We start from the raw sequence: 90902 nt of genomic DNA, 5'->3' as shown, positions 1-90902 counted from the left end.
AGGACACAGATGACAGAGAAGACAACCGACGCGGACGTGGCATTCATCAAGGCGCTGGCCGAGTTGCTGCGCGAGAACGACCTGACCGAGTTGGAGGTCAAACGCGAATTCGGTGAAGACGACAGCCTGAATGTCCGGGTCAGCCGCGCGGCGCCCGCCGCCGTGGCCGCGCCGGCCCCCGCGCCGGTGGCCCATGCCGCAGCCCCCGCTGCCGTCGCTGCCGCCCCCTCCGCCGCCCCGGCAGAGGCCGCCGCCGCGTCCGAGGATCCGGCCAGCCACCCCGGCGCCGTCACCTCTCCCATGGTGGGCACGGTCTATCTCCAGCCCGAACCGGGCGCGCCCGCCTTCATCAAGGTCGGCGGCACCGTGGCGGAGGGCGACACGCTGCTGATCGTCGAGGCGATGAAGACGATGAACCATATCCACGCGCCCGCGGCAGGCACGGTCAAGCGCATCCTGGTCGATGACGGCGCGGCGGTGGAATTCGGCTCGCCTCTGGTCATCCTCGAGTAAGGGACGCTTATGTTCGACAAGATCCTGATTGCCAACCGCGGCGAGATCGCCCTGCGCGTGGTGCGCGCCGCGCGCGAGATGGGCATCGCCACCGTCGCGGTGCATTCCACCGCCGACAGCGACGCGATGCATGTGCGCATGGCCGACGAATCGATCTGCATCGGCCCGCCACCCAGCACCGAGAGCTATCTCAAGATCCCCGCCATCATCTCGGCCTGCGAGATCACCGGCGCGCAGGCGATCCATCCCGGTTACGGCTTTCTGTCCGAGAACGCGAATTTCGTTCAGATCGTCGAGGACCACGGCCTCACCTTCATCGGGCCGACCGCCGAGCATATCCGCCTGATGGGCGACAAGATCACCGCCAAGGAGACGATGAAGGCGCTGGGGGTTCCCTGTGTGCCCGGCTCCGACGGCGGCGTGCCCGACGTCGAGACCGCCAGGCGGCTGGGCGGCGAGATCGGCTATCCCGTCATCATCAAGGCCACCGCCGGCGGCGGCGGGCGCGGCATGAAGGTGGCCCAGACCGAGGCCGATATCGAACGCGCATTTCAGACCGCCCGGGCCGAGGCCAAGGCGGCCTTTGGCAACGACGAGGTCTACATCGAGAAATACCTGACCACGCCGCGCCATATCGAGGTCCAGGTCTTCGGCGACGGCAAGGGACAGGCGGTGCATCTGGCCGAGCGAGACTGTTCGCTGCAACGGCGTCACCAGAAGGTGCTGGAAGAGGCGCCGGGTCCGGTCATCACGCCGGAGGAACGCGCCCGGATCGGCAAGGTCTGTGCCGATGCCGTGGCGCGGATCAACTACATCGGCGCCGGCACCATCGAGTTTCTCTACGAGAACGGCGAGTTCTTTTTCATCGAGATGAACACCCGGCTGCAGGTGGAACACCCGGTGACCGAGGCGATTTTCGGCGTCGATCTGGTGCGCGAGCAGATCCGCGTCGCGGCGGGCGAGCCGCTGTCCTTCGGACAGGACGACCTGGTGTTGAACGGCCATGCCATCGAGGTGCGGATCAATGCCGAGAAGCTGCCGAACTTCTCCCCCTGCCCCGGCGATATCAGCCATTTCCACGCGCCGGGCGGCCTTGGCGTGCGGATGGACAGCGCGCTTTACGACGGCTACCGGATCCCGCCCTATTACGACAGCCTGATCGGCAAGCTGATCGTGCATGGCCGCGACCGGCCCGAGGCGCTGGCTCGGCTGAACCGGGCGCTGGGCGAGCTGATCGTGGACGGGGTCGACACCACGGTTCCGCTGTTCCACGCCCTGCTGCAGGAACCCGATGTGCTGAACGGCACCTACAACATCCACTGGCTGGAAAAGTGGCTTGAGGACAATCTGGGCGCCTGAGCGGATCCGCGGCACGGGGCGCCGATGACGGTAATCAGCCCCGAACTGCTGCTGCATGGCTATGCCATCGGGGTGTTCCCGATGGCCGAGCACCGGGACGACCCGGAGATCTTCTGGGTCGATCCCAAGCGGCGCGGGGTGGTGCCGCTGGACGGGTTCCACATCTCGCGCTCGCTGGCGCGGCGGATGCGCCGGGGCGGGTTCACCGTCACCATCGACACCGATTTCACCGGCGTTCTCGACGGCTGCGCTGACCGGGCCGAGACCTGGATCAACGACGAGATCCGCGCGCTCTACCTCGATCTGCATGCGCGGGGACATGCCCATTCGCTTGAGGTTTGGGAGGGCGAGGCGCTGATCGGCGGGGTCTACGGGGTGGTACTGGGCGCGGCGTTTTTCGGCGAAAGCATGTTCTCGCGCCGCACCGACGCGTCAAAGATCGCGCTGGCCTATCTGGTCGACCGGCTGCGGCAGGGCGGATTCCGGCTGTTCGACACGCAGTTTCTGACCGATCACCTGGCCAGCCTTGGCGCGGTGGAGATCAGCCGCGCGGAATACCACAGGCAGTTGAGCGAGGCGATCGAGAGCGAGGCCGATTTTACCGCCCCGCCGACCCCCAGCGCTCAGGGGGTGATACAGCGCAGCACCCAGATGTCATAGCGGGCATGATCGAGCGCGTTGAGCGCGGGCGACGATGCGATCATCCAGCCCTCGAACGCGGCCCGCTGGGCGCCCTGTTCCCAGATCGTCAGATAGGCAAAGGCATCCCCGGTCGGGTTCTCGGCCGGGTAGCGGCAATCGGTCAGCGCGATGTCGATACCAAAAACAGTATTGGTTTCACCGCGCGCAATCTCGATATCGCGGGTCTCGCCGTTGACCTTGTCCAGCCCGCGCAACACCGCGCCGGTGCCGGAGGTCGCCGCGTTCTCCTGCGCGGCGAGGGGGGCCGCCAGGACGATGGCAAGGGCCAGGCTGAATAGCCGGCGGATCAATTGCCCGCCCCGCTGTCAGCCTCGCTGCCCGAACTGCTGCCGCCGGAGACGAATTTCAGCAAGAGCGAGACCAGGCTGACCGACCCTTGCGTATCGAGGATCTCGTCGCCCGGCACGTAGTAACCCAGCGACCCGCCCGGCATGATCTCGACGAAATTACCGCCAAGAAGCCCCTCGGAGGAGACCACGGCGGCGCTGTCATCGGGAATCTGGACCCCCTCCAGCACCGAAAACCTGGTGTCGGCGCGAAAGGTCTCGGGGTTCAGCGCGACGCCCGTGACGGTGCCGATCTTGACCCCGGCGAGGCGTACGTCGGTCCCGACAGTCACCCCTTCGAGCGACCGGAAGGAGGCCTCAAGCTCATAGCCGCGGCTGCCGGATGTGAACCCGGTGGTCTGTCCGGCATAGACGGCAAAGGCGATGGCGGCGGCCAGAACTGCGCCCCCGACAAGAACCTCGGTGGTGTTGTGCGACATCGCGCGCGCTCCGTTCAATCGGGGCCGGTTATTCCGGGCTCCAGGCCTCGTAATCGCTGCGCTGGACCGGGTGCGGCTTGCGGATCGACCCGGCCGGCGCATAGGCCAGCACAGTGCCGGTCAGGTTTTCCTGGTGCGGTTTTTCCCAGGGCTTATGCGCCATCGGCTTGTCGGTCGGCGGCTCGTTCCAGGTGCGGTGCAGCCAGCCGTGCCAGTCGGGGTCGATGCGGCTGGCCTCGACCTCGCCGTTGAAGATGACCCAGCGGCGGCTGTCGTCGGCATTGCGATAGAACACGTTGCCCTGATTGTCCTCGCCGACCCGGATCCCCTTGCGCCAGGTATGGATCTGGGTGTTGATCGTCTGCCCGTACCACCAGGTCACGGCGCGCAGAAGAGTGTTCAGGATTCCCATGGGTGCCTCCGGCCATTCGCTGCTGGCAGGTATGGACCAAGCGCGCGGCAAGGTCCAGTACCCAAGCGGCGGATCGGCCCGGTCGCGCCGCCTAGGCGGGCAACAGAGCGGTGACCTCGATCTCGATACGGAATTTCGGGTCGATCAGCCCGCATTCGATCATCGTGGCCGCCGGCGGGTTGTCGCCGAAGGTCTCCGACAGGATTGGCCAGCAGGGTTCGAACTCGGCCCGGTCGGGCAGGTAGTAGGTGACCCGCACCACGTCGGAAAACCCCGCCCCGGCCTCGGAGAGCGCCCCGCCGATGATCTCCAGCGCCGAGCGGCATTGCGCAACCACGTCGTTGCCCTGCCCGACGGTGCCGGCCACATGCACGAAGCCGCCGGCGACCACCGCGCGGCAATAGCCGACCCTGGCCTCGAATTCCCCGCCGGACGGGATGCGTTTGATGGTCATGGTTTCCCCCTGCACAAAAGGAAACGGCGCGGGAGAGCCCCGCGCCGCGATATCGTCTGCGCCGTCACGCGCTCAGCCCGCCGAGGCGGATTCCTTGTCGGCATCGGCGTAGATCTTGAGCGGTTGCGCGTCCGAGGTCACCGCCTCTTCGTTCACCACCACCTTGGTCACGTTCTCCATGCTGGGCAGGTCGAACATGGTGTCGAGCAGAATATCCTCGAGGATCGAGCGCAGCCCCCGCGCGCCGGTCTTGCGGGCGATGGCCCGCTTGGCGATCGCCTTGAGCGCGTCGTCGGTGAACTGAAGCTCGGTATCCTCCAGCTCGAACAGGCGCTGGTACTGCTTGACCAGCGCGTTCTTGGGCTGGGTCAGGATGGTCACCAGCGCGTCCTCGTCCAGATCCTCGAGCGTTGCCAGAACCGGCAGACGGCCGACAAATTCGGGGATCAGGCCGAATTTCAGCAGATCCTCGGGCTCCAGGTCCTGGAAGATCTCACCGACGCCACGCTCGTCATTGCCGCGCACATCGGCGCCGAAGCCCATGGCGCTGCCCTTGCCGCGCTGGGCGATGATCTTGTCGAGCCCGGCGAATGCGCCGCCGCAGATGAACAGGATGTTGGTGGTGTCCACCTGCAGGAATTCCTGCTGCGGATGCTTGCGCCCGCCCTGCGGCGGCACCGAGGCGACGGTGCCCTCCATCAGCTTGAGCAGCGCCTGTTGCACCCCCTCGCCCGAGACATCGCGGGTGATCGAGGGGTTTTCCGACTTGCGCGTAATCTTGTCGACCTCGTCGATATAGACGATGCCGCGCTGCGCGCGTTCCACGTTGTATTCGCTGGACTGCAGCAGCTTGAGAATGATGTTCTCCACGTCCTCGCCCACGTACCCGGCCTCGGTCAGGGTGGTGGCGTCGGCCATGGTGAAGGGCACGTCGAGGATTCGCGCCAGCGTCTGCGCCAGCAGCGTCTTGCCGCAGCCGGTGGGGCCGATCAGCAGGATGTTCGACTTCGACAACTCGATATCGCCGCCGGCCTTCTGGGCGTGGTTCAGACGCTTGTAGTGGTTGTGCACGGCGACCGAGAGCACGCGCTTGGCCATCGCCTGTCCGATCACGTAGTCGTCCAGAACCTCGCAGATGTCCTTGGGTGTCGGCACGCCATCGGTGGATTTCAGCCCGCTGGCCTTGGTCTCCTCGCGGATGATGTCCATGCACAGTTCAACGCATTCGTCACAGATGAACACGGTCGGGCCCGCGATGAGCTTGCGCACCTCGTGCTGGCTCTTGCCGCAGAAGCTGCAGTAAAGCGTATTCTTGCTGTCGCCGCTTGAGTTCGTTGCCATGATTTACCTTTCGGCTTCGAGTTCCGCGTTGCCCTGCTGCCGGGCGTATTCCCGGCGTTTCCGGCCAGCTTAGGACAGCGATCCGGGCTCCACAATGTCAAATCGGCGGCGTTATCCGCCGCGACCCGCCCGCAACGGGCGAGGGCCTGATTAGTCGTCGTCGCCGGGTTTCGTGCGGCTTTCGACGATCTCGTCGATGTGGCCCCACTCCTTGGCTTCTTCCGGCGACATGAAGTTGTCGCGGTCAAGCGCCTTCTCGACCGACTTCTTGGACTGGCCGGTGTGCTTGACGTAGATGTCGTACAGCCGGTCCTTCAGTTTCTGGGTTTCGGCGGCGTGAATCATGATGTCGCTGGCCTGGCCCTGATAGCCGCCGGAGGGCTGATGCACCATGATCCGCGCGTTGGGCAGGGAGAATCGCATACCGGCCGCGCCGCCGACCAGCAGCAGCGAGCCCATCGAGGCGGCCTGACCGATCACCAGCGTCGAGCACTTCGGCTTGATGTACTGCATGGTGTCGTAGATCGACAGCCCCGAGGTCACAACGCCGCCGGGCGAGTTGATGTAGATGCTGATTTCCTTGTTCGGGTTCTCGGCCTCGAGATGCAGCAGCTGGGCCACCACCAGATGGCTCATCCCGTCATGGATCGGCCCGTTGATGAAGATGATCCGCTCCTTCAGCAGGCGCGAGAAAATGTCATAGGCCCGTTCACCGCGGCTGGTCTGTTCGACCACCATCGGGACCAGTGTGTTCATGTAGGTTTCTTTCGGATCGAACATGTAAACGGCCTGCCTTCTGAGGGATCGGGACCATACCCGAAGCTGCGTCTACAGAGTCTTAGTGTTGCCGCCGGGGGGCTGCAAGGGGGGCTGGCCGGATCAGTTCGCCGAAGGCGCCCTGCCCCGCCGCAACGGGACAGGGATGTCTTTTTCCTGATAAGCGCCCGGATCAGCCGAACATGTCCTGGGTGATCCCGGCGTACCAGCCGATGCTTTCCTCGTAGGTGGCCGCGCGCAGATCGGCGTCTTCGCCGGTTTGGCTGATGAAGCCGTCGACCTTGGCGATCTTTTCATCGGTCGCCTCGTAGGTGGCGCCAACCTTGACCCCGTCATCGGTGTCGATCAGTGACCAGCAGGTGTTGGAGAACTTGGCCGGGAACACCTTGGACCCGGTCAGCGCGCCGCGCACCGCCATCGCGGCGACCTTGGCCTGGCTGTTGGCGGAAAAGCCCGATTTCGGCATGTCGCCCTGGGCCGCCGCGTCGCCAAGGACATGGATGTTCGGGTCCACGCGGCTTTGCATGGTGTGGCCGTCCACCGGCGCCCAGTTGCCCTCGGTGATGCCGGCCAGGTCGCAGATGCGCCCGGCCTTCATCGCCGGGATCACGTTGCAGACATCGACCTTGATCTCTTCGCCATCGACATTGAGGGTCATGGCATCGGGATCGACCGCGACATCGTCGCCGCCGAAATCCGGGCCGAGCCGATCGATCATGCCGCCGTAGTGCTTTTGCCAGCCTTCCTCGAACAGCGCCTGTTTCGAGAATTTCGGCTTGGGGTCGGCGATCAGGATCTTGGCGCTCGGGTTGGTGTCGCGCAGCACGTGGGCGACCATGCTGATCCGCTCGTAGGGTCCCGGCGGGCAGCGATAGGGATTGGGCGGCGCGACCATGGCAAAGACCCCGCCCTGGGGCATCGCCGCGATCTGCGCCCGGAGCAGCTCCGATTGCGATCCTGCCTTATAGGCGTGCGGCATCCTGTTCTGGGCGGTCACATCCCAGCCGGGCACCGCGCCGTCGACGAAGTCGATGCCGGGGCTGAGGATCAGCCGGTCATAGGGCAACATTGCGCCCCCGGCGAGGCTGACGGTGCGGGCGTCCCGGTCGATCCCCACCGCCCAGTCATGCACCACGTTGACGCCGAACTGCGCCGCCAGCGTGCCGTAGGTATGACCGATGCTGTCCAGCGTGCGGAACCCGCCGAGGTAGAGGTTGGAGAAAAAGCAGGTGAAATAGGTGCGGGTGGGTTCGACCAGGGTCACGTCGATGGCGCCCTTGGAATCCTTGGCAAGGTAGCGTGCCGCCGTCGCCCCGCCGGCGCCGCCGCCGATCACCACCACGCGCGGCCTGCCCGCGCCCAGCACCGCCGGTGCGCTCAGGGCCGCCGCCATCCCGGCGCTGGTGCCCAGGAACTTGCGTCTGTTCAGTGTCATTGTCTTTCCTCCTCCCAAAGAAAAACGCGCCGGAGGGGTTACTCCAGCGCGCCGAAATAGGCAGCCAATGCGGCGATTTCCTCGTCCGAGAGCCGCCCGGCCATCATCTGCATCACCGGATGTGGCCTGATCTTGCGTCTGTAGGCATGCATGGCGAGTACGAAATCCTCCTCTGGCCAGCCGATGATCGCCGGAATTCCCTCCGCGTCCCCGTCGATCTGGTGGCAGGTCGTGCATTCGCTTGACAGGTATTCACCATAGTCCGGATCGCCCATGATCGCCAAGACCTCTGGCGGCAGCTCCACCTCGACCTTGCGGGCGGTGGGCGCGGCCTCGGGGATGTCGCTTGGATTGTCCGAGAACTGGCGCAGATAGGCCAGCACGTCGTCGCGGTCGCGGCGGTCCTTCAGCCCGCGAAAGTTCATCCGCGTGCCCGAAACCAGGGTCTTGGGATTGGTGAGATAGGCGTCGAGATGCTCAAGATCCCAGGTCAGACCGTCGCGCCCGGCGCGGCGGATGCCATCGGAATAACGGAAATCGTCGAACCGGGCGGCCTTGCGCCCGAAAATGCCGTTCAGATGCGGGCCGACCCGGTGGCGCGCACCGGGTCCGACCTCATGGCAGGCGGCGCATTGGCCGAACACCTCGGCGCCGCGGACCGGATCGCCGATCCGCCGGCCCTCTTCCTCGGCCGGGGCGGCGCCGGTGAGCGCGCCCCAGATCACGATCGCTGCGAGGCCCCCGCGCAAGATTGCCTTATTCGAAGGACTTCAGATACGCGATCACCGCCGCGATATCGTCGTCCTTCTTCAGACCGGCGAAAGACATCTTGGTCTTTTTCATGTAGGCCTTGGGCTTGGCGAGAAAGGCGTGCAGCTCATCCTCGGACCAGATCAGCCCCTCCTCACCCGCCTTTTCCATCGGCTTGGAATAGCGGAAATCCTCGGCCGCGCCGGCGGCGTGGCCGACGATTCCGGTCAGGACCGGGCCGGTGCGGTTCTTGGCGCCCTCGCCGACCTGATGGCAGGCCTTGCACTTCTTGAAGACCTTTTCGCCCGCCTTGACCAGTTCCGGGTCGAGAGCGGCGGCCTCCTCGGCTGCCGGCGCCGTTGCCGCGGGTTCTTCGGCGGCAGGTTCTGCCGCGACCGCTGCCTCTTCGACCTTGGCCTCGGCCGGCTTGTTGGCCGGGTTGGTGGCGTCGATCATCTCCTGCACCTTGCGGGCCTTGGTCTCTTCCGGGGTCACGTCCAGAACCGCCGCCTCCATGGTGATCTCGACAGTCTCCTTGCAGTTCTCCATGCAGGGCTCGTCCTGCCAGAAATGCGCCTCGGCGGTTTCGCGATCATCCACGATGAACCCGTCCGCATTGGGCATTTCCACGTCGAGGAAGTTCTCCTTGGACAGGACGAAATCATCTTCGACGATGTAGTTGGAATAAAGGATATAGGCGACGACGGCATAGACCTCGTCCGGCGTCAGGGTCTGGGCATTGCCGAACGGCATCGAGCGGTGGACGTAATCCCAGGTGGTGCTGAGGTACGGCCAGTAGGAGCCGACGGTCTTGAGGGGATCCTTGTCGGCCAGCGTACCCTCGCCCCCGGCCAGCTTGGGCCAGTTGCCCACACCTTCGGCGAAATCGCCGTGGCAGACCGCGCAGTAATCGACAAACAGCGCCTCGCCGTCCTCGACCGAGCCGGAGCCTTCGGGCAGGCCGGTGCCATCGGGGCTGACATCGAGATTCCAGGCGGCAATCTCCTCGGGCAGGGCCGGACGACCGAGGCCCAGCTTTTCGGCCAGCGCGGGTCCGGCGGTGAGCGTTGCCGCCAGCGCGGTGGTGGCGATCAGCTTACGATACTTCGACATTCTCGGCCTCTCCGTTCGGTTGGACCCACCAGGTCTGAATGCAGTTGTTGTGATAGATCGAGTTCTCGCCGCGCACCTCGCGCAGCTGGGTCTTGGTGGGCTGGACATAGCCGGTTTCGTCCATGGCACGCGATTGCAGCAGCATCTCCTCGCCGTTCCACTCGGTGTCGAGGTAGAAGCGGGTCAGCGCCATCTTTTCGCCCGGCGCGGCCAGCCGCGCGGTTTCCCAGGTCTTGCCGCCATCCCTGGAGACGTCGACGCGTTTGATCGCGCCACGCCCCGACCAGGCCAGGCCGGTGATGACCAGCGGCCCGTGGCCGTGCTTGATCGGCGATTGCGGGCTGGGGCTGGTGACGATCGACTTGGCGTCCATCGCCCAAGTCCACTTGCGGCTGGTGCCGTCGGCCAGGGTGTCGGTGTACTTGGAGGTTTCCTCGCGGCTCTGCACCGCCTGGTCGGTCACCTCGATCCGGCGCAGCCACTTGACCCACATGTTGCCTTCCCAGCCCGGCACGCAGAGACGGACCGGATAGCCATGCTCCTTGCGCAGCGCCTCGCCATTGGCCTTGAAGGCGACAAGGCAATCGTCCAGCGCCTTTTCCATCGGGATCGAGCGACCGTTGGACGAGGCATCGGCGCCCTCGACGTAGACCCACTTGTCCTTGAGATCGCCCGCCGCGTCCAGCCCGGCCTCTTCCAGCAGGGTGCGCAGGGTCACGCCGGAATATTCCATGTTGTGGATCATGCCATGGGTGAACTGAGCACCGTTGAGCTGCGCACCGGCCCATTCCATGCCGGTATTGGCGGCGCATTCGCAGAAATAGACGTGGTTTTCGCGCGGGAACCGCTCCAGATCCTCATAGGTGAAGACCAGCGGGGTATCGACCAGCCCGTTGATCATCAGGCGATAGTCGCGCTTGCGCATCTCGATGGCGCCCGAGTGATGCCGTTCAAAGGCGCAACCCTGCGGGGTGATGGTGCCGTCAAGCGCGTGGATCGGGGTAAAGTTGATCGAGCTGATCGGATCGGCCGTGAGCCAGGGCACGTTGCGGCGAACAACATCAGCCTCGTACTTGATCGGCAGGCCATAGGGGGTGGCGTCCACCCCCTCGCCGGTGATCGAGGCCCAGTCCTGCACCTCGGTGATCAGCGGATCGGGGCCGGCCGCCCGGGCCGCGCCCGCGGCCACCGCCCCGGCACCCACCGCCGCAGCCCCGGACAGGAACTGGCGGCGTGAGGGCTTCTTGTCTTTGAAACCAAACGTCATGCGTTTTGCCTCCTTCGAAATCAAATGGCGTGATCGGACCGGACGGAGGGGATCAGGCCCCCACCACCTTGACCGAGGTGTTCGGGGTGACGCTCACGGTGCCCTGCTTGCGGATGTGGCTTTCCACCACGTCCCAGATCTGCGGCCCCTCGGTACCCTCGTTGACCGAGGCCCAGCCGGCGACGACATAGCTCTTGGCCGGGTCGATCGCCTCGCCGGTCTTGAGCAGGGTCATTTCGGAGAATCGCTCGCCCTGCGGCTTGGAGATGTCGATCCTGAAGCCGAGGCCGCCGACGCGCACCATGTCGCCGCCCTGCTGGTAATAGGGATCGGGGTTGAACAGGTTGTCGCCCACGTCCTCCAGCACGACCTTGATGAATTCGCCCGTCATCTCGGTGCGATAGGCCTGGCCGTAGGTCATCGAGGTGACGTTGAAGATATCCTCGCGGGTGATGTCCTGCCCGGGCAGGATCGACGGCCCCCAGCGCACGCCGGGCGACATGGCGATGTCGGCCTCGCGCTCGGAGATCAGCGCATCGCAGATCAGGTCATCCCAGGTGCCGTTGAAGTTGCCGCGGCGATAGAGCAGGCTGTCGGTCTGGCCGATCACCTCTTCCAGCTCGGATTTGAACGGCGCGCGCTGGTCGTCGATCAGCCTGGTCACCGCCGGGTCCGGCGCGATCACGTCCGAGAAGACCGGGATCAGCTTGTGACGCAGCCCCATCATCTGGCCGTCGCGCACGTCGAGATCGACGCGGCTGACGAACTTGCCGTTGGAGCCGGACGCGATGATGAAGGTGCTGCCCACCTGCACCGGCTCGGGCAGCGCGTCATGGGTGTGGCCCGACAGGATCACGTCAATGCCCTTGACCACGCCGGCCATCTTCTTGTCGACGTCAAAACCGTTGTGCGACAAGCAGACCACAAGGTCCGCGCCCATGCCGCGCACCTCGTCGACCATCTCCTGCATGTGCTCGTCACGGATGCCAAAGGAGTATTCGGGGAACATCCAGCCCGGGTTGGCGATCGGCATGTAGGGAAAGGCCTGGCCGATCACGGCGACCTTGGCGCCGCCGCGTTCGAAGAACTTGTAGGGTTTGAACAGTTCGGCTGGCTCGTCCCACTCGGCGTCAAAGATGTTCTGGCCCAGCGCGGCGAAGGGCAGCCCCTCGACGATCTCGTTCACCCGCTCGCTGCCAAGCGTGAATTCCCAGTGAAAGGTCATCGCATCGGGCTTGAGCGCGTTCATCACGTTGACCATGTCCTGGCCCGCGGTCTTGTAGCAGGTCATCGAGCCGTGCCAGGTGTCGCCGCCATCCAGCAGCAGCGCGTCGGGGCGGTCGGCGCGGATCGCGTTGATCACGGTGGACATGCGGTCCAGACCGCCGACGCGGCCATAGCCCCTGGCCAGCGCGGCGAAATCGTCATGCGTCAGCGCGTAGGCCGAGGGCGACCCGTCGGCGATGCCGTAAAGCTTGCGGAAATCGGCGCCGGTGACATGCGGCACCTGCCCCTTGTTGGTGCCGACGCCCAGGTTGATCTCGGGCTCACGGAAATAGATCGGCTTCAGCTGCGCGTGAATATCGGTGATGTGGATCAGGCTGATATTGCCATACGTATCGAATTGCAGCAGCTGGTCCTGGGTCAGTGCCTGCTGCGCGGCGAGCCGCGCCCAGTTGCCGAACCCCGACGCCCCGACCAGTGCCGAGGCCGCCATCGAAACCTGAAGGAAATCACGACGTGAGATCATCGAAAACAGCTTTCCGTGTCTTGCGGTACACACATTCGCATATGTGAATACCTATTGCGAAAACGACCCCGCGCGGCGAAATTTCGCTGCGCGGGGTCGGGTTGATTCAGTTGCGGACCGAGGGTCCTTCGACCGAGAGGCCGTTGCCGCGGCTGGCGACATAGAGCTCAAGCGCCACGAACTCGGCCGAGCCCGGGCTGTAGGTCTCGGCGCGGGTATCACGAATACAGCCCTTGAAGCGCGCGTGCACGGTGTTCAGCTTGGCGTTCTTCAGGCGGTACGTCGGAAACCCGTTGATCTGGCCCTGGCTGAGGTGGTCGGCGCGGATCATGTTGCCGTAGTTCTGCTCATGGCAGGACGCGCAGGAAAGGTCGAGCTGGCCGGTGCGGGTGTAGTAGAGCTCCTTGCCCTGCTCCCAAACCGCCTTGACCGGACCGTCGGTCGCCACGTTCACCGGCATGCCGCGCGACTGGACGCTGATCAGCGCCTCCATCGATGCCATGTCGCCGCCGGCGTACTTCCACTTGTCTGCGCCCATCTTGTTCACGCGACAGTCATTGACCTGCATCGCGAGCGTGCGCACTTCGCCAGCGGCCTCGTTCCACTTGGGATAAACCGCGCGAACGCCCGCCATGCTGGACGGATCGTCATGGCAGCTTGCGCAAGATTTACCTTCGCTGCCCTCGGCCATGTTCCAGGCGTCGATCGCCTGATCGACGAAGATCATTCCCGGGTTGTCGAAATCGTCCATTTCCAGCGCCTGGGTCTCGTCGGCGCGGAAATGCCAGCCCGACATCACCGTGTCGATGCCGGTTTCCTCCATATGCGCCGGGGCCGCCGCCTTGGTGACGATCTCGATCTCGCCATTGATCACAAGCTTGTCGTCGTCCGGACCGGCCAGCGCCATCACGGGCATTGCAACCGTCAGGGCCGCAACTGTCAGTGCCTTGAATTTCATGAAACATCCTCCCTATGGATCACCCCGCCCCCGGCATCAGCGGGGACAGGGGGCGGTTCTTGTTATAGTTAGCCGACCGCGACCGTTTTGGTCTCTTCGTAGACCGATCCGTCGTCGTCGTACCAGGTGAACTTCATGTCACCGGCTTCGGGGATGGTGGCCTCGAATTCGAAATACGGGTTGGTCGAGATCGCGGGAAACAGTTCAACGTCGATCACGTTCTGCCCGTTGAAGTCACAGGTGAAGCGGTTGATGATCGACCGCGGAATGACGTTGCCGTCGCTGTCCTTGCGCTGACCGCTTTCCATCTTGTGGCTGATCAGGGTCTTGATCGTGACCACTTCGCCGGCGTCGGCGCTTTTCGGGGCTTTGACGCGGGGCTTAACACCAGATGCCATATTCAGGTTCTCCTTGTCTCGGGATGGATGACTGCGCGGCGATCAGCCGCCGCAGCCCCCGATGGTGACTTTGACGGTCGAGGACGCGCGGGCAAAGCTGCCGTCGGCCATCTTGGCGATGGCGACCACGTCCTGCGTTCCGGCCAGGCGGATGCGGGTCGAGGCGCTCTGGCTGCCGGCCAGCGGACCGAAGTTGAAGGTGGCCACACCCGGGGTCGGGTTGCCGGCCGCCAGGACCATGATCGCGGTGGCACCCGGCGCGCTGACCTCGATCGGAACCGTGTTGCCGTTCTCGGCAATCTCCGGCGCGGTCAGGTCGATTCCGGTATCGGCCATCGCCGCACCGCCGGTGAAGGCTTCGACCGCGGCATCCACAGCGGCAGATGCGCGGAACGGAACCATGCTCAGAACCGCAGCGCCCAGGCCCATGGCCAGGGTATCGCGACGTGTGAACTCCATTTGCTCTCTCCTTTACGTTTCGCAGCGCCCGGGGCGGCCCGGGCGGTGTGTCATTCGTCTTTCAGCGTTGCCAGAAACGCGACAACGTCTTCGATTTCCTGTGCCGACAACAGCGGGGCCAGCGGCTCTTGTCCGGCCTTGCCGGTATAGGCGTTGCCCGGACGGGTGAAGCCATCGACCTGATAGAAGGACGGCATCACGGAGCCCTCGAACATCATCTTGGCATTCACCACCAGACCGCGCAGCTCTCCCACGCTCCAGCGATCCCCGGCACCGTCGAGCATCGGCCCGACATTCCCCTGGAAGGCCGCGCTCAGCGCGGAGATCTCATGGCAGGCGACGCAGTTGCCCTTCGACTTGGTGGCCATGATCACGGCACCCTTTTCCGGGTCGCCAGCCACGCCGGTCAGGGACATCTCGATCGCGGTGTCGTCGTTATACTTGACCTCTTTCGGGCCGACCTCGGCCGCGAAGGCCGAGCCGGCAACCAAGGTCGCGGCCACTGTCAGATAAGTAAGTTTCATGGTTCCTCCCGTCGCTGCCGCGCAGACAGGCGCGGTCATCTGTCGTTTTTCTGTCTGCATACCGTAGGCTACCGGAGGCGGGGTCGCAACAACAAATTCACGATTATGAATTATTTGAAAATATCCCCGCCACCCCCGGAAACCTTACAAAATTTCGCCCCGTGCACCACCGGCGCACCGGATCATTCCGTATTCCCGTCCGCGCGTTCCCGAATCATGCGCGCGTGGTAGCGCTGGAAATCCTCCTCCGACTGGTCAAGGTAGCGCTCCTCGGCGACCCAGGTCAGCATGTCGAAGGTCGTCCCCGGCCCGAAGGCACCCGGCATGATCGAAACCGCCTGCGCCGTCGCCGGCTTGCTCTTGTCCAGTTCCGGGGGAAAGAAGATCATCGTCGGGGTGAACAGCACGTTCCATTTCCGCGCCGCGGCCTTTTCCGACAATACCTCGCCGTCGGTGTCGACGATCTCGGTGTCGCCATGCAGGTTCAGCTGAACCGGGAAATAGGTCTCGCGCAGCAGTTTCTGGATACGCGGATCGGGAAAGGTGTTCTCGTGCATGTCGCGGCAATAGATGCAGCCGCGTTGCTCGACGATCACCAGCAGGCGCTTGCCCTCGGCTTCGGCCTCGGCGAAATCCTCGCGCAGGTCCTTGAAGGTGTCGCGCAACCAGTCCGCCTTGTGCAGGCCATCGTCGCCCAGTTCGGCCGCCGCGACGGGAAGCGCCAGCAGAACCGCGGCCAGCGCCGCAAGAAAGTGTCTCATTCTCAGTCCTCCTCCACTCGTTGAGATCAGTACCCGGGGCATCAGCCGACGCTGGCAAAGCCAGGGAACCATCGAATCATCGCGTCAGCGATCAGATTCACACCCCCCGTGGCGATCAGGATAGCAAAGACGATCAGCATTGCCCCCATGCCTTTTTCGACCCAGCCAAAGGCGGCGCGGTGCCGCTGAACCCAGGCCAGGAAGGGCCGCGCAAAAAACGCCGCCACGATGAAGGGGGCTGTCATCCCCGCCCCGTAGACGAACAGCAAAAGTGCGCCGCGCCAGATGTCGCCCATGCCGCTGGCGATCATCAGGATCGAGGCCAGCGCCGGGCCGACGCAGGGGGTCCAGCCGAATCCGAAGGCCAGCCCCATCAGGTAGGCGCCAAGAATCGTGCTGGCCTCGGCGCTGCTTTCCATCCGCGCCTCGCGATAGAGCAGCGGCACCCGGACCACGCCAAGGAAATGCAGCCCGAACACCAGAAGGATCGCCGCCGCGACATAGGCCAGCGTATCGAGGTATTGCCCGAACATGGAGCCCAGCGCGGTGGCCCCCATGCCCAGCAGCATGAAGATCGTGGTCACCCCCAGGGCAAAGAACACCGCCGAGGCGATCAGCCGCTTTTGCGCCCCCGGCGCGATCTGGCCATCGCCGCGCAACTCGGCCATGCTGAGCCCCCCCATGTAGGACAGGTAAAAGGGGACCATCGGCAGGATGCAGGGCGTGAAAAAGCTCAGCAATCCGGCCGCCAGCGCGCCGAACAGGGAAATTTCCAGCATTATGCCCCCTCCCAGGGCCGCGCCCGATGCGTGCCGGGCTTCGGCTTGTAAAATTCACATATTCAAATTATCTTGTTCAACGATGCGGGGTCAATGGGGGCGCTATGTTTCGTGCGAAGGTTTTTGGCGGAGTTCTCGCGGCCTTGTTGATGGCCGGGCCCGCGCTCGCGGTCGAACTGGTCATGGTCGAACAGGTCGGCTGCGCCTGGTGCGCCCGCTGGAACGAGGAAATCGCCCCGGCCTATCCCAAGACAGACGAGGGCCGATTCGCGCCGCTGCGCCGGGTGGACCTGCGCAAGATGCCCGAAGATCTCGAGGTTTCGCGCCGCGTCACCTTTACGCCGACCTTCCTTCTGGTCGAAGCGGGCCGGGAGATTACCCGCATGGAGGGCTACCCCGGCGAAGATTTCTTCTGGCCGATCCTGAATCAGATGCTGACCGATCATACCGATTTCGCCCCGGCGGGGACGGAGGGCAACGGATAACGAAAAAATGATCCGTGCCCCGGCGGCACGGCTGACAACACGGCGAACAGGCTGTAAAGGCCTTGACCGCGACAGACACGAGGACAGAAACCATGGCGCTTCCGCAATTCTCCACCGACATGTCGGAAGAAGAGCTGGACAAGATCGTCGAGAACGCCACCGACGCATCCAACTTCCTCAAGGCGATAAGCCACGAGGGGCGGATGATGATCCTGTGCCACCTGGTCACCGGCGAGAAATCGGTGACCGAGCTGGAAGAGCTTTTGTCGGCACGCCAGGCGGCGGTTTCGCAACAGCTGTCGCGGCTGCGCCTTGAAGGGCTGGTTGTCCCCCGGCGCGAGGGCAAGGCGATCTTTTACCGGCTGGCCGACGACAAGCCGCGCCGCCTCCTGGAAGTGGTCTACGACCTGTTCTGCGACGCCGGCTGATCCTGCCCCCCTTGCGGGAGGCGCCGTTTTCCAACAAGCTGCACCCGGCGCTGACAGCGCCATGGGGAGGAACCACATGCCGGAATGGCTGACCGAAAGCCAGGCGGTTGCCCTGGTCGGGGTCTTCGGGGGTATCCTGATGGGCCTGGCCGCACGGCTGGGCCGGTTTTGTACGCTGGGCGCGATCGAAGACGCGCTATACGGCGGCAGCGACACCCGGCTGCGGATGTGGGCGCTGGCGGTCGGCGTCGCGGTCACCGGCAGCTTTGCGCTGATCGGCGCCGGGCTTCTGGACGAAAGCCGCAGCTTCTATCTCTCGATCCGCTGGATGCCGATGGCCTCGATCGTCGGCGGGCTGATGTTCGGCTATGGCATGGCCCTGGCCGGCAACTGCGGCTATGGCGCCATCGCCCGGCTGGGCGGCGGTGATCTGCGCTCCTTCGTGATCGTGCTGGTGATGGGGGTCTCCACCTATGTGGTGCTGGCCGGCCCGCTGGCGCCGCTGCGCAACTTCTTTTTCCGGCAGGTCGATGTCACCACCGAAACGCCGCCCGGGCTGGCCCACCACGCCGCCGCGCTGACCGGGCTGCCGCTGCATGTCATCGGCATCGTCGTGGGGCTCGCGATCGTCATCGCCGCGCTCTGGGCCCCGGCGCTGCGCCGCGACACCCGGGCGCTGTTCTGGTCGGCCATGGTGGGGGTGGCCATCGTCTCGGGCTGGGGTGGCACGCAATATGTGGCCACTCACGGCTTCGGCGCGCTACCGGTGGTCTCGCACAGTTTTTCCGCCCCCGTGGGCGAATCCATTCTTTGGGCCATGAGCGGCAGCCTGCGCCCGGTCTCCTTCGCGGTGGGCTCGGTCGGCGGCATCTGGCTGGGCGCCTTCATCGGCTCGCTGATCAAGGGGCATTTCCGTTGGGAGGCTTGTGAGGATCCGCGTGAGTTGCGGCGTCAGATCATCGGTGCGGGGGTGATGGGCGCGGGCGCGGTGATCGCGATGGGCTGCACGGTGGGCCAGGGCATGTCGGCGTTTTCGCTGCTGGCGATCAGCGCTCCGGTCACCTCGCTGGCGATCTTCGCCGGTGCCGCCTTTGGGCTACGCCAGTTGATCGAGGGCTTCAACCCGGCTGAGTAGACCTGCGCCTCCGGGTCTGTTTTACTTATTATATCAAGAACTTATTCACACCCCATTGCCCGAGCCACGGCGCGGGCGACGGGGAAGGCCAGCACGAAACCGGCCACCACCGAAGCGGTCAGCGCCCCTGCCCCGCCCCAGCCGGAAACCAGCACAACGACGATGCCGACCCCGGCGAGGGTGGCGCCGATGAAGAGATGCAGGATCAGGACAAGGGGACTCATGCCCGCCGGATTAGGCCGCGCGGGCGTGCGCTGCCTTGATCCAGGTCAGCCCGGATCGGGGAGTCCGGCGGGCGTTTTGTACGTTTTGCCCCGCCCCCGCCTTCCCCCGAAGGGCCGGATTGGGGAGTTTTCGGCCCGTTTCGTACAGTAAGGGAAAACGGGCCGGTAAGCCGGGTTACAGATTGGTTAACCAGGCTCCCGCCCTCACCCGGCGCGCTTCATCCGGGACATGATGTCGGTCTTGAGCACGAATTGCTGATAGAGCGCGCCGGCGATGTGCAACGCCACCAGCGCCAGCAGCAGGATCCGCATCACCCCGTGCGCCCCGGCCGCCGGGCCGATGCCGCCGAACCACGCCAAAGCGCCGGAGACCGGCATCAGTACCATCAGCGCGTAAAGGCCGATATGGGTGGCGGCAGCAGCGCGTTTCAGCGGCGCGGGTTCCTCCTCGGGCAGCGGCGGCGCGCCCCGGGTCAGCCGCAGCACGATGCGCCAGACCACCAGCGCCAGGATCAGCAGACCGCCGAACACATGGCCCGCGATCAGCGGCGAAAAAGAGAAATCGCCGGTCTCGCGCAGGCTGTCCCAGGCCTCGGTGATCCATTCGTGGAACAGGTATTGCAGGGCGATCAGCAGGAAGATGCCCCAGTGCAGGGCGATCTGGGCGCGGGAATAATGGCTGGGCATGGAAACCTCTGGCAGTTTGGGATTTACAACGCCAGGTTACACGCCCCCGCGCGCGGGGTCCGTCGAAAATCGCGCGAGAATCGGGGCGCGCGCGCAGATGTCGCGCCCCGGGTCATGCGGGACGGCTCAGGGCCGGACGTAGGCGTAGCCCTGCTGCTGCAACTCGACGATGCGGACCACGCCGGAGGGCACGATCCCGGCCTCGTCAAGCAGGGCGACATCATGGCCGGCCTTCTCGCTCATCTTGCGGTGGGTGTTGCCACAGGCGGCGAAGGTGAGCCCCTCCATCTCCAGGCTCATCGCCGAGATGCGGTCGGCGACCGGGCTTTTGCCGACGACGAACATGTTGAGCCCGGGGCCATAGGCGACCACCTCGGCCACGACCGTATCGCCCTGTGCCGCGTAGTAGCTGGTGACGTTGGCAACGTTGTTGAGCGTCATGTTCATCACATGCGGGTCGTTCTCGTCGACGTGAAAGACGATATGGTGGGTTTGCCCCTCGGCCCAGGCGGCGCCGGCGGCGAACGTCATGCCGGTCGCGAATGCGGCGGCGGCGATCAGGTTTTTCATTTGTTTCCTCCCTAGTCGGTGACAGGGAGGATAGGACAAAATGACGCGCACGGATAGTCTATTATGAATATGTGAATGCGGGCGGTGCGGCGGGGTGATCCACGCGCTGTCATCCCCCTGCTGTCATCCCCACACAGGCGGGGATTTCCCCTGCGTTCCCTCCGTCTCGGGAGGCCCCCGCTTTCGCCGGGGGTGACAGGGGCGCGGGGTGACAGGGCACGCGACGGGCGGCGGGCCGCGCATGGGCCTTGCCGCCGGGCGCGGGGCGGGCCTATATCGCGTATCGAGCGAGCAGATGGAGAAATGCGATGACGCGAGTGTTTGTGTTCGGCCTTGCCCTGCTGGCACTGGCCGCCTGCGAGACCACCAAGGGCGCCGGGCGCGACCTGAAAAAGGCGGGTGACGCCATCGAGGAGGTCGCCGAGGACGTTCAGAAGAAACTCTGACCCTCCCGGTCCGGGGGCCGTTCTGCGGCCCTCGCCCTGCCCTGTGGGTTCAGCGTTTCTTGACGAACTCGGTCAGGATGACGATGCGCTGGCCCTCGACGCGGCCCTCGATATGGGCCGGGTTGTCCTGCACCAGCGAGATGCCGCGCACCGCCGTGCCGCGCTTGGCGGTGAAGCCGCCGCCCTTGACCGGCAGATCCTTGATCAGCACCACGGTATCGCCCTGCGCCAGCGGGACGCCGTTGCTGTCCTTGTGCCCGGTTTCCTGCGGCACGTTCTCGGCCCAGGCGCGGGCGTCGTCATCGAGCCAGAGCTGATCGGAGAGATCGCGCGCCCAGTCGTGATCCGACAGGCGCTTGAGCATTCGCGCGGCCAGCACCTGGGTCGCGGTATCCTCGGACCACATCGACGACGAGAGACAGCGCCAGTGGTTCGGCTCCGGCTCGCCCTCGATCTGGGAAATGCAGGTCTCGCAGAGATCGGCCGTGGCATCCGCCGGGCCGCCGGTGACGGCATAGGCGGTGAGGGGCGCGTCGGCGGAACAGAGGGCGCAGGGCATGGCGGGGGCTCCGGATAGGTTGTGTCTGGAGCGCTATAGGGGGTGAGAGCGGGGATGGGAAGGGGGTGGGGTGGGGTTGGGTGGCAATCTTGCCCACCGTTGGACCCGGCCCGACGGGGGTGGTGGGCAAAATGCCCACCCTACGGGAGATTTCTGCGCATAGGGTCGCGCGCCTCCCTGGGGAAACTGTCATCCCCGCGCAGGCGGGGATCTCATGTGGGGGGGCGCGCGTCGGGAGGCCCCCGCTATCGCGGGGGTGACAAGGGGGGGCGTCGCGTGGCGGGCTGAAGCCCGCCCTACGAGGGCTTTGGGGAGCGTTTGGCTTGGCTGGCGACGGTGTGGGTCCGCTCGTTGGCTTTGCCAACCGCTGTCGCCCACTGGCCCGGAAAATGGCCAGCCTTCAGCTGTCCATTTTCAGGGCCGAAATGAACGCCTCTTGCGGGATGTCGACCTTGCCGAACTGGCGCATCTTCTTTTTCCCCGCCTTCTGCTTGTCCAGCAACTTGCGCTTGCGGGTGGCGTCGCCGCCGTAGCATTTGGCGGTCACGTCCTTGCGCATCGCGCTCAGCGTCTCGCGCGCGATTACCTTGCCGCCGATGGCGGCCTGGATCGGGATCTTGAACATGTGGCGCGGGATCAGGTCCTTGAGCTTTTCCACCATCGCCCGGCCGCGGGTTTCGGCGCGGTCGCGGTGCACCATCATCGACAGCGCGTCCACCGGCTCGTCATTGACCAGGATCGACATCTTGACCAGGTTGTCCTGCCGGTAGCCGGTCAGGTGGTAGTCAAAGGACGCATAGCCCTTGGTCACCGATTTCAGCCGGTCGTAGAAGTCGAACACAACCTCGTTCAGCGGCAGATCATAGACCACCATGGCGCGGGTGCCGGCATAGGTCAGCTCCTCCTGGATGCCGCGGCGGTCCTGGCAGAGTTTCAGCACGTCGCCGAGAAACTCGTCGGGCACCAGGATGGTGGCCTTGATCCGCGGCTCCTCGATATGCTCCACATGGGTCAGGTCGGGCATGTCGGCGGGGTTGTGCAGCTCGCGCATCGTCCCGTCGCGCATGTAGACGTGATAGACCACCGAGGGGGCGGTGGTGATCAGGTCGATATCGTATTCGCGTTCGATCCGGTCGCGGATCACCTCGAGGTGCAGCAGCCCGAGGAAGCCGCAGCGAAAGCCGAAGCCGAGCGCGGCGGAGGTTTCCATTTCATAGGAGAAGGAGGCGTCGTTCAGCGCCAGTTTCTCGATCGCGTCGCGCAGGTCCTCGAACTCGGCCGAATCCACCGGGAAGAGGCCGCAGAACACCACCGGGACCGAGGGTTTGAAGCCCGGCAGCGGTTTGTCGCAGCCGCGTTTCTCATGGGTGATGGTGTCGCCGACGCGGGTGTCGCGAACCTGCTTGATCGAGGCGGTGAGAAAGCCGATTTCGCCCGGGCCCAGCTCATCGACCGCCTGCATCTGCGGACAGAACACGCCGATGCGGTCGACATGGTGGATCGAGCCGTTCTGCATCATCTTGATGCGTTCGCCCTTTTTCAGCACCCCGTCCATGATCCGCACCAGCACGATCACGCCGAGATAGGCGTCGTACCAGGAATCCACCAGCATCGCCTTCAGGGGCGCGTCGCGGCTGCCCTTGGGCGCCGGCAGGTGGTGGACGATGGATTCCAGCACCTCGTGGATGCCCTGGCCGGTCTTGGCCGAAACCGCGATGGCGCCCGAGGCGTCGATGCCGATGACGTCCTCGACCTGTTCGGCGACGCGGCTGACGTCGGAGGCCGGCAGGTCGATCTTGTTGAACACCGGCACGATCTCGTGGTCCGCGTCGATCGCCTGGTAGACATTGGCGAGCGTCTGCGCCTCGACCCCCTGGGTGGAGTCGACCACCAGCAGCGAGCCCTCGACCGCGCGCATGGAGCGGGAGACCTCATAGGCGAAGTCGACGTGACCGGGGGTGTCGATCAGGTTGAGCACATAGGTCTCGCCGTCGTCGGCGGTGTATTCAAGGCGCACGGTATTGGCCTTGATGGTGATGCCGCGTTCGCGCTCGATATCCATGGCGTCGAGCAACTGCTCTTTCATGTCGCGGTCCTGCACCGTTCCGGTCTCCTGGATCAGGCGGTCGGCGAGCGTGGATTTCCCGTGGTCGATATGGGCGACGATGGAGAAATTGCGGATATGGGCGAGATCGGTCATGCAGAGCGATATGTATGGGAAAACCAACCCCGTCAAGCGGCCACGCGCGGGGGTGGGGAGGGCGGTGCGCCTTCCTCATTTTTGCCACAATCAATGGGTAGTGTTTCCATTATCGAAACAACCGCGCAACAGACGCGGGACGAGGCAAGAGCAGTGACTGACCCGGTGTTCCGGTGCAGCGACATACCTCCCGAGATGGGGCAGGGTCTTGGCCCTGCCCCTTTTCGGCGAGGGTGCGCGCCGGTGGCGGGCCTTCGGCGCGGAAGATTGCCCCCCGGCAGAGAGTGAGACATAGTAGGGCGCAACCCGGGCCGGGTGGCGCCCGGGTTTGTTTTGAATCGGGGACGGCAATGAAACATCTGCTCACCATCACGGCCACAGCCGCAACGCTGACATGGGCCGTACCGGCGCCGGGCGCTGCGGGCGTGATCGAACGCGCCTGCATGCAATCGAACCGAAAGGCCGCGCCGTCGCTGTGCCGTTGCATCCAGAAGGTGGCCGACCGCAGCCTGAACGCGATGGAGCGGCGCAAGGTGGCGCGCTGGTTCGGCGACCCGCACCAGGCGCAGGAAGTGCGCCAATCGGACAGCCGCAGCGACGCGGAGCTCTGGAAACGCTACAAGGCCTTTGGCGAGCGCGCCGCGAAGGTGTGCCGGTAAAGGCGCCTTGAGTCCCCCGCCTGCGCGGGGGAGACCAGGAAAGCACGCGGTGCGGCGGAGCGCCCCCTACCCCGCCCGGGCCACCCGCACCACTTCGTTCACCAGGCAATCCAGGCTGTCGGTCCAAGGCAGGCCATCGGGAAGGCCAGGGGTGAGCAACGACAACTCGGTGCAGGCGATCAGTGCCCGGTCGCAGCCCGCGTCCAGCAGCGCGCGGGCGGCCTCGGTCAGGGCCGGGGCGCCTGTCGTGTCGCCGGATTTCACCGCGCGGATCAGCGTGAGGATCGGCGCGTCGTCCGCCGGGTAGTGGGCGGTGAGGCCACGGGCGGCGAAGGCAGCATCGAACACGCCGGTGAGACGCACCGCCGGCGAGGCCAGCAGGCCGACGCGCTGCGCACCCTCATCGGCGAGACGGGCGGCGGTCAGCTCCACCATGTCGAGAAAGGGCAGCCCGCAGGCGGCGCGGATCGCGGGGGCGTAGTGATGCGCGGTGTTGCAGGGCATCGCCAGCGCGCGGGCGCCGGCGGCCTGCAGATCGCGCGCCATGCGTTGCAGAACCGGGGCCGGATCGGCCCCCTGCCCCTCGATCAGCGCCTTGATCCGGCTGGGCACCTGCGGGTTCTGATGTACGATCAGCGGCACATGATCGGCATCATCGCGGGCCGGGACCGCGGCGAGGACCTTTTGCATCAGGAGGATCGTGGCCTCCGGCCCCATGCCGCCGAGGATGCCGATGGGGATCATCGGCGCGACTGCCTCACGCCCGCCCGGCCACGTCGAAGACGTGGGTGTAGCCGGTCAGCCCGATGGCGCCGCCGGTGTGCAGGAAGACCACCTTTTCGCCCTTCTTGAAATGCCCCTTGCGGATCAGGTCGATCAGCCCGGCGGCACCCTTGGCGGAGTAGACCGGGTCGAGCAGGATCGCCTCGGTCCGGGCAAAGAGGTCGATCGCCTCCAGCGTGCTTTCGGCGGGCAGGCCATAGCCCTCGCCCACATAATCGCAATTGGCGACCACGTCGGCGCGGGCGACCACACCGGGGCAGCCGAGTTTCTCGGCGGTGCGGACGGCGAGGTTATAGACATTTTCCTCCTGCTTGTCCTTCGGCGCGCGCACGCCGATGCCGAGCAGCGGGATGTTGGCGTTCATCGCGCTGAGGCCTGCGATCAGCCCGGCCTGGGTGCCGGCGCTGCCGGTGGCATGGACGATGTGGTCCACATTCAGGCCCAGATCGACGAACTGGCCCAGCATTTCCAGCGCGCAGTTGACATAGCCCAGCGCGCCGGTGGGGTTGGAGCCGCCACCGGGGATGGTATAGGCATTGCGCCCCTCGGCGCGGAAGGTGTCCGCCACCGCCTCCATCTCGGCGTTCATGTCGAGGCCGGGGCCGCGATGCTCGATGGAGGCGCCGTGCAGCACGTCGAGCAGAACGTTGCCGTTGTACTTGTAGTTCTCGTGGTTATAACCGGTGCGGTCCTCCAGCAGGATATGGCAATCGAGGCCCAGTTTCGCCGCCGCCGCCGCCGTCTGGCGGGCGTGGTTGGACTGGGTCGCGCCCTGCGTCAGCACGATGTCGGCGCCCTGCGCCTGTGCCTCGGCCATCAGGAATTCCAGCTTGCGGGTCTTGTTGCCGCCGGTGGACAGGCCGGTGCAATCGTCGCGCTTGATCCAGATTTCCGGCCCGCCGAGCGCCGCGCTCAGGCGCGGCAGCGGTTCCAGCGGGGTCGGCAGATGGGCAAGCCGGGTGCGGGGAAACTTGGCAAGGTTCATGTCTTATCCTTCGTGGTTTGCGGCAAGTTTGACCGGCGGGCGGGAATTGGCAAGCCGGATGTCGGCGCTGCGGGCGTGGCCCTCCATCCCCTCGGCGCGGCTGATGGTGGCGGTGGCGCGGGCCAGTTCCGGCAGCGCCGGATCGCCGACCCGCTGCCAGGTGACGGTTTTCAGGAACTTGTGCACGCTGAGGCCGCCGGTATAGCGGGCGGCGCGGCCGGTGGGCAGCACGTGGTTGGGTCCGGCGGCCTTGTCACCGAAGGCCACGGTCGTTTCGACCCCGAGGAACCGCGAGCCAAAGGCGGTGAGGCGCGCGCGCCACCAGTCGGGGTCGCGGGCCTGCACGTGCAGGTGTTCGGGCGCATAGGTATCGGCCAGCGCCGCCATCTCCTCGCGGCTGTCGCAGAGCTTCACCTCGCCCAGCTCGTCCCAGGCGGTGCGCCCGGCGCTGGCGTTGGGCTCGGGCAATTCGGCCAGGCAGTGCGGCACCAGGCGCAGCACCGCCTCGGCCAGGGGGCGATGATCGGTGGCGAACCAGACCGGAGAGGTCGCCCCGTGCTCGGCCTGCGCGGCGAGATCCCAGGCGACCGTCAGCGGGTCGGCGGAGGCGTCGGCCAGCAGCATGAGATCGGTGGGACCGGCGACCATGTCGATGCCGACCGGACCGAACAGCTGGCGCTTGGCCTCGGCGACAAAGGCGTTGCCGGGGCCGACGAGAATGTCGGCCGGCGGCGTGCCGAACAGGCCCTGCGCCATCGCCGCGACACCCTGCACCCCGCCCAGAACAAGGATGCGGTCGGCCCCGGCCAGCGCCATGACATAGAGCAGCGCGGGCGGGATCCCGGCGCCCCCGCGCGGCGGCGAGCAGGCGGTGATATGGGGCACGCCGGCGGCGCGGGCGGTGGCGATCGACATCAGGGCCGAGGCGATATGGGCATAGCGCCCGCCGGGCACGTAACAGCCGGCGGCGTTGACCGGGATCTGGCGCTGGCCGACTGTGAGGCCGGGGCGCAGTTCCATCTGGAAATCCAGCGCCGAGGCGCGCTGCGCCTCGGCAAAGCGGCGGATGTTCTCATGCGCGTAGCCGATCGCCTGTTTCAGATCGGCGGGCACCTGGGCGGCGGCGGTGCGGATGGTGGCGGGCGGCACCGCAACCGGCCCGTCCCAGCCATCGAGCCGGCGGGCATAGTCGCGCGCGGCCTCTTCGCCGCCGGTCGCCAGCCGGGCCAGCATGATGCGCACGGTATCGGACAGATCGCCGCCCTGCTGGGCGGGGATGGGGCGGGCGGATTTCAGAACCTCAACGGTCATTTCGGGCACCTCGCGGATTGTAGGGCTTGACCCAGGGGAAGGGTATATTCACAAAAGGCAAAACTGACGGGGAGCGTTCCATGCTCATGAAAGGTCTGACCCTGCGCGGGCTGGAGGTGTTCGAGGCGCTGGCGACCACCGGGTCGGTGGCGCAGGCCGCCGAGATCACCGGGCTGAGCCTGCCGGCAGTCAGCCAGCAGCTGCGCAACCTGGAAAAATCGCTGGGAACAGAGCTGGTCGATCACGGGCGGCGGCCGATGGTGTTGACGCCTGCGGGCCGCAGTTTCCTGACCCGGACCGAGGCGGTGCTGTCGGAACTGCGGCTGGCGCAGAGCGAACTGACGGTGATGGACCTGAGCGAGCTGACGACGCTGTCGTTCGGGCTGATCGACGATTTCGACAACGACCTGACGCCGCGGCTGGTGACCATCCTGGCCGAAAGCCTGACCCGCTGCCGGTTCAAGATGATCACCGCGCCCAGCCTTGAGATCACCGAGGCGATGGAGGCGCGGCGGCTGCATATCGCGGTGGCGGCCAGCACCGGGGAACTGCGCGAGGGGATCGTGGAATACCCGCTGGTGCGCGATCCCTTCATTCTTGTCGCCCCGCGCGGAATGGTGGCGAACCGGCAGGAAATCCTGACCGATCTGAGTGGCCTTCCGCTGTTGCGCTATGCCCGCGAGCAGCTGATCAGCCGCCAGATCGAGGCCCAGCTTGCGCGCCACAAGCTGCATTTCGAGGAGCGGTTCGAAATCGGCAGCCACCTGGCCCTGATGGCGATGGTGGCCCGGCGCATCGGCTGGACGGTGACGACGCCGCTGGGCTACATCCGGGCGGGCCGGTTCCACGACGACCTCGACGCCTTTCCGCTGCCCTTCGCGGCGTTCTCGCGCACCATATCGCTGTTCGCCGCCGCCGATTGGGCCGACCGGGTGCCGCGCGACGTCGCCCAGACCATCCGGCGGCTGGTGGACAGCCAGATCATCGGCCCGGCCACCGCGCGGCTGCCCTGGCTGGCGGGGCAGTTGCGGGTGCTCGACGGCTGAGGGCCTGCGCGAATGCTGGGGGACGGGGCGGATGTGCGGCATGGCAAACTTGCGGTGAAAGGGATCTGACCCCATCCATCGGCACCGCGCCCGCAGGGTGCAAGAGCGGGCCGGCGAGATTTCGCATCTCGACCTGACAGTTTCGATTCCGCTTAAATTCGGCGCCTAGGTGCCGGGCAAGACCGACCGTTTCAGCCCTGCCGCCGCCGCCTCGATCAGGTCGAGCGCCGCGTCGAAATCGCGGGTGTAATAGGGGTCGGGCACATGATCGGCCCCGGTTTCAGGGGCATAATCGGTAAAGAGCCGCGCCGGGGTTTCGCTGCCCGCCGGGCGCAGTGCCTCGATCTTGCTCAGATGGTCGGAATCCATCGCCACTATCAGATCGAATCGGCGAAAATCGCCGGGCTGGACCTGCCGCGCGCGCAAGCTGCCCAGGTCGATGCCGCGGGACCGGGCGGCGGCCTGCATGGCGCCGTAGGGCGGTTCCCCCACATGCCAGTCCGAGGTGCCGGCGCTGTCGATCTCCAGCCCCGGCATCAGGGCGCGGGCAATGCCCTCGGCGGCGGGGGAGCGGCAGATGTTGCCAAGGCAGACGAACAGGATTCGGGTGGTCATACGGGCCTCCTTTGGCCAAGGTGTAGGGGATCAGGGCAACAGGGGAAACCCGGGACGCAGAGCATGGAAAAGATCGTCATTCTGACCGGAGCCGGGATTTCGGCGGAAAGCGGGCTGGGCACCTTTCGCGATGCCGGCGGGCTCTGGGCGCAACACCGGATCGAGGACGTGGCGACGCCCGAGGGGTTCGCGCGCGATCCCGCACTGGTGCAGGCGTTCTACAACGCGCGCCGCGCCAAGGCGGCGACGGCCCGGCCCAACGCGGCGCATGTGGCGCTGGCGCGGTTGCAGGCGGACTGGCCGGGCGCGGTGGTGATCGTGACGCAGAACGTGGACGATCTGCACGAGAAGGGCGGCGCGCAGGAGGTGCTGCACATGCACGGGCGGCTCGACCAGGCGCTTTGCGCCGCCTGCGGTCATCGCTGGCCCGCGCCCGAGGAGATGGAGGTGGGAGAGCCCTGCCCGGCCTGCCGCGCCCCAAGTGCCCGGCCCGATATCGTCTGGTTCGGCGAGATGCCCTATGACATGGACGAGGTTTTCGCGCATCTTTCCGGCGCCGACCTCTTTGCCGCGATCGGCACCTCGGGGCAGGTCTATCCGGCGGCGGGGTTCGTGCAGGAGGCGGCGGCGGCCGGGGCGCGCACGGTGGAGCTGAATCTGGAGCCCTCTGCTACGGTATCGCAATTCGACGAGACCCGGTTCGGCCCGGCGACGCGGACGGTTCCGGAATGGGTGGCGGAGCTGCTGGCGGATTGAGCGCGTTGCCATCGCGGACCTGCTCCGGGACCGTTCCGACACCGCCGGAGGCCCCGGGTCGGGGGCCGGGGTGACAGGGGGCGTGGGGCATGAGAAAGGCCGCGCCGGGGGGCGCGGCCTTGAAGCCGATGCGTTGTGCGAAAGGCTCAGTTCTTTTTCATCTGCCCGTGCTGCATCTGCATGCCGCCCATCGGCTTGCGCTCCAGATCGACGGGGATCTCGACGGTCATGGCGCCGGCCTTTTCGAAGGTCAGGGTGACGGTGACGATATCGCCCTGCGCCAGCGAGCGGTTCAGGCCCATGAACATGACGTGATCGCCGCCACGGGCCAGCGCGTGCATGCCGCCGGCGGGCACGGGAAAGCCCTCTTCGACCTCGAGCATCTGCATGACGCCGTTGGCGTCCTCTTTGTGGGTGTGCAGCTCGACCCGCTTGGCGACGTCGGAACTGGCCGAGACGAGGCGGTCGTCCTCGGTGCCTTGGTTCACCAGCATCATGAAGGCGGCGCCGGATTTGGACATGGCGGTCGAGGTGCGCGCGTAGGCGTCCTTGACCATGATGTCGCCGGCAAAGGCGGGCATGGCGAGGCTCAGGGCGGCGGCGGCGGCGAACAGGGTGGTTTTGAAGGACATGGCGTCTCTCCTCTTGCGTTAACTATCTGAAATCTGGGGAAGTCCGGGGATCAGACGGCGGCAGGAGGATCGCGCGCCGAGGCGACGCGGCTGCGGCTTTCGGCGGGCGGGGTGGCGGCGCTGATCTGCGTCCGGCGCAGGGTGACCGCCAGCGGCACGGGCGCGACGTCGGGCGCGGATAAGGCATCGAGCAGATGCAGCGCACAATCGGGGCAGATATGCGGCGGGCCGGTGGGCTGGCCGTCCTCGTCGACATGGACGGCGATCGGGCCGGTGCCGGTGCACAGCACGATCTGGCCGGCCGGGCCGGTGGCGCCACGGGCGACGGCCATGCTCTGACTGGTGAGCACCATGACGGCGACCAGCAAGAGGGCCAGGTATCTGCGCGGGTTTTGCATCATCTTCAGGCGATATAGGCGCGGCGGTGGCCGATGCGCAAGCAAAACGCAAAACCCCGCGTCCGATGGACGCGGGGTTGCGGAAATCCGTGCGGATCGCCGGGATCAGGAGGCGGCAGCCGCCTTGGCGATCTCTTTCTTGACCTTCAGCGCGGCGGCCGAAAGCTCCTCGTCCTTGGCCTTGGCGAGGAAGGCGTCCAGCCCGCCACGGTGATCGACACTGCGCAGCGCCGAGGCCGAGATCCGCAGCTTGACGCCACGGCCCAGGGTTTCGGACTGAAGCGTGACATCGTTCAGGTTCGGCAGGAACCGGCGGCGGGTCCTGTTCTTGGCGTGGCTGACATTGTTGCCAGTCATCGGGCCTTTTCCGGTCAGTTCGCAACGGCGCGACATGGGTACATCCTCGTCTTTTCTCGGGCGCAGCAGCCGGAAGCGGAATACCCCGCCTGGCCCTGCAAATAACAGGGGCGCCGCTTTGGCAGCGCCCGGAATCTCGTTCGGTGGCTATTACGCGGGGCGGGGAGAGTCGTCAAGCCCCGGCTCAGGGGTTTCGGCCCGCTTTCGTGCCCCCGCCCCATTCAGCCGCCCAGGTGCTTTTCCAGCATCTCCGTCGCGGCGCCGGCGGGTGAGAGCGCACCGCTGGCCACCCGGTCCGACAGCGCCGCCATCGCGGCGCGCGCCTGCGGCGTGTCCAGCCGGGCCAGCAGCGCCTGGCGCACCTCCTGCCGGAACCAGTAGAGCGCCTGTTCGGCGCGGCGGCGGTCCCAGTGGCCGGTCTCGCGCCGCCAGTCCACCAGCGCCTGCATTTCCGCCCAGGCCTCGTCCAGCCCGTCGCCGGTATAGGCCGAGACCATCAGGGCCTTGGGGAACCCCTTGGGATCCTGCGGGCGCTTGCGCAACAGCCGCAGCGCGCCGGAATAGTCCGAACAGGTGCGCATCGCCGTCGGCTTCAGGTCGCCGTCGGCCTTGTTGACCAGAATCAGGTCGGCGATCTCCATGATGCCGCGCTTGACCCCCTGCAACTCGTCGCCGCCGGCCGGGGCCAGCAGCAGCACGAAGAGGTCCGACATCTCGGCCACCACGGTTTCCGACTGGCCGACGCCGACGGTCTCGATCAGCACCACGTCGAAGCCGGCCGCCTCGCACAGCGCCACCGCCTCGCGCGAGCGGCGCGCGACACCGCCCAGGTGGGTCTGGCTGGGCGAGGGGCGGATAAAGGCGGATTTTTCGCGGCTCAGCCGCTCCATCCGGGTCTTGTCGCCCAGGATCGAGCCGCCCGAGCGGGTCGAGGAGGGATCGACCGCCAGCACCGCCACCCGCAGCCCCTGTTCGATCAGCATCATGCCGAAGGCCTCGATGAAGGTGGATTTGCCCACCCCCGGCGTTCCCGACAGGCCGATGCGCACCGCCTGCCGCCCGGCCCCGCGCAGATGGTCGAGCAATTGCGCCGCCTGTGCCCGGTGATCGGCGCGCGCGCTTTCGACCAGCGTGATCGCGCGGGCCAGCGTCCGGCGGTCGCCGTTCAGTATCTTGTCGCCCAGGCTTTTCATGTCCATCGCCTCATCCTGCTGCCCGGCGCCCTTTCTGCCTTGGCCGGGCGCGGAATGTCCAGTGCCGAGCCGGGTCGGGCGCGGGACAGCCACGGTGGACAGCGACGCTAGACAGGGCGCGCCGATTGGCGGAAAAGGCGGGCCATGTGTGCCGCCCCTGCCCCGCCCCCCGCCTTGCCGATCGAGGCCGCCCTGCCCGAGCTGCTGACCGCGTTGCGCGATCATGGGCGGGCAGTGCTGCAGGCACCGCCGGGCGCGGGCAAGACCACGCGGGTGCCGCTGGCGATGCTGGAGGCCGGGCTGGGCACCGGCGGGGATTCGACGGGGCGCATCGTGATGCTGGAACCGCGCCGCCTGGCCGCGCGCGCCGCCGCCGAGCGCATGGCCGAGACCCTGGGCGAGGCGGCCGGGCAGACCGTGGGCTATCGCATCCGGGGCGAGGCCAGGGTATCGAAGGCGACCCGGATCGAGGTGGTGACCGAGGGCATCCTGACCCGCATGTTGCAGCGGGAACCGGACCTGCCCGGCGTCGGCGCGGTGATCTTCGACGAGTTCCACGAACGCTCGCTCAATGCCGACCTGGGGCTGGCGCTGTGCCTCGAGGTGGCCGGTGCCCTGCGCGACGACCTGCTACTGCTGGCGATGTCGGCGACGCTGGACGCCGAGCCGGTGGGCGCGCTGATGGAGGCGCCGGTGGTGACCTCGCAGGGGCGAGGTTTCCCGGTGGAGACCCGTTGGCTGGACCGGCCCCTTGGCCCGAAAGCGCGGCGCACCGATGCGCTGGTCGATCTGGTGGTGCAGGCGGAGCAGGAAACGCGGGGGACCGGCGGCGGGCTGCTGGTGTTCCTGCCGGGCGAGCGGGAGATAAGGCAGGCCGAGGCGGCGCTGACCAAGCAGCTGCCGGGGGGATGTCACGTCAGGCCGCTTTATGGCGCCCTGCCCTTTGCCGCCCAGCGCGCCGCAATCCAGCCGGCGACCGAGGGGCGCAAGGTTGTTCTGGCCACCTCGATCGCGGAAACCTCGCTCACCATCCAGGATGTGCGGGTGGTGGTCGACATGGGACAGGCGCGCCGGGCGCGGTTCGATCCCGGTTCGGCCATGTCGCGGCTGGTGACGGAAAAGGTCACCCGCGCCGAAGCCACCCAGCGGGCGGGACGCGCGGGCCGGGTGGCCGAGGGGGTCTGCTATCGCCTCTGGACCAAGGGCGAGGAAGGCGCGTTGGCGGCGTTTCCCCCGGCCGAGATCGCGGCGGCGGACCTGACCGGGCTGGCGCTGGAACTGGCGCTCTGGGGCGCGTCCGAGGCGGATCTGGCCTTTCTCACCCCGCCGCCCGCGGGGGCGCTGGGCGAGGCGCGGGCGCTGTTGCGGATGCTGGGGGCGCTCGACGACAAGGGGTTGATCACCGGGCATGGCCGGGCGCTCTCGGCGCTGCCGTTGCATCCAAGGGTGGCGCATATGCTGGTGCGGGCCGGGCCGGAGGCGGCACCGCTGGCGGCGCTGATCGAGGCGCGCGATCCGCTGCGTGGCGCGCCCTGCGACCTCACCCTGCGGCTGGAGGCGCTGCGCGACCTGAAACGCTTTACCCGCGAGCGGCCCTACGAGGTGCTGCGCCCGGCACTGGAACAGGTCAGGTCGGAAGCGCGACGGCTGCGCGCGCAGGTCAAGCGGGCCGAGATCGAGGGGATGAGCCCGGCGGCGATGGCGGCGCTGGCCTATCCCGACCGGATCGGGCAGCGGCGCAAGGGCGATGCGCCGCGCTACGTGCTCTCGGGTGGCAAGGGGGCGGTGATGGGCCCGGGCGACGGGCTGGCCGGGGCGCCCTTTGTGGTGGCGACGGATCTGGATGGCGATCCGCGCGAGGCGCGTATCCGCATGGCGGCGCAGATCTCGGAGCGCGAGATCCGCGAATTGTTCGCCGACCAGATCGGCTGGGTCGAGATTTGCGACTGGTCGAAGCGGGAGCGGCGGGTGCTGGCGCGCAGGCAGGAGCGGCTGGGCGCGATCACCCTCGACGACCGGGTCTGGACCGATGCGCCGCAGCAGGACGTGGCGCGCGCCATGCTGGACGGGGTGCGCGAGCTGGGCCTGCGGCTGGAGGGGGCGGCGGCGCGGCTGGCGGCGCGGGTGGAACTGGTGCGCGCGGAGGGGGTCGATCTGCCCGATTTCTCCGAATCCGGGCTGATGGCGCGGCTGGAGGATTGGCTCTTGCCGATGCTGGGGACGGTGCGCAGCGGCGAGGCGTGGAAGCGGTTCGATCCGCTGCCCGCGCTCAAGGCCGCGCTGAGCTGGGACCAGCAGAAGGAGCTGGACCGCCGCGCGCCGCCGGCCTTTGTCACCCCGCTGGAGCGCAAGGTGCCGATCGACTATGGCCCCGAGGGGCCGGAGATTTCGGTCCGGTTGCAGGAGCTGTTCGGGGTCACGCGGCATCCGATGAGCGGCGGCGTGCCTCTGAAGATCACCCTGCTCTCGCCGGCGCAACGGCCGGTGCAGGTCACCCGCGACCTGCCGGGGTTCTGGGCCGGATCCTATGCCGACGTGCGCAAGGACATGCGCGCGCAATACCCCAGGCACCCCTGGCCCGAGGACCCGACGCAGGCCGACCCGACCCTGCGCGCGAAACAGCGAGGGTGACGCGGTAGGCGGGCGCCTCGGGCGTAGGGCGGGCTTCAGCCCGCCACCCGTGACGCGCTTCGCTGGCGGCAGGGGCGGGCTGAAGCCCGCCCTACGGCTTTACGGACCGTTCCCTGTCACGGGCGCAGCGCGTCCGGGGTGAGTTGCGGATCGGTGGCACCGGTCTCGGTGACCTTGCGCACCAGCCCGGCGACCTTCGTGCAGATCGGGGCGGGAATTCCCCGTTTCGCGGCCAGGTCCACCACCAGCCCCTGCAACTGGTCGATCTCGGTCGCCCGCCCGGTCCTCACGTCATAGGCCATCGAGGTGCGGGCCTGCGGATCGATGGTGAGCATCTGCGCCGCGATCCGCAAGAACAGCGGTGTCGGCAGCCGCAGGATGTGCGGCCCCATCCAGGCCGGCAGCGGGGTGGTGGATCTCACCGCGATGCCGCAGGCCCCGAGCACGCCCAGCGCCTCGGCCATCTGGTCGGCCATCAGCCGCCGCCAGTCGCGCGACAGGAGCTGATCGCGCAGCGTCAGGCCCGACAACGCATTGAGCGCGTTGGTGAGGTTCAACAGCAGCTTGCCCCATTGCAGCGCGGTGATCTGCGCCGCCTCGGTCACGGTGAGGCCGGGCACCGTGAGCCGGGCCGCAAGATCGCCCGGCCCCGCCCCGATGGCGATGTCGCCGCTGGTGGCGCGGTGCCAGTGGCCCGGCCCGGCGGGCACCACGTTGAAGGGCACCATGCCGGCACGCGCGTCGCGGCCGGGCAAGGCGGCGCGCAAGGTATCGGCATGTCCGATGCCGTTCTGCAAGCTGATCACCGGGGCGTCGGCGGGGGCATGGGCGGCGATTTCAGCCGCCATGTCCGCCGTCGCGCCGCCCTTGACCGTGACCAGGACAAGCGCGGCATCGGCCATGCAGCCGGGCGTTTCGCTCAAGCGCACCCCCTCGGGGTCAACGCGCAGATCCAGCCCCGAAAAATCGGTGAGGTGCACCCCATGCTGCCGGATCGGGTCCAGCACCCGGGCGCGGCCCAGCAGGGTGACGGGGCGACCCCCGGCGGCGAGCAGCCCGCCGACGAAACAACCGATGGCGCCGGCCCCGGCGATCACGATGCGTCCCTGATCCATATTATCAGAACGGTAGCATGGAATTTTTGCTAGTTGTAAGAAAAATGATTGAACGCATTGGTAGAATATGCTTACTTAAAATATTGTAGTAGATCAATATTTTCATTTTTAAAAGGACGGAAAAATGGCAGAAAACACTGTTTTCAAAGTGGCGCAAAGCGATGCTTTTAAGGAAAACATATTCAGCCTTACAAACGGTCGCTTCGTTGTCTCTTCCGACAATCAGCTAAGCCAGACGATAACGCGTGTCCTGGGCAGCAACGGCAACCCAACCTCCGACGTGTCGCCGCCACTAAATCCTTCTTACACGGAAGATTTCACCGTATCTGAACTGGGGAAAAACAAGTTTGTTGTAACATGGATTGAACTTTACGCAGATGTTCTCACTGGGCAGGTTTTCAATAAGAAAGGAAACCCCATTGGAAGCGAGTTCAAGCATGACCTTGGCGGTGGAACAACTCAGCAGTTCCTTCAATCCGTCACTTTGGACGACGGACGGGTTGTTGTGGCATGGAAAGATCACGATACGATCCGTGGTGTGCTCGTCAAAAAGAATGGCAGCTTCCTCAAGAAATCCGTAGCTCTGGTAGATGGCATCTCGAACGACCATGCATATCCAGAAGCGGGTGATAGCTTCTCCATTGATAGCTCGGAAGGAAGTGGATTTCTGATCTCTTACGTGGATGATAACGAATTTGGGGACGAAAGGCTGGAGGCGCGGCTCTTTGATAATAATCTTGCTCCAAAGGAGCCTTCCATTGTTCTTTCGAACACCGAGGCGGATGATGTGCTCGACTTTGAGGCTGTCTCGGTGGGGGATGGAAAAATAGCTGTAGTTGAGAGCAAAACCCCTGATGACGGGACTTTCCTCAGTGTTCACAATGGCCTTGGGGCACATGATTTTGCCGCAGTTGAAATCATCGACACCGAAGACGGTAAAGGGATGACTTCCAATAACTCATACAGCGACATTGACCTAGAGTTTGTCGATGCCAAGGGCCAAGGCGCATTGCTTGTAGGCTTTACCGGCAAAGACGCCGAGAAGGCGTCGTACAATATTTACGATATGGACGGTTATCAGATCGGAGAAACGCTGAGTGTGGAGACCGATGTGGAGCCTGCCTTCGGGTTTGGATCGGTGCTTGTGCGGTTTCGGGATATTGCGATCAGCGATAAAGGCAAAGCCGTTATTTATTACGAAACTTTGGATAGCACCGACGCCGCCACCCATGTCCAGTCTATTTGGATTCCGGAATTCGTGCGCGTTGGAAACAAGTCTTCGAATACAATTACTGGCGAGAACGATGATGATGCCATTGGCGGCCGCGCCGGAAATGACATTTTGTCCGGTGGAAGAGGTAATGACCTGCTTAGTGGCGACGCGGGCAAAGACAGCCTTTTCGGCGATGCTGGACGCGACATTCTTTTTGGTGGGGAAGGGAACGACACCCTGCGCGGCGGCAGTGGAAACGACATGCTTAAAGGTGGCGCAGGTAATGACACTTTGCGCGGCGACCTCGGAAATGACGTGATTGATGGCGGCACCGGAACAGACGTTCTTGTTGGAAATGGTGGTGCGGATACGTTCAAATTTACTGGTGAATTGTTTGGCATCGACACCATCAAGAATTTTAAGATCGGGAAGGACAAAATTGACCTTTCAGAGGTCACGGTAATTTCTTCCGCAATCTCGCCATTCGATGACTTTATCGATCTCGTTCAGAATGGTCGCAACACACATGTAGAGATTTTTGATAGCATTTTTGCGGTGGACCCAAGCGAAACGATAAATCTCAAGGGAATTGATGCAACCGAACTATCAGAAAGCGACTTTCTTTTTTAGGTAGCGCGGGTTGCAAAAGCACGAAAGTCAGCAGGGCGCGGTTTCGCCCTGCTGAGTGTTTATCGCCCGGCCTGATGGCCCGGGCGTTTTATCTGCCTTGTACATGCCCTTGGCCTGACTGGTTCAGGCGGTCACACCCCGAGGCACCAGCGCATCACCGCCTTTTGCGCGTGCAGCCGGTTCTCGGCCTCGTCCCAGATCACCGAATGCGGGCCGTCCATCACCTCGGAGGTGACCTCCTCCTCGCGGTGCGCGGGCAGGCAGTGCATGAACAGCGCGTCGGGCCTGGCTTTGGCCATCAGCTCGGCGTTGACCTGGTAGGGGCGCAGCATGTTGTGGCGGCGTTCCTTCGAACTCTGGCTGTCGTGCATCGAGACCCAGGTATCGGCGACCACCAGGTCGGCGCCCTCGACCGCCCTGGCCGCGTCGCGCTCGATCACCACGGTGCTGCCGGCCTTGCGCGCCAGACCGACGAATTCCTCCTCCGGGTCCAGCTGGGCCGGACCGGTGAAAGTCAGATCGAAGCCGAACTGCCCGGCCGCATGCAGGAACGAGGCGCAGACATTGTTGCCGTCGCCGGCCCAGACCACCTTCTTACCCTTGATCGGGCCGCGATGCTCCTCGTAGGTGAGCACGTCGGCCATGATCTGGCAGGGGTGGGTGCGGTCGGTGAGCCCGTTGATCACCGGCACATCGGCGTATTCGGCCATCTCGTGCAGCACGCTTTCGTCGAAAGTACGGATCATGATCAGGTCGACATAGCGCGACAGCACGCGGGCGGTGTCGGCGATGGTCTCGCCGTGACCCAGCTGCATGTCGCTGCCCGAGAGCACCATGCTCTGCCCGCCCATCTGGCGCACGCCGACGTCGAAGGAGACGCGGGTCCGGGTCGAGGGCTTCTCGAAGATCAGCGCGACCATCCGGCCCGCAAGCGGCTGATCGTCGTCCGGGGCGCCCTTTGGGCGGTCGGCGCGGGCGCGCTTGATCTGGCCCGCGGTTTCGATCATGGCCCGCAGCGCGGCGGGATCAGTCTTGTGGATATCTAGGAAGTGATTCATGGGGTTTTCTTTTTTCGGGCCGGCCACCGGGGATAACTCCAGGGGCCGGCGCAGGATTTGTAAAGGGCGGGTCAGGCGGTTTCGACCTGCGTCTCGACCTGGGTTGCGGCGGCGTCGAGGCGGGTCAGCGCCTCGGCGATCTCCTCCTCGCTGAGGGTCAGTGGCGGCAGCAGGCGGATCACGTTGTCGCCCGCCGGAACCGTGATGACGAGGTTCTCATACCCGGCGGCGACCACATCGGTGTTCGGCGCCTTGCATTTCAGCCCCAGCATCAGGCCCGAGCCGCGCAGCTCTTCGAAGACCTCCGGGTGGGCGGCAATGAGCCCCTCCAGCTTCTGGCGCAGCATCCCGGCCTTGCGGTTCACCGAGTCGAGAAACTCCGGCGTGTCGATCTGGTCCATCACCGCGCAGCCCACCGCGCAGCCCAGCGGGTTGCCGCCGTAGGTGGAACCGTGGGTGCCCGCGGTCATGCCCGAGGCGGCCTCTTCGGTGGCCAGCACCGCGCCGAGGGGGAAGCCGCCGCCGATGCCCTTGGCCACCATCATGATGTCGGGGGTGATGCCGGCCCATTCATGGGCGAAAAGGCGGCCGGTGCGGCCCATGCCGCATTGCACCTCGTCGAGGATCAACAGGCAGCCGGCCTCGTCACAGAGCGCGCGGATCGCCTTCAATTCGTCGTCAGGCAGCGGGCGGATGCCGCCTTCGCCCTGAACCGGCTCCAGTAGCACAGCGGCGGTGTTGTCGTCGATCGCCTCTTTCAACCCGTCGAAATCGCGCCATTCCAGATGTTTGAAGCCCGGCAGCAGCGGGCCGAAGCCCTTGGTCATCTTCTCCGCCCCGGCGGCGGCGATACCGGCCGAGGACCGGCCATGGAACGAGCCGGTGAAGGCGATGATATCGGTCTTCTCGGGCGCGCCCTTGTCGTACCAGTACTTGCGCGCCATCTTGACCGCCAGTTCGCAGCTTTCGGTGCCCGAATTGGTGAAAAAGACGGTATCGGCAAAGGTGGCCTCGACCAGCTTGTCGGCCAGCGCCTGCTGCTGCGGGATCTGGTAAAGGTTGGAGACATGCCAGAGGGTTTGCGCCTGATCGGTCAGCGCCTTGACCAGTGCCGGGTGCGCATGGCCCAGCGCGTTGACCGCGATGCCCGCCCCGAGGTCGAGAAAGCGTCGGCCATCCGCCTCGATCAGCCAGGAGCCTTCGCCCTTCACGAAGCTCAGCGGCGCGCGGTTGTAGGTCGGCAGAATGGACGGGATCATCGGATCCTCCTTTCAGGGTAGGACAGGCCCAAGGGAGTGCCCCAGCTTGGGCGGTTTCGTCAACGATGTGAGAGAGAGAGGCGCCGGATGTGTGGCGCAAAGATCGAACGGGGCCGTTACGCGGGGATGCGTCGGCGTCGCGATGCGGCGATATGGCGGCATTTGATCATGCCGATCGCATAGCCCGGCGCGCGGCAAAAGGGAAGGGAAAAACACCACGCGGCACCCGATCCCCCGCATCCGCCCCCGCACCGGCGCCCCCGCACCGGCGCATGAGGTTCGGCCGGGACGGCGCGCCGTGGCGGATCCGATTCGCGAATCACCTTCGGCTTGTATATCGAACGCCAGTGACTAGTATATCCATCGGTACGGAATTCCAAAGGCGGCCGCGTCAGCGCGGGCCGCTTTTCAGCTTTGAAAGGCAGACCATGTCCTGGACAGACGAGCGCGTTGAACTGCTCAAGAAAATGTGGGGCGAGGGCCAGTCGGCCAGCCAGATCGCCAAGGAACTGGGTGGGGTGACGCGCAACGCGGTGATCGGCAAGGTGCATCGTCTGGGCCTGTCCAACCGCAGCACCGGCGCGGCGCCGACCAAGGCCGAGGCCAAGGCAAAGCCGACCGAGGCGGCCAAGCCGCAACCCGCCGCCAAGCCCAAGACCGAGCCCAAGGCAGACCCTGCGCCCGAGGCGAAACCCGCCGCCGAGACTCGCCCGGCCGTGCCCGCGCGCAAGCAGATCATTCCCGCCGGCCAGCCGCTACCGCCGCAACCCTCGGCCAATGAGATCAGCCCCGAGGCGCTGGCCAAGGTCAGCGAGATCGAGAAGAAGGCCAAGAGACTGACGCTGATGGAACTGACCGAGCGCACCTGCAAATGGCCGGTGGGCGATCCCGCGACCGAGGATTTCTGGTTCTGCGGGTTGCCGGTGCAGCCAGGCAAACCCTATTGCGAGGCGCATGTGGGCGTGGCGTACCAGCCGATGAGCGCCCGGCGCGACCGCCGCCGCTGAGACGCAACACCTGTGCGGGCGGGCCGATGCCCCTGTGCGCCTGCGCAGCGCCCGCGCGCTTGGCAAGGCGCGGCCCGCCGCTTACCTCTAATTTCGACGAGCCGATCAACAGAAAAGCGAGCGCGAACAGATGACCACCCCCACCCCCAATACCCCCCCCGAGGGCTGGACCTGGGACAGCGAAAGCGGCGGTCGCTTTGCGTCCATCAACCGCCCCGTCGCCGGTGCCACCCATGACAAGGAGCTGCCGGTCGGCCAGCACCCCTTCCAGCTCTACTCGCTGGCCACGCCGAACGGGGTCAAGGTGACGGTGATGTTCGAGGAATTGCTGGCGGCAGGCCACGCGGCGGCGGACTACGACGCCTGGCTGATCAACATCGGCGACGGCGACCAGTTCGGCTCGGGCTTTGTCGGGGTCAACCCCAACTCCAAGATCCCGGCACTGGTGGACCGCAGCGGCGAGGCACCCGTGCGGGTGTTCGAATCCGGCGCCATCCTGCTGCACCTGGCGGAGAAGTTCGGCGATTTCCTCGGTGCGCCGGAGGACCGGCCCGAGATGCTGTCCTGGCTGTTCTGGCAGATGGGCAGCGCGCCCTACCTGGGCGGCGGCTTCGGCCATTTCTACGCCTATGCGCCGGAAAAATGGCAATACCCGATCGACCGTTTCGCGATGGAGACCAAGCGCCAGCTCGACGTGCTGGATCGAAACCTGGCCGAGCGGCGCTTCATGACCGGCGAGGATTACACCATCGCCGACATGGCGATCTGGGCCTGGTACGGGCAGTTGGCGCTGGGGCGGCTCTACGAGGCGGGCACCTTCCTCGACGTGGAGTCCTACGACCACGTGCAGCGTTGGGCGAAAGAGATCGACGCCCGCCCGGCGGTGCAGCGCGGCCGCATGGTCAACCGCACCTTCGGCGCGCCGGAGACCCAGTTGCGCGAACGTCACGACGCCGGCGATTTCGACACCAGGACGCAGGACAAGCTGGAGCCGGAGGCGGACTGAGCGCCCCTGACCCGCTCGGATCTGTTCCGCTCTTTTTCTGGCGCGGAAATACTCCGGGGGGGCGCCGCAGGCGACGGGGGCAGCGCCCCCTGCCCGGTCAGCGCAGGATCGGCGGCTTGTCGGGATCGCGGCCCGGCGCGGCGGGCGCCAGGCGTTCGGGCATCTGTGGCTGCGGCAGGTCGAACCGCAGCCCGACAGCGGCAAGCTTGGCGGTGATTGCCGCGTCGCCGTCGAAGAAGCCCACGTCCATCGCACCCGCCTCGATGCCGGAAAAGGTCAGCGCCTCGCCTGCCGCCTTGGCGAGCGCCCCCTGCGCCGCCTCCGGCGCGCCGACGAATCCCAACAGGTGGCCGCGTCGGCCGCTGTCATCGACGGTGCCGACGAGATAGGCGGCCTGGGCCAGCCCGGCGGCGCTGGCCAGCTTGGCATCGAGCGCCCGCACCAGATCCTCGGGCAGGCCCTTGGGCGCGGTGAATTCCGACAGCCGCGCCTCGGTTTCCTGCGGGGCATTGCCCAGCGTGGCGTGCAGCCAGTCCACCGCCTCCGCGGGCACCAGGATCGCCGAGGGCGCGACGTCGAGATTGAGACCCAGCCCGATGCCCTGGCCGGCCAGCATCTGCGCCAGCACCCGGCCCGACAGCGCGACATAGGGCGCGGGACGGCCGGCGAATTGCGCCAGCCGGTCCTCGCGGTCGAAGGCGAGGACGAAGCGGCCGACGTCGATCTCGAACAGCTCGGGCGAGATGTTGTCGCCCTGCGCCTCTTCGGTCAGCAGCAGGTACAGCTCGCAATCGGCCACCCGTTCGTAGAACCGCAGGCGCGCCGGGGCGTGGTCCGGGGCGGCCTCCATCGCCGCATGGGCTGTGTCGATCGGGGTTTCAGCGGCCATCCTTCAGCACCTCCTGCACCCGGGCGCGCAGCACCGGCAGCAGCTCGGTCGCGAACCAGGGGTTCTTGTTCAGCCATGCGGTATTGCGCCAGGACGGGTGAGGCAAGGGAAAGACGCGCGGCGCATGGGCGCGCCAGCCCCTGACGGTTTCGGTGACCGGGGTCTTGACGCCCAGGTGCCAGCGCTGGGCGTGGCCGCCGACAAGGATGGTCAGCTCGACCCTGTCGAGCGCCGCCATGACACGCGCGTGCCAGGTGCGGGCGCAGAGCGGCGGCGGCGGCAGATCGGCCTTGCGATCGTTGTAGCCCGGGAAACAAAAGGCCATCGGCACCACCGCAACGCGGGACAGGTCATAAAAGGTGGCCTCGTCCACCCCCAGCCAGTCGCGCAGCCGGTCGCCGGAAGGATCGGTGAAGGGCCGCCCCGAGGCATGCACCCGCGCACCCGGCGCCTGGCCGGCGATCAGGATGCGCGCGCCGGGCCGGAACCAGACCACCGGGCGGGGGTCATGCGCGGTATGGGTGGCTGCGAAACGGTCGGCACAGAGCCGGCAGGCGGCGATCTGTTGCGCCAGTTGCGCGGCCCCGCTCATCGGCCCGGCCGCCGCGAACCGGGATAAACACCGCCGAAGCAGTGTTTCCAGGATAGAAACAAAGCCGCGGCGCTGGGCCCAGACCCGCGCGCCGCGGGACCAGCCCCCCGGAGCAACCCCGACTGGAGGCCCCGCCTTGTTTCGGCCCTAATCATGTTGGCTTTTTGTTTCACATTTCGACATAATGTGGCCCAAATCCACAAGTAAGCCATTCATACTCCTCTGATAAGGAGTGTAGGCCAGAGCAAAACCAAGAACGACAAGAAATACAGGGATCCCCGCGCCGCGACCGGCGGCACCGGATAGAAAAATGCTTGAATTCGTCAATGTGAGCAAATCCTACTGGACCGGCACCCGCCGCAAGGTGATCCTCGACCGGGTCTCCTTCCGGGTGGAGCTGGGCCGCAGCATGGGCATTCTGGCGCCCAACGGCACCGGCAAGACGACGCTGATCAACATGATGGCCGGGCTGGAAAAGCCCGACGAGGGCGAGATCCGCCGCGGCTGCAAGATTTCCTTTCCGCTGGGGTTCATGGGCGGGGTGGTCAGCCGGGTCTCGGCGATGGAGAACAGCCGCTACATCGCCAAGCTCTACGGCATGGATCCCGACTACATCGAGGCCTATTGCCGCTGGCTGTGCGGCCTGGGCGAATATTTCGACCAGCCGATCGGCACCTATTCCTCGGGGATGCGGGCGCGGTTTTCCTTTGCGCTTATGCTCGCCCTGGATTTCGACATATACTTGATCGACGAGGGCATGCCGAGCACCACCGACGTGGAATTCAACCGCAAGGCCGGCGCCATCCTGCGCGAACGGCTGCGCACGACTACCATCGTGATCGTGTCGCACCAGGCCGCAACGCTGGAGAAATTCGCGCACTCGGCTGCGGTTCTGATGAACGGCAAACTTCACATGTTCGACACCTTGGAAGAGGCAAAGCAGCTTTATGACTACGAAACCCAAGGCTAGAAAGTTCCGCATCCGCCGCAGCGCCGCCCCCGGGGGTGCCACCGAACGCCCGGCGCGCGAGGATACCGCCGCCGCCGAGACGCCGGCGACCGAACGGCTGCGCCCGCGCGTTGTCGCCTCCGGCGGCGAGACACAGCCCCCGGCGGAACCGCCGCGCCGCGCGCCCGCCGCCGATCCCGCGCCCGCGCCGGAACAGGCCGCGCGCAGCGGCGAGGTTTCCTCGGCCCGCGAAACCAGTGCCGAGGCCGAGATCGACGCGATCCGGCGCGAGGCGCTGACCGGGCGCCAGTTGCGCATGGCGCGCCGGGTGGCGCAGAAACACAACCTGCCGGCCACCTCGGATTTCGACGCGGTGCGGCTGCTGCGCCAGCACGGGATCGACCCGTTCCAGCGCGCCAACATGCTGGAACTGGTGGTGCCCAACGTGGCCTCGGAGAAAGCCACCGGCACCGCCCCGAAGGACCGCGTGCAACTGCCGCAGACGGTGCCGAGCGAAAAACAGACGCTCCCCTCCACCGAGATCAGCCCGGCGCAGGAACGCGAACAGGAGATCATGGAGATCCAGCGCGACATCGCGCGCCGCCGGCGCAAGAAGCTGGCGCTGCTGCTGACGCGGCTGATGTTCTTCGTGCTGCTGCCGACGGCGATGGTGGGCTACTATTTCTACGCGGTGGCGACGCCAATGTATGCCACCAAGTCGGAGTTCCTGATCCTCAAGGCCGACAACGCCGGCGGCGGCACGGGGCTGGGCAGCCTGCTGAGCGGCACGCAGTTCGCCACCAGCCAGGACTCGATCGCGGTCCAGTCCTATCTGCAATCCAAGGACGCGATGCTGCGGCTCGACCGGGACGAGGGCTTCAAGACGCATTTCGCGCAGCCCTGGATCGATCCGATCCAGCGACTGGACCCGACCCCCTCGAACGAGCAGGCCTACAAGCTCTATTCCAAGTTCGTGCAGATCGGCTTCGACCCGACCGAAGGGGTGATTCGGATGGACGTGATCGCCGCCGACCCGGAGGTGAGCGCCAATTTCGCGCGCAGTCTGATTTCCTACGCCGAGGACCGGGTGAACCGGTTGAGCGAACAGAAGCGGACAGACCAGATGCGCGATGCGCTGGTCGGGTTCGAGAATGCCCAGGTGGAGCGGCGCAAGGCGCAGGAGGCGCTGGTGTCGCTGCAACAGAAGGGCGCGATCCTCGACCCTGAGGGGGTGATCGCGGCGCTGCGCAGTCAGATCAACAATATCGAAGTGCAGCTTCAGGAAAAGCAGCTGACGCTCGCCGCGCTGCTGGACAACCCGCGCCCCAACGCGGCCAAGGTAGATGGCGCGCGCGGCGACGTGCGCCGGCTCGAGGCGCTGCTGGCGCGGCTGAACGAGCGGATGGTCGATGCCTCCAAGGGCGAAAACTCGCTGGCGCAGCTTTCGGTGCGGATCCAGATGGCCCAGGCCGATCTCGCCACCCGCGACATGATGTTGCAATCGGCGCTGCAACAAGTCGAGCAGACGAGGATGGAGGCGAACCGGCAGGTGCGCTATCTGACCACCTCGGTGCAGCCGGTGGCCAGCGAAGAGGCCAGCTACCCGCGCAAATTCGAGAATACGATTTTGGCATTCCTGATCTTTTCCGGTATCTACCTGATGATCTCGCTCACCGCGTCGATTCTCCGGGAACAGGTAACCTCTTAATCGCATGACACATGTAGACGTCGCCGGTCTGACGATCGGCAATGACCGGCCCTTGACCGTAATTGCGGGCCCCTGCCAGCTTGAAACCGCCGGCCACGCCCGGATGATCGCCGGCCGGATGCAGGAGATTTGCGAAGCCGCCGGTGCGCAATACGTCTTCAAGGCCTCCTACGACAAGGCCAACCGCACCTCGCTTTCCGGCGAGCGCGGGCTTGGCATCGACGAAGGTCTCAAGGTGCTCGACGGCATCCGCGCCGAATTCGGCGTGCCGGTGCTGACCGATGTGCACAGCGAGGCGCAATGCGCCCTCGCGGCCGAGGCGGTCGACATCCTTCAAATTCCCGCCTTTCTGTGCCGACAGACCGACATGCTGCTGGCCGCAGGCCGCACCGGCGCCGCAATCAACGTCAAGAAGGGCCAGTTCCTGGCGCCCTGGGAAATGGGCAATATCGTTGCCAAGATCGAAAGCACCGGCAACCGTCGCATCCTGCTGACCGAACGCGGCGTCTCCTTCGGCTACAACACGCTGGTGGCCGACATGCGGTCGCTGCCGATCATGGCGCAGACCGGCTATCCGGTGGTGATGGATGCCACCCATTCGGTGCAGCAGCCCGGCGGGCGCGGCGGATCGTCCGGCGGGCAGCGCGAGTTTGCCCCGGTGATGGCCCGCGCCGCGGTTGCCGTGGGCGTGGCTGCGGTCTTCATGGAGACCCACCAGGACCCCGACAACGCGCCCTGCGACGGTCCGAACATGATCTTTCTGGACCAGATGCCCGCGCTGATCGACACGCTGATGCGCTTCGATGCGCTGGCCAAGGCCAACCCGATTGAAATCTGACATTTGTAACTGAGGACAAGTTTGCATGACGCGCCCACTGTACGAGGTGACGCCCAATACCTGGGATTTCCTGAAGCTGCCGATGATCACCCCGACGGGGTTCCGTGAATATGACGCGCGATGGAAATACCCCGACGAGATCAACCTGCCCGGCGTGACCGCGCTGGGCCTCGGCCTCGGCACCCAGATGCGCCGGCGCGGCATCAAGCCCGAAATCGCGGTCGGCAACGATTACCGCGACTATTCGCTGGCGATCAAGAACGCGCTGATGCTGGGGCTGATGCAGGCGGGCATTCACGTCAAGGACATCGGGCCGGCGCTGTCGCCGATGGCCTATTTCGCCCAGTTCCACCTGGACGTGCCCGCCGTGGCCATGGTGACCGCCAGCCACAATCCGAACGGCTGGACCGGGGTCAAGATGGGCTTTGACCGGCCGCTGACCCACGGGCCGGACGAGATGGGTGAACTGAAGGAGATCGTGCTCTCGGGGCACGGCGTGCAATCCGCCGGCGGCGGCTACGAGTTCGTCGAAGGGGTGAAAGAGGCCTATCTCGACGACCTCGTCGGCGATTTCAAAATGACCCGCAAGCTCAAGGTCGTCTGCGCCACCGGCAACGGCACCGCCAGCGAGATCGCGCCCGAACTGTTCGAGCGGATCGGCGTCGAGGTGGTGCCGAGCCACAATGACCTCGACTATACCTTCCCGAACTACAACCCGAACCCCGAAGACATGCACATGCTGCACGACATGGCCGAATCCGTGCTGGCCAGCGGCGCCGACCTGGCGCTCGGCTTCGACGGCGATGGCGACCGCTGCGGCGTGGTCGATGACGAGGGCGAGGAGATCTTTGCCGACAAGGTGGGCGTGATCATGGCCCGCGACCTGGCCAAGCTCTATCCCAATTCCACCTTTGTCGCGGATGTGAAATCCACCGGGCTGTTCGCCTCGGACCCCGAGTTGCTCAAGCACGGCGTCAAGGCCGATTACTGGAAGACCGGGCATTCCCACATGAAGCGCCGCGTCAAGGAGATCGGCGCGCTGGCGGGCTTCGAGAAATCCGGCCACTACTTCCTCGCCGAGCCGATCGGGCGCGGCTATGACTGCGGCATGCGGGTAGCGGTCGAGATCTGCAAGCTGATGGAGCGCAACCCCGAGATGTCGATGTCGGACCTGCGCAAGGCGTTGCCGAAAACCTGGTCGACCCCGACCATGTCGCCCTATTGCGCCGACACCGAGAAATACGAGGTGCTGGAGCGGCTGGTGCAGAAGCTGGTCGCGAAACACGAGGCGGGCGAGACCGTCGCCGGCCGCCCCATCAAGGAGGTGGTGACGGTGAACGGCGCGCGGGTGATCCTCGACAACGGGTCCTGGGGGCTGGTGCGGGCCAGTTCCAACACCCCGAACCTCGTCGTGGTCTGCGAAAGTGCCCAGAGCGAGGAAGAGATGCGCGCCATCTTCACCGATATCGACACGGTGATCCGCTCCGAACCCTCGGTCGGCGATTACGACCAGCGGATCTGAACGCCAAGGGCGGGCCGCCCGGCGGCCTGCCCCCCCTCAGTTGTTGCCGAAGAGCTTTTTCAACTGCTTGGCGGCCTCGTCCTCGAGCCGGTCCTTGATCGCCTCTTCGGTGCTCTGACCCTCCTCGATCGTCAGGTTCAGTTTGTCCTGCAGCGCCTTCTTGGCCTTCTCTTCCAGCTTGTCCTTCTCCTCCTCCAGTCGCGCCTTGCTGGCGGCGTCCAGATCGGGGCGGATGCGCGGGCTGTTCCACGGGCCGGTGAAACGCACTGGCACCTGCAGCCCGGCGCTGTCCTCGCTTTCGAAGGCCAGCGGGGTGACGAGATAGTCCAGATCTTGCGCCCCAAGACCGATGCGCCCGGCACCGTTCACGCGAAAGCTGGAAAGCAACAGCGCAAGGTCATCGTTTTGCAGATTGCCGCCGGTGATGGTGAAACTGCCCTTGAGGCTGTCAAACACGGTGGTTCCGCCGGTGACGGCGCCAGAGCGAAACAGCTTGTCGAGGTCGATCCCCGAGATCACCCCGCGCCCCACGTCGAGCCGACCGGTCCCGCTCAGCGAGCGCATGATCGCATCCACCGAGGCGCCGGATCCAAGAAACGCAAGCTCCGCTTCGGCGGCGCCGGAGAACCGGTCGATCCCGACCAGATCGGTGAGCAGCGCGGTCATGTCGATGCCCTCGGCCTTGAGGTCGCCGCGCACCGAAAACCCCTTGCGCCCGTTGGCGACAAACTCGCCGCGCAGGCTGCCGCCAAAGGCGGTGGCCGGGGACAGCGTGACAACCGCGCGCGACCGCTCCAGCGCAAGCTTGGCCCGGGTCGCCCCCAGTTGCGTGATCCCGGTGTCGATACTGTCGGCCTTCAGCGTGACCGAGGCGTCGGCAAGGCCCAGCGCGCTGACGTCGATCGGGGTTTTCGACCAGCCCGAGTCGCTACTGCCAGCGCCGGAACCGCCGCCATCCGCCCCGCCCAGCGCCGAGAGATCCAGCGCCCCGGCGGAAAGCTCGGCCACCACCCGCGGCTTGCCCGAAAGGTCGATATCCGCCGCCCCGGTAAAGCTGTTTTGATCCAGCACCGCCGCAATCTCGCGCAGGGACAGCCGACCGTCAGTGGTATAGGTCGCCTGCGCCGAAACCTTTGCGGCCCGGCCCAGCCCCCGGGGCAGATCCGCCGCCGCCAGCCCCAGCGCCGCCATCAGCGCGCCCGTGTCGGGGCTGTCGGCCTGAACCCGCCCGGCGACCTCGCCCGCGATGCTGGCGCGGCCGTCAAAGGTTAGCGCCGCCGCGCCCAGCCTGGCCGAGGCGGTCAGTGGCACCACCTTGCCGGCGAGCATCTCCTCCATCGCGGTGATGCGCGCGGTCAGGTCGATGGCGCCCCCCCCATGGGCGAGCCGCACCGAGAGATCGGCGGCCGTCTGGCCCTGCGGCCAGTCCAGCACCAGGTCGAGCGGCCCCAGCGCCACGGGCGCCGCTCCGGCGGCAGAGTAGCGCAGGCGCGCGCCGGACAGCTCCAGCCGCTCCAGCGTGGCCGGTGGGGCGGTGCCCCCGGCGGTTTCGCCCGAGGCTGCGGGGGCTGCCTCGCCAAAGACCCAGTTTCCCTGCCCGTCGGCGCGGGTTTCCAGCATCAGCTCGGGCGATTTCGCCACGATCCGGGTGACCCGGACGGTTCCCGACAGCAGCGCGCGGGTGTCGATGCCGATCGACAGGCTCTCGGCCCGCAGCATCGGGTCCTTTCCGGCCCAATCGGCATTGGCGAGCGTGACCGGCCCGGTCTCGGCCCCCAGCACCGGCCAGACCGAAACGCTGACGCCGCCCTCGAAGCTGACGGCGCGACCGGTGCGCGCCTCGATCTGGTCCGCGGCGATGCGCGCGATCTGCTGCGACGGCAGGAACAGCACGCCCGCCACCGCCACTGCTGCCGCGATGAACACCACCCCGATGATGCGAAAGATCCATCTCATCGACTGCCCCCTTGCCCGTTTGCCCGACCGGTCCGGCCCCAGCTTAGCCCCTGTGCCTCGGGGCGCAATCGCATGTCCACACATCTTTGCCCCCTTTGCACCGGACGCCGGCACCTTTATATGCGCGCAATGAGTTCCAATCCGCCCGATCTTCGCCCCGACCTCGCCCCGCGCCCCCGCATGGCCGACCGCCCCCGCGCGGGACAGCCCAGTATCGGCATGGTGTCACTGGGATGCCCCAAGGCGCTGGTGGACAGCGAACGCATCCTGACCCGGCTGCGCGCCGAGGGCTATGGCGTCTCGCCCGATTACGCGGGCGCCGATGCGGTGATCGTGAACACCTGCGGTTTTCTCGACAGTGCCAAGGCGGAATCGCTGGAGGCGATCGGCGAGGCGCTGCGCGAGAACGGCAAGGTGATCGTGACCGGCTGTCTCGGCGCCGAGCCGGACTATATCCGCGAACACCACCCGCGCATCCTCGCGGTGACCGGCCCGCACCAGTACGAGCAGGTGCTCGACGCTGTGCACGGCGCGGTGCCGCCCGATCCCGATCCTTTTGTCGATCTGCTGCCGGCGGCGGGGGTGAAACTGACGCCGCGCCATTTCAGCTATCTGAAGATCTCCGAGGGCTGCAATCACAGGTGCAAGTTCTGCATCATCCCCGACATGCGCGGGCGGCTGGCCTCGCGCCCGGGCCATGCGGTGCTGCGCGAGGCCGAGAAACTGGTCGAGGCAGGGGTGAAGGAACTGCTGGTTATATCCCAGGACACAAGCGCTTACGGCTTGGATCGCAAGTATGATTCGAACCTGTGGAAAAACCGCGAGCTGCGCAGCCATATCACCGATCTTTCGCGCGAACTGGGCCAGCTGGGCGCCTGGGTGCGGCTGCATTACGTCTATCCCTATCCGCATGTGCGCGAATTGATCCCGCTGATGGCGGACCCGCAAAGCGGCGTGCTGCCCTATCTCGACATCCCGTTCCAGCACGCCCATCCCGATACGCTGAAGCGCATGGCGCGGCCTGCGGCGGCGGCAAAGACGCTCGACGAGATCGCCGCCTGGCGCGCGATCTGTCCCGAGATCACCCTGCGCTCGACCTTCATCGTCGGCTATCCGGGCGAGACCGAGGCAGAGTTCCAGACCCTGCTGGACTGGATGGACGAGGCGCAGCTTGATCGAGTGGGTTGTTTTCAATACGAAAACGTCGCGGGTGCGCGGTCGAACGACCTGCCAGACCATGTCCCCGACGAGATCAAGCAGGAGCGTTGGGAACGGTTCATGCAAAAGGCGCAGGAGATTTCCGCGGCGAAACTCGCGGCAATGGTCGGCACCACCTGCGAGGTGATCGTCGATGCGGTCGATGGCGAGGCCGCCACCTGCCGCACCAAATCGGACGCGCCGGAGATCGACGGCAACCTGTTCATCGACGAGGATTTCGAGGCGCTCAAACCCGGGGATCTGGTCACTGTCGAGATCGAGGAGGCCAGTGACTATGACCTTTGGGGACGGATTTTTCGAAAGTGAACCGTTGATTTACCCACAGGTTCAGGGGTAGCGGTTTACAATTCCCGATATTCTCCGTGCCTATCCACAAAACAATCCGAAAGATATCCACACGCCGGCACGAAAACCGGGCTGTGCGGACGGGCGGATTGACCTAGGTTGCCGGAGGCGGCAGCGTTGCCGCAGCCACCGAAGCAGGAGCCATCCATGCCCGATACGCCGATCATCGCCCAGAAATCCCCCTTCCCCGTCGAGGTCGAGGCCGGAAAAACCTATTTCTGGTGCGCCTGCGGGCGCAGCGCGAAACAGCCGTTCTGCGACGGCAGCCACAAGGGCACCGCGATCACGCCAGTGAAATACACCGCCGAGGCTGATGGAAAGGTGTTCTTTTGCGGCTGCAAGGCCTCGTCAAAGGCGCCGCTCTGCGACGGGACGCACGCCAAGCTTTAGCAGCGCCAAGGCCTGTTTCCGCGCCGCCACGCGGCGGATCAATGCGGCGTCTGAAGCCGGCGCAAATCCTCCAGAATCCGAACATGGGCGCAATACGGCGGCGGCGGCGCGGGCCAGACCGCCTGTCTGGCCAGCCAGTTTTCGCACATGGCGCGGCAGGGACAGGTGCGGCAGCGTTCGACCATGTCGACATAGTCGTCGAGGTCGAGCGCCCCCTCGACCATTGCGCTGGACAGGTTGACGCCCGACACCCGCGCCACCGAGCGGGTCAGCCAGAAGTGCTGGTCGACCGTGTCGATCTCTTCGGTTCTCACCCCGTCGTGCATCCTACCCTCCCGTATCCTCATGCGCTTCGGCGCGCTGCCGCAGGGCGGCAAACCTGGCCCGGTTCGGGCAGGTCTCAGGCGCGCAGGGCGCCGCTTCATGCGCCTCCAGCCAGGCGTCGCAGTCATCGGCCCAGGCACAGTGTCGACAACTCTGGACCATCTCGGCCCACTCCTCCTGGCTCAGGTCTCCGGTCTCATAGGCGCCGACCAGATCCGCGTCGGTGGTCTTGGCCATCCGCGAGATCAGCCGCACGTGCCTCATGATCCGTCCCAGAACCGCGGTCATGACAACTCCCCTTCTCTCCTCGGGGTCCGTGCCGCCACCAGCCGCGAAAACATCCTGCGGTTCGCGCAATACACCGGTGCCGCAACGCCCGAGGCAGGCGTGCCCGAAATCTCGGCACACCGCACGGCGCCGACACACCCGGCACAGCGCAGAACGGCATCGGCGATCTCGTCGAAGGCCAACCGCCCGGCGAGCGCCGCCTCCTCCAGATCGATACCCAGAGCGGAGGCCATCCGGTCCACCAGCGCGGCGTGACGTTTGAGCGTGTGGCGGTCGTGCATCTCGGCCCCCTGCGGCGGTGAATGACCCAAGAGTAACAAAGCCGGCGCTGCGCCCCTTTGATGCAGGTCAACCGTCGGACAACCCGGTCTGTTCCAGATAGGCGCGCACCGCATCCTGCACCCGGCGGAACCGGTCGCCACCCAACTTCTTGCCGCCATACCAGCGGGTGACGATCACCAGGTGATCCTCCAGCCCTGCGCGTTCCAGCATGCGCAGAATCACCATGCCGGCCCCGGATTCGCCGTCATCGGCCTTCAGCGCGCCGGTGGCCGAGAGCCTCACCGCCCAGGTGTTATGGGTGGCCCTGCCATAGCTGCGGTCGGCCTTCAGCGCCGCGAGAACCGCATCGACCTCGGCCCGGCTGCGCACCGGCGCGCCGCTGACCGCGTAGCGCGACCCACGATCGCTGAGCACCACGCCCAGGCGCGTCAGCTCCGGCCCGCTCACCCGGCCACGCCCGTGGTCTGCAAGAGTTTCACGGTTTCGCGCACCACCCAGATCCGCGCCGCGTTGGGCGGATGGGTGCCGAGGAACCGGTCGCCGGGATCGGGCAGCCGGGTGAAATACCCGGCCCCGCGCAGCGGGTCGAACCCGGCACGATAGGCGATCACGGTGCCAAGCTGATCGGCCTCGAGTTCGAAATCCTTGGAGTAACTGCGCGCGCCCACCTCCGCGCCAATCTCGCGCGCCCGCACCACCGCCGCGGGACTGGCGCCGTCCAGCGTGGCGAGATCGCCGAAGATCTCGGCCCCGACCGCGGCATGGCGCGCCTGCCGGTCGAGATGACCGAGGATGTGATGCGAGGTCTCGTGGCTGAGCACGAAGGCCAGTTCATCGGCGCTGCGCGTGCTGTCGATCAGCGCCACGGAGAACAGGATCACCGGCCGGCCGCGCCGGTCGACCGACTGATAGGCATTCGGCTCGGCGCGCGGATCGGGATCGACCAGAATCAGGAAATCGCAGTTCACCCCGCCGGCCTGGCTGCGGCAGACCGCCTCGGCCACCGGTTCGACGGCCGCGACAACGGTCCGGAAGTCGTGCCTTGCCTGCAGCACCGCTTGCGTCGGCGCCGGGGCAAGATCGCAGCCCGCGGCGGCAAGCAGGGCCATCAGCATGAGAAATCGGCGCATCGCGCGGGCCTTTTTCCGGGTTTGTCGCGGTAAAGGTTAGCACAGTGCGCCGGACCCGCCAGCCCCGCCCCGGTCGGGTTCGATCCGGCTTGCAATGGGGGGCGCGCGGCGGCACAGTTCGCCCATGTTTACCATCGAGCATGAATTCGACGCCACCGTCATCACCCTGGTCGACGAAGGCGAACTGCCGCTGCAGGAGGACGTGACGATCAATGCCTTCGCGGAATGCGTGACGCTGGAGCAGATCGACCCGCGCACCGACCGGCTGCAGACGATCACCCTGTCGCCGGAGCAGCTGCGCGACCTGGCTGCGGCGCTGGATCTGCCCGAGGGGGTGTACCAGTTGCGGCAGGTCGACGGGGAGGACGCGGACGGCCCGGACGGCGACGCCTAGCTAGCCCGCACCCTCCTAGCCCAGAAAGATAAAGACCTTGTCGCGCGCGGTCTGGCCGCGTCGCAACTCCAGGCGCGAGGGCGCGACCTTCATCGCCGCCGCCAGCAGCGCCTGCACCGCCGCGTTTGCCTTGCCGTTCTCCGGCGCCACGGTGACGGTGGCGCGCAGGGCGTCGCCGTCGCGCGTCAGGCTGGTGCGCGCAGCCTTGGGGGTGACGCGCAGGGCGATCTCGGTGCCCGGATGGGCCAGGTCCGAGAGATCGGGCAGGTCGCGGAGCTTGGGTTTCGCCATGCCTTTCTATAGCGCCGCCGCCGGGACGAACGCCAGAGGCCGCGTGACGCGCCTAGAACTCGTGGCCGCGCGGGCCGCGGTAATAGGCGCGCCGGGCCGCGCGGTCGGGCGAGATCACGCCGCCGTGCGCGGGTGGCGCCCCGGCGTAATCGCCCTGGCCGAGCGCGGGATCGGCGGCAGGGTCGCGCGACATGCCGGGCCAGGATGCGCCGACGGGCGTACAGGCCGACAACAAACTGGCCAGCAATATGCAGGCAAGGCAGGCGAAGGCGAAGCGCATGGTCTCTCCTGTTTCAGGCGCGGCCGGTTTCCTGCCGCGCCCGGCGCAGTATAGCACCCCCGAACTGCCCTGGCCCGCACGTTCGCGTGAGCATGGCCCCGGCTTTGCTCGGATTCTCCCTTGAAACTTGCAGCCCCCGCCCTGAGATTGGGAGGGACAGATGTAAACAGGTTTCACATATGCCCGATCCCAACCCTTCCGCGCTCGACTTTCTGCTCGGCCGCCGCTCGCGCCCGGCCAAGACCCTGCGCGCCCCGGCGCCCACGCGCGCGGCACTGGCGCCGCTGCTGCGGGCCGCCGCGCGCAGCCCCGATCACGGCAAGTTGGAGCCCTGGCGCTTTGTCGTGATCGAGGCCGGCGCAATGCCGCGCCTGGCCGATCTGGCCGAGGCCCGGGCGCGCGCGCTGGAGCTAGACGCCGGCGACATCGCCAAGGCCCGGCAACAGTTCGACCAGGGGGTGCTGGCGGTGGCGGTGATCGAGGTGCAGAAACCCTCGGACAAGATCCCGGCGATCGAACAGAGCTATTCCGCCGGCGCGGTTTGTCTGGCGCTGCTCAACGCCGCTCTGGCCTCGGGCTGGGGCGCCAACTGGCTGACCGGCCGGGTCTCGCACGACCGGGTGTTCTGCGAGACCGGCCTGGGGCTCGCGCCGCATGAGAGCATCGCGGGCCTTATCCATATAGGCACCGAAACCAGCGCGCCCCCCGAACGACCCCGCCCCGACCTCGACGCCATCACCGAATGGGTGAGCCGGTGATTCTGAAATCCTTTCTGCTCGCCCTCTCCCAGATCGGCGACCGCCGGTTTCGTCGCGTGCTGTTTCTCGGCATCGGGCTGACCTTCGCGCTGCTGGTCGCGGCCTATGCCGGGTTTCTGGTGGTGATCGAGGTCTTCGTCGGAGCGGAAGCCACCCTGCCGGTGCTGGGCGAGGTGCGCTGGCTGAACGACCTGCTCAGCCTGTCGTCCTTCATCTTCATGATGGTTCTGTCGTTCTTCCTGATGATCCCGGTCGCCTCGGCGATCACCTCGATGTTCCTCGACGAGGTGGCCAAGGCGGTGGAGGATCGCCACTACCCGCAGCTTCCGCCGGTGCCCCCGGTGCCGTTCTGGGACGCGCTGCGCGACACGGTGAACTTCCTCGGCGTGTTGATCGGGGCCAACCTGCTGGCCTTTATCCTCTACGCGCTGTTGCCGGTGGGGTCGGTGTTCATCTTCTGGGGGCTGAACGGGTTCCTGCTGGGGCGGGAATACTTCACCCTCGCGGCGATGCGGCGGCTGGGGCGCAAGGGCGCCAAGGAACTGCGGGCGAAGCATATGGGAACGATCTGGCTGGCCGGCACGCTGATGGCGATCCCGCTCTCGGTGCCGCTGCTGAACCTGGTGATCCCGATCCTCGGCGCGGCCACCTTCACCCATATCTACCACCGGCTGGAGTCGCGGCGGTAAGGCGTGGCTCGGTTCACCGCCTCAATTCACCGGCGGCAGGCTCTTGGTCCAGTCGAAATCATCGACCGAGATCCAGCCGGACAGGATGATCCCGGCAATCGCCGCCCAGAGCACAGCGGCGACAGCGGTGGTGATCCAGGCCTTTTTCTTCAGGTTGTGATGCGCCGGCGCACCTGCATGGGTGCCCTCGACCACCTCGCCCATGTCGCCCTGCGTCTTCAGCCGGATCGGGATGGCGATGAAAAAGGTCATGAACCAGATCACCGCGTAGAGCACCAGGGCGGATACGATCGACATGGGAAACCTCCGGGCGTTGGGCGGGCAAGGGGCGGCCCCGGCGTGGGGGCCCTGGCGGGCGATCTAGCTCAGACCTGTTCCAGCTCCACCAGGCAGCCGTTGAAATCCTTCGGATGCAGGAACAGCACTGGCTTGCCGTGGGCGCCGATCTTGGGCTCGCCATTGCCCAGCACGCGGGCGCCGGTTGCCTTGAGATGGTCGCGCGCGGCGAGGATATCCTCGACCTCGTAGCAGACATGGTGGATGCCGCCCGAGGGGTTCTTGTCCAGGAACCCCTGGATCGGGCTACCCTCGCCCAGCGGGTAGAGCAGCTCGATCTTGGTGTTGGGCAGCTCGATGAATACCACGGTGACGCCGTGGTCGGGCTCGTCCTGCGGCGCGCCGACCTTGGCGCCCAGCGCGCTGCGGTACTGTTCCGAGGCCGCCTCGAGATCGGGAACGGCGATGGCAACATGGTTCAGGCGTCCGATCATGGCGGTCTCCTCGCGGCTGGAATGGCGTTGCCGGGGTTATGGGGGTTTGCTCGCGCGAGGGCAAGTGGGCGCGGCACTTGCCGGCGTTAACCGCCCGTTAGGCCGATCGCGCCTAGCCTGCCGTCGTCGCCGAAGGGAGAAACCAGTCATGCCGGCCATGGAAGACCGCGAGCCGTTTGCCCTGTCGCACCCGCCTGCCAGCCCCGGCCGCCCGCTTCTGGGTCTCACCGTCCTGGTGGTCGAGGACAGCGCCTATGCAGCCGAGGCGCTGCGGCTGCTGAGCCTGCGCAGCGGCGCGCGCATCCGCCGGGCCGATTGCCTGAAATCGGCCCGCCACCATCTGCAGGTCTACCGCCCGTCGGTTCTGATCGCCGATCTGGGCCTGCCCGATGGCAACGGCCTCGACCTGATCGAGGAGGCCGCCGGCCGGTTCCCGCGGATCGGCGTGATCCTGGGGCTGTCCGGCGACAGCTTCGGCGAGGAGACCGCGATCGCCGCCGGGGCCGACGGGTTCCTGGCCAAACCGATCGCCTCGCTGGCGCGATTCCAGTCGGAAATCCTCACCCATCTGCCGGCCGATCTGTCACCTGGGGGGGCGCCAGATCGCGCCGAGCAGGACATCATCCACCCCGATCCGCTGGCCTACCGCGACGACATGGCCCATGTCGCCGACATGCTGAACGACGGCCACGAGGAAAAGGTGCTGGATTATGTCGCGCAGTTTCTGCGCGGGGTGGCCCGCAGCGCCGAGGACGGCGCCCTGGCCGAGGCCGCCAGCGGTCTGGCGCGGGCGCGGGCGCAGGGGGCGCCGCTGGCCTCGCCCACGGCGCGGCTGGCCGGGCTGGTCCAGCAGCGGCTGCGCGGGGCGCGGCCGATCTGAGCCTGCGCTCAGAGCGTCGGGTCGGAGCCGACCCGCACCAGCCGGGTCAGATCGCCCAGCCGCTCCCGCTGGCGGCCTGCGGAATCGAAATTCGCCGGCGCCAGCCAGGCGGAGAAAGCCTCGCGCAGGGCAGGCCAGTCCCGGTCGGTCACGGCGAACCAGGCGGTGTCGCGGTTGCGCCCCTTGATCACCATGTGCTGCCGGAACACCCCCTCGAAGCTGAACCCGAGCCGTTGCGCGGCAGCGCGTGAGGGGCGGTTGAGCGCATCGCATTTCCACTCGTAGCGCCGATAGCCCGCGTCGAAGGCCCAGCCCATCATCAGCGCCATTGCCTCGGTCGCCGCACGGGTCCGCTGCAGCGCGGGCGAGAGGGCGATGTTGCCCACCTCGATCACCCCCATCTGCGGCTTGATCCGCAGAAAGCTGGCCACGCCGCCGCAGATCCCGCTGTCCTTATCGCAGATGGCATAGAACAGGTGGTCGGGGTTCGCCACGGTGTCGCGGACCCAGCGATGGTATTGCGCGGCCGAGTGGAACGGCCCATAGGCCATGTAATCCCACAGGGCATCATGGCCCGCGTAGGCGCGAAAGAGCAGCGCCGCATGGTCCTCGGCCGAGAGCGGTTCAAGCCGGGCGAAACGCCCCTCCAGCAGCGCGCCAGAGGGTAAGGACGGCGGGGTCCGGTTTGCGACCGGCGAACCAAGCGGGCGGGCAGGATCGGGGCCGGTCATCGCAACAGCCGCGGATCTGCGCCCATGTCGAGGCCGGGGAAAACCGTGCGCTCCAGCCCGGCCCGGTCGAGCCCTGCCACTCCGCGCAGAACCCAGGCGGCGGCGGCGCGCACGTCGCCCGTGGGCATCAGGTCGCGGCGATCATAAAGCGCGGCCTCGTCCAGCCCCGGCCAGCGCCCGTGCACCATGCCGCCACGCAGGGCGCCGCCGGCCATTACCATCACCCCGCCGGTGCCGTGATCGGTGCCGCCGGTGCCGTTGACGCGCACGGTGCGGCCGAACTCGGTCATGGCGAGGATCGCGGTCTTGCCCCAAACCTCGGGGCCAAGCCGGTCGTGCAGGGTGGTCACGGTCTCGGACAACTGGCCCAGCGCCGGGCGCAGCGTGCGCGCCTGGTTGCGATGGGTGTCCCAGCCGTTGACCGAAAAGGACACCAGCCGGGCGTCGCCGCGCAGCTGCTCTGCGGCGAACTCGGCCACCGGCACCATGCCGCCGCCGCCGGCGCGCGGCGGCTCCATCGCCGGGCGGTCGCCCTCCCCGGCCATCCCGCCCCCGCTCATTTCGCCGCCTTCGGAGAGCATCAGCGCCTCGGTCAGCGCCGGGTGGAACAGCGGATCGTCCTGCATCACCAGCTCCATCAGCCGGATCGCCTGCGGGCTCATGGTCAGATCTGCCTCGGGCGACCAGTCGGCCACCGGGGCGGCGCCGGCCAGCACCTTCATCTCGCCGTGACCCAGCGCGAAGGCGGTCTGCGCCTCGACGCCCGGGACCAGTTGCAGCATCCGGTTGAGCCAGCCGTCGCGCGCGCCGGAAAGCTCGCCGGTCCCCGCCTCGAGCAGGTCCTGCCCGTCGAAATGGCTGCGCTTGTCACGGTAGGGGGTCGAGACCGCATGCATGAACCCCAGCTCGCCCCGCGCCCAGAGCGGCATCAGCGGCGCCAGCGCCGGGTGCAGGGCAAAGAACCCGTCGAGGTCGGAGGCTGCCCCGCCGCCACCTGCCAGCGCCCCGCGCAGTGCGGCGTATTCCGGCGCGCCGCGGGGCTGCACCACGTCGAGCCCGTCCATGCCGCCGCGCAGGATGATCACCACCAGCCGCGTCTCCCAGGGCGCGGCTGCGTAACTCACCCGCGTCCAGAGCGGGCTGGCCGCCGCCGAGCACCCCAGCACGGCGCCGCGGGTCAGAAAGGCACGGCGGGAAAGATCCTTGGTCATAGCGGCCTCCTATCGGCGCTGGAATGCCGACGCCGAGAGCACCAGCCCCACCGCCTCGGCCCGGGTTTCGGCGGCCCGCGCGGCAAAGCGCACCGGCTCGGGCGCCGCCGCGCCCAGCGCGGTATCGACAAAGGCGCGCGGGTCCGGCAGGTCGGGCAGCAGCCGGCGCGGCACCGCCATCGCCCAGCGCAGCCGCGCCGAGAGCCCCTGCGGGGTGATCCAGGCCGCATCCGCCTCGGGCCAGCCGTCCGGGCCATTGGGCCGCTGCCAGAACTGCCCCATGGCGCGCGCCGGTTGCAGGATCAGCCGGTTCATCTGACTGTCCTTCGCGGTTTCGATCCGCTCCGGCGCCACCGCCAGCGCCCGACAGGCCGAGGCGATGAAATCGAACGGCGGCTTGACGTTGCCGGGCCCGTCGGCCCAAGCCGCCGGATGCTCCAGCATCGCGGCATAGACCGCGCGCAGATCGCCCCCGGTGGCCAGGAACCGCGCCGACATATGCGCCACCAGCCCCGGGTCGGGCGTGTCGGAGACGAAATGCACCGCCAGCTTGCGCGCGATGTGATCCGCCGTCGCCGGGTGGACCGCCAGATCGTGCAGCGCGCTCTGCACCGCCTCCAGCCGCGCCGGGTTGCCGCCGTAGTGGCGCCCGAGGATCATCTCCTCGCCCGGCTCGGCCCAGCCGGGGCGAAACTCCACCGTTCCGGTCCGGCCGACGGTGAGGCCGGTGAACAGCTCGGCCAGTTGGCGCACGTCCGCCTGGGTATAGGGGCCGTCCACCCCCAGCGTGTGCAGCTCCAGAACCTCGCGGGCGAGGTTCTCGTTCAGCCCACGGGACTTGCCCTTGCGGCGGGCAAAAGCGCTTTGCGGCCCGACCGAGACCCGCTGGTCGAGATAGGTCAGCATCATCGGGTGGGTCACCGCCGCGACCAGCAGATCGCCGAATCGCCCCGGCAGGTTGGGCCGGATCGCCGCATCGACATAGATCGAGACCGCGCTGCGCTGCGGCCCGGTCTTGCCCACGGTGGTGAAGTGATCCGCCCAGAACAGCGCCAGGCGCTCGCGAAAGCCGGCCTGCGTCCCGCTCCAGCGCAGCACGGTCTGCCCGAGGCCGCGCAACAGGTCGGCGCGAAAGCTGCGGTTCACCGCCTTGGTCTGATCCGACAGCGCCTGCGCCCGCGCGCCGCTGGCCTTGCGCTTTTGCTTGCGCAGATCCAGCCAGTGCGCGCGCCGCTGCCAATAATCGTCATGGGTCACGACCGGAAACCGTGCCGCCATCCCGTCGGGCCCATCCAGCCCGGCCAGCAGCGCATCAAGCGTCGGCGGCGGCGCGATCTGCGGCGACAGCCCGCAGCCAAAGCGGATCTCGGAACGTTCTGGGGAAAAGCTCACGGCTGGAAACCACGCGGATAAGTTCGCCTCACGCGGCAAAGCTTAAACCGCAACGCGGCCCGGTTCCTAGTGGAACGGGCCGCGCCGGGTTGGTTTTTTCACCGCTCGGCGGAGCTCCGCCCGAAAGCTCAGTCCTCGCGCGGGATCACGCGCAGGCCCAGGTCCATCAGCTGGTCGCTGGTCGGCTCGCTGGGGGCGTTCATCATCAGGTCCTCGGCGCGCTGGTTCATCGGGAACATGATGACCTCGCGGATGTTGGCTTCGTCGGCCAGCAGCATCACGATCCGGTCGATCCCGGCGGCGCAGCCCCCGTGCGGCGGCGCGCCGTACTGGAATGCGTTGACCATGCCGCCGAACCGCTTGCGCACCTCGTCCTCGCCATATCCGGCCAGTTCGAAGGCCTTGAACATGATCTCGGGCTTGTGGTTCCGGATCGCGCCCGAGACCAGCTCATAGCCGTTGCAGGCCAGGTCGTACTGGTATCCCAGAACCTCCAGCGGATCGCCCTGCAGCGCCTCCATTCCGCCCTGCGGCATCGAGAAGGGGTTGTGGCTGAAATCGATCCTGCCGGTCTCGTCGTCCTTTTCGTACATCGGGAAATCGACCACCCAGCAGAACGCGAAACGGTCCTTGTCGGTCAGCTTCAGCTCCTCGCCGATGACGGTACGGGCGCGGCCCGCGACCGCCTCGAAGCTGGCGGGCTTGCCGCCGAGGAAAAAGGCGGCGTCGCCCTTGCCCAGGCCCAGTTGCTGGCGGATCGCCTCGGTCCGTTCGGGGCCGATGTTCTTGGCCAGCGGTCCGGCCGCCTCCATGCCGTTCTCACCTTCCCGCCAGAAGATATAGCCCATCCCCGGCAGCCCCTCTTTCTGGGCATAGGAATTCATCCGGTCACAGAACTTGCGGCTGCCGCCCGATTTGGCCGGGATCGCGCGGATCTCGGTCCCGTCCTGCTCCAGCAGCCTGGCGAAGATGGCAAAGCCCGAGCCACGGAAATGTTCCGAGACATCCTGCATCTTGATCGGGTTGCGCAGGTCGGGCTTGTCGGTGCCGTACCAAAGCGCCGCCTCTTTGTACGAAATCTGCGGCCAGTGCTTGTCGACCGTCTTGCCGTCGCCGAACTCCTCGAACACGCCCTCCAGCACCGGCTGGATGGTGTCGAACACGTCCTGCTGGGTGACAAAGGACATCTCGAGGTCGAGCTGATAGAAATCGGTGGGCGAGCGGTCGGCGCGCGGATCCTCGTCGCGGAAACAGGGCGCGACCTGGAAATACTTGTCGAAGCCCGACACCATGATCAGCTGCTTGAACTGCTGCGGCGCCTGCGGCAGCGCATAGAACTTGCCCGGATGCAGGCGGCTCGGCACCAGGAAGTCGCGCGCGCCCTCAGGGCTGGATGCGGTGATGATCGGGGTCTGGTATTCGCGGAACTTCTGATCCCACATCCGGCGGCGGATGCTGGCCACCACGTCGCTGCGCAGGGTCATGTTGCGCTGCATCGCCTCGCGGCGCAGGTCGAGGTAGCGATAGCGCAGCCGCGTCTCCTCGGGGTATTCCTGATCGCCGAACACGATCAGCGGCAGCTCGCCGGACTGGCCCAGCACCTCCAGGTCGCGGATATAGACCTCGATCTCGCCGGTGGGGATCTTGGCGTTGATCAGCTCGGGCGCCCGCGCCTTGACCTCGCCGTCGATGCGTACGCACCATTCGCTGCGCAGCTTCTCGACGTCAGCAAACACCGGGCTGTCGGGATCGCACAGCACCTGGGTGAGGCCGTAGTGATCGCGCAGGTCGATGAACAACACCCCGCCGTGATCGCGGATCCGGTGGACCCAGCCCGACAGGCGGACGGTCTGGCCGACTTCGGCGGCGGTGAGGTCTGCGCAGGTATGGCTGCGATAGGCGTGCATCGGGAGGCTCCCCTCGGGCGGTCTGGGCGGTCATGAATGTCGCGCCGATACACCGTGCCCGGCCCGGGAAGTCAAGGGAGCAACAGGTGACGCAACGGGATTCGCAACGGTGTTGGGAATTGAAAAAAGCTGGTGTAACGTTTTCGCGGAGCAAGGAAACAGCGAACCGGAGAGCCGGAGGTATGTCCATGTGGACCAACATTTTCGATCGCATGCTGCAGCGATTGATCCAGACCGGTCAATTGCAGGTCACCTATCCCGATGGCCGGACCGAATGTTATGGCACCCAGGCCGAGCCGGGCGCGGCGGTGCGCATTACCCAGGAGGCGACGCTCAGGGCCCTGTGCCTGAACCCCGAGCTTGCCCTGGGCGAATCGTATATGGAGGGCACGCTTCAGATCGAGGGCGACGACGTCGAGGGGCTGCTGCGGGTGCTGCTGCGCAACCGCCGACGCGACGACCTGCCGCTCTGGGCGCGGTTCTACAGCCGGTTGCGCTATGGCGCGCAAAGCTGGCTGCGACGCAACACGCCCGGGCTGGCGCGCAAGTACGTGGCGCATCACTACGACCTGTCCGACGATCTGTACCGGCTGTTTCTGGACGAGGACATGCAATACAGCTGCGCCTATTTTTCCGATCCGGGGATGAGCCTGGAGGACGCGCAGCGCGCGAAAAAGGCTCATATCGCCGCCAAGCTGCGGATCGAGCCGGGCATGCGGGTGCTGGATATCGGCTGCGGCTGGGGCGGCATGGCGCTGACGCTGGCGCGCGACCACGGCGCCCATGTCACCGGCGTGACCCTGTCTGAGAACCAATTGGCCACCGCCCGGCGCCGCGCCGCCGAGGCCGGGATGGAGCGCAACACTGAATTTCGGCTGCAGGACTATCGCGACATCAGCGAGACCTTTGACAGAATCGTCTCGGTCGGCATGCTCGAACACGTGGGCGTGCCGTTCTACGGGACCTATTTCGCACAGGTCGCCAACCTGCTCGAGCGCGACGGTCTGGCCCTGATCCACACCATCGGCAGCCTCGCCCCGCCGGGGGCGCAGGCGGAATGGATCACCAAGTACATCTTTCCCGGCGGCTATATCCCCACCCTGTCACAACTGACGCCTGCGGTCGAACGCTCGGGCCTGTGGTCGCTGGACATCGAGGTGATGCGGTTTCATTACGCGATGACCCTGCGGCATTGGCTGGACCGCTTCGACGCCAACCTCGACACCGTGCGACAAAGTTATGACGACCGGTTCATCCGGATGTGGCGCTATTACCTGATCGCGTGCTTCATGACCTTCGAGGAGGAGCAGCAGGTGGTGTTCCAGTTCCAGCTCGGTCATCGCGGCGACGCCGCACCGTTGACGCGCGACTACCTGCATCCCCTCGCACCGGACCGGGATTTCCACGAGGCCGCCGAGTAGCCCCCGCAAGACATCGGGGGAAGGAATTTCGCCAGGAATATTGGCGATTTGCCCAAAAAAAAGGCGGCCGTCGCCGTCGGCGGAATCACGCTTACGGTGTCGCGTTCTCGTGCCGACGACCAACAATCAATTGCCAGATCAGCCGATTCCAAAGTACTTTCATTACGGAGGTGTAACTTTGTTCACAGAGTGCGCCTCCACTTGAGTTTAAGAAGAAATTTGTACCGTCCCCTGCAATCTGGTGCGACCCGCACCAACGCAGCAAATAGGAGAAGAGCAATGGCTATTTACACGGGCGAAGACGACGTCGATGACGTCCTGGCTGGGTCCCTGTTCAGCGATCAAATACTCGGTCTGAGCGGCAACGACGTTCTGCTTGGCCAGAACGGCGATGACTTTCTCGACGGCGGAGACGGCAACGACGTTCTGGTCGGCGGCATCGGCGACGACGTATTGCTGGGAGGCGCCGGCAGGGACGTGTTTGACCTGACCGCGGGCGACGACACCGCCTTTGGCGGCGATGGCAGTGACCATTTCGTCGTCAACGGCTTTGCCGGTGACCACGTGGTCATCACCGACACGGCGGGCAACAGTGACACCATCAACTTCCACGGCGGCATCACAGGCGCCCGGATCGACATGAACCCCGGCAGCATCTCCGAGGTGGACGACCGCACCATCGAACTGACCGGCCTGACCGACGATGGCCCGCGGGGGCTGGAACTGGTTCTGCTGGAGGATCTCTCCGGCTCGTTCGGCGACGACCTCACGACCGTGAGCGGTCTGGCCGACGATCTGGTCACCGCTCTCTCGGGTCTGGCGACCAGCGTTGAGCTGGGCCTTGCCAGCTTTATCGACAAGCCGACCTCGCCCTTCGGCAGCACATCGGACCATGAGTATCAGACCGCGCTGGGCCTCACCTCCGATTTCGATGCCTGGAAAGCCGCGCTCGACGCGCTGGTTCTCGGCAGCGGGTCTGATGGCCCCGAGTCGCAGCTGACCGGCCTGATGCAGGTGGCGCTGCGGACGGCCGAGGTTGGGTGGTCCACCGATGCGACCAAGGTCGTGGTTCTGGCCACCGACGCGGTGCCGCACTTTGCCGGCGACAACCCGGTTGCCCCGAACGATGGTGACGACGTCACCGACGGCCCCGGCGATGACGGCACCGGCGAAGACTATCCGACCCTTGACCAGGTCAAGGACGCCCTGATCAAGGGCGGGATCGTCCCGGTCTTTGCCGTGTCCGATTTCGGCACCTCGGTCACAGAGGCCTACCAGGACATCGTCGATTTCTTCGGCTTCGGCACCGTTGTTGACCTGAGCTCGGACAGCTCGGACATCATCGACTCGATCGAAACCGGCATCAGCGACGCCACCGACACCCTGATCGAGAATGCCATCGGCACCGATTTCCGCGATATCATCGAGGGCAACCGGGCCGACAACCTGATCAAGGGCAAGGGCGGCAACGACAAGATCAACGGCGGCGCCGGCGATGATGAAATTTATGGCAATGCCGGCAAGGACAAGATCGACGGCGGCAAGGGCGACGACCTGATCGCCGGCGGTGCCGGCAAGGACAAGCTGAAGGGTGGGGACGGCGACGACGTGTTCGAGTTCAACGCCGATACGATCGTGCCGACGGATGTTGTCCTGGATTACGAGGACGGCTCCGACACCTTCAACATCCTCGACGACGTGCTCCACACCTTTGCCGACATCGGTGTCCGCAAGGCTGGCAGCAGCGTCATCCTGGATCTCGACGGCGTGGACTTCGCCAAGGTCAAGAACACCGACGTGGCGGATATCGACGCCTCGGACTTTACCTTCGGCATCGCCTGATCCGATCTGAAACCATTGAATCCCCCCGCCTTTGCGGGGGGATTTCCTTTTGCGCATCCGGCGGGCCATGAGATGGCCGCAACCCGCTGCGCGCGCCCCTTGCACCTTTCCTTTGCTCCCCTATAAAGCGGGTCAATTTGACAGCCCGCCCGCAGCCGATGACTCGCACGGATGCGACCAGATCGAAGGAACAGGCCATGCCGAAAAGAACCGATATCCAGTCGATCATGATCATCGGGGCAGGCCCCATCGTGATCGGCCAGGCCTGCGAGTTCGACTATTCCGGCGCCCAGGCCTGCAAGGCCCTGCGCGAAGAGGGCTACCGGGTGATCCTGGTCAACTCCAACCCGGCGACGATCATGACCGATCCGGGGCTGGCCGATGCCACCTATCTCGAACCGATCCCGCCGGAAGTGGTTGCAAAGATCATCGAAAAGGAACGCCCCGACGCGCTCTTGCCGACCATGGGCGGGCAGACCGGGCTGAACACCTCGCTGGCGCTTGAGGAAATGGGCGTGTTGGACAAGTTCGGCGTCGAGATGATCGGCGCCAAGCGCGACGCCATCGAGATGGCCGAGGACCGCAAGCTGTTTCGCGAGGCGATGGACCGGATCGGGCTGGAAAACCCACGCGCCACCATCGTCACCGCCCCGAAGAAAGACAACGGCAAGGCCGACCTGGAGGCCGGGGTGCAGATCGCGCTCGACGCGCTCGAGGAGATCGGCCTGCCCGCGATCATCCGTCCCGCCTTTACCCTGGGCGGCACCGGTGGCGGTGTCGCCTACAACCGCGAGGATTACATCCACTTCTGCCGCTCGGGCATGGATGCCTCGCCGGTGAACCAGATCCTGGTTGATGAAAGCCTGCTGGGCTGGAAAGAATATGAGATGGAGGTGGTCCGCGACAAGGCGGACAACGCGATCATCGTCTGTTCCATCGAAAACGTCGATCCGATGGGCGTGCATACCGGCGATTCGATCACCGTGGCGCCGGCGCTGACGCTGACCGACAAGGAATACCAGATCATGCGCAACGGCAGTATCGCCGTGCTGCGCGAGATCGGGGTCGAGACCGGCGGCTCCAACGTGCAATGGGCGGTCAGCCCGGACACCGGCCGCATGGTGGTGATCGAGATGAACCCGCGGGTGTCGCGGAGCTCGGCGCTGGCGTCCAAGGCGACCGGCTTTCCCATCGCCAAGATCGCCGCCAAGCTTGCCGTGGGCTATACACTGGACGAGCTTGACAACGACATCACCAAGGTGACGCCCGCCAGCTTCGAGCCGACCATCGACTAGGTCGTCACCAAGATCCCGAAATTCGCCTTTGAAAAGTTCCCCGGCTCCGAGCCCTACCTGACCACCGCGATGAAATCGGTGGGCGAGGCGATGGCGATCGGCCGCACCATCCACGAATCGCTGCAAAAGGCGCTGGCCTCGATGGAATCCGGGCTCACCGGCTTTGACGAGGTGGTGATCCCAGGCGTGCAGGCGGACCCGTGGGAGGACGCCGGCGCCGACAAGGCCGCGGTGATCAAGGCGATCAGCCAGCAGACCCCGGACCGGATGCGCACCATCGCCCAGGCCATGCGCCACGGGCTGACCGACGAGGAAATCCACGCCGTCACCATGTTCGACCCCTGGTTCCTGGCCCGCATCCGCGAGATCGTCGAGACCGAGGCCGAGCTGCGCAAGACCGGCCTGCCGGTGACCGAGCAGCGGCTGCGCGCGCTCAAGATGATGGGCTTCACCGATGCCCGCCTCGGCACGCTCACCGGCCGGGACGAGGCCAACGTGCGCCGCGCCCGCCGCAACCTGGGCATCAGCGCGGTGTTCAAGCGGATCGACACCTGCGCCGCCGAGTTCGAGGCACAGACCCCTTACATGTACTCCACCTACGAGGCCCCGATGATGGGCGAGGTGGAATGCGAGGCGCGCCCGTCGGACCGCAAGAAGGTGGTGATCCTGGGCGGCGGCCCGAACCGGATCGGGCAGGGGATCGAGTTCGACTATTGCTGCTGTCACGCCTGTTTCGCGCTGACCGACGCGGGCTACGAGACCATCATGATCAACTGCAACCCCGAGACCGTCAGCACCGATTACGACACCTCCGACCGGCTCTATTTCGAGCCGCTCACCTTCGAGCACGTGATGGAGATCCTGCGGGTCGAGCAGATGAACGGAACCCTGCACGGGGTGATTGTACAATTCGGCGGCCAAACTCCCCTGAAACTGGCCAATGCGCTGTTCGAAGAGGGCATCCCGATTCTCGGCACCACGCCCGACGCCATCGACCTGGCCGAGGACCGCGAGCGGTTCCAGGACCTGGTCAACAAGCTCGGCCTGAAGCAGCCGCACAACGGCATCGCCTCGACCGACGAACAGGCGCTCAAGATCGCCGAGATCATCGGCTTTCCGCTGGTGATCCGCCCCTCCTACGTGCTGGGCGGGCGCGCGATGGAGATCGTGCGCGACATGGATCACCTGAAACGCTACATCAACGAGGCTGTGGTGGTCTCGGGCGACAGCCCGGTGCTGCTCGACAGCTATCTTTCCGGGGCGGTTGAGCTGGACGTGGATGCGCTCTGCGACGGCACCGACGTGCATGTGGCGGGCATCATGCAGCATATCGAGGAGGCCGGCGTGCATTCCGGCGACAGCGCCTGTTCGCTGCCGCCCTACTCGCTCTCGGCCGAGCTGATCGCCGAGGTCAAGACCCAGACCCATGCGCTGGCCAGGGCGCTGAACGTGGTCGGGTTGATGAACATCCAGTTCGCGATCAAGGACGGCGATATCTACCTGATCGAGGTGAACCCGCGCGCCAGCCGCACCGTGCCCTTCGTCGCCAAGGCCACGGATTCAGCGATTGCCTCGATCGCCGCGCGGATCATGGCGGGCGAAAAGCTGGCCGATTTCCCGCAGCGCGCGCCCTATCAGCAGGACGCCGATTACGACACCGTGCTGCCGCTGGCCGACCCGATGACGCTGGCCGATCCCAACATGCCGTGGTTCTCGGTCAAGGAGGCGGTAATGCCCTTTGCCCGGTTCCCCGGCGTCGACACCATCCTCGGCCCCGAAATGCGCTCGACCGGCGAGGTGATGGGCTGGGACCGCGATTTCCCGCGCGCCTTCCTCAAGGCGCAGATGGGCGCGGGCATGTCGCTGCCGCGCGCGGGCCGCGCCTTTGTCTCGATCAAGGACGCCGACAAGACCGCGCTGATGCTCGAGGCCGCGAAAACGCTGGTCGATCTCGGCTTTACCATCGTCGCGACCCGCGGCACGCAGGGCTGGCTGGCCGGGCATGACGTGGCCTGCGACGTGGTCAACAAGGTCTACGAGGGGCGCCCCGACATTGTCGACATGATGAAGGACGGCGAGATCCAGCTGGTGATGAACACCACCGAGGGGGCGCAGGCGGTCGAGGACTCCAAGGGCATCCGCTCGGTCGCGCTTTATGACAAGATCCCCTATTTCACCACCGCCGCCGGCAGCCACGCCGCGGCGTTGGCGATCAAGGCGCAGGCCGAGGGGGATGTCGGGGTGAAATCGCTACAGGCGTGATCACCGGCGGAAAAACGACGAATGCCCGGCCGAACCGCCGGGCATTTCGCATTTCAGGGTCGGTATCTTTCTGCCCTCGCGATTTCGGCGCCGAACGGTGCTTGATGCCCACCGCCTCATTTAACCTCGGAAAAAAGCCTCCCGACCCTGCTGGTGCGGGGTGAACCTCTGGCGCGCCGAGGATGCCGCTTTGCCATGTGGATGAAATGCGGTATGATCCAGCGGTATGAAGGCGGAGCCCACACAAATGGCCCCTGTGGCGAAGCGCAAAACCTCCCTGACGCTCGACGTCGAGCTTCTTGACCAAGCGAGGGGCTTGGGTATCAATGTCTCCTCGGTCGCCGACACGGCGCTGAGACAGGCCGTCGCGCAAGCCCGGCAACAACGCTGGCGTGAAGAAAACGCGGAGGCCTTCGCGGCCCAGGCGGAATGGCACGAGAAAAACGGGCATCCCTTGGCCGACATCATCGCCGCGCCCGGGCGCGCGTCTTGGGACCATTGAAGCGCCATGACGTGGCAAACTACAACGGCGTTGCCATGGTCATCGTCGAAAGCGACCTGTTGCCGACGGATCCTGCCGTGGTGGTCATTCCGCTGCTTCCCGACTATCCTGCCGTGACGCATTTGAATCCCGTGATCCTGCATGATGGCAGGCGGCTGGTCTTGGCGACCCGGCTGATCGCGGCGGTGCGCCGATCGACCCTGCGCCGCGACGGGACTGTCGCGGATCAGGCCGATCTGATCACGCGCGCGATCGACGTCCTGATGATGGGCGTATAGCCAAGGCAGCAGGTGCAAGCCAAACGGTCGGGCATTTCACTTTGCGCACGACGTCGCATGTAAAACGTTGCGCGACGGATCCCGGATCAATCGCCCCCTGCCCCTCACCGCATCATCACATAGGTGCCTGGCGCGTCGCAGATCGCATTGCCCATCTTCGGCGGCGCGACCGGCTCGCCGCGTTGCTGGCCCTTCAGCCAGTTCACCCAGGCCAGCCACCACGACCCGTCATGGGTTTCGGCCTGCTCCGCCCATTCCTCGGCCGGGATGAAGTGGTTGTTGCTCAGGATCCGGCCCAGCCGGAAATGGCGGTGGTGATGCCCCGGCTCGGATAAGACTCCGGCGTTGTGGCCACCGTTGGTCAGGGCAAAGGTCACCTCGGAGCGGGTCAGCGCGCCGGTCTTGTAGGCCGATTTCCACGGCGCCACGTGGTCGGTTTCGGTGCCGACGGCAAAGATCGGCATCTGAATGTCGCGCGGCGTGACCGGGTGCCCCTCGACTTCGAACTTGCCGGTTGCAAAGGCGTTTTCAAGGAACAGCTGGCGCAGGTATTCCGAATGCATCCGGTAGGGCATGCGCGTCGAATCCGCGTTCCAGGCCATCAGGTCGCTGGAGCGCAGCGTCTCTCCCATCAGGTATTCATGCTGCAGCCGCGACCAGATCAGGTCGTTGGAGCGCAGCAGCTGGAACGCCCCAGCCATCTGCGCCGCGTCGAGATAGCCGTTCCGCCACATCATGTCCTCGAGGAAGGAGACCTCGCTTTCGTTGATGAACAGGGTCAGTTCGCCGGCCTCGGTGAAATCCATCTGGGCCGCCAGCAGGGTCAAGCTGGCCAGGCGGGTGTCGCCCTCGCGCGCCATGGCAGCGGCGGCAATGCTCAGCAAGGTGCCGCCAAGGCAATACCCCACCGCGTGAACGCGGGTGGCTCCGGTGCGCTGCGTCACCTCGTCCAGGGCCGCCATCGGCCCCATCCGGCGATAGTCCGCCATGCCATAGCCGGCATCCTCGGCACCCGGGTTGCGCCAGGAAATCATGAAGACGGTGAACCCCTGTTCGGTCAGGTATTTCACCATCGAGTTTTCCGGGCTGAGATCGAGGATATAGTATTTCATGATCCAGGCCGGCACGATCAGCACCGGCTCGGGCTGGACCTTTTCCGTTGCCGGCTCGTACTGGATCAGCTCGATCAGATGGTTGCGATAGACCACCTTGCCGGGCGTGACGGCCACTCTCTCGCCGACGCAATACTCCTCCGACAGCGGTTCCTTTTCCCGCAGAAGGGCGTGCTGGACATCTTCCTGAAAATTGCGCGCGCCCTCGAGCAGGTTGGCACCGCCGGTCTTGATGGTCTTTTCCAGAATCTCGGGGTTCGTCGCGATGAAATTGCTGGGGGCCATCGCATCGAGGATCTGGCGGGCTGCGAAATTTACCACCCGTTCATTGGCGCGCGACATCCCGCGCACGCCCGTCGTGGCCTCGTCCCACCATTTCTGGGTCAGCAGAAAGGCCTGCTGATAGGCCGCGAAGGGCTGATGCGCCCACCCTTCGTGGCGAAAGCGGCGGTCGCGGGCATCCGGTTCGGCGCAGGCCGCGCCGTTGCCGTTCATCGCGCATCGGGTCAGGTAACGGGAAAAGTCGGACCAGTTTTCAAACGCCAGATGACCAAGCTGCAACTGCTTGCCTGGCGAGCTTGCCATGTGCAGCGCCCATTCCGTGTAATGCTGCATCAGCGCCGCCGGCGACAGCCCCGAGGTCATCTGGCTGATCGCGGCGCGAAAGGCGGTGTCGATCATGTTGGCCAACTCGCGTTCGGGATCATGCGGGGCCTTCGGATCGAATGTGGTGTCGGAGTTGGTCAAAACAAATCCTGCCTGTGTCGGAGATCGGCCAGAGGCGATCCAGGGTCGCTCCGGTCCTCGCTTTATCTATTCAGTATTTCGGTTTTGTGAATCCCCTGCCGACATTTTTGTCGAGCTGCCCCCCGGTTTGCGCCACCGACAGGCAAAAGCCAGCTTGACCGCGCGCCTCCGGGCGGCCCACACTGAAAAAAACGAGCAGAACCGGAAAACCCCATGCGCCTTGCCCTTGCCCTGGTCAGCCTTCTCGCCCTTGCTGCCTGCGGCGGGATCCCCCTGATCCCGCTGATTTGAGCGCGCGGGCCGCGCCTGACCTGTCCCATGCTTGACCTTTGCGCGCAATTTGGGCCAGATCGACAGGCTGCGCAGGAGAGCCTAACATGCATACACCCGCGATCACGGGCAGCGGGGTCTTCACCCCGGACGAGATCATCACCAATGCCGAACTGGTCGAGGCGTACAACGCCTATGCCGACCGGGTGAACGCCGAGAACGCGACGACCATCGCCGCCGGCGGGATGGAGCCCCTGGCCCATTCCTCGGACGAGTTCATCGTCAAGGCATCGGGGATCGAGCGGCGGCACGTGATGAACAAGAGCGGCATTCTGGATCCGTCGGTGATGCACCCGCTGTTCCGGCAGCGCAGCGACGATGAACCCTCGCTGATGGCCGAGATGGCGCTCGATGCCGCCAAAAAGGCGCTGGCTCAGGCTGGCAAGCAGCCCGAGGATATCGACCTGGTGATCTGCGCTGCCTCGAACATGGAGCGCGCCTATCCGGCGATGGCGATCGAGATCCAGGATCTGCTGGGGATCGAGGGGTTCGCATTCGACATGAACGTCGCCTGCTCCTCGGCGACCTTCGGCATTCAGGCCGCCGCCGACATGGTGCGCTCCGGCTCGATCCGCGCCGCGCTGGTGGTCAACCCCGAGATCTGCTCGGGCCACCTGGAATGGCGCGACCGCGATTGCCATTTCATCTTCGGCGACGTGGCCACCGCCACCGTGATAGAGCGGATGGAGGATGCCAGCGGCCCATTCTTCGAGATCCTCTCGACCCGCTGCGCCACGTTGTTTTCCAACAACATCCGCAACAACAACGGCTTTCTGCGCCGCTCTCGCCCGGACGGGGTGGCCGACCGCCGCGACATGCAGTTCATGCAGAACGGCCGCAAGGTCTTCAAGGAGGTCGTGCCGATGGTCAGCGCCCATATCGCCGATCACATGGCCGACAAGGGGCTGGAGGGGGCCGACCTGACGCGGATGTGGCTGCACCAGGCCAACAAGTCGATGAACGACCTGATCGGCAAGAAGGTGATGGGCCGCGTGCCGGACCCGCAGGAACAACCCAACATCCTGCAGGAATACGCCAATACCTCCTCGGCGGGCTCAATCATCGCCTTCTCGCAGAACTCCGAGGACATGGCAGAGGGCGATATCGGCCTGATCTGTTCCTTCGGGGCGGGATATTCGGTGGGATCGGTTCTGCTGCGCCGACACGCCTGAGCGCCCGGTAGGATCACCCGGGCGCGGTCGCAGCACCCTGCCCGACCGTATCGCGTCAGGCGCTTTCCTGTTCCAGGTGCAGCTTCATGTCGATCAGCACCCGTTGCAGCAGCACCGTCTCGCGCAGCAGACGCTTGGCCTCGTTCACGGTGATGATCCCGTCCTCGATCGCCATCTGGTATTCGCTCATCAGCATGGCGAACCGTTGGCTCAGCGCGATCACGTCGCTGTTGACCCCGCCGCTCTCCGAGGCATTGGGGCGGCGGTCGTCGAAGGACAGGGAAATCTGCTGCAACTCTGCCAACGCGCTGGTGACATGCGGGTAACCCGCCGCGGTCTCGAGCTTGGCGACGACATCGACGGGCATGAACCGGTCTTCATGTTCCGGATGGTCCGAGTAATAGCGTCCCAATGTCGCCTTCGACTTGCCCGAAATCTCGCAGGCGGCCTCGATCCCGACATCCTTGACCAACGTCTCGGTGTGCCGCTTCAGATAGCTTTCCATTTTTTCGCCCCGCCTGCCCCGTTTTGCGCCCCCAGCCCCGAGGGGGAAGCATCCACATGATTTCCCATTCTTTTGTCTTATTCGAAATGCGATTTGTTTTCTATCCCTCTGGTTTTCGAGGGCGTTAGAGAGTGGTGGGTTGTATTTTGAGCCCGCTTGATTACTGGCGACGGGTCTGCATTGTTCCTTCCCCCCCGTTGCTGAGGCCATTTTGGCCAAGGCGTCGTCGCTGTTGCTCTGCCCGTCCATCCCCAGGGTCGTTCCGTCCCGGATCGCGGCAGACACAGCGGCGGCGTCTATTTTGCGCCCCCTGCGCCTTGCCGCCTGGTCATTCTGCGCTTAGACGACCGCCATGGCAAAGCTGTTCTTCAACTACTCAACCATGAATGCCGGGAAATCGACGGTGCTGTTGCAGGCGTCGCACAACTACCGCGAAAACGGCATGAATACGCTGCTTCTAACCGCCGATCTGGATGACCGGGCCGGCGAAGGCCGGATTGCCTCGCGGATCGGAATCGCGGAAGCGGCCGAGACCTTTGGCGCCGGCGATGACCTGTTTGCCCTGATCGCCGAAAGGCACACCACCGAGGCGCAGGCCTGCATCTTTGTCGATGAGGCCCAGTTCCTTGAACCGGAACAGGTCTGGCAACTGGCGCGCGTGGTCGATGACCTGAACCTGCCGGTGCTCTGCTACGGCCTGCGGGTGGATTTCCGCGGCGAGCTGTTTCCCGGCTCGGCCGCCTTGCTGGCGCTGGCCGACGAAATGCGCGAGGTGCGCACGATCTGCCGCTGCGGGCGCAAGGCCACCATGGTGATCCGCCAGGGTCCCGACGGCCAGCCGATGCGCGACGGCGATCAGATCCAGATCGGCGGCAACGAGACCTATGTCTCGCTATGCCGCCGACACTGGCGCGAGGCGATGGGCGAGCGCAAGGCCGGGATCTGAACCCTCAGTTCACCCGGTTGGGCACCTCTTCACCGGCGAAATAGGCCCGCAGGTTCTCTACCGCCATCGCGCCCATGTTCTCGCGCACATCCAGGGCGGCGGTCCCCAGGTGCGGCAACAGCACCGCGTTTTCCTGTACGATCAGTGCCTCCGGCACCTCCGGCTCATGCTCATAGACGTCGAGCCCCGCCGCACCGATCCGGCCCGATTGCAGCGCCGCGATCAGCGCCGCCTCGTCGACGATGTCGCCGCGCGCGATATTGACCAGCACGCTGTGGGATCGCATCGCGGCCAGCACATCCGCGCCGACAAGGTGATGCGTCTCGGGCGTGGCCGGGGCGGCGACGACAAGGATATCGGCCCATCCGGCCAGGTCGGTCAAATGGTCAAACCGGGTGGCGGGATGATCCAGCGCCTTTTCGGAGCGGTTGAAATACCCCACCTCCATGCCGAAACCGAAATGGCAGCGCCGCGCCACCGCCTGGCCGATCCGCCCCATGCCGATCACGCCCAGCTTGCGCCCGGTCACGTGCAGGCCCAGCATCTGGGTCGGGTGCCAGCCCTGCCAGCCCCCGGACCGGACCAGACGCTCGCCCTCGCCCGCGCGGCGGCAGGCCATCAGGATCAGCGTCATGGCGATATCCGCGGTCGCGTCGGTGACGGCGCCGGGGGTGTTCGACACCGTCACCCCGCGCGCCCGGCAGGCGACGGCATCGATATGGTTGTAGCCAACCCCGAAGTTGGCAAGAATCCGGCAGCGCGGGCGGCCGAAATCCTGCAAAATCTCCGCCGTCACTGAATCGCCCAGGGTGAGCATCATCCCGTCGTAGACCGCAAGGCCCGCCCGGATCTCGGCGGCGGTCATCGGCTGCGTGTTTTGGCGCACCTCGACGTCGAACAGCGCCTCGGCGGCGGCGATGGTGGCGGGCGGCATCGGCCGCGACAGAAGAACCCGTTTCATCAGTGCATCCGCGCGCCGTCGGCGACCGATTGGTCCGGGCCGATCAGCACCACATCGCCATTCTCGTCGGCCAGCCCCAGAACCAGCACTTCAGACATGAACTTGCCGATCTGGCGCGGCGGAAAATTGACCACAGCCATCACCTGTTTTCCCACCAGCGCCTCGGGCGCGTAATGGACGGTGATCTGGGCCGAGGATCTCTTCTCCCCGATCTCCGGGCCGAAATCGACCCAGAGCTTGATCGCGGGTTTGCGCGCCTCGGGATAGGGTTCGGCGCGGGTCACGCGGCCGACGCGGATGTCGACCTTGAGAAAATCGTCAAAACTGATCTCAGCCACGGGACAACTCCCGCGAGCGGTCGGCGGCAGCGGCAACGGCGCGTTTCAACAGGGGCGGAAACCCGGTTTCAGCATCCATCAGAACCTCCAGCGCGGCCTGGGTGGTGCCGTTGGGACTGGTGACGTTGATCCGGAGTTGTTCGGGGCTCTCCTCGGCGGCCTCGGCCAGAGCACCGGCGCCGGCCACCGTGGCCTTGGCGAGCGTCATCGCCAGATCGGCGGAAAGACCCTGCGCCTGCCCCGCCGCCGCCAGCGTTTCGATCAGGTGAAAGACATAGGCCGGGCCAGAGCCGCTGACGCCGGTGACCGCGTCCATCTGCGCCTCGCTGTCCAGCCGCACGGTCTGGCCCACCGCAGCAAGCAGCCGTTCGGCGGTATCAAGGTCGTCGGCACTGGCGCGCGCGTTGCCGATCAGCGCGGTGATGCCGCGCCCCACTGCCGCCGGCGTGTTGGGCATGGCGCGCACGATGGGGGTGTTTGCCCCCAGCATCTCTTCATAGGCGGAAATCGGCGTACCGGCGGCGACCGAAACGAACAGCGTCCCGCCGCCGCCCAGCCTGTGCAGGCCCGGCAGCGCCTCGCGCATCATCTGCGGTTTGACCGCAACCAGCGCGATGGCGGGGCTCTCGGGCAGCGGCGCGTTCAGGTTGACACCCTGCGTCCGCACCCAGTCGGAGGGGTGCGGATCGACCACCCAGACCTCGGCCGGGGGCAATCCGCGCTCCAGCCAGCCCGCCAGCATGGCCGACCCCATCTTGCCGCAGCCCAGAAGCACCAGCCCCTGGTCCGCGATACGCGAGAAATCCATCCTTACGCCCCTCCCCGTCCTGTCGGTTCGGGGCCAAGGTTTACGCGCGCCCGTAGGCCTCTGCAATGGCCGCCTGCATCGCGTCGCGCGGGCTGCGCCCGCCCCAGACCAGAAGCTGGATCGCGGGATAGTAGCGCTCGGCGCTGAGCACGGCCGCGTTGATCATGGTGTCGATCTGCTCGGGGCTGGCCACCTGCCCGCCCGCCAGGACGAGGCCATAGCGATAGACCATCAGCTTTTGCTCGCCCCAATAGGTAAATGCGCCGGCCCAGCACTGGTCGTTCATCGCGTTCAGAAGTTCGTAGAGACCGCCCAACTGGTCCTCGGGCGGGTCCATTTCAAAGGTGCAGACCAGCCGCAGCGTTTCGTCATAGCCCGACCAGGCGAGCGTGATGGAATAGGTGCGCCACTGACCCTCGACCGCCATCGCGATCTGATCATCGCCGATCCTGTCGAAATCCCAATCGTGGTGCTCGGCGATATGTTCGACGATGTCGATGGGGTGAATGTCTTCTTCCAGGTAATGCTCGGAAAGGGCCATGGTGCCACCTCTTTTAAGTTAGCGGCTGGGGCGGTTAGCGCCCCAAGCGCTAGGTGCCTGCTCAATAGGCCGGGGCGATCCCCCTTGCCCATACCAGATATGGTGCGACCTCAGACTCCATCTGGCAACCCTTATTTTGGGGATAACAGCAATAACTTGTGGAGCAATCGGCGGATACGTCAAAATATCGTCACATGGCCGGATCGCGGCCGGGGTCGCCGGCGCGTTGCGTCAGCCAGGGGCCACGCGGCGCTGTTGTAGCCTGTCAGCGAAATTTGCAGTGTTTGACAGGGAATGTTGCAGAACAGCGGTCTTCAATCTGCGGTGCGACTGGAACTCTTGAACACCCGGTTAAAGACGAGTTTCATACAAGAATGCCTTGCGAACGTGTCCTCGGCATTTGAACGACGCCGCAAAGGCCACCTAGAGCAATGTCTCTTCATCTATCCGCGCCCCAGGCTGCCCAGTTGATAGATCCGGACCCGGATCGTCGCGGTGGCCGCGCCATAGTCGGCCGTCTGCATCGCAGCCGTGTAATCCGCGCGGGCTTCGGTCAGACCGGCCATCGTGCGCAGGACGGACACTCCGTCCAGGCTGAGGATTTCCAGGTCGTAGCGTTCCGTGGTTTCGGACAGCGGCGTGTCTACCGCCCAGCTGTCGGCCTCTGGCCCAATGCACCTCGACGCCCAGCGTCGTCAGAATGCCCGGGATGTCATCGTCCTTCACCTTGAAGCGAAAACGCGTCTTGACCCCGCCGGTCAGGAACTTGTTGGCGAATTCGCGCCCGTTCCAGTGATACTCCCAGCCGCCCCCGCGCCCCTTGCGCCGCCGCGCGAACCCGGCATGGCCGCGCCAGTCCAGACGCTTGTCCTAGGGGATCCGGACGGCCAGGGTCTTCTTCCTGCGGCAGAGGGTGGAGTAATCGGGCACGGGCCAGTCCAGCCCTGCCAGCCGCCACAGGCTCTCCACCATCCCGGCCGTTTGTCTCAGGGGCAGTTTGAACAGAACCTGGATCGTCAGGCAGAACCGGATGGCAGCATTGCAGAATACCGGAGGGCGCCCGGCCCCCCCCATCACGCGGAGCGTGCCATGTCATCTCCTTGTCCAACCAGATCAACAGGGAGCCGCGCTTCCGCAGCGCGGCGTTGCAAGCGGACCAGTTCGTTGTGCGGTAGCGGGCGGCTAAAGGCTTCCGCATGCAGCCCTTCTAACCCCATGGATTCGCGTTGTGAATCCTTCAGGAGCGAGTTGTGAAACAACGCCCGTGTGAAGCAAAAATTCCGCCCATCACCGCGCATAGGGTGGATATTTGGGGGGATAGAAAAACACTCCCACCAAAATTTTCACTTAGAATCAAATAGCGTGTGTGAAATTTGTGGTGCCCAGGAGAGGACTCGAACCTCCACGTCCATACGGACACTAGCACCTGAAGCTAGCGCGTCTACCATTCCGCCACCTGGGCAGGTGTCGTGAGCGGGTCACTAAGCCCCTTCGCGGGGGGTGTCAAATGGAAATTTCGGGCGACCGGCGGGGTTTTTCCCTTTCCCGTCGCGGCCGTTTTTTCCGGGCCTGGGCACCGGATCGGGCCCTTGCCGGGGCCACAGGCGAATTCCGTCTTGTTCCGGGCCTGTCGGGGCGGTAGATCGGGTGCGTACCGACGAACGGGAGCGTTGCCATGTCGAAATTGGTCACCATCTACGGCGGATCGGGCTTTGTCGGCCGCTACATCGCGCGCCGCATGGCCAGGGCGGGCTGGCGCGTGCGCGTCGCCGTGCGCCGCCCGAACGAGGCGATGTTCGTGAAACCCTACGGCGTGGTCGGCCAGGTCGAGCCGGTGTTCTGCAATATCCGCGACGACGCCTCGGTCGCCGCCGTGATGCAGGACGCGGACGCGGTGGTGAACTGTGTCGGCGTTCTTTCCGAGCGCGGCCGCAACAGCTTTGACGCGGTGCAGGCCGAGGGGGCCGCGCGCATCGCCCGGATCGCCGCCGGGCAGGGGGTAGGGCGGATGGTGCACGTCTCGGCCATTGGGGCCGATGCCGAGTCCGACAGCGCCTATTCCCGGACCAAGGCGGCGGGCGAGGCTGCGGTTCTGGAACACATGCCGGGCGCGGTGATCCTGCGGCCGTCGATCATCTTCGGACCCGAAGATCAGTTCTTCAACCGCTTCGCCGCGATGACCCGGATGGGCCCCTTCCTTCCGATCGCTCACGCCGCGACCCGGTTCCAGCCGGTCTACGTCGATGATGTGGCCAAGGCCGCAGAGCTGGGTGTCACAGGCGGTGCCGCGCCCGGCGTCTACGAGCTGGGCGGGCCGCGCGTGGCCAGCTTCCGCGCGTTGATGCAGACCATGCTCGAGGTGATCCAGCGCCGCCGTATCGTGATCGGCATGCCGGTCTGGGTCGCGCGGATCATGGCCGGCGTGCTGGATCTTGTGCAGTTCGTCAGCTTTGGCCTGGTGCCGAACGCGATCCTCACCCGAGATCAACTGCGCAACCTGGCGCGCGACAATGTCGTGGACGAGGGCGCGCGCGGCTTTGACGCGCTGGGCATCGTTCCGACGGCGATGGATTCGGTTCTGCCGGAGTACCTGTGGAAATTCCGCCCTGCCGGTCAATATGCCGAGCTGATGAAGTCGGGCCGCCGGCTGCGCCCGTAACCCGCCCGGCCTTACGAATAGGCGATGACCAGCAGGCCGATGCCCAGAATCACGCGGTAGACCACATAAGGCGTAAAGCTGACACTGCGAAGCAGCCGCATCATCAGCGTCAGCGCCAGCAGGGCCGAGACAAAGGCGAACGCCGCGGCCAGCGCGCCGTCCCGAAAGGCGGCGCCGTCGGCCTTGACCGCGACCTCGGTTCCCAGAAGGACGCCGGACGCGATGATCGCCGGGATCGACATCAGCATCGACAGCCGCGCCGCCTCGCTTCGGGTATAGCCCATCATGCGGGCGCCGGTGATGGTGATGCCGGACCGCGAGGTGCCGGGAATCAGCGACAGCACCTGGCAAAGCCCCATGATCAGCGCGTCACGCGGCCCCCAGTCGGCCTTATCTTTTGCCTTGGCGCCGCGCCAATCCGCCCAGAACAGCACAAGGCCGAAAATAAGCATGGTCCAGCCGATCACGGCCATCGAGCGCATCGCCGCATCCAGATGGGTGAAATGAAGGATCCCGCCAGCCAGCACCACCGGGACGGTGGCAATGGCCAGCCCCAGCGCCAGCCGTGCGCCGGGACTGTCGGCCCGGCCACAGCACAGCTCGGGCAATCCGCCCAGTGCCTGTTTCACGTCGCGCCAGAAATAGACCACGACCGCACCAAGCGTGCCCACATGCACCGCAACGTCGATGATCTGGCCCTGATCCTGCATTCCGGTCAGTTGGGGAAAAAGAATCAGATGACCAGAGGAGGAAATCGGCAGAAACTCGGTAACGCCCTGGATGACGGCAACAAGGAACAGCTGTAGGATGGGCATGGCGCGGAATGTCCCGGCGGCAAAGGGGCGTTTGAAGGCTTGTATAAGTATCTAAGCGGGAATGGAAAGTTCCGATATAGGTCCGAATTGTTACCTAAAATCGTGAGAATCCTGCTGCCGTCCGAAGCTTTTGTCCAGAAAAAGTTAAATTAGGTCATACGTACTGACTTTTAATTTACGAACGGTTCTCATAAACAGGCCCAGCCAAGCAATCATGGAGTCCGAGCCGTGGCCAAACAACCGATGCTGAAATTCGTGCAGATCGAACGGGACATGCCGGAAAAGCGTGACGCCGACGCGCGCCGGGAGGATTTTCATGAAATCTACGCCGAATTCGCCGACCAGAAGGCCAGGGAGCAGGCCAGCCGGTGCAGCCAGTGCGGCGTACCCTATTGCCAGTCGCATTGCCCGCTGCACAACAACATCCCTGACTGGCTGCGCCTGACCGCCGAGGGCCGGCTGCGCGAAGCCTATGAGATCAGCCAGGCCACCAATACCTATCCCGAGATCTGCGGCCGCATCTGTCCGCAGGACCGTCTGTGCGAGGGCAACTGCGTCATCGAACAATCGGGCCACGGCACCGTGACCATCGGCGCGGTGGAGAAATACATCACCGACACCGCCTGGGACAACGGCTGGGTGCAACCGATCGAGCCGGCGCATGAGCGGACCGAGAGCGTCGGCATCATCGGTGCCGGTCCCGGTGGGCTGGCCGCCGCCGACATGCTGCGCCGCGCCGGTGTCCAGGTGACGGTCTATGACCGCTACGACCGCGCCGGCGGGCTGATGACCTACGGCATTCCCGGCTTCAAGCTGGAAAAGGACATCGTGATGCGCCGCAACCGGCAGCTCGAACAGGGCGGGGTGAATTTCGTGCTGAACTGCAACGTCGGCGAGGATGTTTCCTTTGACGAGATCCGGGCCAAACATGACGCGGTGATCATCGCAACCGGCGTCTACAAGTCGCGGGTACTGGAACTGCCCGGCGTCGGCTCCGGGGGCGTGGTGCGGGCCATCGACTTCCTGACCGCCTCCAACCGCAAGAGCTTTGGCGACGCGGTGGAGGCCTATGACAACGGCACGCTCTGCGCCGACGGCAAGCGCGTGGTGGTGATCGGCGGCGGCGATACCGCGATGGACTGCGTGCGCACCTCGATCCGCGAGGGCGCCAAATCGGTCAAATGCCTCTACCGCCGCGACCGGGCCAACATGCCCGGCTCCCAGCGCGAGGTGCAGAACGCCGAGGAAGAGGGCGTCGTGTTCGACTGGCTGCGCGCACCCAAGGGGTTCACCGAGGACGGCGGCAAGGTCTCCGGCGTGATGGTGCAAAAGATGCGCCTCGGCGCGCCGGACGTCACCGGGCGGCAGTCGCCCGAACTGATCGAGGGCGCCGATTACGTCGAAGCGGCCGATCTGGTGATCACTGCGCTGGGCTTCGAGCCCGAGGATCTGCCCAAGCTCTGGGGCGTGGACGGGCTGGAGGTGACCCGCTGGGGCACCGTCAAGGCCGAGTTCACCACCGGCGCGACCGTGCTGGACGGCGTCTTTGCGGTGGGCGACATCGTGCGTGGCGCCAGCCTGGTGGTCTGGGCGATCCGCGACGGGCGCGATTGCGCCCAGGCGATCCTGGATCGGCTTGATGTTCCCGCAGCGGTGGCCGCGGAATAGCGATGGCGCAAAGGCGGTGGCCAGCGGGCCCGCCTTCGCGCCGCTGAACACCGGGGCGGACGCCCCGGCCTTTAACCCGGTTGAAAGGATGCCTGTCATGAAAAAGCTGTTCATCGTCGCCGCGGCAACCTGTGCGCTGTCGGGTGCCGTCGCCGCAGGCGCCCAGCAACCCTATGCCGGGCAGGATCAGCGCGAGATCGCCAGCCTGTCGCAGACCGATATCCAGGCGCTTCTGGCCGGGCAGGGTTGGGGGCTGGCCAAGCCCGCCGAGCTCAACGGCTATCCTGGCCCGGCCCATGTGCTGGAACTGGACGAGGAGCTTTCGCTGACGGCCGAACAGAGCGGCGCGATCAAGGCGATCTTCGCAGAAATGCAGACCGAAGCGCAGCGCCTGGGCGCGGAATATGTCGCGGCTGAGCGGCACCTGAGCGGGATGTTCCGCATGGGCCACGCGACTCCGGAGATGCTGGACCGGCAGCTTGCGCAATCCGGCGAGATCCTGGCGCGGCTGCGCGCGGTCCATCTCAAGGCGCATCTGGAAACCAGGCCGCTGCTAAGCGCGGACCAGATCGCCACCTATGTCGATCTGCGCGGTTATGGTCACGGTGGAAACGGCGCGCATCAGGATCATGCCGGCGAGGGACATAATCATGACTGAACTCAGCGGCCAATGCCTGTGCGGCGCGGTTTCGATCACGGCAAAGCTGTTGGATGAACGGTTGACCGTGTGCAATTGCGACATGTGCCGCCGCTGGACAAGCGCGGCCTTCATGTCGGTCCGGGTCGATCAGGACAGCATCACCATCGACGGTAAGGCAAGACGTTTCCAGTCCTCGGACTGGGCCGAACGCGGCTTCTGCGATACCTGCGGATCGAACCTGTGGTATCGCATCACCGCCGAGGGGCCGGGCCACGGCCATTACAATTTCGCTGCCGGGCTGTTTGGCACCGGCGAGATGAAGATCGGGCGCGAGTTTTTCGTCGATACCAAGCCGCAGGGTTACCGCTTTGCCGGCGACCATGCCCGCCTGACCGAAGCAGAGACATTCGCGCTGTTCGCGCCGAAGGATGAAGGAGAGACCCAATGACCAGATATGATGCCGATTGGGTGGCGCAGGAAACCGCCAAGCGCGCCTGGATGGCCGAGAACGGCATGTATGCCGAATCCGAAGAGCACGCCTCCTGCGGGGTGGGCCTTGTGGTCTCCATCGACGGCAAGAAAAGCCGCAAGGTGGTCGCCGCCGGGATCGACGCGCTCAAGGCGGTCTGGCACCGCGGCGCTGTGGACGCCGACGGCAAGACCGGCGATGGCGCCGGCATCCATGTGCAGATCCCCGTCCCCTTCTTCTACGACCAGATCAAGCGCACCGGGCACGAACCGCGCAAGGACGAGCTGATGGCGCTGGGCCAGGTGTTCCTGCCGCGCACCGATTTCGGCGCGCAAGAGATGTGCCGGACCATCGTCGAGACCGAGGTTCTGCGCAAAGGCTACTACATCTATGGCTGGCGCCACGTGCCGGTGAACATCGACTGCCTGGGCGACAAGGCCAATGCCACCCGGCCCGAGATCGAGCAGATCATCATCTCGAACTCCAAGGGCGTCGATGAAGAGCGGTTCGAGCGCGAGCTTTACGTGATCCGCCGCCGCATCGAAAAGGCCGCCGCCGCAGCGGGGATTGGCGGGCTTTACATCGCCTCGCTGTCCTGCCGCTCGGTGATCTACAAGGGCATGATGCTGGCCGAACAGGTTGCCGAGTTCTATCCTGACCTCAAGGACGAGCGTTTCGAAAGCGCCTTCGCAATCTATCACCAGCGCTATTCGACCAACACCTTTCCGCAGTGGTGGCTGGCCCAGCCGTTCCGCATGTTGGCCCACAACGGCGAGATCAACACGCTGAAGGGCAACGTCAACTGGATGAAAAGCCATGAGATCCGCATGGCCAGCGCGACCTTTGGCGAGATGGCCGACGACATCAAGCCGATCATCCCCGGCGGCAGCTCGGACTCCGCCGCGCTGGACGCGGTGTTCGAGGTGCTGGTGCGCGCCGGGCGCAAGGCGCCGATGGCGAAAACCATGCTGGTGCCGGAAAGCTGGTCGAAACAGGCGGTGGAACTGCCCCAGGCCTGGCGCGACATGTATTCCTATTGCAACTCGGTGATGGAGCCCTGGGACGGACCGGCGGCGCTGGCGATGACCGATGGCCGCTGGGTCTGCGGCGGGCTGGACCGCAACGGGCTCCGCCCGATGCGCTACGTGGTGACCGGCGACAACCTGCTGATCGCGGGCTCCGAGGCGGGCATGGTGCCCACCGACGAGGCGACCGTGCGGGAAAAGGGCGCGCTGGGACCGGGCCAGATGATCGCGGTCGACATGGAAGAGGGCAAGCTGTTCCACGACACCGAGATCAAGGACAAGCTGGCCGCCTCGCAGCCCTTTGGTGAATGGGTCAGCAAGATCAACGACCTGGACGAGGAATTGTCGCAGGTCAGCGAAAAGGCGCTGTTCAGCGGCGACACGCTGCGCCAGCGGCAGGTTGCCGCCGGCTACACCATCGAGGAACTGGAACAGGTCCTGGCCCCGATGGCCGAGGACGGGAAAGAGGCGATCGCCTCGATGGGCGACGACACGCCCAGCGCGGTTCTGTCGAAACAGTACCGCCCGCTCAGCCATTTCTTCCGCCAGAACTTCAGCCAGGTGACCAACCCGCCGATCGACAGCTTGCGCGAATACCGGGTGATGAGCCTCAAGACCCGCTTCGGCAACCTCAAGAACGTGCTCGACGAGGACAGCAGCCAGACCGAGATCATCGTGCTGGAAAGCCCCTTTGTCGGCAACGGGCAGTGGGACGAGCTGGTCAAGCATTTCAACGCAGACCTGACCGAGATCGACTGCACCTTTGCCCCCGGCGAGGGCGCGCTGCGCGAAGGGCTGAAGCGGATCCGCGCCGAGGCCGAGGACGCGGTGCGCTCGGGTGCCGGGCATTTGGTACTGACCGATCACTTGTCGGACCCTGACAAGGTGGCGATGCCGATGATCCTGGCCACCAGCGCGGTGCACAGCCACCTGACACGCAAGGGGCTGCGGACCTTCTGCTCGCTCGGCGTGCGCTCGGCCGAATGCATCGACCCGCATTACTTCGCCGTGCTGATCGGCTGCGGCGCGACGGTCGTGAACCCCTATCTGGCCGAGGATTCCATCGCCGACCGGATCGAGCGCGGGCTGCTGGACGGCACCCTGACCGAGAACGTGGCGCGCTATCGCACCGCCATCGACCAGGGCATGCTCAAGATCATGTCCAAGATGGGGATCAGCGTGATCTCCTCCTATCGGGGCGGCCTGAACTTCGAGGCGGTGGGCCTGTCGCGCGCCATGTGCGCCGAGTTCTTCCCCGGCATGACCAGCCGCATTTCCGGCATCGGGGTCAGCGGCATCCAGCGCAAGGCCGAGGCGATCCATGCCCGCGGCTGGTCCGGCGGCGCCCAGGTTCTGCCCATTGGCGGGTTCTACAAATCGCGCAAATCGGGCGAAACCCATGCCTGGGACGCGCAGGGCATGCACATGTTGCAGATGGCCTGCAACCGGGCCTCTTACGAGCTGTGGAAGCAGTATTCGGCCAAGATGCAGAGCAATCCGCCGATCCACCTGCGCGACCTGCTCGACGTCAAGCCATTGGGCAAGCCGATCCCGCTGGAAGAGGTGGAGAGCATCACCGCGATCCGCAAGCGCTTCGTCACACCCGGCATGTCGCTGGGCGCGCTCAGCCCCGAGGCGCACAAGACGCTGAACGTGGCGATGAACCGCATCGGCGCCAAGTCCGACAGCGGCGAGGGCGGCGAGGATCCGGCGCATTTCGTGCCCGAACCCAACGGCGACAACCCCAGCGCCAAGATCAAGCAGGTGGCAAGCGGCCGCTTCGGCGTTACGGCGGAATACCTCAATCACTGCGAAGAGCTTGAGATCAAGGTCGCCCAGGGCGCCAAGCCCGGCGAGGGCGGCCAGTTGCCCGGCATGAAGGTCACCGACCTGATCGCCCGGCTGCGTCATTCGACCAAGGGCGTGACTCTGATCAGCCCGCCGCCGCACCACGACATCTATTCGATCGAGGACCTGGCGCAGCTGATCTATGACCTGAAACAGATCAACCCGCGCGCCAAGGTGACGGTCAAGCTGGTGGCAAGCTCGGGCGTTGGCACGATCGCCGCCGGCGTGGCCAAGGCCAAGGCCGACGTGATCCTGATCTCGGGGCACAACGGCGGCACCGGGGCCAGCCCGGCGACCAGCATCAAATACGCCGGCCTGCCGTGGGAAATGGGCCTGACCGAGGCGCATCAGGTGCTGGCGATGAACAACCTGCGCGGCCGGGTGACCCTGCGCACCGACGGCGGGCTGCGCACCGGGCGCGACATCGTCATGGCGGCGATGATGGGGGCCGAGGAGTACGGCATCGGCACCGCCGCGCTGATCTCCATGGGCTGCATCATGGTGCGCCAGTGCCAGTCGAACACCTGCCCGGTGGGCGTCTGCACCCAGGATCCCAAGCTGCGCGACATGTTCACCGGCACCGCCGACAAGGTGGTCAACCTGATCACCTTCTACGCCCAGGAGGTGCGCGAGATTCTGGCCAGCCTTGGCGCGCGGTCGCTTGCCGACGTGATCGGGCGGGCCGACCTGCTGACCCAGGTCAGCCGCGGCAGCGCGCATCTGGACGATCTCGACCTCAACCCGCTGCTGATCAGCGTCGATGGTGCCCATGACATCGTCTACGACCGTGACAAGCCGCGCAACGTGGTGCCCGACACGCTGGACGCCGAGATCGTGCGCGACGCCGCCCGGTTCCTCAAGGACGGCGAGAAGATGCAGCTCTCCTACGCGGTGCAGAACACGCATCGGACGGTGGGCACCCGCACCTCGAGCCTGATCGTGCAGAACTTCGGCATGCGCAACGCCTTCCAGCCCGACCACCTGCATGTGAAACTGCAGGGCTCGGCCGGCCAATCGCTGGGCGCCTTTGCGGCACCGGGGCTGAAGCTGGAGGTCTCGGGCGACGCCAACGACTATGTCGGCAAGGGCCTCTCGGGCGGCACAGTGGTGGTGCGCCCGCCGCAGATCAGCCCGCTGGTGGCGGACCAGAACACCATCATCGGCAACACCGTGCTCTACGGCGCGACGGCGGGCTATCTGTTTGCCTCCGGTCGGGCCGGTGAACGGTTCGCGGTGCGCAACTCCGGCGCCCATGTGGTGGTCGAGGGCTGCGGCTCCAACGGTTGCGAATACATGACCGGCGGCGTGGCGGTGATCCTGGGCTCCATCGGCGCCAACTTCGGCGCCGGGATGACCGGCGGCATGGCCTATCTCTACGACCCCGAGGGCAAGGCGCAGACCCTGATGAACCGCGAGACGCTGGTCACCTGCCCGGTGACCATGGATCACTGGGAGGGCGAGCTGAAGGGGCTGATCGAGCGTCACCTGGCCGAGACCGGCAGCCGCAAGGCCGCCGACATCCTGCAGCACTGGGATCTGGAAAAGGGCCACTTCCTGCAGGTCTGCCCGAAGGAAATGCTGGCGCATCTTCCGGCTCCGCTGAGCCGCGAGCCGAAGGCGATGCCGGCGGAATAGGCAAGCGTCTTGAAATCAGAAAGGCCCTGCCGGTTCGGCGGGGCCTTTTTTCGTTGCGACGGTCCCTCTGCACCGCCTTCCGTCGGCGGCCCCTCTTTCACGTTATCGCCCCGCCCCCTATAGCTGGAGCATGGCGCGCAGAACCAGAACATCGAAATCACCACGGACCACCCGGCGCAACCGGCTGGGCGGGGCCCTGTCCGGCCTGTTGCGCTGGCTGCGGCGCTGGGCGCTGCGGCTGATCCTCGCCCCATTGGCGCTGGTGATTGCCCTGGTGCTGCTGTTCGCCGTGGTGAACCCGCCGATCACCCACACCATGTGGGTCGAATACGGAAAATACGGCAAGCTCGACCGCCACTGGACTCCGATCGAACAGGTCGCCCCGGTGATGGCGCGCGCGGTGGTCGCCGCCGAAGATGCCGGTTTCTGCGAACACTGGGGGTTCGATCTGGCCGCGATCCGCATCGCCATTGCCGAGGGGGCGACACGCGGCGGATCGACGATCACCCAGCAGGTGGTCAAGAACGTGTTCCTCTGGCAGGGGCGCAGCTGGACCCGCAAGGCGCTGGAAACCGCGATCACCCCGCTGGTCGAGGCCATCTGGTCAAAACGCCGCATCGTCGAGGTCTATCTCAACGTGGCCGAGACCGGCGCGGGCGTCTTTGGTGTAGAGGCCGCCGCGCAAACCTACTTCGGCATTCCGGCCAAAGACCTCGACGCACGGCAGGCGGCGCTGATCGCCGCGATCCTGCCCGCGCCGCGCAGCCGCTCGGCCGCCGACCCGTCGGACCGGGTGCGCCGCCGCGCCGCCGCGATCATGGACGGGGCGGCCACCATCCGCGCGGACGGGCGCGCCGCCTGTTTCGAGGATTGAAAATCGCCGCGTGGCAGGGCATTGGTGATCGGACACCCCGCAACCAGGTTTCGACGGATTCCGATGGCCCGACTGTATCACGTTCCACTCTCCCCGTTCTGCCGCAAGGTGCGCCTGGCGCTGGCCGAGAAGCGGGTCGAGGTGCAGCTCGTCGAGGAACGCTACTGGGAGGCAAGCCCGGATTTCCTGCGCCGCAACCCGGCGGCCAAGGTGCCGGTACTGCAGATCGACGGGCGCACCCTGGCCGAAAGCGCGGCGATCTGCGAATACCTCGACGAGACCCGCGCCGACCCGCCGCTGATGCCGCGCGACCCGGCCCAGCGGTTCGAGGTGCGCCGGCTGGTCGGCTGGTTCGACGACAAGTTCCACGGCGAGGTCACCTCCAAACTGCTCTATGAACGGGTCAACAAGAAGGTCACCGGGCAGGGCTACCCGGACAGCGGCAACGTCAAGGCCGGCTCCAAGGCGATCAAGTACCACCTGGATTACATGCACTGGCTGCTTGACCGCCGCCGCTGGCTGGCCGGTGACGCGATGACGCTGGCCGATTTCGCCGCCGCCGCGCATCT

At 66.0% G+C, this 90902-nt stretch carries 94 protein-coding genes, 1 tRNA gene and 3 pseudogenes (1 of these 98 running past the window's edge); 38 read left to right on the top strand and 60 right to left on the bottom strand.

Annotated elements, in window-relative coordinates; translation table 11 throughout:
- The first annotated feature begins 9 nt into the window (after positions 1-9).
- Genes accB through aat form a run of 3 tightly spaced genes read left to right on the top strand, consistent with a single transcriptional unit; the run spans position 10 to position 2532 of the window.
- Positions 10-513: an acetyl-CoA carboxylase biotin carboxyl carrier protein gene (gene accB / locus P1U75_RS08775; RefSeq protein WP_300242204.1), complete on the top strand. Its 504-nt coding sequence runs from the start codon at positions 10-12 to the stop codon at positions 511-513.
- Positions 514-522: 9 nt separating this feature from the next.
- Positions 523-1872, top strand: a complete 1350-nt coding sequence (accC, locus tag P1U75_RS08770; RefSeq protein ID WP_300242179.1) for an acetyl-CoA carboxylase biotin carboxylase subunit — start codon at positions 523-525, stop codon at positions 1870-1872.
- 24 nt (positions 1873-1896) lie between these two features.
- Positions 1897-2532, top strand: coding sequence for a leucyl/phenylalanyl-tRNA--protein transferase (gene aat / locus P1U75_RS08765; protein WP_300242177.1), 636 nt, complete (start codon positions 1897-1899; stop codon positions 2530-2532).
- On the opposite strand, the gene P1U75_RS08760 is transcribed toward aat, so the two are convergent.
- The 17 genes from P1U75_RS08760 to P1U75_RS08680 form a co-directional block, all read right to left on the bottom strand.
- Positions 2496-2861, bottom strand: a complete 366-nt coding sequence (locus tag P1U75_RS08760; RefSeq protein ID WP_300242202.1) for a DUF2155 domain-containing protein — start codon at positions 2859-2861, stop codon at positions 2496-2498. The genes aat and P1U75_RS08760 overlap by 37 nt on opposite strands.
- Positions 2861-3340, bottom strand: a complete 480-nt coding sequence (mlaD, locus tag P1U75_RS08755; RefSeq protein ID WP_300242175.1) for an outer membrane lipid asymmetry maintenance protein MlaD — start codon at positions 3338-3340, stop codon at positions 2861-2863. The genes P1U75_RS08760 and mlaD overlap by 1 nt, the downstream gene beginning before the upstream one ends.
- Positions 3341-3368: 28 nt before the next feature.
- A complete protein-coding gene (locus P1U75_RS08750; RefSeq protein ID WP_300242173.1) occupies positions 3369-3752 on the bottom strand; it encodes an NADH:ubiquinone oxidoreductase subunit NDUFA12 in 384 nt (127 codons plus the stop codon).
- 91 nt (positions 3753-3843) lie between these two features.
- A complete protein-coding gene (locus P1U75_RS08745) occupies positions 3844-4206 on the bottom strand; it encodes a RidA family protein (protein WP_300242171.1) in 363 nt (120 codons plus the stop codon).
- A gap of 72 nt (positions 4207-4278) precedes the next feature.
- The gene (gene clpX, locus P1U75_RS08740) at positions 4279-5547 is read right to left on the bottom strand and encodes an ATP-dependent Clp protease ATP-binding subunit ClpX (protein WP_300242169.1); all 1269 of its coding nucleotides are present in this window, start codon (positions 5545-5547) and stop codon (positions 4279-4281) included.
- 150 nt (positions 5548-5697) lie between these two features.
- Positions 5698-6327 carry an ATP-dependent Clp protease proteolytic subunit gene (locus tag P1U75_RS08735; RefSeq protein ID WP_300242167.1) on the bottom strand — a complete coding sequence of 210 codons (630 nt, stop codon included), beginning with the start codon at positions 6325-6327 and terminating at the stop codon, positions 5698-5700.
- 169 nt (positions 6328-6496) lie between these two features.
- Entirely contained in the window at positions 6497-7759 is a 1263-nt protein-coding gene (locus P1U75_RS08730; protein WP_300242164.1) for an NAD(P)/FAD-dependent oxidoreductase, read from the bottom strand.
- Positions 7760-7797: 38 nt separating this feature from the next.
- Complete coding sequence (locus P1U75_RS08725) at positions 7798-8487, bottom strand: c-type cytochrome (protein WP_300242200.1); 690 nt, start codon at positions 8485-8487, stop codon at positions 7798-7800.
- A 28-nt stretch (positions 8488-8515) separates the two neighbouring features.
- Positions 8516-9622, bottom strand: coding sequence for a c-type cytochrome (locus P1U75_RS08720; RefSeq protein WP_300242162.1), 1107 nt, complete (start codon positions 9620-9622; stop codon positions 8516-8518).
- A complete protein-coding gene (gene soxC, locus P1U75_RS08715) occupies positions 9606-10889 on the bottom strand; it encodes a sulfite dehydrogenase (RefSeq protein WP_300242159.1) in 1284 nt (427 codons plus the stop codon). The genes P1U75_RS08720 and soxC overlap by 17 nt, the downstream gene beginning before the upstream one ends.
- Before the next feature lie 52 nt (positions 10890-10941).
- Positions 10942-12639, bottom strand: a complete 1698-nt coding sequence (soxB, locus tag P1U75_RS08710; RefSeq protein WP_300242131.1) for a thiosulfohydrolase SoxB — start codon at positions 12637-12639, stop codon at positions 10942-10944.
- Between the two features lie 106 nt (positions 12640-12745).
- Positions 12746-13597, bottom strand: coding sequence for a sulfur oxidation c-type cytochrome SoxA (soxA, locus tag P1U75_RS08705; protein ID WP_300242129.1), 852 nt, complete (start codon positions 13595-13597; stop codon positions 12746-12748).
- Positions 13598-13665: 68 nt separating this feature from the next.
- Positions 13666-13995 (bottom strand): thiosulfate oxidation carrier complex protein SoxZ, encoded by a 330-nt coding sequence (soxZ, locus tag P1U75_RS08700; RefSeq protein ID WP_300242127.1) that lies wholly within the window; start codon positions 13993-13995, stop codon positions 13666-13668.
- Between the two features lie 42 nt (positions 13996-14037).
- Entirely contained in the window at positions 14038-14454 is a 417-nt protein-coding gene (gene soxY, locus P1U75_RS08695) for a thiosulfate oxidation carrier protein SoxY (protein ID WP_300242125.1), read from the bottom strand.
- Between the two features lie 50 nt (positions 14455-14504).
- The gene (gene soxX / locus P1U75_RS08690) at positions 14505-14978 is read right to left on the bottom strand and encodes a sulfur oxidation c-type cytochrome SoxX (RefSeq protein WP_300242123.1); all 474 of its coding nucleotides are present in this window, start codon (positions 14976-14978) and stop codon (positions 14505-14507) included.
- A 182-nt stretch (positions 14979-15160) separates the two neighbouring features.
- Positions 15161-15739, bottom strand: a complete 579-nt coding sequence (locus P1U75_RS08685) for a thioredoxin family protein (RefSeq protein ID WP_300242121.1) — start codon at positions 15737-15739, stop codon at positions 15161-15163.
- A 41-nt stretch (positions 15740-15780) separates the two neighbouring features.
- Positions 15781-16518: a cytochrome c biogenesis protein CcdA gene (locus P1U75_RS08680; RefSeq protein ID WP_300242119.1), complete on the bottom strand. Its 738-nt coding sequence runs from the start codon at positions 16516-16518 to the stop codon at positions 15781-15783.
- Positions 16519-16667: 149 nt separating this feature from the next.
- Between P1U75_RS08680 and P1U75_RS08675 the strand changes: the two genes are divergently transcribed.
- The 3 genes from P1U75_RS08675 (at position 16668) to P1U75_RS08665 (ending at position 18566) form a co-directional block, all read left to right on the top strand.
- The gene (locus P1U75_RS08675; protein ID WP_300242117.1) at positions 16668-17003 is read left to right on the top strand and encodes a hypothetical protein; all 336 of its coding nucleotides are present in this window, start codon (positions 16668-16670) and stop codon (positions 17001-17003) included.
- Between the two features lie 92 nt (positions 17004-17095).
- Positions 17096-17431 (top strand): metalloregulator ArsR/SmtB family transcription factor, encoded by a 336-nt coding sequence (locus P1U75_RS08670; protein WP_300242115.1) that lies wholly within the window; start codon positions 17096-17098, stop codon positions 17429-17431.
- Positions 17432-17507: 76 nt separating this feature from the next.
- Complete coding sequence (locus tag P1U75_RS08665) at positions 17508-18566, top strand: YeeE/YedE family protein (protein WP_300242113.1); 1059 nt, start codon at positions 17508-17510, stop codon at positions 18564-18566.
- A 41-nt stretch (positions 18567-18607) separates the two neighbouring features.
- Here the strand turns inward: P1U75_RS08665 and P1U75_RS08660 are convergent, their stop codons facing one another.
- The 3 genes from P1U75_RS08660 to P1U75_RS08650 all read right to left on the bottom strand — a co-directional run bounded on the left by P1U75_RS08660 (position 18608) and on the right by P1U75_RS08650 (position 20047).
- Complete coding sequence (locus P1U75_RS08660) at positions 18608-18790, bottom strand: CTP synthetase (protein WP_300242111.1); 183 nt, start codon at positions 18788-18790, stop codon at positions 18608-18610.
- 204 nt (positions 18791-18994) lie between these two features.
- Entirely contained in the window at positions 18995-19477 is a 483-nt protein-coding gene (locus P1U75_RS08655; protein WP_300242109.1) for a cytochrome b/b6 domain-containing protein, read from the bottom strand.
- 126 nt (positions 19478-19603) lie between these two features.
- Positions 19604-20047 (bottom strand): DsrE family protein, encoded by a 444-nt coding sequence (locus P1U75_RS08650; RefSeq protein WP_300242107.1) that lies wholly within the window; start codon positions 20045-20047, stop codon positions 19604-19606.
- A gap of 308 nt (positions 20048-20355) precedes the next feature.
- Here P1U75_RS08650 and P1U75_RS08645 point away from each other — a divergent pair, with 308 nt between their 5' ends.
- Complete coding sequence (locus P1U75_RS08645) at positions 20356-20493, top strand: entericidin A/B family lipoprotein (RefSeq protein WP_300242105.1); 138 nt, start codon at positions 20356-20358, stop codon at positions 20491-20493.
- Positions 20494-20542: 49 nt separating this feature from the next.
- Here P1U75_RS08645 and P1U75_RS08640 read toward each other — a convergent pair whose 3' ends face one another.
- Positions 20543-21052, bottom strand: a complete 510-nt coding sequence (locus P1U75_RS08640) for an alkylphosphonate utilization protein (protein ID WP_300242103.1) — start codon at positions 21050-21052, stop codon at positions 20543-20545.
- A gap of 400 nt (positions 21053-21452) precedes the next feature.
- Entirely contained in the window at positions 21453-23252 is a 1800-nt protein-coding gene (gene lepA / locus P1U75_RS08635) for a translation elongation factor 4 (protein ID WP_300242101.1), read from the bottom strand.
- A gap of 350 nt (positions 23253-23602) precedes the next feature.
- On the opposite strand from lepA, the gene P1U75_RS08630 reads away from it, so the two are divergent.
- Positions 23603-23911 (top strand): hypothetical protein, encoded by a 309-nt coding sequence (locus tag P1U75_RS08630; protein ID WP_300242099.1) that lies wholly within the window; start codon positions 23603-23605, stop codon positions 23909-23911.
- A gap of 66 nt (positions 23912-23977) precedes the next feature.
- On the opposite strand, the gene P1U75_RS08625 is transcribed toward P1U75_RS08630, so the two are convergent.
- The 3 genes from P1U75_RS08625 to hisD are packed head-to-tail and all read right to left on the bottom strand — an operon-like array spanning position 23978 to position 26990.
- A complete protein-coding gene (locus tag P1U75_RS08625) occupies positions 23978-24655 on the bottom strand; it encodes an amino acid racemase (protein WP_300242098.1) in 678 nt (225 codons plus the stop codon).
- A 13-nt stretch (positions 24656-24668) separates the two neighbouring features.
- Positions 24669-25679: a D-cysteine desulfhydrase gene (locus P1U75_RS08620; protein WP_300242096.1), complete on the bottom strand. Its 1011-nt coding sequence runs from the start codon at positions 25677-25679 to the stop codon at positions 24669-24671.
- Between the two features lie 3 nt (positions 25680-25682).
- Complete coding sequence (hisD, locus tag P1U75_RS08615) at positions 25683-26990, bottom strand: histidinol dehydrogenase (protein WP_300242093.1); 1308 nt, start codon at positions 26988-26990, stop codon at positions 25683-25685.
- An 80-nt stretch (positions 26991-27070) separates the two neighbouring features.
- Between hisD and P1U75_RS08610 the strand changes: the two genes are divergently transcribed.
- Positions 27071-28036, top strand: a complete 966-nt coding sequence (locus tag P1U75_RS08610) for a LysR family transcriptional regulator (protein WP_300242091.1) — start codon at positions 27071-27073, stop codon at positions 28034-28036.
- Between the two features lie 165 nt (positions 28037-28201).
- Here the strand turns inward: P1U75_RS08610 and P1U75_RS08605 are convergent, their stop codons facing one another.
- Entirely contained in the window at positions 28202-28651 is a 450-nt protein-coding gene (locus P1U75_RS08605) for a low molecular weight protein-tyrosine-phosphatase (RefSeq protein WP_300242089.1), read from the bottom strand.
- Positions 28652-28714: 63 nt separating this feature from the next.
- Here P1U75_RS08605 and P1U75_RS08600 point away from each other — a divergent pair, with 63 nt between their 5' ends.
- Positions 28715-29407 carry an NAD-dependent deacylase gene (locus tag P1U75_RS08600; RefSeq protein WP_300242087.1) on the top strand — a complete coding sequence of 231 codons (693 nt, stop codon included), beginning with the start codon at positions 28715-28717 and terminating at the stop codon, positions 29405-29407.
- 146 nt (positions 29408-29553) lie between these two features.
- Here the strand turns inward: P1U75_RS08600 and P1U75_RS08595 are convergent, their stop codons facing one another.
- The 4 genes from P1U75_RS08595 to meaB form a co-directional block, all read right to left on the bottom strand.
- The gene (locus P1U75_RS08595; protein ID WP_300242085.1) at positions 29554-30039 is read right to left on the bottom strand and encodes a copper chaperone PCu(A)C; all 486 of its coding nucleotides are present in this window, start codon (positions 30037-30039) and stop codon (positions 29554-29556) included.
- Between the two features lie 50 nt (positions 30040-30089).
- The gene (locus P1U75_RS08590; protein WP_366915002.1) at positions 30090-30437 is read right to left on the bottom strand and encodes a DUF2946 family protein; all 348 of its coding nucleotides are present in this window, start codon (positions 30435-30437) and stop codon (positions 30090-30092) included.
- 105 nt (positions 30438-30542) lie between these two features.
- Entirely contained in the window at positions 30543-30830 is a 288-nt protein-coding gene (gene rpmB, locus P1U75_RS08585; protein ID WP_300242081.1) for a 50S ribosomal protein L28, read from the bottom strand.
- A 185-nt stretch (positions 30831-31015) separates the two neighbouring features.
- The gene (meaB, locus tag P1U75_RS08580) at positions 31016-31993 is read right to left on the bottom strand and encodes a methylmalonyl Co-A mutase-associated GTPase MeaB (protein ID WP_300242079.1); all 978 of its coding nucleotides are present in this window, start codon (positions 31991-31993) and stop codon (positions 31016-31018) included.
- Positions 31994-32131: 138 nt separating this feature from the next.
- On the opposite strand from meaB, the gene hrpB reads away from it, so the two are divergent.
- Entirely contained in the window at positions 32132-34618 is a 2487-nt protein-coding gene (hrpB, locus tag P1U75_RS08575) for an ATP-dependent helicase HrpB (RefSeq protein WP_300242077.1), read from the top strand.
- 116 nt (positions 34619-34734) lie between these two features.
- Here hrpB and P1U75_RS08570 read toward each other — a convergent pair whose 3' ends face one another.
- A complete protein-coding gene (locus P1U75_RS08570; protein ID WP_300242075.1) occupies positions 34735-35733 on the bottom strand; it encodes a 2-dehydropantoate 2-reductase in 999 nt (332 codons plus the stop codon).
- Between the two features lie 124 nt (positions 35734-35857).
- Between P1U75_RS08570 and P1U75_RS08565 the strand changes: the two genes are divergently transcribed.
- Positions 35858-37576, top strand: coding sequence for a calcium-binding protein (locus P1U75_RS08565; RefSeq protein ID WP_300242073.1), 1719 nt, complete (start codon positions 35858-35860; stop codon positions 37574-37576).
- Between the two features lie 131 nt (positions 37577-37707).
- On the opposite strand, the gene argF is transcribed toward P1U75_RS08565, so the two are convergent.
- Together argF and P1U75_RS08555 are read right to left on the bottom strand one after the other, a co-directional pair.
- Complete coding sequence (gene argF / locus P1U75_RS08560) at positions 37708-38634, bottom strand: ornithine carbamoyltransferase (RefSeq protein WP_300242071.1); 927 nt, start codon at positions 38632-38634, stop codon at positions 37708-37710.
- Positions 38635-38705: 71 nt separating this feature from the next.
- Positions 38706-39893, bottom strand: a complete 1188-nt coding sequence (locus P1U75_RS08555) for an aspartate aminotransferase family protein (protein ID WP_300242069.1) — start codon at positions 39891-39893, stop codon at positions 38706-38708.
- A 428-nt stretch (positions 39894-40321) separates the two neighbouring features.
- Here P1U75_RS08555 and P1U75_RS08550 point away from each other — a divergent pair, with 428 nt between their 5' ends.
- Together P1U75_RS08550 and yghU are read left to right on the top strand one after the other, a co-directional pair.
- Complete coding sequence (locus P1U75_RS08550; protein WP_300242067.1) at positions 40322-40900, top strand: GcrA family cell cycle regulator; 579 nt, start codon at positions 40322-40324, stop codon at positions 40898-40900.
- A gap of 130 nt (positions 40901-41030) precedes the next feature.
- Positions 41031-41906 (top strand): glutathione-dependent disulfide-bond oxidoreductase, encoded by an 876-nt coding sequence (gene yghU / locus P1U75_RS08545; protein WP_300242065.1) that lies wholly within the window; start codon positions 41031-41033, stop codon positions 41904-41906.
- A gap of 97 nt (positions 41907-42003) precedes the next feature.
- Here yghU and P1U75_RS08540 read toward each other — a convergent pair whose 3' ends face one another.
- Together P1U75_RS08540 and P1U75_RS08535 are read right to left on the bottom strand one after the other, a co-directional pair.
- Positions 42004-42795, bottom strand: a complete 792-nt coding sequence (locus tag P1U75_RS08540; RefSeq protein WP_300242063.1) for an SseB family protein — start codon at positions 42793-42795, stop codon at positions 42004-42006.
- Positions 42785-43387 carry a uracil-DNA glycosylase family protein gene (locus P1U75_RS08535; RefSeq protein ID WP_300242061.1) on the bottom strand — a complete coding sequence of 201 codons (603 nt, stop codon included), beginning with the start codon at positions 43385-43387 and terminating at the stop codon, positions 42785-42787. The genes P1U75_RS08540 and P1U75_RS08535 overlap by 11 nt, the downstream gene beginning before the upstream one ends.
- 310 nt (positions 43388-43697) lie before the next feature.
- Here P1U75_RS08535 and P1U75_RS08530 point away from each other — a divergent pair, with 310 nt between their 5' ends.
- From P1U75_RS08530 to P1U75_RS08515, 4 genes are read left to right on the top strand one after another with little or no spacing between them, the layout of a single operon-like run.
- Positions 43698-44357: an ATP-binding cassette domain-containing protein gene (locus P1U75_RS08530; RefSeq protein ID WP_300242059.1), complete on the top strand. Its 660-nt coding sequence runs from the start codon at positions 43698-43700 to the stop codon at positions 44355-44357.
- The gene (locus P1U75_RS08525) at positions 44335-46044 is read left to right on the top strand and encodes a capsule biosynthesis protein (RefSeq protein ID WP_300242057.1); all 1710 of its coding nucleotides are present in this window, start codon (positions 44335-44337) and stop codon (positions 46042-46044) included. Before P1U75_RS08530 ends, P1U75_RS08525 begins: the two co-directional genes overlap by 23 nt.
- A 4-nt stretch (positions 46045-46048) precedes the next feature.
- Positions 46049-46882, top strand: coding sequence for a 3-deoxy-8-phosphooctulonate synthase (gene kdsA / locus P1U75_RS08520; protein WP_300242055.1), 834 nt, complete (start codon positions 46049-46051; stop codon positions 46880-46882).
- Between the two features lie 25 nt (positions 46883-46907).
- Entirely contained in the window at positions 46908-48404 is a 1497-nt protein-coding gene (locus tag P1U75_RS08515) for a phosphomannomutase/phosphoglucomutase (RefSeq protein ID WP_300242052.1), read from the top strand.
- A gap of 36 nt (positions 48405-48440) precedes the next feature.
- On the opposite strand, the gene P1U75_RS08510 is transcribed toward P1U75_RS08515, so the two are convergent.
- The gene (locus P1U75_RS08510; protein WP_300242049.1) at positions 48441-50360 is read right to left on the bottom strand and encodes an AsmA family protein; all 1920 of its coding nucleotides are present in this window, start codon (positions 50358-50360) and stop codon (positions 48441-48443) included.
- Positions 50361-50489: 129 nt separating this feature from the next.
- Here P1U75_RS08510 and rimO point away from each other — a divergent pair, with 129 nt between their 5' ends.
- Together rimO and P1U75_RS08500 are read left to right on the top strand one after the other, a co-directional pair.
- Positions 50490-51884, top strand: coding sequence for a 30S ribosomal protein S12 methylthiotransferase RimO (gene rimO, locus P1U75_RS08505; RefSeq protein ID WP_300242047.1), 1395 nt, complete (start codon positions 50490-50492; stop codon positions 51882-51884).
- A 186-nt stretch (positions 51885-52070) separates the two neighbouring features.
- Complete coding sequence (locus tag P1U75_RS08500) at positions 52071-52313, top strand: CDGSH iron-sulfur domain-containing protein (protein ID WP_300242044.1); 243 nt, start codon at positions 52071-52073, stop codon at positions 52311-52313.
- A gap of 38 nt (positions 52314-52351) precedes the next feature.
- Here P1U75_RS08500 and P1U75_RS08495 read toward each other — a convergent pair whose 3' ends face one another.
- From P1U75_RS08495 to P1U75_RS08475, 5 genes are all read right to left on the bottom strand, one after another.
- On the bottom strand, positions 52352-52639 hold the full coding sequence (locus P1U75_RS08495; RefSeq protein WP_300242042.1) for a DUF6455 family protein: 288 nt from the start codon (positions 52637-52639) through the stop codon (positions 52352-52354).
- A gap of 1 nt (position 52640) precedes the next feature.
- Entirely contained in the window at positions 52641-52925 is a 285-nt protein-coding gene (locus P1U75_RS08490; protein ID WP_300242039.1) for a DUF6455 family protein, read from the bottom strand.
- Positions 52922-53206 carry a DUF6455 family protein gene (locus P1U75_RS08485; RefSeq protein WP_300242036.1) on the bottom strand — a complete coding sequence of 95 codons (285 nt, stop codon included), beginning with the start codon at positions 53204-53206 and terminating at the stop codon, positions 52922-52924. Before P1U75_RS08485 ends, P1U75_RS08490 begins: the two co-directional genes overlap by 4 nt.
- 67 nt (positions 53207-53273) lie before the next feature.
- Positions 53274-53654 (bottom strand): YigZ family protein, encoded by a 381-nt coding sequence (locus tag P1U75_RS08480; protein WP_300242033.1) that lies wholly within the window; start codon positions 53652-53654, stop codon positions 53274-53276.
- Entirely contained in the window at positions 53651-54337 is a 687-nt protein-coding gene (locus P1U75_RS08475) for a M48 family metallopeptidase (RefSeq protein WP_300242029.1), read from the bottom strand. The genes P1U75_RS08480 and P1U75_RS08475 overlap by 4 nt, the downstream gene beginning before the upstream one ends.
- A 124-nt stretch (positions 54338-54461) precedes the next feature.
- Here P1U75_RS08475 and P1U75_RS08470 point away from each other — a divergent pair, with 124 nt between their 5' ends.
- Complete coding sequence (locus P1U75_RS08470; RefSeq protein ID WP_300242027.1) at positions 54462-54731, top strand: hypothetical protein; 270 nt, start codon at positions 54462-54464, stop codon at positions 54729-54731.
- A 15-nt stretch (positions 54732-54746) separates the two neighbouring features.
- On the opposite strand, the gene P1U75_RS08465 is transcribed toward P1U75_RS08470, so the two are convergent.
- Together P1U75_RS08465 and P1U75_RS08460 are read right to left on the bottom strand one after the other, a co-directional pair.
- On the bottom strand, positions 54747-55022 hold the full coding sequence (locus P1U75_RS08465) for a DUF167 domain-containing protein (RefSeq protein ID WP_300242025.1): 276 nt from the start codon (positions 55020-55022) through the stop codon (positions 54747-54749).
- 52 nt (positions 55023-55074) lie between these two features.
- On the bottom strand, positions 55075-55302 hold the full coding sequence (locus tag P1U75_RS08460) for a hypothetical protein (RefSeq protein ID WP_300242022.1): 228 nt from the start codon (positions 55300-55302) through the stop codon (positions 55075-55077).
- Positions 55303-55481: 179 nt separating this feature from the next.
- On the opposite strand from P1U75_RS08460, the gene P1U75_RS08455 reads away from it, so the two are divergent.
- Entirely contained in the window at positions 55482-56060 is a 579-nt protein-coding gene (locus P1U75_RS08455; RefSeq protein ID WP_300242020.1) for a nitroreductase family protein, read from the top strand.
- On the top strand, positions 56057-56749 hold the full coding sequence (locus P1U75_RS08450; protein ID WP_300242018.1) for an EI24 domain-containing protein: 693 nt from the start codon (positions 56057-56059) through the stop codon (positions 56747-56749). The genes P1U75_RS08455 and P1U75_RS08450 overlap by 4 nt, the downstream gene beginning before the upstream one ends.
- Before the next feature lie 21 nt (positions 56750-56770).
- Here P1U75_RS08450 and P1U75_RS08445 read toward each other — a convergent pair whose 3' ends face one another.
- Together P1U75_RS08445 and mce are read right to left on the bottom strand one after the other, a co-directional pair.
- Complete coding sequence (locus P1U75_RS08445) at positions 56771-57046, bottom strand: DUF1467 family protein (protein ID WP_300242016.1); 276 nt, start codon at positions 57044-57046, stop codon at positions 56771-56773.
- 68 nt (positions 57047-57114) lie between these two features.
- Positions 57115-57519, bottom strand: coding sequence for a methylmalonyl-CoA epimerase (gene mce / locus P1U75_RS08440; RefSeq protein WP_300242014.1), 405 nt, complete (start codon positions 57517-57519; stop codon positions 57115-57117).
- Between the two features lie 157 nt (positions 57520-57676).
- Between mce and P1U75_RS08435 the strand changes: the two genes are divergently transcribed.
- Positions 57677-58399: a response regulator gene (locus P1U75_RS08435; protein WP_300242198.1), complete on the top strand. Its 723-nt coding sequence runs from the start codon at positions 57677-57679 to the stop codon at positions 58397-58399.
- Positions 58400-58407: 8 nt separating this feature from the next.
- On the opposite strand, the gene P1U75_RS08430 is transcribed toward P1U75_RS08435, so the two are convergent.
- The 4 genes from P1U75_RS08430 to aspS all read right to left on the bottom strand — a co-directional run bounded on the left by P1U75_RS08430 (position 58408) and on the right by aspS (position 63640).
- Complete coding sequence (locus P1U75_RS08430) at positions 58408-59130, bottom strand: GNAT family protein (RefSeq protein ID WP_300242012.1); 723 nt, start codon at positions 59128-59130, stop codon at positions 58408-58410.
- Positions 59127-60341: a DUF1501 domain-containing protein gene (locus P1U75_RS08425; RefSeq protein ID WP_300242010.1), complete on the bottom strand. Its 1215-nt coding sequence runs from the start codon at positions 60339-60341 to the stop codon at positions 59127-59129. Before P1U75_RS08425 ends, P1U75_RS08430 begins: the two co-directional genes overlap by 4 nt.
- 9 nt (positions 60342-60350) lie before the next feature.
- Positions 60351-61733, bottom strand: a complete 1383-nt coding sequence (locus tag P1U75_RS08420) for a DUF1800 domain-containing protein (RefSeq protein ID WP_300242008.1) — start codon at positions 61731-61733, stop codon at positions 60351-60353.
- A gap of 128 nt (positions 61734-61861) precedes the next feature.
- Positions 61862-63640 (bottom strand): aspartate--tRNA ligase, encoded by a 1779-nt coding sequence (gene aspS / locus P1U75_RS08415; RefSeq protein ID WP_300242006.1) that lies wholly within the window; start codon positions 63638-63640, stop codon positions 61862-61864.
- A gap of 188 nt (positions 63641-63828) precedes the next feature.
- On the opposite strand from aspS, the gene P1U75_RS08410 reads away from it, so the two are divergent.
- From P1U75_RS08410 to P1U75_RS08390, 5 genes and pseudogenes are all read left to right on the top strand, one after another.
- A complete protein-coding gene (locus P1U75_RS08410) occupies positions 63829-65061 on the top strand; it encodes a cyclopropane-fatty-acyl-phospholipid synthase family protein (RefSeq protein WP_300242004.1) in 1233 nt (410 codons plus the stop codon).
- A 279-nt stretch (positions 65062-65340) separates the two neighbouring features.
- Positions 65341-66903 carry a hypothetical protein gene (locus P1U75_RS08405; RefSeq protein ID WP_300242001.1) on the top strand — a complete coding sequence of 521 codons (1563 nt, stop codon included), beginning with the start codon at positions 65341-65343 and terminating at the stop codon, positions 66901-66903.
- Between the two features lie 197 nt (positions 66904-67100).
- Positions 67101-70460 (top strand): annotated as a pseudogene (gene carB, locus P1U75_RS08400) (carbamoyl-phosphate synthase large subunit).
- Between the two features lie 247 nt (positions 70461-70707).
- A complete protein-coding gene (locus P1U75_RS08395; RefSeq protein ID WP_300241999.1) occupies positions 70708-70962 on the top strand; it encodes a type II toxin-antitoxin system CcdA family antitoxin in 255 nt (84 codons plus the stop codon).
- 11 nt (positions 70963-70973) lie between these two features.
- Complete coding sequence (locus tag P1U75_RS08390) at positions 70974-71240, top strand: CcdB family protein (RefSeq protein WP_300241997.1); 267 nt, start codon at positions 70974-70976, stop codon at positions 71238-71240.
- Positions 71241-71344: 104 nt separating this feature from the next.
- Here the strand turns inward: P1U75_RS08390 and P1U75_RS08385 are convergent, their stop codons facing one another.
- Positions 71345-73099: an alpha/beta fold hydrolase gene (locus P1U75_RS08385; RefSeq protein ID WP_300241994.1), complete on the bottom strand. Its 1755-nt coding sequence runs from the start codon at positions 73097-73099 to the stop codon at positions 71345-71347.
- Between the two features lie 377 nt (positions 73100-73476).
- On the opposite strand from P1U75_RS08385, the gene P1U75_RS08380 reads away from it, so the two are divergent.
- A complete protein-coding gene (locus P1U75_RS08380; RefSeq protein WP_300241992.1) occupies positions 73477-74601 on the top strand; it encodes a beta-ketoacyl-ACP synthase III in 1125 nt (374 codons plus the stop codon).
- 55 nt (positions 74602-74656) lie between these two features.
- On the opposite strand, the gene P1U75_RS08375 is transcribed toward P1U75_RS08380, so the two are convergent.
- A complete protein-coding gene (locus P1U75_RS08375) occupies positions 74657-75106 on the bottom strand; it encodes a hypothetical protein (RefSeq protein ID WP_300241991.1) in 450 nt (149 codons plus the stop codon).
- Positions 75107-75458: 352 nt separating this feature from the next.
- On the opposite strand from P1U75_RS08375, the gene P1U75_RS08370 reads away from it, so the two are divergent.
- Positions 75459-76052, top strand: coding sequence for a thymidine kinase (locus P1U75_RS08370; protein ID WP_300241989.1), 594 nt, complete (start codon positions 75459-75461; stop codon positions 76050-76052).
- Positions 76053-76056: 4 nt separating this feature from the next.
- Here the strand turns inward: P1U75_RS08370 and P1U75_RS08365 are convergent, their stop codons facing one another.
- From P1U75_RS08365 to P1U75_RS08330, 8 genes and pseudogenes are all read right to left on the bottom strand, one after another.
- Positions 76057-77013 (bottom strand): D-glycerate dehydrogenase, encoded by a 957-nt coding sequence (locus P1U75_RS08365; protein WP_300241987.1) that lies wholly within the window; start codon positions 77011-77013, stop codon positions 76057-76059.
- Positions 77013-77351: a tRNA-binding protein gene (locus P1U75_RS08360; RefSeq protein ID WP_300241985.1), complete on the bottom strand. Its 339-nt coding sequence runs from the start codon at positions 77349-77351 to the stop codon at positions 77013-77015. Before P1U75_RS08360 ends, P1U75_RS08365 begins: the two co-directional genes overlap by 1 nt.
- Positions 77344-78159 (bottom strand): pyrroline-5-carboxylate reductase, encoded by an 816-nt coding sequence (proC, locus tag P1U75_RS08355; RefSeq protein ID WP_300241983.1) that lies wholly within the window; start codon positions 78157-78159, stop codon positions 77344-77346. The genes P1U75_RS08360 and proC overlap by 8 nt, the downstream gene beginning before the upstream one ends.
- 40 nt (positions 78160-78199) lie before the next feature.
- A complete protein-coding gene (locus P1U75_RS08350) occupies positions 78200-78700 on the bottom strand; it encodes a YbjN domain-containing protein (RefSeq protein WP_300241980.1) in 501 nt (166 codons plus the stop codon).
- A gap of 443 nt (positions 78701-79143) precedes the next feature.
- Positions 79144-79284, bottom strand: a complete 141-nt coding sequence (locus P1U75_RS08345) for a hypothetical protein (protein WP_300241978.1) — start codon at positions 79282-79284, stop codon at positions 79144-79146.
- A gap of 91 nt (positions 79285-79375) precedes the next feature.
- A pseudogene (locus P1U75_RS20610) lies at positions 79376-79561 on the bottom strand (transposase domain-containing protein); the annotation flags it as partial.
- A gap of 12 nt (positions 79562-79573) precedes the next feature.
- Positions 79574-79898: pseudogene (locus P1U75_RS08335) on the bottom strand (transposase); the annotation flags it as partial.
- Positions 79899-80076: 178 nt separating this feature from the next.
- Positions 80077-80162, bottom strand: a tRNA-Leu gene (locus tag P1U75_RS08330).
- 213 nt (positions 80163-80375) lie between these two features.
- On the opposite strand from P1U75_RS08330, the gene P1U75_RS08325 reads away from it, so the two are divergent.
- On the top strand, positions 80376-81359 hold the full coding sequence (locus tag P1U75_RS08325) for a complex I NDUFA9 subunit family protein (protein WP_300241976.1): 984 nt from the start codon (positions 80376-80378) through the stop codon (positions 81357-81359).
- An 11-nt stretch (positions 81360-81370) separates the two neighbouring features.
- Here P1U75_RS08325 and P1U75_RS08320 read toward each other — a convergent pair whose 3' ends face one another.
- Complete coding sequence (locus P1U75_RS08320; protein WP_300241974.1) at positions 81371-82174, bottom strand: undecaprenyl-diphosphate phosphatase; 804 nt, start codon at positions 82172-82174, stop codon at positions 81371-81373.
- A 228-nt stretch (positions 82175-82402) separates the two neighbouring features.
- On the opposite strand from P1U75_RS08320, the gene P1U75_RS08315 reads away from it, so the two are divergent.
- The 6 genes from P1U75_RS08315 to P1U75_RS08290 all read left to right on the top strand — a co-directional run.
- Positions 82403-83842: an NAD(P)-dependent oxidoreductase gene (locus P1U75_RS08315; protein ID WP_300241971.1), complete on the top strand. Its 1440-nt coding sequence runs from the start codon at positions 82403-82405 to the stop codon at positions 83840-83842.
- 97 nt (positions 83843-83939) lie between these two features.
- Positions 83940-84500: a hypothetical protein gene (locus P1U75_RS08310; RefSeq protein WP_300241969.1), complete on the top strand. Its 561-nt coding sequence runs from the start codon at positions 83940-83942 to the stop codon at positions 84498-84500.
- Positions 84493-84930, top strand: a complete 438-nt coding sequence (locus tag P1U75_RS08305) for a GFA family protein (protein ID WP_300241967.1) — start codon at positions 84493-84495, stop codon at positions 84928-84930. The genes P1U75_RS08310 and P1U75_RS08305 overlap by 8 nt, the downstream gene beginning before the upstream one ends.
- Positions 84927-89459, top strand: a complete 4533-nt coding sequence (gltB, locus tag P1U75_RS08300; RefSeq protein ID WP_300241965.1) for a glutamate synthase large subunit — start codon at positions 84927-84929, stop codon at positions 89457-89459. Before P1U75_RS08305 ends, gltB begins: the two co-directional genes overlap by 4 nt.
- A 130-nt stretch (positions 89460-89589) precedes the next feature.
- The gene (gene mtgA, locus P1U75_RS08295) at positions 89590-90333 is read left to right on the top strand and encodes a monofunctional biosynthetic peptidoglycan transglycosylase (RefSeq protein WP_300241963.1); all 744 of its coding nucleotides are present in this window, start codon (positions 89590-89592) and stop codon (positions 90331-90333) included.
- Positions 90334-90396: 63 nt separating this feature from the next.
- Positions 90397-90902: the 5' portion of a glutathione S-transferase family protein gene (locus P1U75_RS08290; protein ID WP_300241961.1), read on the top strand. It continues 160 nt past the right edge of the window; only the first 506 of its 666 coding nucleotides appear in the window; the start codon lies at positions 90397-90399; the stop codon falls past the right edge of the window.

The organism is Antarcticimicrobium sp. (assembly GCF_029212575.1).
Lineage (GTDB): Bacteria > Pseudomonadota > Alphaproteobacteria > Rhodobacterales > Rhodobacteraceae > Antarcticimicrobium.
This window is presented reverse-complemented; position numbering and strand designations above follow the sequence as displayed.

Excerpts from the sequence above, each read along its gene's own strand:
- P1U75_RS08465 (WP_300242025.1), bottom strand. The coding sequence starts at position 55,022 with ATGGCGAAACCCAAGCTCCGCGACCTGCCCGATCTCTCGGACCTGGCC.
- P1U75_RS08730 (WP_300242164.1), bottom strand. The coding sequence starts at position 7,759 with ATGACACTGAACAGACGCAAGTTCCTGGGCACCAGCGCCGGGATGGCG.
- P1U75_RS08660 (WP_300242111.1), bottom strand. The coding sequence starts at position 18,790 with ATGAGTCCCCTTGTCCTGATCCTGCATCTCTTCATCGGCGCCACCCTC.
- P1U75_RS08535 (WP_300242061.1), bottom strand. The coding sequence starts at position 43,387 with ATGAGCGGGGCCGCGCAACTGGCGCAACAGATCGCCGCCTGCCGGCTC.
- soxX (WP_300242123.1), bottom strand. The coding sequence starts at position 14,978 with ATGAAACTTACTTATCTGACAGTGGCCGCGACCTTGGTTGCCGGCTCG.
- P1U75_RS08310 (WP_300241969.1), top strand. The coding sequence starts at position 83,940 with ATGAAAAAGCTGTTCATCGTCGCCGCGGCAACCTGTGCGCTGTCGGGT.
- aat (WP_300242177.1), top strand. The coding sequence starts at position 1,897 with ATGACGGTAATCAGCCCCGAACTGCTGCTGCATGGCTATGCCATCGGG.
- P1U75_RS08630 (WP_300242099.1), top strand. The coding sequence starts at position 23,603 with ATGAAACATCTGCTCACCATCACGGCCACAGCCGCAACGCTGACATGG.
- P1U75_RS08320 (WP_300241974.1), bottom strand. The coding sequence starts at position 82,174 with ATGCCCATCCTACAGCTGTTCCTTGTTGCCGTCATCCAGGGCGTTACC.
- soxZ (WP_300242127.1), bottom strand. The coding sequence starts at position 13,995 with ATGGCATCTGGTGTTAAGCCCCGCGTCAAAGCCCCGAAAAGCGCCGAC.
- P1U75_RS08485 (WP_300242036.1), bottom strand. The coding sequence starts at position 53,206 with ATGCACGACCGCCACACGCTCAAACGTCACGCCGCGCTGGTGGACCGG.
- P1U75_RS08720 (WP_300242162.1), bottom strand. The coding sequence starts at position 9,622 with ATGTCGAAGTATCGTAAGCTGATCGCCACCACCGCGCTGGCGGCAACG.
- P1U75_RS08425 (WP_300242010.1), bottom strand. The coding sequence starts at position 60,341 with ATGACCAAGGATCTTTCCCGCCGTGCCTTTCTGACCCGCGGCGCCGTG.
- soxY (WP_300242125.1), bottom strand. The coding sequence starts at position 14,454 with ATGGAGTTCACACGTCGCGATACCCTGGCCATGGGCCTGGGCGCTGCG.
- P1U75_RS08325 (WP_300241976.1), top strand. The coding sequence starts at position 80,376 with ATGTCGAAATTGGTCACCATCTACGGCGGATCGGGCTTTGTCGGCCGC.
- rpmB (WP_300242081.1), bottom strand. The coding sequence starts at position 30,830 with ATGTCGCGCCGTTGCGAACTGACCGGAAAAGGCCCGATGACTGGCAAC.
- soxC (WP_300242159.1), bottom strand. The coding sequence starts at position 10,889 with ATGACGTTTGGTTTCAAAGACAAGAAGCCCTCACGCCGCCAGTTCCTG.
- P1U75_RS08750 (WP_300242173.1), bottom strand. The coding sequence starts at position 3,752 with ATGGGAATCCTGAACACTCTTCTGCGCGCCGTGACCTGGTGGTACGGG.
- P1U75_RS08735 (WP_300242167.1), bottom strand. The coding sequence starts at position 6,327 with ATGTTCGATCCGAAAGAAACCTACATGAACACACTGGTCCCGATGGTG.
- meaB (WP_300242079.1), bottom strand. The coding sequence starts at position 31,993 with ATGGACATGAAAAGCCTGGGCGACAAGATACTGAACGGCGACCGCCGG.
- accB (WP_300242204.1), top strand. The coding sequence starts at position 10 with ATGACAGAGAAGACAACCGACGCGGACGTGGCATTCATCAAGGCGCTG.
- soxB (WP_300242131.1), bottom strand. The coding sequence starts at position 12,639 with ATGATCTCACGTCGTGATTTCCTTCAGGTTTCGATGGCGGCCTCGGCA.
- P1U75_RS08515 (WP_300242052.1), top strand. The coding sequence starts at position 46,908 with ATGACGCGCCCACTGTACGAGGTGACGCCCAATACCTGGGATTTCCTG.
- P1U75_RS08410 (WP_300242004.1), top strand. The coding sequence starts at position 63,829 with ATGTGGACCAACATTTTCGATCGCATGCTGCAGCGATTGATCCAGACC.
- P1U75_RS08490 (WP_300242039.1), bottom strand. The coding sequence starts at position 52,925 with ATGACCGCGGTTCTGGGACGGATCATGAGGCACGTGCGGCTGATCTCG.
- P1U75_RS08470 (WP_300242027.1), top strand. The coding sequence starts at position 54,462 with ATGTTTACCATCGAGCATGAATTCGACGCCACCGTCATCACCCTGGTC.
- P1U75_RS08550 (WP_300242067.1), top strand. The coding sequence starts at position 40,322 with ATGTCCTGGACAGACGAGCGCGTTGAACTGCTCAAGAAAATGTGGGGC.
- P1U75_RS08435 (WP_300242198.1), top strand. The coding sequence starts at position 57,677 with ATGGAAGACCGCGAGCCGTTTGCCCTGTCGCACCCGCCTGCCAGCCCC.
- soxA (WP_300242129.1), bottom strand. The coding sequence starts at position 13,597 with ATGAAATTCAAGGCACTGACAGTTGCGGCCCTGACGGTTGCAATGCCC.
- argF (WP_300242071.1), bottom strand. The coding sequence starts at position 38,634 with ATGAATCACTTCCTAGATATCCACAAGACTGATCCCGCCGCGCTGCGG.
- mlaD (WP_300242175.1), bottom strand. The coding sequence starts at position 3,340 with ATGTCGCACAACACCACCGAGGTTCTTGTCGGGGGCGCAGTTCTGGCC.
- accC (WP_300242179.1), top strand. The coding sequence starts at position 523 with ATGTTCGACAAGATCCTGATTGCCAACCGCGGCGAGATCGCCCTGCGC.
- P1U75_RS08625 (WP_300242098.1), bottom strand. The coding sequence starts at position 24,655 with ATGATCCCCATCGGCATCCTCGGCGGCATGGGGCCGGAGGCCACGATC.
- P1U75_RS08565 (WP_300242073.1), top strand. The coding sequence starts at position 35,858 with ATGGCAGAAAACACTGTTTTCAAAGTGGCGCAAAGCGATGCTTTTAAG.
- P1U75_RS08455 (WP_300242020.1), top strand. The coding sequence starts at position 55,482 with ATGCCCGATCCCAACCCTTCCGCGCTCGACTTTCTGCTCGGCCGCCGC.
- P1U75_RS08395 (WP_300241999.1), top strand. The coding sequence starts at position 70,708 with ATGGCCCCTGTGGCGAAGCGCAAAACCTCCCTGACGCTCGACGTCGAG.
- P1U75_RS08685 (WP_300242121.1), bottom strand. The coding sequence starts at position 15,739 with ATGAGACACTTTCTTGCGGCGCTGGCCGCGGTTCTGCTGGCGCTTCCC.
- hisD (WP_300242093.1), bottom strand. The coding sequence starts at position 26,990 with ATGACCGTTGAGGTTCTGAAATCCGCCCGCCCCATCCCCGCCCAGCAG.
- mtgA (WP_300241963.1), top strand. The coding sequence starts at position 89,590 with ATGGCGCGCAGAACCAGAACATCGAAATCACCACGGACCACCCGGCGC.
- P1U75_RS08675 (WP_300242117.1), top strand. The coding sequence starts at position 16,668 with ATGGCCGGGCCCGCGCTCGCGGTCGAACTGGTCATGGTCGAACAGGTC.
- P1U75_RS08605 (WP_300242089.1), bottom strand. The coding sequence starts at position 28,651 with ATGACCACCCGAATCCTGTTCGTCTGCCTTGGCAACATCTGCCGCTCC.
- P1U75_RS08460 (WP_300242022.1), bottom strand. The coding sequence starts at position 55,302 with ATGCGCTTCGCCTTCGCCTGCCTTGCCTGCATATTGCTGGCCAGTTTG.
- P1U75_RS08570 (WP_300242075.1), bottom strand. The coding sequence starts at position 35,733 with ATGGATCAGGGACGCATCGTGATCGCCGGGGCCGGCGCCATCGGTTGT.
- P1U75_RS08655 (WP_300242109.1), bottom strand. The coding sequence starts at position 19,477 with ATGCCCAGCCATTATTCCCGCGCCCAGATCGCCCTGCACTGGGGCATC.
- P1U75_RS08640 (WP_300242103.1), bottom strand. The coding sequence starts at position 21,052 with ATGCCCTGCGCCCTCTGTTCCGCCGACGCGCCCCTCACCGCCTATGCC.
- P1U75_RS08620 (WP_300242096.1), bottom strand. The coding sequence starts at position 25,679 with ATGAACCTTGCCAAGTTTCCCCGCACCCGGCTTGCCCATCTGCCGACC.
- P1U75_RS08610 (WP_300242091.1), top strand. The coding sequence starts at position 27,071 with ATGCTCATGAAAGGTCTGACCCTGCGCGGGCTGGAGGTGTTCGAGGCG.
- proC (WP_300241983.1), bottom strand. The coding sequence starts at position 78,159 with ATGGATTTCTCGCGTATCGCGGACCAGGGGCTGGTGCTTCTGGGCTGC.
- kdsA (WP_300242055.1), top strand. The coding sequence starts at position 46,049 with ATGACACATGTAGACGTCGCCGGTCTGACGATCGGCAATGACCGGCCC.
- P1U75_RS08495 (WP_300242042.1), bottom strand. The coding sequence starts at position 52,639 with ATGCACGACGGGGTGAGAACCGAAGAGATCGACACGGTCGACCAGCAC.
- P1U75_RS08540 (WP_300242063.1), bottom strand. The coding sequence starts at position 42,795 with ATGGCCGCTGAAACCCCGATCGACACAGCCCATGCGGCGATGGAGGCC.
- rimO (WP_300242047.1), top strand. The coding sequence starts at position 50,490 with ATGAGTTCCAATCCGCCCGATCTTCGCCCCGACCTCGCCCCGCGCCCC.
- P1U75_RS08590 (WP_366915002.1), bottom strand. The coding sequence starts at position 30,437 with ATGCAAAACCCGCGCAGATACCTGGCCCTCTTGCTGGTCGCCGTCATG.
- P1U75_RS08445 (WP_300242016.1), bottom strand. The coding sequence starts at position 57,046 with ATGTCGATCGTATCCGCCCTGGTGCTCTACGCGGTGATCTGGTTCATG.
- P1U75_RS08595 (WP_300242085.1), bottom strand. The coding sequence starts at position 30,039 with ATGTCCTTCAAAACCACCCTGTTCGCCGCCGCCGCCGCCCTGAGCCTC.
- lepA (WP_300242101.1), bottom strand. The coding sequence starts at position 23,252 with ATGACCGATCTCGCCCATATCCGCAATTTCTCCATCGTCGCCCATATC.
- P1U75_RS08380 (WP_300241992.1), top strand. The coding sequence starts at position 73,477 with ATGCATACACCCGCGATCACGGGCAGCGGGGTCTTCACCCCGGACGAG.
- P1U75_RS08305 (WP_300241967.1), top strand. The coding sequence starts at position 84,493 with ATGACTGAACTCAGCGGCCAATGCCTGTGCGGCGCGGTTTCGATCACG.
- clpX (WP_300242169.1), bottom strand. The coding sequence starts at position 5,547 with ATGGCAACGAACTCAAGCGGCGACAGCAAGAATACGCTTTACTGCAGC.
- P1U75_RS08555 (WP_300242069.1), bottom strand. The coding sequence starts at position 39,893 with ATGATCCCGTCCATTCTGCCGACCTACAACCGCGCGCCGCTGAGCTTC.
- P1U75_RS08665 (WP_300242113.1), top strand. The coding sequence starts at position 17,508 with ATGCCGGAATGGCTGACCGAAAGCCAGGCGGTTGCCCTGGTCGGGGTC.
- mce (WP_300242014.1), bottom strand. The coding sequence starts at position 57,519 with ATGATCGGACGCCTGAACCATGTTGCCATCGCCGTTCCCGATCTCGAG.
- yghU (WP_300242065.1), top strand. The coding sequence starts at position 41,031 with ATGACCACCCCCACCCCCAATACCCCCCCCGAGGGCTGGACCTGGGAC.
- P1U75_RS08680 (WP_300242119.1), bottom strand. The coding sequence starts at position 16,518 with ATGCTGGAAATTTCCCTGTTCGGCGCGCTGGCGGCCGGATTGCTGAGC.
- P1U75_RS08475 (WP_300242029.1), bottom strand. The coding sequence starts at position 54,337 with ATGCGCCGATTTCTCATGCTGATGGCCCTGCTTGCCGCCGCGGGCTGC.
- P1U75_RS08530 (WP_300242059.1), top strand. The coding sequence starts at position 43,698 with ATGCTTGAATTCGTCAATGTGAGCAAATCCTACTGGACCGGCACCCGC.
- gltB (WP_300241965.1), top strand. The coding sequence starts at position 84,927 with ATGACCAGATATGATGCCGATTGGGTGGCGCAGGAAACCGCCAAGCGC.
- P1U75_RS08375 (WP_300241991.1), bottom strand. The coding sequence starts at position 75,106 with ATGGAAAGCTATCTGAAGCGGCACACCGAGACGTTGGTCAAGGATGTC.
- P1U75_RS08650 (WP_300242107.1), bottom strand. The coding sequence starts at position 20,047 with ATGAAAAACCTGATCGCCGCCGCCGCATTCGCGACCGGCATGACGTTC.
- P1U75_RS08370 (WP_300241989.1), top strand. The coding sequence starts at position 75,459 with ATGGCAAAGCTGTTCTTCAACTACTCAACCATGAATGCCGGGAAATCG.
- P1U75_RS08350 (WP_300241980.1), bottom strand. The coding sequence starts at position 78,700 with ATGGCCCTTTCCGAGCATTACCTGGAAGAAGACATTCACCCCATCGAC.
- aspS (WP_300242006.1), bottom strand. The coding sequence starts at position 63,640 with ATGCACGCCTATCGCAGCCATACCTGCGCAGACCTCACCGCCGCCGAA.
- P1U75_RS08510 (WP_300242049.1), bottom strand. The coding sequence starts at position 50,360 with ATGAGATGGATCTTTCGCATCATCGGGGTGGTGTTCATCGCGGCAGCA.
- P1U75_RS08405 (WP_300242001.1), top strand. The coding sequence starts at position 65,341 with ATGGCTATTTACACGGGCGAAGACGACGTCGATGACGTCCTGGCTGGG.
- P1U75_RS08430 (WP_300242012.1), bottom strand. The coding sequence starts at position 59,130 with ATGACCGGCCCCGATCCTGCCCGCCCGCTTGGTTCGCCGGTCGCAAAC.
- P1U75_RS08745 (WP_300242171.1), bottom strand. The coding sequence starts at position 4,206 with ATGACCATCAAACGCATCCCGTCCGGCGGGGAATTCGAGGCCAGGGTC.
- hrpB (WP_300242077.1), top strand. The coding sequence starts at position 32,132 with ATGTGTGCCGCCCCTGCCCCGCCCCCCGCCTTGCCGATCGAGGCCGCC.
- P1U75_RS08500 (WP_300242044.1), top strand. The coding sequence starts at position 52,071 with ATGCCCGATACGCCGATCATCGCCCAGAAATCCCCCTTCCCCGTCGAG.
- P1U75_RS08645 (WP_300242105.1), top strand. The coding sequence starts at position 20,356 with ATGACGCGAGTGTTTGTGTTCGGCCTTGCCCTGCTGGCACTGGCCGCC.
- P1U75_RS08365 (WP_300241987.1), bottom strand. The coding sequence starts at position 77,013 with ATGAAACGGGTTCTTCTGTCGCGGCCGATGCCGCCCGCCACCATCGCC.
- P1U75_RS08525 (WP_300242057.1), top strand. The coding sequence starts at position 44,335 with ATGACTACGAAACCCAAGGCTAGAAAGTTCCGCATCCGCCGCAGCGCC.
- P1U75_RS08600 (WP_300242087.1), top strand. The coding sequence starts at position 28,715 with ATGGAAAAGATCGTCATTCTGACCGGAGCCGGGATTTCGGCGGAAAGC.
- P1U75_RS08670 (WP_300242115.1), top strand. The coding sequence starts at position 17,096 with ATGGCGCTTCCGCAATTCTCCACCGACATGTCGGAAGAAGAGCTGGAC.